106 protein-coding genes (1 of these 106 only partly in view) are annotated in these 112,653 nt (G+C 65.0%); 44 read left to right on the top strand and 62 right to left on the bottom strand.

Annotated features, from left to right (window positions below):
- From IF803_RS21015 to IF803_RS20995, 5 genes are all read left to right on the top strand, one after another.
- Nucleotides 1–1,161, top strand: the 3' portion of a protein-coding gene (locus IF803_RS21015; RefSeq protein ID WP_304496110.1) for a carotenoid oxygenase family protein. The gene continues 243 nt to the left of window position 1, outside the view; 1,161 of the gene's 1,404 nt are visible here — the last part of the coding sequence; its start codon lies off the left edge, out of view; the stop codon is at nt 1,159–1,161.
- Between the two features lie 270 nt (nt 1,162–1,431).
- The gene (locus IF803_RS21010; protein ID WP_461193321.1) at nt 1,432–2,019 is read left to right on the top strand and encodes a hypothetical protein; all 588 of its coding nucleotides are present in this window, start codon (nt 1,432–1,434) and stop codon (nt 2,017–2,019) included.
- A 54-nt stretch (nt 2,020–2,073) separates the two neighbouring features.
- Nucleotides 2,074–2,628, top strand: a complete 555-nt coding sequence (locus IF803_RS21005) for an inner membrane-spanning protein YciB (protein WP_461193320.1) — start codon at nt 2,074–2,076, stop codon at nt 2,626–2,628.
- A 119-nt stretch (nt 2,629–2,747) separates the two neighbouring features.
- The gene (locus tag IF803_RS21000) at nt 2,748–3,044 is read left to right on the top strand and encodes a hypothetical protein (RefSeq protein ID WP_028337138.1); all 297 of its coding nucleotides are present in this window, start codon (nt 2,748–2,750) and stop codon (nt 3,042–3,044) included.
- A gap of 19 nt (nt 3,045–3,063) precedes the next feature.
- Nucleotides 3,064–4,008 carry an SH3 domain-containing protein gene (locus IF803_RS20995; protein WP_461193319.1) on the top strand — a complete coding sequence of 315 codons (945 nt, stop codon included), beginning with the start codon at nt 3,064–3,066 and terminating at the stop codon, nt 4,006–4,008.
- Here the strand turns inward: IF803_RS20995 and IF803_RS20990 are convergent.
- Together IF803_RS20990 and IF803_RS20985 are read right to left on the bottom strand one after the other, a co-directional pair.
- A complete protein-coding gene (locus tag IF803_RS20990; RefSeq protein WP_461193318.1) occupies nt 4,005–4,676 on the bottom strand; it encodes a DUF429 domain-containing protein in 672 nt (223 codons plus the stop codon). The genes IF803_RS20995 and IF803_RS20990 overlap by 4 nt on opposite strands.
- Nucleotides 4,677–4,685: 9 nt before the next feature.
- On the bottom strand, nt 4,686–6,341 hold the full coding sequence (locus tag IF803_RS20985; protein WP_461193317.1) for a fumarate hydratase: 1,656 nt from the start codon (nt 6,339–6,341) through the stop codon (nt 4,686–4,688).
- Between the two features lie 220 nt (nt 6,342–6,561).
- On the opposite strand from IF803_RS20985, the gene IF803_RS20980 reads away from it, so the two are divergent.
- Together IF803_RS20980 and IF803_RS20975 are read left to right on the top strand one after the other, a co-directional pair.
- On the top strand, nt 6,562–6,879 hold the full coding sequence (locus IF803_RS20980) for a Kazal-type serine protease inhibitor family protein (protein WP_461193316.1): 318 nt from the start codon (nt 6,562–6,564) through the stop codon (nt 6,877–6,879).
- Nucleotides 6,880–6,981: 102 nt separating this feature from the next.
- Nucleotides 6,982–7,443 (top strand): hypothetical protein, encoded by a 462-nt coding sequence (locus IF803_RS20975; RefSeq protein ID WP_016844779.1) that lies wholly within the window; start codon nt 6,982–6,984, stop codon nt 7,441–7,443.
- On the opposite strand, the gene IF803_RS20970 is transcribed toward IF803_RS20975, so the two are convergent.
- Together IF803_RS20970 and IF803_RS20965 are read right to left on the bottom strand one after the other, a co-directional pair.
- On the bottom strand, nt 7,444–7,884 hold the full coding sequence (locus tag IF803_RS20970; protein WP_461193315.1) for an SRPBCC family protein: 441 nt from the start codon (nt 7,882–7,884) through the stop codon (nt 7,444–7,446).
- Complete coding sequence (locus IF803_RS20965) at nt 7,884–8,210, bottom strand: ArsR/SmtB family transcription factor (protein WP_461193314.1); 327 nt, start codon at nt 8,208–8,210, stop codon at nt 7,884–7,886. Before IF803_RS20965 ends, IF803_RS20970 begins: the two co-directional genes overlap by 1 nt.
- Nucleotides 8,211–8,356: 146 nt before the next feature.
- Between IF803_RS20965 and IF803_RS20960 the strand changes: the two genes are divergently transcribed.
- On the top strand, nt 8,357–9,031 hold the full coding sequence (locus IF803_RS20960) for a methyltransferase family protein (protein WP_461193313.1): 675 nt from the start codon (nt 8,357–8,359) through the stop codon (nt 9,029–9,031).
- A gap of 9 nt (nt 9,032–9,040) precedes the next feature.
- Nucleotides 9,041–9,400, top strand: a complete 360-nt coding sequence (locus IF803_RS20955) for a GFA family protein (protein WP_137480094.1) — start codon at nt 9,041–9,043, stop codon at nt 9,398–9,400.
- Between the two features lie 101 nt (nt 9,401–9,501).
- On the opposite strand, the gene IF803_RS20950 is transcribed toward IF803_RS20955, so the two are convergent.
- The gene (locus IF803_RS20950; RefSeq protein WP_461193312.1) at nt 9,502–10,209 is read right to left on the bottom strand and encodes a glutathione S-transferase; all 708 of its coding nucleotides are present in this window, start codon (nt 10,207–10,209) and stop codon (nt 9,502–9,504) included.
- A gap of 152 nt (nt 10,210–10,361) precedes the next feature.
- On the opposite strand from IF803_RS20950, the gene IF803_RS20945 reads away from it, so the two are divergent.
- The gene (locus IF803_RS20945) at nt 10,362–10,757 is read left to right on the top strand and encodes a DUF3606 domain-containing protein (RefSeq protein ID WP_461193311.1); all 396 of its coding nucleotides are present in this window, start codon (nt 10,362–10,364) and stop codon (nt 10,755–10,757) included.
- A 224-nt stretch (nt 10,758–10,981) separates the two neighbouring features.
- Here IF803_RS20945 and IF803_RS20940 read toward each other — a convergent pair whose 3' ends face one another.
- The 9 genes from IF803_RS20940 to flgB all read right to left on the bottom strand — a co-directional run bounded on the left by IF803_RS20940 (nt 10,982) and on the right by flgB (nt 19,275).
- On the bottom strand, nt 10,982–11,659 hold the full coding sequence (locus tag IF803_RS20940; protein WP_018272461.1) for a hypothetical protein: 678 nt from the start codon (nt 11,657–11,659) through the stop codon (nt 10,982–10,984).
- 151 nt (nt 11,660–11,810) lie between these two features.
- Complete coding sequence (locus IF803_RS20935; RefSeq protein WP_461193309.1) at nt 11,811–12,773, bottom strand: Tim44 domain-containing protein; 963 nt, start codon at nt 12,771–12,773, stop codon at nt 11,811–11,813.
- Nucleotides 12,774–13,015: 242 nt separating this feature from the next.
- The gene (gene cckA, locus IF803_RS20930; RefSeq protein WP_461193336.1) at nt 13,016–15,580 is read right to left on the bottom strand and encodes a cell cycle histidine kinase CckA; all 2,565 of its coding nucleotides are present in this window, start codon (nt 15,578–15,580) and stop codon (nt 13,016–13,018) included.
- Nucleotides 15,581–15,722: 142 nt separating this feature from the next.
- Nucleotides 15,723–16,796, bottom strand: coding sequence for a flagellar biosynthesis protein FlhB (gene flhB, locus IF803_RS20925; protein ID WP_028339814.1), 1,074 nt, complete (start codon nt 16,794–16,796; stop codon nt 15,723–15,725).
- A gap of 11 nt (nt 16,797–16,807) precedes the next feature.
- Entirely contained in the window at nt 16,808–17,578 is a 771-nt protein-coding gene (fliR, locus tag IF803_RS20920) for a flagellar biosynthetic protein FliR (RefSeq protein WP_016844767.1), read from the bottom strand.
- A gap of 18 nt (nt 17,579–17,596) precedes the next feature.
- Nucleotides 17,597–17,860: a flagellar biosynthesis protein FliQ gene (fliQ, locus tag IF803_RS20915; RefSeq protein ID WP_016844766.1), complete on the bottom strand. Its 264-nt coding sequence runs from the start codon at nt 17,858–17,860 to the stop codon at nt 17,597–17,599.
- Between the two features lie 129 nt (nt 17,861–17,989).
- Complete coding sequence (gene fliE, locus IF803_RS20910) at nt 17,990–18,301, bottom strand: flagellar hook-basal body complex protein FliE (protein WP_016844765.1); 312 nt, start codon at nt 18,299–18,301, stop codon at nt 17,990–17,992.
- 26 nt (nt 18,302–18,327) lie between these two features.
- On the bottom strand, nt 18,328–18,753 hold the full coding sequence (flgC, locus tag IF803_RS20905) for a flagellar basal body rod protein FlgC (protein WP_461193308.1): 426 nt from the start codon (nt 18,751–18,753) through the stop codon (nt 18,328–18,330).
- 111 nt (nt 18,754–18,864) lie between these two features.
- On the bottom strand, nt 18,865–19,275 hold the full coding sequence (gene flgB / locus IF803_RS20900) for a flagellar basal body rod protein FlgB (protein WP_016844763.1): 411 nt from the start codon (nt 19,273–19,275) through the stop codon (nt 18,865–18,867).
- A gap of 357 nt (nt 19,276–19,632) precedes the next feature.
- Between flgB and IF803_RS20895 the strand changes: the two genes are divergently transcribed.
- The 4 genes from IF803_RS20895 (at nt 19,633) to IF803_RS20880 (ending at nt 23,504) form a co-directional block, all read left to right on the top strand.
- Nucleotides 19,633–20,574 carry a flagellar biosynthetic protein FliO gene (locus tag IF803_RS20895; protein ID WP_461193307.1) on the top strand — a complete coding sequence of 314 codons (942 nt, stop codon included), beginning with the start codon at nt 19,633–19,635 and terminating at the stop codon, nt 20,572–20,574.
- Complete coding sequence (fliP, locus tag IF803_RS20890) at nt 20,571–21,323, top strand: flagellar type III secretion system pore protein FliP (RefSeq protein WP_028339811.1); 753 nt, start codon at nt 20,571–20,573, stop codon at nt 21,321–21,323. The genes IF803_RS20895 and fliP overlap by 4 nt, the downstream gene beginning before the upstream one ends.
- A gap of 87 nt (nt 21,324–21,410) precedes the next feature.
- Nucleotides 21,411–22,298 carry a hypothetical protein gene (locus IF803_RS20885; RefSeq protein WP_461193306.1) on the top strand — a complete coding sequence of 296 codons (888 nt, stop codon included), beginning with the start codon at nt 21,411–21,413 and terminating at the stop codon, nt 22,296–22,298.
- Between the two features lie 54 nt (nt 22,299–22,352).
- Nucleotides 22,353–23,504, top strand: a complete 1,152-nt coding sequence (locus tag IF803_RS20880) for an aminotransferase class V-fold PLP-dependent enzyme (RefSeq protein ID WP_461193305.1) — start codon at nt 22,353–22,355, stop codon at nt 23,502–23,504.
- Here the strand turns inward: IF803_RS20880 and IF803_RS20875 are convergent.
- The 5 genes from IF803_RS20875 to IF803_RS20855 form a co-directional block, all read right to left on the bottom strand.
- The gene (locus IF803_RS20875; protein WP_461193304.1) at nt 23,501–24,736 is read right to left on the bottom strand and encodes a YbfB/YjiJ family MFS transporter; all 1,236 of its coding nucleotides are present in this window, start codon (nt 24,734–24,736) and stop codon (nt 23,501–23,503) included. The genes IF803_RS20880 and IF803_RS20875 overlap by 4 nt on opposite strands.
- Before the next feature lie 127 nt (nt 24,737–24,863).
- Nucleotides 24,864–25,115, bottom strand: coding sequence for a tautomerase family protein (locus IF803_RS20870; RefSeq protein ID WP_461193303.1), 252 nt, complete (start codon nt 25,113–25,115; stop codon nt 24,864–24,866).
- Between the two features lie 23 nt (nt 25,116–25,138).
- Nucleotides 25,139–25,849 carry an SDR family NAD(P)-dependent oxidoreductase gene (locus tag IF803_RS20865; protein WP_461193302.1) on the bottom strand — a complete coding sequence of 237 codons (711 nt, stop codon included), beginning with the start codon at nt 25,847–25,849 and terminating at the stop codon, nt 25,139–25,141.
- A gap of 127 nt (nt 25,850–25,976) precedes the next feature.
- Entirely contained in the window at nt 25,977–26,918 is a 942-nt protein-coding gene (locus IF803_RS20860) for a LysR family transcriptional regulator (RefSeq protein WP_461193301.1), read from the bottom strand.
- A 25-nt stretch (nt 26,919–26,943) separates the two neighbouring features.
- A complete protein-coding gene (locus IF803_RS20855; protein ID WP_461193300.1) occupies nt 26,944–27,180 on the bottom strand; it encodes a hypothetical protein in 237 nt (78 codons plus the stop codon).
- Between the two features lie 273 nt (nt 27,181–27,453).
- On the opposite strand from IF803_RS20855, the gene IF803_RS20850 reads away from it, so the two are divergent.
- Complete coding sequence (locus IF803_RS20850; protein ID WP_461193299.1) at nt 27,454–28,290, top strand: glyoxalase superfamily protein; 837 nt, start codon at nt 27,454–27,456, stop codon at nt 28,288–28,290.
- 12 nt (nt 28,291–28,302) lie between these two features.
- On the opposite strand, the gene IF803_RS20845 is transcribed toward IF803_RS20850, so the two are convergent.
- Both IF803_RS20845 and IF803_RS20840 read right to left on the bottom strand, forming a co-directional pair.
- The gene (locus tag IF803_RS20845; RefSeq protein ID WP_461193298.1) at nt 28,303–32,145 is read right to left on the bottom strand and encodes a tetratricopeptide repeat protein; all 3,843 of its coding nucleotides are present in this window, start codon (nt 32,143–32,145) and stop codon (nt 28,303–28,305) included.
- Between the two features lie 281 nt (nt 32,146–32,426).
- Nucleotides 32,427–33,269, bottom strand: a complete 843-nt coding sequence (locus tag IF803_RS20840) for a c-type cytochrome (protein WP_461193297.1) — start codon at nt 33,267–33,269, stop codon at nt 32,427–32,429.
- A gap of 455 nt (nt 33,270–33,724) precedes the next feature.
- Between IF803_RS20840 and IF803_RS20835 the strand changes: the two genes are divergently transcribed.
- Nucleotides 33,725–34,255, top strand: coding sequence for an SgcJ/EcaC family oxidoreductase (locus IF803_RS20835; RefSeq protein ID WP_461193296.1), 531 nt, complete (start codon nt 33,725–33,727; stop codon nt 34,253–34,255).
- 130 nt (nt 34,256–34,385) lie between these two features.
- Here the strand turns inward: IF803_RS20835 and IF803_RS20830 are convergent, their stop codons facing one another.
- Complete coding sequence (locus IF803_RS20830) at nt 34,386–35,603, bottom strand: glycosyltransferase family 87 protein (RefSeq protein WP_461193295.1); 1,218 nt, start codon at nt 35,601–35,603, stop codon at nt 34,386–34,388.
- Nucleotides 35,604–35,836: 233 nt separating this feature from the next.
- On the opposite strand from IF803_RS20830, the gene IF803_RS20825 reads away from it, so the two are divergent.
- Complete coding sequence (locus IF803_RS20825; RefSeq protein ID WP_461193294.1) at nt 35,837–37,336, top strand: glycosyltransferase family 87 protein; 1,500 nt, start codon at nt 35,837–35,839, stop codon at nt 37,334–37,336.
- 40 nt (nt 37,337–37,376) lie between these two features.
- Here the strand turns inward: IF803_RS20825 and IF803_RS20820 are convergent, their stop codons facing one another.
- The 4 genes from IF803_RS20820 to fliL are packed head-to-tail and all read right to left on the bottom strand — an operon-like array spanning nt 37,377 to nt 40,359.
- The gene (locus tag IF803_RS20820) at nt 37,377–38,183 is read right to left on the bottom strand and encodes a MotE family protein (RefSeq protein ID WP_461193293.1); all 807 of its coding nucleotides are present in this window, start codon (nt 38,181–38,183) and stop codon (nt 37,377–37,379) included.
- Nucleotides 38,180–38,653, bottom strand: a complete 474-nt coding sequence (locus IF803_RS20815; protein WP_411781316.1) for a DUF6468 domain-containing protein — start codon at nt 38,651–38,653, stop codon at nt 38,180–38,182. The genes IF803_RS20820 and IF803_RS20815 overlap by 4 nt, the downstream gene beginning before the upstream one ends.
- Nucleotides 38,650–39,852, bottom strand: a complete 1,203-nt coding sequence (gene fliM / locus IF803_RS20810) for a flagellar motor switch protein FliM (protein ID WP_028339794.1) — start codon at nt 39,850–39,852, stop codon at nt 38,650–38,652. The genes IF803_RS20815 and fliM overlap by 4 nt, the downstream gene beginning before the upstream one ends.
- Nucleotides 39,853–39,870: 18 nt before the next feature.
- Entirely contained in the window at nt 39,871–40,359 is a 489-nt protein-coding gene (gene fliL, locus IF803_RS20805; protein ID WP_461193292.1) for a flagellar basal body-associated protein FliL, read from the bottom strand.
- A 382-nt stretch (nt 40,360–40,741) separates the two neighbouring features.
- Between fliL and flgF the strand changes: the two genes are divergently transcribed.
- The 6 genes from flgF (at nt 40,742) to IF803_RS20775 (ending at nt 45,279) form a co-directional block, all read left to right on the top strand.
- Nucleotides 40,742–41,506 carry a flagellar basal-body rod protein FlgF gene (gene flgF, locus IF803_RS20800; RefSeq protein ID WP_411781315.1) on the top strand — a complete coding sequence of 255 codons (765 nt, stop codon included), beginning with the start codon at nt 40,742–40,744 and terminating at the stop codon, nt 41,504–41,506.
- A gap of 16 nt (nt 41,507–41,522) precedes the next feature.
- Nucleotides 41,523–42,311 (top strand): flagellar basal-body rod protein FlgG, encoded by a 789-nt coding sequence (gene flgG / locus IF803_RS20795; RefSeq protein ID WP_028337173.1) that lies wholly within the window; start codon nt 41,523–41,525, stop codon nt 42,309–42,311.
- A 2-nt stretch (nt 42,312–42,313) separates the two neighbouring features.
- Entirely contained in the window at nt 42,314–43,369 is a 1,056-nt protein-coding gene (gene flgA, locus IF803_RS20790) for a flagellar basal body P-ring formation chaperone FlgA (protein WP_461193291.1), read from the top strand.
- 5 nt (nt 43,370–43,374) lie between these two features.
- Nucleotides 43,375–44,127 (top strand): flagellar basal body L-ring protein FlgH, encoded by a 753-nt coding sequence (flgH, locus tag IF803_RS20785; RefSeq protein ID WP_304496143.1) that lies wholly within the window; start codon nt 43,375–43,377, stop codon nt 44,125–44,127.
- Between the two features lie 327 nt (nt 44,128–44,454).
- Complete coding sequence (locus IF803_RS20780) at nt 44,455–44,889, top strand: hypothetical protein (protein WP_461193290.1); 435 nt, start codon at nt 44,455–44,457, stop codon at nt 44,887–44,889.
- A 96-nt stretch (nt 44,890–44,985) separates the two neighbouring features.
- Nucleotides 44,986–45,279: a hypothetical protein gene (locus IF803_RS20775; RefSeq protein ID WP_028337177.1), complete on the top strand. Its 294-nt coding sequence runs from the start codon at nt 44,986–44,988 to the stop codon at nt 45,277–45,279.
- A 63-nt stretch (nt 45,280–45,342) separates the two neighbouring features.
- On the opposite strand, the gene IF803_RS20770 is transcribed toward IF803_RS20775, so the two are convergent.
- From IF803_RS20770 to IF803_RS20745, 6 genes are all read right to left on the bottom strand, one after another.
- On the bottom strand, nt 45,343–46,296 hold the full coding sequence (locus IF803_RS20770; protein WP_461193289.1) for a phosphatase PAP2 family protein: 954 nt from the start codon (nt 46,294–46,296) through the stop codon (nt 45,343–45,345).
- Between the two features lie 358 nt (nt 46,297–46,654).
- Nucleotides 46,655–47,152: a GNAT family N-acetyltransferase gene (locus IF803_RS20765; protein WP_461193288.1), complete on the bottom strand. Its 498-nt coding sequence runs from the start codon at nt 47,150–47,152 to the stop codon at nt 46,655–46,657.
- A gap of 34 nt (nt 47,153–47,186) precedes the next feature.
- Nucleotides 47,187–47,618, bottom strand: coding sequence for a DUF1801 domain-containing protein (locus IF803_RS20760; RefSeq protein WP_461193287.1), 432 nt, complete (start codon nt 47,616–47,618; stop codon nt 47,187–47,189).
- Nucleotides 47,619–47,677: 59 nt separating this feature from the next.
- The gene (locus IF803_RS20755; RefSeq protein ID WP_461193286.1) at nt 47,678–47,911 is read right to left on the bottom strand and encodes a hypothetical protein; all 234 of its coding nucleotides are present in this window, start codon (nt 47,909–47,911) and stop codon (nt 47,678–47,680) included.
- 151 nt (nt 47,912–48,062) lie between these two features.
- A complete protein-coding gene (locus IF803_RS20750; protein ID WP_028341673.1) occupies nt 48,063–48,494 on the bottom strand; it encodes an SRPBCC family protein in 432 nt (143 codons plus the stop codon).
- Nucleotides 48,491–48,814 carry an ArsR/SmtB family transcription factor gene (locus tag IF803_RS20745; RefSeq protein WP_461193285.1) on the bottom strand — a complete coding sequence of 108 codons (324 nt, stop codon included), beginning with the start codon at nt 48,812–48,814 and terminating at the stop codon, nt 48,491–48,493. The genes IF803_RS20750 and IF803_RS20745 overlap by 4 nt, the downstream gene beginning before the upstream one ends.
- 774 nt (nt 48,815–49,588) lie before the next feature.
- On the opposite strand from IF803_RS20745, the gene IF803_RS20740 reads away from it, so the two are divergent.
- Nucleotides 49,589–50,341 (top strand): carbonic anhydrase, encoded by a 753-nt coding sequence (locus IF803_RS20740; RefSeq protein WP_461193284.1) that lies wholly within the window; start codon nt 49,589–49,591, stop codon nt 50,339–50,341.
- A 224-nt stretch (nt 50,342–50,565) separates the two neighbouring features.
- Here IF803_RS20740 and IF803_RS20735 read toward each other — a convergent pair whose 3' ends face one another.
- Nucleotides 50,566–51,351 carry a 2-keto-4-pentenoate hydratase gene (locus IF803_RS20735; RefSeq protein WP_411781306.1) on the bottom strand — a complete coding sequence of 262 codons (786 nt, stop codon included), beginning with the start codon at nt 51,349–51,351 and terminating at the stop codon, nt 50,566–50,568.
- A gap of 108 nt (nt 51,352–51,459) precedes the next feature.
- Entirely contained in the window at nt 51,460–52,488 is a 1,029-nt protein-coding gene (locus tag IF803_RS20730; RefSeq protein WP_461193283.1) for an SDR family oxidoreductase, read from the bottom strand.
- Nucleotides 52,489–52,586: 98 nt separating this feature from the next.
- Here IF803_RS20730 and IF803_RS20725 point away from each other — a divergent pair, with 98 nt between their 5' ends.
- Nucleotides 52,587–53,015: a winged helix-turn-helix transcriptional regulator gene (locus IF803_RS20725; protein WP_461193282.1), complete on the top strand. Its 429-nt coding sequence runs from the start codon at nt 52,587–52,589 to the stop codon at nt 53,013–53,015.
- Nucleotides 53,016–53,131: 116 nt separating this feature from the next.
- Here IF803_RS20725 and IF803_RS20720 read toward each other — a convergent pair whose 3' ends face one another.
- From IF803_RS20720 to IF803_RS20710, 3 genes are all read right to left on the bottom strand, one after another.
- A complete protein-coding gene (locus tag IF803_RS20720; RefSeq protein ID WP_461193281.1) occupies nt 53,132–53,926 on the bottom strand; it encodes a phytanoyl-CoA dioxygenase family protein in 795 nt (264 codons plus the stop codon).
- A 238-nt stretch (nt 53,927–54,164) separates the two neighbouring features.
- Nucleotides 54,165–54,530, bottom strand: coding sequence for an RNA polymerase-binding protein DksA (dksA, locus tag IF803_RS20715; RefSeq protein ID WP_170991616.1), 366 nt, complete (start codon nt 54,528–54,530; stop codon nt 54,165–54,167).
- 209 nt (nt 54,531–54,739) lie between these two features.
- Complete coding sequence (locus tag IF803_RS20710; RefSeq protein ID WP_461193280.1) at nt 54,740–55,351, bottom strand: NAD(P)-dependent oxidoreductase; 612 nt, start codon at nt 55,349–55,351, stop codon at nt 54,740–54,742.
- A 104-nt stretch (nt 55,352–55,455) separates the two neighbouring features.
- On the opposite strand from IF803_RS20710, the gene IF803_RS20705 reads away from it, so the two are divergent.
- The gene (locus tag IF803_RS20705) at nt 55,456–55,842 is read left to right on the top strand and encodes a winged helix-turn-helix transcriptional regulator (protein WP_411783251.1); all 387 of its coding nucleotides are present in this window, start codon (nt 55,456–55,458) and stop codon (nt 55,840–55,842) included.
- A 58-nt stretch (nt 55,843–55,900) separates the two neighbouring features.
- Here IF803_RS20705 and IF803_RS20700 read toward each other — a convergent pair whose 3' ends face one another.
- Complete coding sequence (locus IF803_RS20700) at nt 55,901–56,314, bottom strand: flagellar assembly protein FliX (RefSeq protein WP_018272569.1); 414 nt, start codon at nt 56,312–56,314, stop codon at nt 55,901–55,903.
- Between the two features lie 265 nt (nt 56,315–56,579).
- On the opposite strand from IF803_RS20700, the gene IF803_RS20695 reads away from it, so the two are divergent.
- From IF803_RS20695 to IF803_RS20680, 4 genes are all read left to right on the top strand, one after another.
- Nucleotides 56,580–57,704, top strand: coding sequence for a flagellar basal body P-ring protein FlgI (locus IF803_RS20695; protein ID WP_038385504.1), 1,125 nt, complete (start codon nt 56,580–56,582; stop codon nt 57,702–57,704).
- Nucleotides 57,704–58,060 carry a flagellar assembly peptidoglycan hydrolase FlgJ gene (flgJ, locus tag IF803_RS20690; protein WP_028337696.1) on the top strand — a complete coding sequence of 119 codons (357 nt, stop codon included), beginning with the start codon at nt 57,704–57,706 and terminating at the stop codon, nt 58,058–58,060. Before IF803_RS20695 ends, flgJ begins: the two co-directional genes overlap by 1 nt.
- Before the next feature lie 19 nt (nt 58,061–58,079).
- Complete coding sequence (locus IF803_RS20685; RefSeq protein ID WP_461193279.1) at nt 58,080–58,583, top strand: hypothetical protein; 504 nt, start codon at nt 58,080–58,082, stop codon at nt 58,581–58,583.
- A gap of 160 nt (nt 58,584–58,743) precedes the next feature.
- Nucleotides 58,744–59,130 (top strand): hypothetical protein, encoded by a 387-nt coding sequence (locus tag IF803_RS20680; protein WP_461193278.1) that lies wholly within the window; start codon nt 58,744–58,746, stop codon nt 59,128–59,130.
- Between the two features lie 18 nt (nt 59,131–59,148).
- On the opposite strand, the gene IF803_RS20675 is transcribed toward IF803_RS20680, so the two are convergent.
- The 3 genes from IF803_RS20675 to IF803_RS20665 all read right to left on the bottom strand — a co-directional run bounded on the left by IF803_RS20675 (nt 59,149) and on the right by IF803_RS20665 (nt 61,291).
- Complete coding sequence (locus tag IF803_RS20675; RefSeq protein ID WP_016846761.1) at nt 59,149–59,514, bottom strand: hypothetical protein; 366 nt, start codon at nt 59,512–59,514, stop codon at nt 59,149–59,151.
- A 28-nt stretch (nt 59,515–59,542) separates the two neighbouring features.
- A complete protein-coding gene (gene flaF, locus IF803_RS20670) occupies nt 59,543–59,908 on the bottom strand; it encodes a flagellar biosynthesis regulator FlaF (protein ID WP_016846762.1) in 366 nt (121 codons plus the stop codon).
- Nucleotides 59,909–60,115: 207 nt separating this feature from the next.
- Complete coding sequence (locus tag IF803_RS20665) at nt 60,116–61,291, bottom strand: flagellin N-terminal helical domain-containing protein (RefSeq protein WP_461193277.1); 1,176 nt, start codon at nt 61,289–61,291, stop codon at nt 60,116–60,118.
- 360 nt (nt 61,292–61,651) lie between these two features.
- Here IF803_RS20665 and flbT point away from each other — a divergent pair, with 360 nt between their 5' ends.
- Nucleotides 61,652–62,083, top strand: coding sequence for a flagellar biosynthesis repressor FlbT (flbT, locus tag IF803_RS20660; protein WP_016847775.1), 432 nt, complete (start codon nt 61,652–61,654; stop codon nt 62,081–62,083).
- Between the two features lie 136 nt (nt 62,084–62,219).
- Here the strand turns inward: flbT and IF803_RS20655 are convergent, their stop codons facing one another.
- The 5 genes from IF803_RS20655 to IF803_RS20635 form a co-directional block, all read right to left on the bottom strand.
- Nucleotides 62,220–64,103 carry a flagellar protein gene (locus IF803_RS20655; protein WP_461193276.1) on the bottom strand — a complete coding sequence of 628 codons (1,884 nt, stop codon included), beginning with the start codon at nt 64,101–64,103 and terminating at the stop codon, nt 62,220–62,222.
- A gap of 7 nt (nt 64,104–64,110) precedes the next feature.
- Nucleotides 64,111–65,988, bottom strand: coding sequence for a flagellar hook-associated protein FlgK (gene flgK / locus IF803_RS20650; RefSeq protein ID WP_461193275.1), 1,878 nt, complete (start codon nt 65,986–65,988; stop codon nt 64,111–64,113).
- Between the two features lie 47 nt (nt 65,989–66,035).
- Complete coding sequence (locus IF803_RS20645) at nt 66,036–67,868, bottom strand: flagellar hook protein FlgE (RefSeq protein WP_028341658.1); 1,833 nt, start codon at nt 67,866–67,868, stop codon at nt 66,036–66,038.
- 183 nt (nt 67,869–68,051) lie between these two features.
- A complete protein-coding gene (msrB, locus tag IF803_RS20640) occupies nt 68,052–68,552 on the bottom strand; it encodes a peptide-methionine (R)-S-oxide reductase MsrB (RefSeq protein ID WP_141340720.1) in 501 nt (166 codons plus the stop codon).
- 76 nt (nt 68,553–68,628) lie between these two features.
- Nucleotides 68,629–70,125, bottom strand: a complete 1,497-nt coding sequence (locus IF803_RS20635; RefSeq protein WP_411783259.1) for an NAD(P)/FAD-dependent oxidoreductase — start codon at nt 70,123–70,125, stop codon at nt 68,629–68,631.
- 94 nt (nt 70,126–70,219) lie between these two features.
- Here IF803_RS20635 and IF803_RS20630 point away from each other — a divergent pair, with 94 nt between their 5' ends.
- The 4 genes from IF803_RS20630 (at nt 70,220) to IF803_RS20615 (ending at nt 75,307) form a co-directional block, all read left to right on the top strand.
- Nucleotides 70,220–70,762, top strand: a complete 543-nt coding sequence (locus IF803_RS20630) for a SixA phosphatase family protein (protein ID WP_304496160.1) — start codon at nt 70,220–70,222, stop codon at nt 70,760–70,762.
- 155 nt (nt 70,763–70,917) lie between these two features.
- Complete coding sequence (locus IF803_RS20625; RefSeq protein WP_461193274.1) at nt 70,918–71,343, top strand: universal stress protein; 426 nt, start codon at nt 70,918–70,920, stop codon at nt 71,341–71,343.
- Nucleotides 71,344–71,670: 327 nt separating this feature from the next.
- Complete coding sequence (locus IF803_RS20620) at nt 71,671–74,925, top strand: AMP-binding protein (protein ID WP_461193273.1); 3,255 nt, start codon at nt 71,671–71,673, stop codon at nt 74,923–74,925.
- A gap of 196 nt (nt 74,926–75,121) precedes the next feature.
- Complete coding sequence (locus IF803_RS20615) at nt 75,122–75,307, top strand: hypothetical protein (protein ID WP_304496162.1); 186 nt, start codon at nt 75,122–75,124, stop codon at nt 75,305–75,307.
- Between the two features lie 213 nt (nt 75,308–75,520).
- On the opposite strand, the gene IF803_RS20610 is transcribed toward IF803_RS20615, so the two are convergent.
- A complete protein-coding gene (locus IF803_RS20610) occupies nt 75,521–76,375 on the bottom strand; it encodes a Bug family tripartite tricarboxylate transporter substrate binding protein (protein WP_461193272.1) in 855 nt (284 codons plus the stop codon).
- 315 nt (nt 76,376–76,690) lie between these two features.
- On the opposite strand from IF803_RS20610, the gene IF803_RS20605 reads away from it, so the two are divergent.
- Entirely contained in the window at nt 76,691–78,451 is a 1,761-nt protein-coding gene (locus IF803_RS20605; protein WP_461193271.1) for an adenylate/guanylate cyclase domain-containing protein, read from the top strand.
- A gap of 176 nt (nt 78,452–78,627) precedes the next feature.
- Here the strand turns inward: IF803_RS20605 and IF803_RS20600 are convergent, their stop codons facing one another.
- The 3 genes from IF803_RS20600 to IF803_RS20590 all read right to left on the bottom strand — a co-directional run bounded on the left by IF803_RS20600 (nt 78,628) and on the right by IF803_RS20590 (nt 85,137).
- Nucleotides 78,628–81,663 carry an autotransporter family protein gene (locus IF803_RS20600; RefSeq protein WP_461193270.1) on the bottom strand — a complete coding sequence of 1,012 codons (3,036 nt, stop codon included), beginning with the start codon at nt 81,661–81,663 and terminating at the stop codon, nt 78,628–78,630.
- Nucleotides 81,664–82,048: 385 nt separating this feature from the next.
- The gene (locus IF803_RS20595; protein ID WP_461193269.1) at nt 82,049–84,589 is read right to left on the bottom strand and encodes a sensor domain-containing protein; all 2,541 of its coding nucleotides are present in this window, start codon (nt 84,587–84,589) and stop codon (nt 82,049–82,051) included.
- Nucleotides 84,590–84,900: 311 nt separating this feature from the next.
- Nucleotides 84,901–85,137: a DUF1127 domain-containing protein gene (locus IF803_RS20590; RefSeq protein WP_245376387.1), complete on the bottom strand. Its 237-nt coding sequence runs from the start codon at nt 85,135–85,137 to the stop codon at nt 84,901–84,903.
- Nucleotides 85,138–85,317: 180 nt separating this feature from the next.
- Here IF803_RS20590 and IF803_RS20585 point away from each other — a divergent pair, with 180 nt between their 5' ends.
- On the top strand, nt 85,318–86,661 hold the full coding sequence (locus IF803_RS20585; protein ID WP_028341649.1) for an aminotransferase-like domain-containing protein: 1,344 nt from the start codon (nt 85,318–85,320) through the stop codon (nt 86,659–86,661).
- 92 nt (nt 86,662–86,753) lie between these two features.
- On the opposite strand, the gene IF803_RS20580 is transcribed toward IF803_RS20585, so the two are convergent.
- Together IF803_RS20580 and IF803_RS20575 are read right to left on the bottom strand one after the other, a co-directional pair.
- On the bottom strand, nt 86,754–87,110 hold the full coding sequence (locus IF803_RS20580; RefSeq protein ID WP_209911178.1) for a hypothetical protein: 357 nt from the start codon (nt 87,108–87,110) through the stop codon (nt 86,754–86,756).
- An 89-nt stretch (nt 87,111–87,199) separates the two neighbouring features.
- Nucleotides 87,200–87,820 carry a hypothetical protein gene (locus IF803_RS20575; protein ID WP_461193268.1) on the bottom strand — a complete coding sequence of 207 codons (621 nt, stop codon included), beginning with the start codon at nt 87,818–87,820 and terminating at the stop codon, nt 87,200–87,202.
- 71 nt (nt 87,821–87,891) lie between these two features.
- Here IF803_RS20575 and IF803_RS20570 point away from each other — a divergent pair, with 71 nt between their 5' ends.
- The gene (locus IF803_RS20570; protein WP_461193267.1) at nt 87,892–88,326 is read left to right on the top strand and encodes a hypothetical protein; all 435 of its coding nucleotides are present in this window, start codon (nt 87,892–87,894) and stop codon (nt 88,324–88,326) included.
- A gap of 14 nt (nt 88,327–88,340) precedes the next feature.
- Here IF803_RS20570 and IF803_RS20565 read toward each other — a convergent pair whose 3' ends face one another.
- Both IF803_RS20565 and IF803_RS20560 read right to left on the bottom strand, forming a co-directional pair.
- Nucleotides 88,341–90,743 (bottom strand): EAL domain-containing protein, encoded by a 2,403-nt coding sequence (locus IF803_RS20565; protein WP_461193266.1) that lies wholly within the window; start codon nt 90,741–90,743, stop codon nt 88,341–88,343.
- Nucleotides 90,744–90,890: 147 nt separating this feature from the next.
- Nucleotides 90,891–92,309, bottom strand: coding sequence for an MFS transporter (locus tag IF803_RS20560; RefSeq protein ID WP_461193265.1), 1,419 nt, complete (start codon nt 92,307–92,309; stop codon nt 90,891–90,893).
- Between the two features lie 587 nt (nt 92,310–92,896).
- On the opposite strand from IF803_RS20560, the gene IF803_RS20555 reads away from it, so the two are divergent.
- On the top strand, nt 92,897–93,973 hold the full coding sequence (locus IF803_RS20555) for a lysylphosphatidylglycerol synthase transmembrane domain-containing protein (RefSeq protein ID WP_028337716.1): 1,077 nt from the start codon (nt 92,897–92,899) through the stop codon (nt 93,971–93,973).
- A gap of 136 nt (nt 93,974–94,109) precedes the next feature.
- Nucleotides 94,110–96,044 carry an SGNH/GDSL hydrolase family protein gene (locus IF803_RS20550; RefSeq protein ID WP_461193264.1) on the top strand — a complete coding sequence of 645 codons (1,935 nt, stop codon included), beginning with the start codon at nt 94,110–94,112 and terminating at the stop codon, nt 96,042–96,044.
- A gap of 69 nt (nt 96,045–96,113) precedes the next feature.
- Here the strand turns inward: IF803_RS20550 and IF803_RS20545 are convergent, their stop codons facing one another.
- Nucleotides 96,114–96,680, bottom strand: coding sequence for a DUF2147 domain-containing protein (locus tag IF803_RS20545; protein WP_026193022.1), 567 nt, complete (start codon nt 96,678–96,680; stop codon nt 96,114–96,116).
- Between the two features lie 127 nt (nt 96,681–96,807).
- On the bottom strand, nt 96,808–97,836 hold the full coding sequence (locus IF803_RS20540) for an NAD(P)/FAD-dependent oxidoreductase (protein WP_461193263.1): 1,029 nt from the start codon (nt 97,834–97,836) through the stop codon (nt 96,808–96,810).
- Nucleotides 97,837–98,000: 164 nt separating this feature from the next.
- On the opposite strand from IF803_RS20540, the gene IF803_RS20535 reads away from it, so the two are divergent.
- Nucleotides 98,001–98,462 carry an acyl-CoA thioesterase gene (locus IF803_RS20535; protein ID WP_076825837.1) on the top strand — a complete coding sequence of 154 codons (462 nt, stop codon included), beginning with the start codon at nt 98,001–98,003 and terminating at the stop codon, nt 98,460–98,462.
- A gap of 7 nt (nt 98,463–98,469) precedes the next feature.
- On the opposite strand, the gene IF803_RS20530 is transcribed toward IF803_RS20535, so the two are convergent.
- Together IF803_RS20530 and IF803_RS20525 are read right to left on the bottom strand one after the other, a co-directional pair.
- A complete protein-coding gene (locus IF803_RS20530; RefSeq protein ID WP_018272592.1) occupies nt 98,470–98,790 on the bottom strand; it encodes a 2Fe-2S iron-sulfur cluster-binding protein in 321 nt (106 codons plus the stop codon).
- Nucleotides 98,791–98,951: 161 nt separating this feature from the next.
- Complete coding sequence (locus IF803_RS20525) at nt 98,952–99,329, bottom strand: Hpt domain-containing protein (RefSeq protein ID WP_028341640.1); 378 nt, start codon at nt 99,327–99,329, stop codon at nt 98,952–98,954.
- A 381-nt stretch (nt 99,330–99,710) separates the two neighbouring features.
- On the opposite strand from IF803_RS20525, the gene IF803_RS20520 reads away from it, so the two are divergent.
- On the top strand, nt 99,711–105,731 hold the full coding sequence (locus IF803_RS20520; protein WP_461193262.1) for an apolipoprotein A-IV repeat region-like domain-containing protein: 6,021 nt from the start codon (nt 99,711–99,713) through the stop codon (nt 105,729–105,731).
- A gap of 271 nt (nt 105,732–106,002) precedes the next feature.
- On the opposite strand, the gene IF803_RS20515 is transcribed toward IF803_RS20520, so the two are convergent.
- The 3 genes from IF803_RS20515 to IF803_RS20505 form a co-directional block, all read right to left on the bottom strand.
- Nucleotides 106,003–106,869 carry an MlaD family protein gene (locus IF803_RS20515; protein ID WP_018272595.1) on the bottom strand — a complete coding sequence of 289 codons (867 nt, stop codon included), beginning with the start codon at nt 106,867–106,869 and terminating at the stop codon, nt 106,003–106,005.
- A 120-nt stretch (nt 106,870–106,989) separates the two neighbouring features.
- On the bottom strand, nt 106,990–107,760 hold the full coding sequence (locus tag IF803_RS20510; protein WP_461193261.1) for an ABC transporter ATP-binding protein: 771 nt from the start codon (nt 107,758–107,760) through the stop codon (nt 106,990–106,992).
- Nucleotides 107,761–107,762: 2 nt separating this feature from the next.
- Nucleotides 107,763–108,896 (bottom strand): MlaE family ABC transporter permease, encoded by a 1,134-nt coding sequence (locus tag IF803_RS20505; RefSeq protein WP_018272597.1) that lies wholly within the window; start codon nt 108,894–108,896, stop codon nt 107,763–107,765.
- Between the two features lie 141 nt (nt 108,897–109,037).
- Here IF803_RS20505 and dgcA point away from each other — a divergent pair, with 141 nt between their 5' ends.
- On the top strand, nt 109,038–110,039 hold the full coding sequence (dgcA, locus tag IF803_RS20500) for an N-acetyl-D-Glu racemase DgcA (RefSeq protein WP_461193260.1): 1,002 nt from the start codon (nt 109,038–109,040) through the stop codon (nt 110,037–110,039).
- Here the strand turns inward: dgcA and IF803_RS20495 are convergent.
- Entirely contained in the window at nt 110,036–111,208 is a 1,173-nt protein-coding gene (locus tag IF803_RS20495) for an MFS transporter (RefSeq protein ID WP_461193259.1), read from the bottom strand. The two genes, dgcA and IF803_RS20495, sit on opposite strands and share 4 nt — an antisense overlap.
- A gap of 75 nt (nt 111,209–111,283) precedes the next feature.
- Between IF803_RS20495 and IF803_RS20490 the strand changes: the two genes are divergently transcribed.
- Complete coding sequence (locus tag IF803_RS20490) at nt 111,284–112,576, top strand: hypothetical protein (RefSeq protein ID WP_461193258.1); 1,293 nt, start codon at nt 111,284–111,286, stop codon at nt 112,574–112,576.
- Nucleotides 112,577–112,653 lie beyond the last annotated feature (77 nt).

The following is a 112,653-nucleotide window of genomic DNA, read 5'->3' as shown; positions in this document are numbered from 1 at the left end:
ACGCCGAAATGGCAGGCCGAGCACGATGCCGGCCGCGCGCTGTTCGGCGGCTTCGGGCGCAAGATGCCGGATACGCCGGCCACCACGACGACCGACGGCGGCGTCGCCAACACCAACATCATCTTCCATGGCGGCCGGCTGCTCGCACTGGAGGAAGGCCATCTGCCGACCGAAATCGAGCCCGGCACGCTCAATCGCCTCGGCTATTGCGACTACAAGGGCGCAATCACGGGCCCCTTCACCGCGCATCCCAAGATCGATCCGGTCACCGGCGAGATGGTGTTCTTCGGCTACAACGCCGCAGGCCCGCTGACGCCGGCGCTGTCGTTCGGCGCGGTGAGCTCGTCCGGCGTGGTGACGCGGTTCGAACGCTTCGAGGCGCCCTATGCCAGCATGGTGCACGACTTCATCGTCACCGAGAACCATGTGCTGTTTCCGATCCTGCCGATCACCGGCAGCATGCAGCGCGCGATGCGCGGACAGGCGCCCTATGCCTGGGAGCCGGAGAAAGGCGCCTATGTCGGCGTCATGAAGCGCAGCGGCGCGTCAAAGGACATCGTCTGGTTCCGCGCCGAGACCTGCTACGTTTTCCACGTGATGAACGCGTGGGAGGACGGCAACCGCATCATCGCCGACGTGATGCAGTTCGAGGAAGCGCCGCTGTTCAACCATCCCGACGGCTCGCCGACCGACCCGCGGAAGAACCGCGCACGCTATTGCCGCTGGACCTTCGACCTCTCCGGCAACACCGACCGCTTCACGCAGACCTATCTCGACGACCTCACCGGCGAATTTCCCCGCGTCGACGATCGCCGCGCCGGATTTGCCAGCAATCACGGCTGGTATGCCTGCGCCAACCCCGATCTGCCGATGTTCGGTGCGCTGTCGGGCATCGTGCATGTCGACGGCCGTGGCAAGCGGCTCGGCCACTATCTGCTGCCCGCCGGCGATACGATCTCCGAGCCTGTCTTCGTCGAGCGCGGCGCTGACGCCGCGGAAGGCGACGGCTGGCTGCTCGCGGTGGTCTGGCGCGCCCGCGAAAACCGCAGCGACCTCGCCGTGTTCAACGCGCAAGATGTCGAAGCGGGCCCGACCGCGCTGGTCCATCTCGGCCACCGCGTGCCGGATGGATTCCACGGCAATTGGGTGGGCGCGGAGTAGCGAACGATCGCTCCGCATCAGAGCGCCAATCGTCATGCCCGGGCTTTGTCCCGGGCATCCACGTCTTTGTTCACCGGAAAGACTGTCATGGCCGGGACGAGCCCGGCGGTGACGATGCGGGACGGCGAGCGCCAAGTGCGAGAGCCACCTTTATGTTCTTGCCAAACCTTGATTTTTCCCAATCACCTCACGATTTTGACACTGTAAAGATTTCGCTTGACGCTTCCATTGCTCGCCCCTAGGATATCTTTACAATGTAAAGATCAGCCGATGAGGCTCACCATGACGATCTTCCTGATCCTCGCTCCCTACGGCGCCTTCGCCATGCTGATGCTGGTGACCTCGGCCACGGTGAGCCTGCTCAGTGCCGCCCTGATCTGTCTTGCCGTGATCGCATTCGACATCGCGCGCGGCCGCAGCATCAAGATCCTCGGGGTCGGTTCAGTCGTCGTGTTCGCCGCGACCGGCTTCTACCTCATCTTCGTCGACGCGACGTCGAGCAGCATCGCGGTGAAGATCGCGGTCGATGCCGGCATGCTGCTGGTGTCGCTCGGCTCGATCATGATCGGCCATCCCTTCACGCGGCAATATGCGCTGGAGCAGGTCGATGCCGAGACCGCGAAGCTGCCCGGCTTCCTCCGTGCCAACTACCTGATCACCGGTGCCTGGACCGTCGCGATGCTGCTCATGCTGATCGGCAACATTGCGGTGCTTTACGTGCCGGCGCTGCCGCTGTGGACGGGCCTCTTGATCGCCTTCGCCGCACGTAACGCGGCGGTGTACTTCACCCACTGGTATCCGCACCATCGCGCGGCCAAGGACGCGGCGCCGCCGGCCGGCGCGCTGCCGTCCCGCTAAACGCTGCCATAACAACATCACCACGATCATCCCGAGGAAACGGAAACCACGACGATGAAGAGCGTATTTGCCAGGCTTGCGAGCGACTTCCTCTCCACCATCGTCTTCCTCGTGGTCTATTTCGCCACCGACAATGTCCTGATCGCCACGGGCGTTGCGATCGCGGGCGCGATCGCACAAGTGGTCTATGCGCGCGTCAAGGGACAGGCGCTCGGCTACATGACCTGGGCGAGCCTTGGGCTGGTGATCGTGCTCGGCGGTGCGACGCTTTTCACCAACGATCCGCGCTTCGTACTGGCGAAACCCGCGATCGGCCACATCGCGATCGGCGCGATCATGCTCAAGCGCGGCTGGATGCTGCGCTATTTGCCGCCGATCGTGACCGAGACGATTCCGGAATACGCCACCCTCGCCGGCTACGCCTGGGCCGGGCTGATGTTCATGCTCGCCGCCGGCACCATTGCGATCGCGGCGACCGGCGACATGAAGCTGTGGGCATTCTACGTGTCGGTGGTGCTGGTCGGCGCCAAGATCGCCGCCTTCGCGATCCAGTATGTCGCCTTCCGCTTCCTGGTCGGAAGCCGGCTGCGCGCCGCCGCCCGCGCCTGATCGCCGCAGCCGCGAACTAGGCGCGCGCGGCAAGATGGGCTATACCCGCGCACGCGTTTTCTTCACGCGAACCGGTAGCCATTTCGCTTGAAAGCGCTTTACCTGGAGGGGAGACATCAATGGCGGTGGACGGAAACTGGAATCTCACGATGACGACCCCGATGGGCGAGCGCAAGGCGACGCTGTCGCTGGCAAGCTCCGGCGGCACGCTCACCGGCACGCAGGGCGCCGAGGGCAATTCCACCGAAATCTTCGACGGCACCGTGAATGGCGACGACGTCGCCTGGAAGGTTTCCATCACCAATCCGATGCCTCTGACGCTCGAATTCACCGGCAAGGTCTCCGGCGACGGCATCTCCGGCGAGATGGGCATCGGCCCGATGGGCAGCTTCCCCTTCACCGGCACGCGAGCGTAACCGCAGCACGCGCACACGCATGCGCATCCTGACATCCGTTGCCGTCATGGCGTTATCAGCCGCGACGGCTTCCGCGCAACAAGCAAGCGAAGCCGAACCGGCGTGGCGCGCGAGCGCGGTCGCGCTGGTGCCGGCCGGATATGTTGCGGGCACCTCTTCCAGCACGGATGCCGCCGGTACCACCGGCTACCTCGCGGTCTATGCCGCGAACGCAGACGACCCGAAGACGCCAGCAAGCGTCTTCGCGCCGCGTCAGATGATGGTCGTGACGCTAAGCAAGGATGGTACGCGCGCCCTGTCGGCCGAACTGAAGCCGCGCGGTCCCAGCGATATCGCGACCAAAAATGCCGACGGCGCGGACAATGATTTTGCCGCGCGCCAGACCGAACTTGACGCGAAGCGAAACACACTGCCCGGTGGCACCGAACCATGCGACCTCGGCGCCTGGTCGGAGGACAAGGACCTCGCAGGCCTCAACGTGCGCGCGGAGCCGTCGGCGAAGGCACGCGTGCTCGGCAAGCTACCGCCGCCCTACCATCTCAAGATGGGCGGGACCGAGAACACGCCGGAGGGCGGTTGGCTCACCGAGTTTCGTATCATCGGCTTCAAGGACGGCTGGTTTCTGATCGAGGGCGCGATGCCGCCGGGCAAGGCCTACGAGGACGACAAGCGCTATCCGCGCAACGCGCCAAAGCCTTATGCCGGGCGCGGATGGGTTGCCGCCAACAAGGTCGGCGCGAGCTACGCCAACGGCTACACCCGCATGGGCGGGCTGTTCCAGGCACCCTTCGTCGATGCCAAGTGGACGCCGGCGCTGCGCAAGCTCGGCGGTGAGTTCGATACCGACGACGGTCCGAAACGCATCCTCGCCTGCAGCGGGCACTGGGCACTGGTGGAGAGCCATGACGGCGTGCGCGGCTGGTGGCGCAGCCTGTGCTCCAACCAGGTGACCAACTGCAGTTAGAACCAGATCTGCATCGGCAGACCGTACACGTCTCGCGGCGGCGCTTCGGGAACGCAGCCGCATGGTTCGCGCGCAGCCAGCGCCACTGCACACGCATCCAGCACATCGTCGCGCTTCGCACCGGTGCCGATCCGCATCTGGGTGAGCCAGCGATCGATCTCGCGGAAGCCTGATCGCCTCAACAGCCTGCAGCGGAGCGCATCGCCCTCCTCCGACTTCTTGCGCGGCAAGGGCGTGCCGCGGTTCAGCCGCAGGAACACCAGTTCGGGATGTACCTCGCGGATATCGCGCGTGGCGTTCGCGCGCACGAACGCGTCGACCTCCATGATCTTGTTGCCGAGATGCCAGAGCTGGCGCGACACGCGGGTCTGGCTGCGGCGCACCGCTTCCGCATTCGCGAGATCGGGATCGTCAAACTGCTGCCACAGCCAGCGCCGCGCGCCGGTGAAGACGCGCGAGGTGTGCGGCCGCAATCTCACGCGCGCAAGAAAGTCGCAATCGCGCTCGCCGTCATCGGTCAGACCGATCGGGATATCGATCCCGGCGCGATCGAACGGACGCGCCAGCGCGTCCGCAATGTCACTGTGAAAGGAAATCGTGCGCCGGTCGCCGTCGATGGTGACGGCGACCCAGCCCTTGGAAAAACCGTCGAGGCCGACCGCAATCAACCCGGATTCTCAACCGAGATTCAATTCCTTGAAGAAGTCGTTGCCCTTGTCGTCGATGATGATGAAGGCCGGGAAGTCGACCACCTCGATGCGCCAGATCGCTTCCATGCCGAGCTCGGGATACTCGACCACCTCGACCTTCTTGATGCAGTGCTCGGCGAGGTTCGCCGCGGCGCCGCCGATCGAGCCGAGGTAGAAGCCGCCGTGCTTCTTGCAGGCCTCGCGCACCGCGACCGCGCGGTTGCCCTTGGCGACCATCACCATCGATCCGCCGGCCGCCTGGAACTGGTCGACGAAGGAATCCATGCGCCCCGCCGTGGTCGGGCCGAATGCGCCCGAGGCATAGCCATCGGGCGTCTTGGCGGGCCCCGCGTAGTAGACCGGATGGTTCTTGAAGTAATCCGGCAGCGGCTCACCCTTCTCCAGCCGCTCACGCAGCTTGGCGTGCGCGGAGTCGCGCGCGACGATCATGGTGCCGGTCATCGAGACGCGGGTCTTGATCGGATATTGCGACAGCGTCGCGAGGATCTCCTTCATCGGCTTGTTGAGGTCGATCTTGACGACCTCGCCGCCGAGCGACTGCTCGACCGCGGGCAGATACTGCGCCGGGTTGTGCTCGAGCTCCTCGAGATAGACGCCGTCCCTGGTGATCTTGCCGAGCACCTGGCGGTCCGCCGAACAGGAGACGCCGAGCCCGATCGGCAGCGAGGCGCCGTGGCGCGGCATGCGGATCACGCGCACGTCGTGGCAGAAATATTTGCCGCCGAACTGCGCGCCGACGCCGAGCGACTGCGTCATCTTGAGGATTTCCTGTTCCATCTCGAGATCGCGGAACGCGTTGCCGTCGGCCGAGCCCTGGGTCGGCAGCGCGTCGAGATAGCGCGCGGAGGCAAGCTTCACGGTCTTCATGCAGAGCTCGGCCGAGGTGCCGCCGATCACGATCGCAAGGTGATAAGGGGGACACGCCGCGGTGCCGAGCGTCAGCACCTTCTCCTTCAGGAAGGCGAGCAGCCGGTCCTTGGTCAACACCGACGGCGTCGCCTGGAACAGGAAACTCTTGTTGGCCGAGCCGCCGCCCTTGGCCATGAACATGAACTTGTAGGCGTCATCGCCCTCGGCGTAGATCTCGCACTGCGCCGGCATGTTGTTGGCGGTGTTCTTCTCCTCATACATCGACAAGGGAGCTACCTGCGAGTAGCGCAGATTGCGGCGCAGATAGGCATCGCGCGCTCCTTCGGACAGCGCGGCCTCGTCGTCACCGTCGGTGATGACGTTGCATCCCTTCTTGCCCATGATGATCGCGGTGCCGGTGTCCTGGCACATCGGCAGCACGCCGCCGGCCGCGATGTTGGCGTTCTTCAGGAAGTCGAAGGCGACGAACTTGTCGTTGTCGCTGGCTTCCTTGTCCTCGAGGATCGAGCGTAGCTGCTTCAGGTGGCCCGGTCGCAGATAGTGATTGATGTCGCCGAAGGCGGCCTCGGAGAGCGCGCGCAGCGCTTCCCGCGACACCACGAGCATGTCCTTGCCCAACACCTTCTCGACCCGGACGCCCTCGCTCGTCACCTTCTTGTAGGGCGTGGTGTCGGCACCAAGCGGGAACAGAGGCGTGTGCTTGTAGGGCGGAACGGGCTTCTGCTGGTCGGGGAAGGCTGAGGGGGCGTTCATGAGCTGCTCGTCGGTTTCGAAAGGCCGATGCCGGCCGCGGGGCCGCCGGCAATGTAGAGCCGTTCTAAGCCTTTTTCCGACAAAGGAAAGGGAAGCCGGCCGCCTTCCAGCCATGCGCGGGACCGGCAATCCACGTGCTATGTTTCATGCCATCGTAATCCCAGGTTGCCACAACGCCGGCAAGCCGCGAAACGGCCAAGGAAACCATCAGGAGACCTTCATGAAGACAGCGCTCTTCATCTGGTTCGCGGCGCTGGCCTTGCTGATCGCGGTCCCGACCGCCGCCGATGCCGCCCGCCTCGGCAAGCCGTGCGGCGGCCTTGCCGGCCTGCAATGCAGCAGTCGCGGCCAGTTCTGCCAGTTCAAGCCCGGGACCTGCGGCCGCTTCGACCAGACCGGCACCTGCGCGTTCCGCCCGACGATCTGCAACAAGATCTTCAAGCCCGTATGCGGCTGCGACGGCAAGACCTACGGCAATGATTGCGAGCGCCGGGCCGCCGGAGTTTCCAAGGCGCAGGACGGCAAGTGCTCGTCCTGACGCGGCCATATTGACGGGCTCCGCGGGAGCCTGCATGTAGCTTTGCGTATTTTCATACCGCGGGGGTATTTCGTGACAGCATCGTTGCGCCGACGCTTGCCTTTGAGCATCCGCTCCACTCTGCCGGCCGCGCTGATCGCGCTGGCGACGGTTTTCGTCGCAGCGCCTGCGCATGCCGATCCCTGCGTGGACATCGCCAAGCAGCTCGCCGGCCAGATCGACGGGCTGAAGGTCAATTTCAGCGCCGCCAACATCACCTACCTCACGCATCCGGCGGCAAAGGAATTGTCGCTCGGCTGCCGCGGCAAGGATTATTCGATCGAGCTCTACGCCAAGACCGATCGCAAGATGAAGCCGGAGTTCTTCAACCTGGTCGGCTCCGCCACGGCGCTGATCTTCACTGTGCCGAAGGACGACGCCGTCACCGGCACCTCGCGCTGCCTGAAGCGCATGGGCATCTTGCGCGGCAACACCATCACAATGCGCTATCGCCGCCTCAACCTCGAATGCACCCGCAACAAGACCGACGCCTCGATCACGGTTCGTCGCGGCAACAACGAGTGATCAGCCCTCGCCGGTGATGCGCGCGATGGCGTCGAGCACCCGGCCCCATCCCGGGCTCATCATGTCGAAGGCGAAGCGGTTGCCCGGCAGCACGAAGCCGTCATGCACCATCCGCAGATGGGTGCCGCCTTCGACCGGCGTCAGCGTCCAGGTGACGATCGTATCGAGCTTCGAGCCGTATTCCGGATTGGTATCAGCGCCGCCCTTCCAGGAGTAGCGCAACAGACGCGGCGGATCGCAATCCAGCACCTCGCAATGCACGACACCGTCCCAGTCGCCCATCGGCTTGGTGTGGAAATTGAAGCGATGGCCGACGGCCGGCGCGAAATCGTTCGGCATCAGCCATTTCGCGATCCGATCGCTCGTCGTCAGCGTCCGCCAGATCTTCTCGGCCGCGTAGGGCAGCACCTTCTCGACCGTGATCGCGTGCGTCTCACCCATCACTCACTCTCCTTCAGCAGCCGTTCCAGGTTTGCGAAGCGCTCGGCCCAGAACGTCTCGTAGTGGCCGAGCCAGTCGATCAGCGGGCCGAGCCCCTTCGGCGCGACGCGATAATGGATATGCCGGCCCTCGCGCCGCTCGGCGACCAGCCCGGCATCGCGCAGCGCGCGCAGATGCTGCGACACCGCCGGCTGCGACACCTTTGAACCCTGCACCAGTTCGGTCGCGGCGATCTCGCCTTCCCGCGCGATCCGCTCAAACACCGCCCGCCGCGTCGGGTCCGCGAGGGTCTTCAACACATCGGTCAACTGCGTGGCGACGGGCATGAAAATATATAAGCAATTGCTTATATGATTGTCAATACAGTCGTGACGCAGGAACGTCCCGCCTGCTCCGAAAGTTGATCGCTGCGGTCGCATGTTTGCCGGGAAAAGGGTGCGATAATATCGACTGGAATCGCGCGGAGCCGCTCATGATCGCAAAGCTCCTTCTGCAGAATACCTTCTTCGTCATCGCCATGGCCGTGCTGCTGTTTGCCTTCGCAGGTACGCTGCAGTGGCCCGGCGCATGGGCCTATCTGATCGCCTCGGCCGTGATCGGCCCGGCCTGCGGGCTGTGGCTTGCCAAGGTCGATCCCGGGCTGCTGGCCGAGCGCATGCGCCTCACCGCGCGTGAAGGCCAGCCCACCGAGGACAAGCGGTTCATGCTGGTGTTCCTGGTCGTTGCGGTGCTGTGGTTCGTCGCGATGGGGCTCGACCGGCGCTTTGACGGCGTCAATGACGGCGTGCCGCTGATCGTGCTCGGCCTTGCGCTGTACCTGTTGTCGACCGTGCTGATCCTCTGGGTGTTCCGCACCAACTCGTTCGCCGCGCCGGTCGTGAAGGTGCAGACCGAGCGCGACCATCACGTCATCTCGACCGGTCCCTACGCGCTGGTCCGCCATCCGATGTATACGAGCGTGATGCTGTTCTTCATCGGCGTGCCGCTGACGCTCGGCTCCTGGTGGGGCCTCGCCTTCGTGCCGGTGTTCTTCGTGATGTTTGCGATCCGCACCCGGATTGAGGAGCGCACGCTGGTGACGGGATTGTCAGGCTACGCCGATTATGCGGCACGGGTGCGCTACCGCCTCGTGCCCGGGCTGTGGTGAGGAATCATCATGGCGGAGAGCAAGACCTACACCGGCGGTTGTCATTGCGGACAGGTCCGCTTCGAATGCACCACCGATATGGCCATGGTGACGGCCTGCAACTGCTCGATCTGCACCAAGAAGGGCCTGCACTTCGTGTTCATGCCGCCGTCGAGCTTCCAGCTTCGCGCCGGCGCCGAGAACCTCAAGGAATATCTCTTCAACCGCCATGCGATCCGCCATCAGCTTTGCGTCGATTGCGGCGTCGACGTGTTCGCGCGCGGCAAGAAGCCTGATGGCACCGACATCGTGGCGCTGAATGTCAGCTGCATCGATGGCATCGATCTGTCGAAGATCGCGATGACGCCGGTGGATGGAAGGAACCGGTAGCCTTCCACGCCGTCATTCCGGGGCACGCGGAGCGTGAACCCGGAATCCAGAGATTGTGGCGCGAGATTCCGGGTTCGCTTCGCGCCCCGGAATGACGGTGCCTACAAATCCAGCACCTTGTAGCGCCGGAAAATCCCCTCTTCGTTGAACGGAATCCGCCGCTCGCTGGCCAGATACGCCTTGATGTTCGGCCGCTCGGCGACGCGATCGCGCAGCGCGATCAGGCGCGGGATCTTCTTCTCGAACGCCGCCATCCGCTTCGGAAACGCATAGCGCAGGCCTTCCACGATCTGGAACAGCGACAGATCCGCGTAGGTCAGCCGGCGGCCGGTGAGGAACGCACCGCGGTTGGCCTGCACAAGGTCCTCGAAATAGCCGAGATATTTCGGCACCCGCGAATCCCAGAACTCCTCGGTGCGCTTCTTCGCCGGCGCCTTCTGGTCCTCGTAATACAGCGACGGCCCGAGCGGATGATGGGTATCGTGGATCTCCAGCACGAAGTCCGCGATCGTGAGCTGCAGCTGGTGCACCCAGAGCTTTCCGCCCTCCGCCTTCGGCGCCAGGCCGTGGCGCGCGCCGAGATAGAGCAGGATGTTGGCGGTCTGCCCGATCACGAGACTGCCGGCCTTGAGGAACGGCGGCGCGAAGGGCGGCGTGCCCTTGTGTGCCTCCATCATCTTCATCATGGCGCCCGTGCCGCCCTTGGCCCGCGCGACATCGGTGTAGCCAGCGCCCGCATCCTCGAGCGCGAGGCGGACATATTCGCCGCGGCCCTGGATCATCGGCCAGTAGTAAAGCTGATAGTGCATGCACTTACCTCCGAAAACTTCGCCGCATCGGTTCGCTTCAGCTCGATCGTAGCCGCGCCGCGGTCAGATCGTCCACCGCGCGCGGCCGCCTGTGCGAACCGCGCGGAGGCTGCTAGGGTTCCAACGTCGAATCTTCGATGAGGGATCATCTTATGGCGGATAGCAAGAAGAAGCGGGGCGCGGCAGATCGCGCTCTGATCGCGTTGAGCGAGTCCTACGAAGTTGCGTACTGGTCCAAGAAGTTCAAGGTCACGCCGGCGAAGCTGAAAGCCGCCGTCAAGAAGGTCGGACATTCCGCCAAGAAGGTGGAGGCCCATTTCAAGGAGCAGCGCCACAAGGCCGCCGACCGCGCGCGGATCGCAATCAGCGAGCCCTACGAGGTCCGCTACTGGTCGAAGAAGTTCAAGGTGACCCCTGCCCGGCTCAAGACCGCGGTCGCAGCCGTCGGGCATTCCTCGAAGAAGGTCGAAGCCTACTTCGCGGCCAAGAAGAAAACCGCGAAGAAAAAGAAGACTGCGAAGAAGGCCGTCAAGCGCAAGAAGAGCTGACTGCTCTTAATGCTCGCATTTGGAGCTCGAGGTGATCGGCACTTCCACAAATTCGTCATGCCCGGGCTTGTCCCGGGCATCCACGTCTTCATCTCCACGCCAAGAAAGACAAGGATGGCCGGGACAAGCCCGGCCATGACGGTGCGGAAAACGCAGCCCATTCCAAATGCGATCGCCCTGTAACGAGCGGCGACGCTTGGCGACTGCTGGCTGCTCGTCGACCCTCAATTCGCCGCGAAGCAGTACAGCAGGCCGTCGCCGCCGGTGCTCTTCAGGTCGGCCTGCGAGCAGCCGCCATCGGGACCGCGCGAAGGATGCGACGTGTTCCAGGATTTGGACGGCTCGTCGTCGCGCAGGCCCTTGCGGTCGAAATGCCCGAGCATGGCGGCGCCTTGCGTGCTGCTTGTCCAGTTCTTGCAGGTGCGGTCCTCGCCGGCCGCAAATGCCGTACCGTCTGCCTGCGATCCCGTCAGCACGTCGTGGCGGTTCGGCGTGTCGCCGGCACCGTTGACGACCTCGCCCTTCTCGGACAGGGCGGTCTGCTTGGTGAGATTGTTGCCGGCGCTGTGCAGGTCGGCGACGTCCTTGGCGACCACGACGCCCTTTACATTCTTCCAAGGTCCCTTGCCGATGCGATCGCGCGCATTCTCCGCGGCCTTGCCGTCGGCCGCCTGGGTCGAGAGATAGGCGCGCCAGGTCTTCGGCGCACCGAAGCCGGCGGCCTGCGCCAGCGTCTGGCAATGATTGTCGGCGCCGGCGAGCCCGCCGAGATTGCCGCCGTTGCCGATGCCGTTGCTGGTCAGGAAGAAGCTGGTGTCGGCGGTCTGCGCCGCCGCCGGCGGCGCCGCCACGACGACGAACGCAAGACAGGCCGGAACCGCGATCTGCGCAACGATCTTCATCTCAATCCTCCCGATGGTTGTTATGGTCCGCTGAGATCAACCCGCAGGCCCTCCGGATATTCCGGCGCCGCGACATGTGAATGAAGGCACAAAACAAAGGCGCCGCGGACCAGGCCGCGGCGCCTTGTATTCTGTCATCTCCGGCAACCGATCAGTTGGTCTGCTGGATCGCCGAAAGTTCCCAATTGCCGCCACGCTGGCGCACGAAGGTCCAGACCTCAGTGACCTCCTCCGGCTGCGTGCTGCCGCCGACCTGACGGCCGGTGCCGCGCTCGAGCACGGTGTCGACCAGCGAGTAGCGCATCGCGACCGTCGCATACTCGCTGTCGCCTTCGCGCCAGGCTTCCGCCAGATCGCCCTGCAGCAGCTTCACATTGGTCACCTTGTTGATGACGTTGCGCGCCTTGTTCTCCTCGAGATCCTTCGAGAAGTACGACACCATCTCCGGCGTCGCGAGCGTGTGCAGCTTCGCGATGTCCTCGTTCGACCACGCGGTCTGGATGTCGCCGAGCAGCCGTTCGAACGTCTCGTAGTCGCCAGGCGCGATCTCGACCGGCGCATTCGATCCGCCGCCGAGGCCGAAGCCGAAGCCCGAGCGGGCGTTCGCCTGCGGACCGGGGCCGACGTCGGGGCCACCGGCATAGGCGGCCGCCGGCGCGTTGCGGCGCTGCCACCACGACATCGCAAGGCGAACCACGAGCACGATCAGGCCGATCTGCAGCAAGAGGCCGAGCATCGACGACAGGCCGCCGAGACCCGAGAACAGCCCGCCGCCGAACAGCATGCCGAACAGGCCGGCGCCAAGGAAGCCCGCGGCCAGGCCGCCGAGCAGGCCGCGGCCCATTCCGCCGCGACCGAACAGGCCGCCGGAATTCGCCGCCGCCGGCGCGCCCATGTTCGGGCTACCAGGCTGGCTGAAGGTGCGGTTCATCGGCGCAACCGAGCCCGGCGCCGTGGTGGTCGAGGGCGGCGCGGAGAATGTCCGCGAGCCGCGCGAGCCGCCGCCGCCAACGCGGGCGTCGGCCGCCGAAACGGTCATCATCACGGGCAGCGCCAGCGCCATCGCGACGGCGATCGCCCGAACAATTCCACGCGTGCGTTGCGAGAAATTCATGTTGGTTTCCTCAAAGGATTCCCCGGCATGGGGAAACGCCCCTAAGATGGGCAGGGCCGGTTAAAAGTGAAGCGGGAAACCGGAACCGCGGCTGCGGCCCTCGGTCGCGGAGATGTGACACTATGGTCCTTGTGGATGCGACGGCGCGTCCTACCCCGAGATGCGGCCGAGGTTCAACCGGAACAGCACCCGCCCGCCACCTCCCAGGAACAGGTGAATCGGTAGCGCGCACCGCCGCGCGGCTAGTTCGCCGTCATGGTTTCCTTCACCGCGGCGACCAGCTGCGTCAACGTGAAGGGCTTCGGCAGGAACGCGAACTGCTGGTTCTCCGGCAGGCTCTTCTCGAACGCGTCCTCGGCATAGCCTGAGACGAAGATGATCTTCAGCTCCGCGTTGCGGCTGCGCATTTCCTTCAGCAGCGTCGGGCCGTCCATCTCCGGCATCACGACGTCGGAGACGACGAGATCGACGGCGCCGTTCTTCTCCTCGAACGCCTCCAGCGCCTCGACGCCGTTCGCCGCCTCGATCACGCTGTAGCCGCGCGAACGCAGGCCGCGCGCATTGAGCGAGCGCAGGCCGTCCTCGTCCTCCACCAGCAGGATGGTGCCCTGCCCGGTGAGATCGGGCTTCGGCTTGGCGGCTTCCACGGCGGTTTCCTTGGCCGCGCCGTTGCCGACCTGGGCCTCCGGTGCGACCTCCTGCTCCTGGCGATGCCGTGGCAGATAGATCCGGAACGTGGTGCCGCCGCCCGGCACGGAATCGACATAGACGAAGCCGCCGGTCTGCTTGACGATGCCGTAGACGGTGGACAGGCCGAGACCGGTCCCCTTGCCGACTTCCTTGGTCGAGAAGAATGGCTCGAAGATCTTGTCGATGATCTCGGCCGGAATGCCGGTGCCGGTGTCGGCGATCTCGATCTTCACATAGTCCGCCGCCGGCATGCCCTTGTTGGCGAGCTGGGCGGCTTCCTCGGTCGGCACATTGGCGGTGCGGATGATCAGCTTGCCGCCGTCGGACATCGCATCGCGCGCGTTGACCGCGAGATTGACCACCACCTGCTCGAACTGCGAGACGTCGACCTTCACCGGCCACAGGTCGCGGCCATGCACGAGGTCGAGCTTGACCTTCTCGCCGATCAGCCGGCGCAGCAGCATGGTGAGGTCGCTCAAAGCATCACCGAGATCGAGCACCTGCGGCCGCAGCGTCTGGCGGCGCGAGAATGCAAGCAGCTGCCGCACCAGTGTCGCGGCGCGGGTGGCGTTCTGCTTGATCTGCATGATGTCCTGGAACGACGGGTCGGTCGGCTTGTGCGCGTTCAGCAGGAAGTCGTTGGCCATCATGATGGCCGACAGCACGTTGTTGAAGTCGTGCGCGATGCCGCCGGCGAGCTGGCCGACCATCTCCATCTTCTGCGACTGGTTGATCTGGTTTTCCAGCGCGCGCCGCTCGGTGGTCTCGAGCATGTAGACGATCGCGGTCTCGGCGTCGCGCTCGTCTTTCTCGACGGTGGTGACGAAGAACTGGGCAAAGCGCTCCTTGGGCCCGTCGAGCATCACCTCGACCGGCGCGATGTCGCCCTGGCCCTCGGCCGCCTGGTTGATCGCGGCGATCAGGAGGCCGCGGTCGCGCGGATTGACGGCGCGGAAGATCGACTTGGCGGCGCCGCCGTCGCCATTCAGGCCCTGCGCCAGCTTGGCATAGCGCGCATTGGCGCCGACCACATTGCCGCCGCGATCGACGGTCGCGATCGCCATCGGCGTATGGTCGAAGAAGCGCATGAAGCGCACCTCGGCGGCGCGCTCCGGATCGGAATGCTCGTCGCGGGCGCGGCTGATCACCAGCGTGCGCGAGGCGCCCGCCGCGCCGTCGGCGCCGAAGGCGAGCTTGTGATAGAGCCGCACCGGCACGGTCTTGCCGCCGCGCATCCGCAGGTCGATGTCGAACACCTCGGTCTTGACTTCGCCCGGCACCGCCGCAATCGAGGTCAACAGCGCCGCGCCGTCGCCCGAGACGATGTCGGTCAGTTTCAGGCCGCCCGAGCCGATCTCGGCCAGATCGTAGTCCAGCCAGTTGGCCAGCGTGGCGTTGACATAGGCGATCTCGCCGGCCGGATTGACCGAGAAGAAGCCGCATGGCGCGTGATCGAGATATTCGATCGCGTGCCGCAGCTCCTGGAACACGTCTTCCTGGCGCTCGCGGTCGCGGGTGACGTCGGCGATCGACCAAACCGCATATTTCGCATCGCGCTTGCCCTCGCCGAGCGGGCGTACCCGCAGGCGCAGCCAGCGGCCCTGGCCGGCCTCCTGGCCGGCGACGCGGACCTCCTCCTGCTGCCGCTTGCCCTCGCGGGCAGCCTTCAAAAGGCGGAACACCGCCTCGGAGACGTCGGGGTTGCCGATGAAGACGCGCTCGACCGGACGGACGTCCTGCGGCCCGGCCGCGCCGGTCAGCGTGAGATAGGCGGCGTTGGAATAGACCACGTGGCCGCGGGAGTCGGTGACGACGAGCCCTTCCTGGGCCTGGTCGGCGATCCGCACCATCACCGGATCATCGGTGGCGCGGTCGGAGAAGCGGATGATGCCGGCGGCAAGGGCGAACAGGTTGAACAGCCCGACGGTAGCGAGCAGCGCCAGCACGCCCAGGATATAGGGCTGCGCCTCGGTGCGGCCGATGGTCATCAGCCAGACCGCCACCGCGACGATGCCGGCCGCGATCAGGACCACCAGCAGGATGCTGCCGTTCCGCCGCGCTGGTCCATGGGCCACGAACGGCTCGGTCACGGAAGGATCGTTGCTATCGGCGGTCATCTGGAGAGACATGGCTCGTCTGCATCACGAAGGCGACCGGTCGGCCACCTCGCCCCTGAGTGCCTGAATCGGACCCGAAAACGCAAGTCCATCAGGCGGCAATTTCGCAAGTTACGCGCATTTCAAGCGGGTTTTCCGCCCCTTACTGACGCAGGCCGGACAGGCCGCGCCTCAGCCGCATCACGTAGCCGATGATTTCGGCAACCGCGTGATAGTGCTCGACCGGGATCTCCCGGTCGATCTCGACCGTCGCATAAAGCGCCCGGGCCAGCGGCACGTTCTCCACGATCGGAATGTCGTGCTCCTTGGCGATCTCCCGGATCTTGAACGCAAGATTGTCGACGCCCTTGGCGACGCAGATCGGCGCCGACATGCTGCGGTCGTAGGCCAGCGCCACCGAATAGTGGGTCGGGTTGGTGATGATCACCGAGGCCTTCGGAACCTGGGCCATCATCCGCTTCTTGGCGCGCTGGACCCGCAATTGCTTGATCCTGCCCTTGACGTGCGGGTCGCCTTCCGACTGCTTGAACTCCTCCTTCATCTCCTGCAGCGACATCTTGTGACGCTCGTACCAGGTCCGGTACTGGAAGAAGTAGTCGGCGATCGCGACCGCAGCGAGGATGGCCACCACCGCCGCCAACAGGTGCACCGTCATGCCGGTGATGGCGGGCAGCAGCTCGGCCGGATCGACCCGCAGGAAGGATTCCATCCGCATCCGGTCGGGCCACAGCACCGCGACCATCACGGCGCCGAGAGCAATCAGCTTGAACAGGCCCTTCAGGAAATTCGCCACCGCCTGCTTGCCGAACAGCCGCTTGAAGCCGGCAGCCGGCGAGATCTTGGAGAATTTCGGCTTCAGCTGCTCGCCCGACCACACCAGCTGATGCTGCACCATGTTGCCCGCGATCGCGGCCAGCGCCAGCAACAGGAACGGCACGCCGATCGCGGCGACCACCGCGTAGCCGAGCGACTGTGTCAGCGCCAGCAGGCCGGCGCCGTCGGTGCGGATCATCCATGAATTGGCGATCAGGTTGCGCAGCGGCATCAAGATGCCGCTGCCGATCGAGCCCGAGAAGGTCGACAGCACCAAGGTGCCGCCGGCGATCACGAACCAGGTGTTGACCTCCTGGCTCTTGACGACGTCACCTTTTTCGAGCGCTTCATCGAGACGTTTTTGCGTAGGGTCTTCTGTTTTGTCTTCGGTATCGTCCGCCACTTCTTCTCCCCCTAATTCATCGGAGCGAGCTGGCGCATGACGCCGAGGAAATAGTCGAGATAGGTGTTCATCATCGCCGCGAGCACGACGCCGAAGATCAGGAACCCGACCATGATCGAGAGCGGCACGCCGACGAAATAGACCTGCATCTGCGGCATCAGCCGCGCCAGCACGCCAAGCCCGATGTTGAAGACCAGGCCGAACACCAGGAACGGCGCGGACAGCTGCAGGCCGATCTTGAAGGCGGCGGAGAAAGCCGAGGTCGCAAGCGCGGCGACATCGCCGGTCGGCATGATCTCGCCCGGCGAGAAGATGCGGTAGCTCTCGCTCAGCGCCGCAATGACGAGATAGTGGCTATCGGTCGCAAACAGCAGCGTGAGGCCGAGGATCGTGAGGAAGTTGCCGATGATCTGGCCCTGCTGCCCCTGGGTCGGATCGACAGCGGTGACGAAGCCGAGGCCGAGCTGCTGCGCGATCACGGAGCCCGCGACGTTGAGCGCTGACAGCGTCACCCGCGCGGTCGCGCCGAGCACAATGCCGATGATGAGCTCATGCACCATCAGGACCCCGAGCGAGGAGATCGACGTCAGGTCGACATGATAGGCGTTGCGATGCAGGGGAAGGATGATCAGGGTCAGCAACAGCGCGATCGACAGCTTGACCCGCGCCGGGATGTTGCTCTCGCCGAAACCGGGCAGCAGCATCACCATCGCGCCCACGCGCGCGAAGACCAGCACGAAGATCGCGGCCAGCGCCGGCAGCAGGGAGACATCGATGCGCATGACCGCGGCATTAGTGCATCAACCGCCGATGATTCGCGATGAAATCCGCATCATGTGGCTGGAGAGCGAGTCCGCCATGAACGGCAGCGCCAGCAGCAATGTGACGAAGATCGCGAGGATCTTCGGCACGAAAATCAGGGTCTGTTCCTGGATCTGCGTCAGCGCCTGGAACAGCGACACCACGACGCCGACCACGAGGCCGACCACCATCAGGGGCGACGACACCACCACGATGGTCCAGATCGCATCGCGCGCCACGTCGAGGGTTTCGGGGCCGGTCATTGTTGGGTTCTCGCTTCGGTTGTTTTGGTCATTCCGGGGCGCGTAGCGAACCCGGAATCTCGAGATCTTTGATGTGCTATTGCACATCTGAAGTTCGCTTCGCGCCCCGGGATGACGTCCCGACGGACGTCAGATCGGCATCTTCATGATGTCTTCATAGGCCTGGATCACGCGGTCGCGCACCGAAACCAGCGTCGACACCGCAACGTCGGTGTCGGCGACCGCCGTTACCACGTCCATCACGTTCGCCTTGCCCGAGGCCATCGCCATGGTCTGCGCGTCGGACTTCTTGCCCGCCTCCAGCACGCTGCCGACGGAGTCCTTCAGCAGCGCGCTGAAGGATGGGCCGGCGACGGCCTGCCCGGCCTTCTCGGCGCCGCCGCGCTCCATCATCTTGGCGAGGTTGGCGTAGGCGTTGGCGGCGACTGTCGGTGAAGCCATAATTTATGTTCCCTGTTCTTGTTGCGTCAGGACTTGAGGATGTCGAGCGTGCGCTGGATCATCCGCCGCGTCGCGCTGATGATGTTGAGGTTGGCCTCGTAGGAGCGCTGGGCGTCGCGCATGTCGGTCATTTCGACCATCGCATTGACGTTCGGATATTTGACGTTGCCGGAGGCGTCCGCCGCCGGGTTGCCCGGCTCGTGCTTGACACGGAACGAAGACTGGTCGGGGCGGATCCGGCCCAGCGCCACGACCTGGGCGTCGAGCGTACGATCGAGCGTGGAGGAGAAGGTCGGCACCTTGCGGCGGTAGGGGTCGCCGCCCGCGGTCTGCGCCGTCGAATCGGCATTGGCGATATTTTCCGAGATCACCCGCATGCGCCCCGCCTGCGCCCGCAGGCCTGAGGTCGCGATGCTCATCGAGCGGGTGAAATCGCTTGTTCCATCTGCCATGGGATCCTCCTGCCGCCGTCAGGCCTTTGCTGGTTGGGGCACGATCTCCGCGCAAACGCATTCCGCGTTTGTCGCGACGGAAAACCGCTTCACACTTTTCCGGGTCATGCTCTAGCCCTTGCCGATCGCGGTTTTCAGGAGATGCAGGCTGCGGCTGTAGAGCGAGGTGACGGCCGCATAGTCCATCTGGTTGGCCGACACTTTCAGCATCTGCTCCTCGAGATTGACCGCGTTGCCGGCCGGACGGGTCTGGAACCCGCTCTTGCCGCGATCGTTGTCGAAGCTGTCGGGCGCCCCGGACGCCGCCATGTGGGTAGCGCTGGTCTGCATCATCGGCAGCGTCCCCACGCCGCCGCCGACCGTGGCGCCGGCCCGGTCGAACTTCGGCTCGACCAGGTCGCGCGGCCGGAAGCTCGGCGTGTCGGAATTGGAAATGTTCTCGGCGAGCACCCGCTGGCGCTCCTGGTGCCACTGCATCTTGGTGCGCAACGCCGACAGGATCGGGAGATCGTTCATGGCCATCGCCGGCTCCGTTAACCTCTGGGCTCTTCCGAGGTAGGCAGAATTTGCCCGGTGTATGGTTAACAGGTGGTTAAAATGCCGGACGGATCCGTGGAGAACGCCGCAACTGCAGCCTGCGAGCGCATTTTCGCCACGAATGCTGCGTTAACCAGCACAAACCAAGACAGTGTGGGGCACTGAGAAGTCGTTTTGGGACAAGCGATTCTTGGTTTATTAATAGAACAGTGGGCTGCAAGCCGCTGGGAATTAAGAAATAAGGCGAATCTCGGGCGCGATTCGCTGCGCAAACCGCACCTATCAATCCGCGCCCGTTGATGGCGAAAGCTGAGGAAGGCCAAGATGGCCGGGGACTCCAATATGCAGGTCATTACATTCGTCTTGGCATTCGTTGTCGTGCTGGCGCTGATCGGCGTGACCGCATGGCTCGTCCGCCGCTTCGCCGGAAACCGCCTCGGGGCCAACGCCAACCGAGGACGCATGCCGCGCCTGGCGGTGATCGACGCTGCCGCCGTCGACGGGCGGCGCCGCCTGGTGCTGGTCCGCCGCGACAACATCGAGCATCTCCTGATGATCGGCGGCCCCACCGATATCGTCGTCGAGCCAAATATCGTCCGCGCGATGCCCGCGCGCGATCAAATGTCGACCCGCCCCGCGGTCGCAGCCGATGCCGCGCCGCCGCGCGTGGCGCCGCTTCCGGATGCGGCCTGGAACGAGAGCGAAGCCGCCCGCTCCGACAATTTCGAACTTCCCGAGCCGGAGCTGCCGCCGCGTCAGGCGCGGCCCTCCTTCGCCGACGAACTGCGCCGGCCCCCGCCGCCGCTCGCCGAGCGTCGCAGCGATCCGCTCGCGGGCTTTACGCCCGAACGCGGCGAGCCGAGGCCCGATCCGATGCCGCCGCGCCTGCCGCCGCGCTCCGAGCCGGTGGTCCCGCGTCCGCCGCGCGCCGCCGAGCCGCCGAAGGCGCCGCCACCGCTGCGCACAGCCGAGCGCGCCGTGACGCCGCCGCCACCGCCTCCCCAGGCACCGCCGCCGACTGCGACGCAGGCGCCTTCGGCTGCGCCGCCTCCATCGAACGCCGACGCCAATCTCGCCGAGATGGCGCAACGGCTCGAAGCGGCGCTGCGCCGCCCGACCGGCGCCGGCGAGACCGTCGCTCCGCCGGTTGCGCCCGAGGCGCCGCCGGCGCGCCCGCAGCGCAGCGAGCCGCCCGCCCCGCCCGCCGGCGGACAGAAGAGCGGGTTCGAAAATCTCGAGGACGAGATGGCCTCGCTGCTCGGCCGACCGAAGAATCCTTCGTGAGACCAGGGGCAGTCCCGCGTAGAGTTTTTTTCATCGCTGTCCTGATCGCCGCCGGATCCCTCGCTGATCCGGCGATGGCGCAGGATATCAGCATCAATCTCGGCGGCGGCAATGGCGGCGTGACCGAGCGCGCGATCCAGCTGATCGCGCTGCTCACGGTGCTGTCGATCGCGCCGTCGATCCTGATCATGATGACGTCGTTCACGCGCATCGTGGTCGTGCTGTCGCTGCTGCGCACCGCGCTCGGCACCGCCACCGCACCGCCGAACTCGGTGATGATCGCGCTTGCGATGTTCCTCACCGCCTTCGTGATGGGCCCGGTGCTGCAGAAATCCTATGACGACGGCATCAAGCCGCTGGTCGCCAACCAGATCGGCGTTGAGGACGCGTTGCAGCGCGCCTCGGTCCCCTTGCGCGGCTTCATGCAAAAGAACGTCCGCGAGAAGGATTTGAAGCTGTTCATGGACCTCTCCGGCGAGCCGCCGCCGGCAACGCCGGAGGCGATGTCGCTGCGCATCCTGGTGCCGGCCTTCATGATCTCCGAGCTGAAACGCGCCTTCGAGATCGGCTTCCTGCTGTTCCTGCCGTTTTTGATCATCGACCTCGTGGTCGCCTCGGTCCTGATGTCGATGGGCATGATGATGCTGCCGCCGGTGGTGGTCTCGCTGCCGTTCAAGTTGATCTTCTTCGTGCTGGTCGACGGCTGGGCCCTGGTCGCCGGCAGCCTGGTGCAGAGTTACGGGGGGTAGCGCCCTGCGAAACATTCATGGCCGGTCAGCTGGATCGGCCGTGCCATTGCACTATCATGCGCGGCACCGCATCCAGGGAGCCGCGCCGTGCAGCAACCATTCGACCGCGCCGCAGAAGACCTCGGCAACGCCATCCATCTCGAACATGTCAACGTGCAGGTGCCCGACCAGCGCCTCGCCACGCTGTTCTACGTCGCCGGCATCGGGCTGACCCGCGATCCCTATCTGATGGTCTCCGACAGCAACATGTGGGTGAATGCCGGCCGCAGCCAGTTTCACCTGCCGAGCGGCCGGCCGCAGGTGCTGCGCGGCCATAGCGGCATCGTGATCGCCGGGCGGCAGGCCCTGCTGCAACGGCTCGCCGCGGTCGCACCCAAGCTCGAGGGCACCGCGTTCAGTTATCGCGAGCGCAACGATCACGTCGAGGCCACCTGCCCCTGGGGCAACCGGCTACGTTGCTTTGAACCGGACGCCGAACGGTTCGGGCGCATCGCGCTCGGCATGCCCTATGTCGAGTTCGAGGTGCCGCGCGGCACGGCTGAGGCGATCAGCCGGTTCTATCCTGAGATCATGGGCATCCCCGCCAGCGTCGTGAACGGCGACGGCACGGTCGCACGCGCAAAAGTCGGCAAGGATCAGTATCTGCAATTCCGCGAGAGCGACGCGGCGCAGGGTGAATTCGACGGCCATCACATCCAGATCTACATCACGGACTTCTCGGGCCCCTACCGGCGGCTGCGCGAGCGCAATCTGGTCTCGCGCGAGGACAATCAGTACCAGTACCGCTTCTGCGACCTCGTCGATCCCGCTAACGGCCGGCATCTGTTCACCGTCGAGCACGAGGTGCGCAGCGCCACCCATCCGATGTATCTGCGGCCGCTGGTCAACCGCAATCCGGCGCAGACCAACCGCACCTTCGCCAACGGCTACGACCAGGCGCCATGGGCGATGGGGCCGGACCAGTATGACAGCTGAGCGCGCGCTCTTCCACGTCACGCCATCATCCGCAAATTCCAGCAACGAGACGACATGCTTCCCTCCCAGCGCCACCTGTTCGAGATTCCACGCGAGGTCTGCTACCTGAACTCGGCGTCCTACAGCCCGCTGCCGCTGAAGACGCTCGACGCCGGCCGCGCGGCGGTGGGACGCAAGGGCCAGCCCTGGACGATCGATCCCGGCTTCGCTAGCCGCCAGCATGAGCGCGCCCGTAGCGCGGCCGCCCGCCTGATCAATGCCGCACCTGACGATGTCGCGCTGATCCCCGCGATCAGTTACGGCGTCGCCACGGTGGCGAAGGCGCTGAGCATTCCGCGCGGCACGCGCGTCATCGTGCTGGAGAACGATCATTCCTCGCCGGTGCTGGAATGGCACGCCCGTGCCGAGGCGCAGGGCTTCGTCGTCGACACCGTGCGCCAGCCCGCCGACGGCGACTGGACATCGGCCGTGCTCGGGGCGATCGAGCGGCCAGGCGCGCCGCCGGCGGGGCTCGCCTCGATCTCGTCGGTGCACTGGTCGGACGGCGGCATGATCGACGTCGACAAGGTGCAGGCCGCGCTGCGGCAGCATGGCGCGATGTTCGTGATCGACGCGACGCAGAGCGCGGGTGTCGTGGCGATGGACGTGACACGACTCGATCCCGACGCCGTGATGTTTCCGACCTACAAATGGCTGATCGGCCCCTACGGCCGCGCCTTCCTCTACATTGCAAAACGCCACCAGAACGGCGTGCCGCTTGAGCAGACCTCCAGCGGCCGCCGCAACGTGAATTCCGAGAACCCGGTCTATTTCGGCGATCTCGCCTATGTCGACAACGCCACGCGTTACGACATGGGCGAGCGCGATCATTTCATCACGCTGGAGATGGCCTCGATCGGCATGGAGATGATGGCGGAATGGGGCGCCGCTGCCGTCAGCGCACGGCTCGCGATGCTCAACGAGCGGATTGCCGACGGCGTGCGTGACCTCGGACTCGACGTGCCGGCGCGCAGCATGCGCGCGCCGCACATCCTGAGCCTCGGCATGCCAGGCGGCATCTCGAAGGAGTTGATCGCGCGGCTCGCCGCCGAGAACATCCATGTCGCGCTGCGGCTTGGCCGGATGCGGATCTCGCCGCACGTTTTCAACGACGAGGCCGATGTCGATCGCCTCGTCGCGGTGCTCACGAAAGCGCTGCGCGGCTAGGTAGACTTGTGCCGCAGTCCGACAACGCTGAATAATTCAATCGCCAGTGCGACGGCCACTCCGGCCGCGCCGATCAGGAACAGCAGCGCATAGTCGCCGCCGCTGTGCGCGAACAGATACGACAGGCCGTAGGCGCCCGCCGCCTGGAACAGCGCGAAGGACGTGGTGGCCTGCGCCCAGGCTGAACGCTGGCTCGCCGCCGAATGCGGGATCAGCTCGTGGATGCGGCCGATCACCAGCGGCACGATGCCGGGCGTGAAGCCGCCGACGATCAGGCTCGACACGATCAGCGCGGCGGGCGAATTCGTCACGGCGGGCAGTGCGACCGCAACGGCCTCGATCAGGAACGCCGCGCGCAGCGCCGCGGCGAAGCCGGCGCGATCGGCGAGATGTCCCGTGAGCAACGGGCCGACCACGGCGCCGATGCCGTACAGCACCCAGTAATGCGATCCCGCCGCGATCCCCTGCCCGAGCCCGCGCGCGACGAAATCGACCAGGAACACCATGTGCGGCACCAGCGCCAGCGCATTGAGGCCGTATTCCAGGCACAGCGCAATCACCAGCGGCGAGCGCACACCGTGCGACGCAACGGGCTGCTCCGCCACGTTACGCGCGGCAGGAGTTTCTGCGGGCCACGCCTTCCAGCTGATCAGTGTCAGCACCGCCGACAACACGCCAAGGCCGTACCAGGCCTGCTTGACGCCCTGCTGCAGCAACAGCGGCACCAGCGTGCCGGACGCAGCAACGCCGAGGCCAACGCCGGCGAAGATCACGCCGCCGATCAAGCCGCGCTTGCTGGGTGCGGTATGCGGCAGGATCGCCGTCGCCGCCAGCACCATGATCACGCCGCCGCTGACGCCGGCGAGAAAGCGGAAGCCGAAGAACCAGATGAAGGAGATCGGCACCGCGCAGGCAAAGCAGGTGATGGCGGCCAGCACCATCATGCCGCGCAGCGCCCACACCGAGCCGATGCGCGCGCCGAGATCGCGGGCGATCAACGCACCGGCGAGATAGCCGGCAAGGTTGGCGGCACCGAGATAGACCGCCTCCGCCGGCGTGAACCACTTTGCGGCGATCAAAGCCGGGATCAGCGGTGTATACGCGAAGCGCGCCAGTCCGAGCCCGACCAGCGAGGCGCAGAGCCCCGCGGCCGCGGACAGCCACAGCGGCCCGCCTGCATCGCGATGCGGCTCGGCGTGATGGCGTCTGTCATGATCGACATTGGCTGACATGGATATCGCGGTAGGCGCTCCGGCCGTTCGTGAAAAATGATTAGTTGCGATCGCAGCAATCGCTTGCAGCGATCACGGCTCACCTCTCCCGATCGGGAGAGGTGCACATTCGGTTTGGGGAAAGCCTTCAGCGGGAAGATTTGGACGCCGCAGCTGCAGCGAGCTTCTTGCGATAGTCGAGCGCGGGCAGCCCGCCCCAGCCCCAATTGTCGGTGTCGACTTCCTCAATGATGACGAAGGTCGACTCCATGGGCTTGCCGAGCACGTCGCGCAGCAGCTCACTGGCGCCCTTGATCAGTGCGGCTTTCTGCTCCGGCGTGGTGGACGACGCACCCGGCGCCGTCCCCTCCCGCGTGAGCTGCATGGTGACGATGGGCATGGCACTCCTCCGGATCACACTCGTCAGTGGCCCGCGCTCTGGCCGCCGTCGACATGCAGGATCTCGCCGGTGACGAACCCCGCGCCTTCCAGGAACAGCACGGCGTCGACGATGTCCTTGGCTTCACCCATGCGTCCGACCGGATGCTGCTTGGCGAGGAAGTCGTGCGTCGCGGGTGCGTGCATCGGTGTCTTGATCACACCGGGCGAGACCGCGTTCACGCGGATGCCCTTGGCGGCATATTCGATCGCGAGCGACTTGGTGGCGGCGTTCAGGCCGCCCTTGGTCAGCGAGGCCAGCACCGAGGGAACGTTGCTGTTGGCGTGATCGACGAGGCTGGTCGTGATCTGCACGATGTGCCCGGATCCCTGCTTCTCCATCTCCCTGGCGGCGCGGCGGGTGATGTAGAAGAAGCCGTTGAGATTGGTCGCCAGCACCTGCGCGTAGTCCTGGTCGGTGTAGTCGGTGAACGGTTTGGCCAGGAAGATGCCGGCATTGTTGACCAGCGTGTCGACGCGGCCGAAGCGCCCGAGCGCCTGCTTGACGATGCGGTCGGCAACTTCGGGATCGCCGATGTCGCCTGCGATGGTCAGAACGTCGCTGTCGGTCGACGGCTTGATGCTGCGGGAATTGGCGACGACGCGCCAGTTGCGGTCGCGATAGCCCTTGACGATGGCCTCGCCGAGGCCCTGCGACGCACCGGTGATGATGGCAACCTTCTGCTCTGCACCCATGATCTTTCTCCATCTGTTGCTGAAGCGACCCAGCGCCGCTTCGATGGAGAGCAAGCTAGATACATCCGCTTTCCGCGCGAATGCCCGCTATTCGGCAGACACTCTTCCGCGGCGCGAACGACCGACGTCATCGGGCTTTCGCGCCAGCCTTGCTGGCCTCGCGCGACAGCCGCTCGAAATAGCGCTTCAGCCGCGGCGTCGCGAAATCCACGAAGGCGCGCACCTTGGGCACGTCGAAGCGGCCCTGCGGCGCCAAAAGATGCACCGGCAACGGCGGATGCTCGTCCTTGGCAAGCAATATCCGCAGCCGTCCGTCGCGGATTTCCTCGGCGATATGATACGAGAACAGCCGGGTGACGCCGTGTCCTTCGCTGGCCGAGGCCACCGCCGCGCGCACCGTGTTGACCACCAGCCGCGGCGCGAACTGGACGGCGCGCGCGATCTTCGACTTCGCTGCCGGCGGGAAGCTCCAGGAGTCGAGCCCGAAATGCGTCATCGCGATGATCTGGTGCTTCGCCAGGTCCGCCGGCTCGCTGATCAGCGGATGCTGCGCGAGATAGCCGGGGGATGCCGCGACCACGCGGCGCACCTCGCCGAGCTTGATCGCGATGAAATTGGAATCGGCGAGATGGGCGATGCGCAGCGCGACGTCGATCCCCTCGTCGATCAGATTGACGGTACGATCGAGCATCACGAGCCGCACTGACACGGCCGGATATTGCGTCATGAAGGCATCGAGCACCGGCCGCAGCACGTCCTCGCCGACGACGACAGGCGCGGTGACGGTCAGCGTGCCGCGCGGCACCGACCGCTCGCCGCCCGCCGAGATGTCGGCTTCCTCGAGCTCGGTGAGAATGCGCCGGCACGCCGCCGCATAGCGCTGGCCGGCATCGCTCAGCTTCAGCGAGCGTGTCGTGCGATGTAACAGCTCGGCGCCGACATGATGCTCAAGGAAAGCGATCGCCCGGCTGACCGCCGCCGGCGAGCGCCGCAACTTCCGCCCGGCACCGGCGAGGCTGCCCTCGTCGACCGCCGCAACGAAGACCTTCATGGCGTCGATGCGGTCCATCGATCCCCCCGCTTCGCAGCCGCCGTTACTCCTTCACGTCATACTGCTTGCTGAGATGGTCGCCGATCTGCACCAGCATCGCGACGCATTCGGGATAGCCGGGCCTCGCCACCGTGGTGTCATTGGCGCTGGCGCGAAACTCCCAGCTGTCGCCGTCGCGCAGCACGGAGATGTCGATGCCGTCGGGGCAGTCGGCATGGGCCTTCAACTCGGCCCGCGCCATCTCGATGAGTTCGGCTTCGGTCTTGATCGGCTTGCTCATGTAAGGACGTCCTCCCGGCGCTTTGCAACGGACGCCATGGTTGCCGATTTGACGGCAGGATGTCGAGAGCACGCGTGCGATCACAACCAGTTGCAATTGACAAAATGCTCGTCCCCGGCGAACATTTGGCAGGGTCGATACCACCCGCCGCTTGCACCCCACCCGGGGACGGTGAATGTATCAAGCCATGTTTCAGGCTTCCTTTGCCCGCACGAACGGGTCAGCAACGCAAGCCCCTGACGCCTTCCGTTCGTCGATGCAAAGGTTGATCCCATGCGCGACTTTCGTGATGCCAAGGCCATGGCGCAGACGCTGCGCGAAGCGCTCGGCGCCAAATCGATCCCCCTCACCCACAGCGACAGCCTGGAGCTGATCGCCAAACTGTTCGGCCAGCGCGACTGGAACACGCTGGCGGCACGGATACAGGCCGCCGGCGGATCCGCCGATGTCCCGGCTTCCGCTCCGCGATCGCCGCCGGGCGTCGTGCGGCAAGAGATCGCAGTCGCTCCGGCGGTGCTCGATGGCTATGCCGGCTTCTACCAGCTCAGCGAGCAGGCCGTCCTCAGTGTGTTGCGCGAGGATCACCACCTGGCTGTACAGCTCACCGGGCAGCGTGCCGTAGCGTTCTTTGCGGAGAGCCAGACTGAGTTTTTCGCCAGGGAGGTCAACGCGCAGATCAGCTTTGTCATCGCGGCTGACGGTCAGGCGACGTCACTGATCCTGCATCAAAATGGCGACCAGCCGATGCCGCGCATCGACGCTGCAAACGCGAAGCAGATTGCGGATCGCACCGCGGAGCGTGTGAAGAACCAGTCGCCGGCTCCCGGAACCGAGGCCGCACTCCGCCGCCTGATCGAGGGGGTCGCATCGGGACAGCCCGACTATGCGGACATGACCCCCGCGCTCGCCGCGGCGACCCACGAGCAATTGCCACACCTGCAGCCTTACCTCGCCGACCTCGGCACGATCGAGTCCACACGTTTCCTCGGCGTCGGCGCGCAGGGCGAGGATGTCTACAGTGTGCGACACGCCAACGGCGCCTCGCATTGGCGGATCGCGCTCGACGCCACCGGGATCATTTCGACCGCGTGGGTGTCTGCCGGGCCGTGAGCCCCTGCGCTGCTACGGCACCGCGCTGGCGCGGCGCTCGCCCTTGATCGCCGGCAGCGCGCTCACCGGCGCGGCCTTTGGCTTGTCAGTCACCGATCCGGTTGCGACCGGATCGGGCAACGGCGCGCGGGCGGTGGCGTCGGGGAAGCGGGTTTTCATCTCGCGGATGAAGCCGTCGAGCGTGTCGACGCTGGCGGCCATTCGCGCGATCTGGGCGAATTCGGCGCTGGACGTCGCGACCGGCTTGCTGGCCGAGTCGAAGGCGAGCTTGTCGGTATCGCCGGACATCAGCGGCGCGTATTTCTCGCGGAACCGGGACAGTCCGATGGCGTCCTCGGCAAGCGCGTAGCCGACAACGGCGCGGATGATGTCGGCCTTCTCGCCCGGATTGAGCGGAGTGAAGTCGCGCCAGCGGTCGCCATAATAGAGCTCGATCTGCTCGGACGCCTCGCGCCAGTGCCGCGACGCCCAATAGATGTCGGAGCGCAGCCGGATTGCCTCGCGGCCGGTGATGTTCGAGATGATGTCGAGCGCGAGATCGTGCCGGCCGACGTCGCTCTGCGCGCGCGCCTCGAGCAGCAGCCGCTGCTGGCGCAGTTCGCCGGAGAGGTCCGCGATCCGGGTCGAGCGCAGCGCGGCAACGGCGCGGTCGGGCTTGCGGTTCATCAGATAGACCATCGCAAGGCGCGCCGCGACCTGGGCGCGGGCCGCGCCTTCGAGCCGCTTGTCGACCTGGTATTGCAAGAGGTCGGCGGCCTGGTCGAGCAGATCGACGCCGACCAGGCGGTCGGCGAGACGGCGGATCATCTCGTCGCCGCGGCGGCCGATCGGCGTCAGTTCGCGATATTCGTAGAAGGTGCCGAGCGCATCGATCGGCGACATCTCGTCGCCCTTGGGGCCGAGGTAGAGCTGCACGAACAAGGCCGAGGCGGCATCCTGCGCCTGGCGCGATTCCGGCGCGTTCGGCTGCAGCCGGGTCGCGGCACGCGTGACCGCGAAGGCGTCGGCGTAGCGCGCCGTCTCGGCGTAGATCTTCGACAGCACATACAGCGTCTTCAGCTCGATATTGTCGCCGCGCCACAGCATCGACAGCAGTTCGAGCTCCTTCAGCACATCGTCGCGGCCGATCTCGCCGCGCTTCTGCTTGAGCAGCGTCTCCAGCAACCTACCTTCGGCGGCAGCCTGGCGATCGGCCGAATTGGCGGCGAAGCGATAGGCGTCGAGCGCATCCTTCTCCTGGCCGAGCGCCTCGGCGAGCCGGCCGCGCAGCACCGCAACCGCGGGCTTCAGCTCGCCGGGAACGCCGACCACGTCGAGATCGCTCTTGCGCCGCGCGGCGCCGGCATAGTCCTTGACCTCGAGCGAGGCCTTCATCGAGTCCATGGTGACGATGCGCTGCAAATCGGGCGGCAGCGTCGCCACCGCGAATTCGGCGTTCTTGAACTTCTCGCGCGCCTCGGCCCATTTGCCCTCGCGGGCGAAAGCGAGCCCCTTCCACAATTGGGAATCGTAACCGTTGCCGATCACCGGATTGGCGAGATCCTTCAGGCCCTGCGCCGGGTGTCCGATCAGGATGCTGGCGACCGCGTGCACCATCACCACCGACGCCGTCTCGCTGCCGCGCTTGCTCTCGGACAGGATCAGATTGGCGACACCATGGGCTTCCTGGTACATGCCGCGCGCCATGTAGAAGTCGGCGAGATCGAGCCGTGCCTGCGGCAGCTGCTCGGCATTGGCCGACGCGGCCGCCGCAATCAGGCCGTCGAGCTGCTTGAGGAAAGTCTCCGACTGGTTCTTGCGCCACTCGTCGGGATCGAACAACGGCTTCACCGCCGCGGTCGCACGCTCGGCGGCGACGTCGGCCGATGACAGCGTCAGGCCCCCCGGCCGGCCCAGCATCACCTTGTCGGCGCCGACCTCGGCCTTGACGTCGTCCGCGTTCGGATGAACCACGACGCCGTGGATCGATTCCAGCAGCGACAGCTCGACGAAATCCTGCCGCTTGATGACGCCGCGGGTCGGCGGCGGCGCCGTCACCACCCAGAGCGTATCGCCGGCGTCGGGATCGACCAGTCTGTGCAGCTGGCCCGGATTGGCGAGCGGCACGCTGACATTGGCGAGCGAGGGCTCCGAGATGTTGCGCACCACGGTGAGCGGCAATGGCGGCTTCTGCACGCGGTCGGCAAAGGTCAGCGTCCAGCTCACGCCGCGCGAGCGGTCGTCGCTTTCGAGCGACGGCATCTGCGGCCGGTTGAGGCGGAAGCGCACCGCCTGGCCCTTGTCCAGCGCGATCCGGCTGACATCTGATATCAGCGAGCCGGCCTTGGCGCGGACCGGATCGACGTCGATTGCCTCAGCGGTGTCAAACACCATCCAAACCGTGTCGGCGCGGCGGAACAACGCCGCCGGCGTCGCGCCGGGGAATGAGAACGTCACGCGCAAGCCGTCGCTGTCGCGCTGGGCTTCGACCGCGGGCTTGCCGTCGGCACGGGCCTCGGCAGGCGGCGATGGTGCCGCAGCCGCCTTCGGCGCTTCCGTCGCCGGCGCGGCGGCGGCGACAGCGGGCACCGGCTTCGGCGCGTCGGTCACGGGCGCCGTGTTCTGTTCCGCCGCAGAGCCGGCGCCACCCTCGTGCGGCGGGGTCGGCGTAGCAGCGTTCTCGGCGTTGGCCGCAGGTGCGGCCGCGATTTTCGGCAGCTCCGGATCGGACAGTTCCGATCGGGGCTGCTCCGTTTTGGCGGGCGCGGCCGCCGGTTGCTCGCCGGTGGCTTGCTCGGGTTTGAGCGGCTCGGAGCGCTGCGGTTCGGAATTGGCAGGTTCGGACTTGGCAGACTCGGACTTGGCAGGCTCGGACTTCGCCGGCTCGGATTTGGACTGTTCGGCCTTGATCTCGATCTTGGCCTGCTGGGCGATGCTTTCCGATGTCACCGGCGCGATCGCCGCGGCGCCTTTCGGTTTGGCGCGCGGCGTCGGCAACAATGAGCTCAGCGAGGGCTTTGCCGCCTGCTGCTCGTTCTGCTGGAAGGCGACGTCGACAATGTAGTTCTTCTCGTCGCGGAACGAATGCACGTCGACATCGCCAATCAGCGACACGTCGACTGCCGACGTGTCCGTGTCGGCGCGCGCGCTGATCGACGCGACATTTGGCGGGGCGGCGACCTTGGCATCGGCAAGGTCGAAGGTCAGGACCGAATTGAAGGACAGCGTCAACTTCTGCTCGTTCAGCACCGAGGAGACGCTGACCCCGTCGGGCACCTCGAACACGAAGCGGACGAAGGTGGGTTGCACCAGCGCGCGAACGCGCACCGGCGGCTTCTTCCTGGCGGCATCGGCGGCGCGCTGCATGCGCAGCAGGCGCTCGGCGGCGCGGGCCCGCTCGGCAAGCTCGCGGATCACCTCCTGCGGCAGCGACGGCGGCGGGCCGGTCCAGCTGTCGGGCAGGAAGTCGATGAAGATGCGCTCGCCGGCGGTCATGGTGTTGATGCTGACGCGACGCGCCAGCGACAGGCGGATCGCCGAGCCGTCGGGATCGCGGCGCGCGGCGCCGACATAATCGGGCACCGCATCCTGCAGTTTCTCGACGGGGATATCGACAGGGCGCCTGAAGCGGATCACGATGATCGAGCCGGCGGTCGTGACCTCCGACTCGACATCCTCCTTCAGCTTCAGCACCAGCCGGGCATAGCCGTTCGCGGCAGAGAATGTCGCCTCCCCCGGCACCGCGTCTTCGGCCCGCGCCGCAGTCGGATAGGTATGGGTTGTAAGCGCAAGGGCGGTGGCAAGCAGGCACAGACGCGCGGTCCGCGCCCAGGCGCGGCCTAGCGACCATGTTCCAGCGGCAGCGGTTCGCGCCATCTCGAAACGTCTTCTCGGGACCCCAGCCATACCAAGCGCGAAGCGCCCTCGCCCACGCCTCCCGATCTTGGATCGGGCGGCGTTAAGGACCTGTTAACGTCAACGGATTGTTTCGGACCCGGCCGCCGGCAAGGAATGGCGACCAAAACGCTCGGTTTGAAGCTGAAGCTTGTTCCGAGCGCCGCCTGGCTGCACGGTTGGCGGGGCGCGCTATCCTTTGGAGTCAGCCGGGAGCCCGCTGCGCGGCTGTGACCGGACAGGATTTGGCCTTGCAACGAGGCTTACTCCGCGCCGCCGGGTACCGTGCGCAAATACGCCACGATGGCATCGAGGTCATCGGGACTGATCCGGGCGTAGTAGTGGTATCCCATCGGTCGACCGAGACGGCTGCCATCGCGGCTGACACCTTCGGTGATCGCACGCTTGATCTCGTCGTCGCTCCACGTTCCGATCCCATTCGTCTTGTTCTGCGTGATGTTGCGTGAGACCGAGCTTCCCCACGGCCCGGAAAATTTGACGCCACCGGCGCCAAGGCTGCTTTTGTATTCTCGTCCCCTCGGTCCAATCGGCGTATGGCACGCCATGCAATGCGCGATCGTGACGAGATAGAATCCCTTCTGCACCTTGTCGCTCATCATCGGTTCGGCGAACGCGTTCTCGCCGCCCGGCGGAACGTTCTCGACTTGAGGCACCTTGTAGATCGGATCGGGCACCTTGTTGTGGACTGGCGTGATCGTACGCAAATATGCGACGACGGCGTCGAGATCATTTTCCGTCAGGATGTGATAGAAGCTGGTCGGCATGACCATCGCGGTATGCACACCCTTTGGGGTTTGCCCGGTCCGCAGCAGTTTCTTGATATCGGCATCGCTCCAGTTTCCGATGCCTGTTTCCTTGTCTTGCGTGATGTTGGCGGCATGCACCGTGAACGGAGGCTCGTCCCAGTATCCTCCGCCCGAAAACGCCTTCTCCAAAACGTCGCCGTTCGGTCCCTTGGGCGTGTGGCAATTGCCGCAAGCCAGAATGCCGTTGACGAGGTAGTCGCCCCGTTTGACCGGTTCGGATTGGGCCCATGCCAGATTGGTGGTGGCGATGACGACAAGCATCATGAACAGGCTACGCATATTGGTTTCCTCGAAATTTCTTGGTGACTAAAAATTCAATGCCTGATCGGGCGCAGCTTCGCGCCCGGCACAAATGAGCAATTCAATCAATCAACTCAGGCCGCGGTCCATGCGACCGCAATCACGGAAGGCTCCAAAACAGCGAAGTCGCGCTCGCCTTCCCCACGCCAATGCTAGACTCGCATCAAGCAATTTGGCAATGTCTGTGATGGCTCTGTTGCAATGGCGTTGAAAGCGTTCGGCGCGGACGTACGCCAAGGGGCCACAAGAAGGGGGCCACAAGAAGGGGGCCACAAGCCGCCCTGCTCCGCCTATGTCGGCGAAGGATCGCGACCATCAGGCCGGCGATTTGCGGAAGCCTTGTGCCCGCTGGTCCATTGCACCGGATCGGGGCGACTTGGCGAACTCGGCCGGACGGACATCGAAGCGGCCAGCCGCCCTGTTGATTGGCATTAATGATTTATCGCAACGCGGAAGCAGCCCTGCTGCCTCACTCGATTTCCGATTGTTCTGCAATAATTCTTTTGAGAGGATCACCCATGCGAAAGCCACTATCAATTCTTGCTCTTTTAATGAGTGTCTCGATTGCCCAAGCCGATCCGAAGGAGGACGCAGCGCAGCTCGTTGAGCGCTGGAGCAAAGCCTTCGCTGACGCCGACCTTGAGGGTATCGTCAGTTTCTATGCCCCGGAAGCGACCATGATCGGAACGTTCGGCAAGGTCGTCATGACGACGCCGGAGCAAATCCGCAAATACTTCGAAACGACAATCCTCAATTCGCGCCCCAACACCGTGGCGCTGCAAAGCGCGGAGACTCTCCTGATCGACGAGAGGACGGTGGTGCTCGCCGGGTTCGACACCATCTCCGGGGTCATGAAGGATGGCCAGCCTTATAGCAGCCTCGGCCGCGTCACATTCGTGATCGCGAAGCAAGGCCCGGATTGGAAGATTGTCCATCTGCACCGGTCTCCACTCCCGAAAACCTGACGGCAGCCCCGTCAATTCGTCTTCGGCGTGAGCATCTTGGCTTCGATCTTGGGAAGGTCGTCGGTCGAGGCCGATTCGTCGCCGCCGGCGCGGCGATTGGCGACCTAGCGCAAAGTGAGGTGCTCCGAACTCAGACCGCCGCGACCTCTCGCTCGCCATGCGCCGCTTGCCGCGTCTGCGTGCTCTCCCGGACCAGCAACCAACAGAACAGGATGATGACCGGAGAACCAAAAGGCAGCGGCTTCACGACCGACAATTGATAGAGGACAGGTAGGTAGAAGACCATCGGCGCGAGAAACGTCACGCCAAGCACCATTTTCGACCAGGCCGGAAAGCCGACCTTCAACCATTCGCGGAGCATCCAGGCCAGCGGCAGCGCCATGATGAGCATGTCGTAGAACAGGCAGAACGGCGTAATCAGAAGGCAGGCGAGCACGATGATCGAGCGTTCGGTCGCAGCACTGATGTTCTGACGCAACATCCAGACCAGCACACACGTCATGCCCAGCGCCACGAGGCCGTGAATGATAAAGGCCGTGTTGACGCCGGCCCCGAGCAGGCGCGCTGTCGCGTACACGCTCTGCAGCAATGAAAACTCGACGTCGCCGTTCTCCAGAGCCTGTCGGGCCGAGTGAGAGACGTCGAGGAAGTTGAGCCACGTATCCAGGCCGAACAGCAGCGCGGACAGCACGACGAGCGAAATCGACGACATGCCTGCCCAGATCAGCGTGCGCCAGCGACCTGTGACGATCAGGGCGATCGGCACGGCCAGCGCCAAATGCGGCTTGATCACCATCAGCCCGAGGATCGCGCCCGCGAGCTTTGGCCTCCGGTCCATGATGTTGAGACCGCACCCAAGGATCGATGCCGTCAGAAAGGCGTTCTGCCCTGCCACGGCGTTAAGATAGACCGGCGCATAGGCGAGGATCGCGACCAGGCACCAGGGCGTTCGCAAGATACGCCAGATCACCGCGGCGAACGACGCCGCCGTCATACCAATGAATACGAACAGCGAGACGAAATACGGCGCGAGCGCGAGCGGCACGCACAAGAGCAACATCGTCGGCGGATAGAAGAACGCCTCGTAGCCCTCTCGCAGGTATGGAGCCTCCGCGAGCAGATGCAATTCGGGCACATAAACCTCGGCGGGATGCCCGGCCAAGGCCTGAAGCGAGGCCGCCCAGAACGTCAGGAAGTCCGAGCCGAGCAGAAAGTTATTCGCGCCATAGCCGCCATCGCGGTAAAATAGCAAAAGCGACCTCGCAAGGGTCAGCACCAGCACAATAGCGACGCCACTCACGTACAATCGGGCGCGCGGCGCGGTGAGCCATGGCATGTCTTTCAGCATCGGCAATTCCTGAAACACCACCTTGAGACATAGCGACTTCAATTCCAGAATGACAAATCGGCTGCAACTTAACGCTACCGGTTAAGGCTACCATAACCCGGGTGCCCGGTGGCGATCGTGCCCATCGGGCAGAGCGCAAAAGATCTCCGCATCCCGCATTGGGATAAGATCGCAATCAGACACCTCTCGGCGTCGATACGCGTTTGGCTTCGCTGAGATCCCGTCGAGCCCGCATGACCGGAGACAGCGAACATCCCCGTCTGCCAGCCGGCACATGGCGCTGCAGCGCCTCCGACTGCACCTTTGTCGTACGTGATGACGATGCCCCTGAAGCCGATGGCGTCGGCTTCCGTCTTTGCATCGAGAGGGTCACCCCCCGATCCACCGGGCATGTGCGGAACCTCTGGCGATTAACCCAACGCCGCATGGAGATCGGCCACTCGCTTGCGCCACCGCCAGTTGCGGTATACAAACGCTTACATTTCAAGCAATTCTTAGTTTCTGGCAGTTTCATGAACGGATTTGGAATGGTGCGCGCCCGTGCGGAGCGCAGCGGATACGACCGTGCATTGGCCATTGCCTGCCTCATCGTGTTGGGCTTTACCCTGTACTGCGTGCTACCGAAAGTCGTTGACGGTACCGGCGCGACCGGGCTCGACTTTTCATGCTTTTGGAGCGCGGGGCAGATGGCTCTCGATGGCCATGCCGCCACCGCCTACGATTGGCCGCGGTTGCGGCAAGCGATCATTCAAATACACCCCAGCTTGAACCAGGCTCCGTTCCCCGTTTACGAGGTGCCGATACCGTTTTTCTACCCGCCGTTTTTTTTCTTTGCGGCGGCACTGCTGGCACTGCTGCCGTTTCCGACCGCGTTCTGGATCTGGAGCACCACAAAGCTGCTGTGCTGGGGGCTCGTTGTTTCCGCCATCCGACCGCGCTTCGCCGTACTGCTGCTGGCATTCGCCGTGCCGGCCGTCCTCTACGATTTCATTGTCGGCCAGAGCTCCTTGCTCGCGGCATCGCTGCTCGGCGCCATTCTGCTGACGCTGGACAGGCGTCCGATCGTCAGCGGCTTCCTGATCGCGCTGCTGATCTTCAAGCCGCAATATGGCGTCCTGCTTCCCCTCGTTCTGATAGCTACTGGACGCTGGACCGTCTTCATCACAGCCAGTTTGGTGGTACCGGTGCTCATGCTGCTCACCGGGCTTACCTTCGGCTGGGACACTTTTGAGGGGTTCCGTGAGGCAGCCATCTTCGCGACGACGCAGTTCCATCTCACCGGCACGCTGGCTTGGTACAAGCTGCAGAGCGTCTACGGCTTGCTTCGGTTTGCCGGCTTTGGCTACGGATCGGCCATCGCATTGCACGTCGCGGTCGCTGCGGCAGCCGCGACGTGGATGCTGATCATATGGCGCCGCAACGTCAGCTTCGCCGTCAAGGCCGCGAGCCTGCTCGTCGCAACATTGCTCGTCTCTCCCTACTTCGCGATCTACGATACGGCGCTACTGGCTCTCGCGCTCATCTTTCTCATGAACGCGCCCATGGCCGAACATGGCTCGCTGCTCTCGAATCGCTCCGAACTCCGGATCGGGTTCGGCGTGCTTGTCCTGGCGGGGTTCACCTACCCGGTCGCACTCGTCCCCGTCGGTCCGTTCATGTGCGCGACCCTCATCGCGATGATCTGGATTAGATGCAGGCAACCCGGCGTTAAGCCGGATCTGGCTTACGGCTGAAGAGGCCACCACCAATTGGCGGACTTCCCGATAGCTCCCGTCAATTCGTCTTCGGCGTGAGCATCTTGCCTTCGATCTTGGGAAGGTCGTCGGTCGAGGCCGACTTGTCGCCGCCGGCACGGCGGGCGAGTTCGACCGTGAGCCGTTCGGCGGCTTCCGGCTGCATCAGGCCGAGGATGTCGGACATCTTGCGCGGCTGGATCTGCGAGGCGATCTGGTAGAGCACGTTCATTTCCAGACGATCGAACACCTTCGCGGCGTCCTTCGGCTTCATGTTCTCGTACATGGTGACGATGCCCTTGAAACGCGCGGCATCGGCTTCCGCCTTTGCCGCGGCATCGGCATTCGCCTTGGCATCATTGGCCTTGGCCTCCTCGACCTTGGCCTCGATGCGCTTCTCGGCGGCCTTCAACAGGCTTTCGCGGATCTCGACCTCGCGCGCGCGTGTCTCCAGCTCCTGGCGGCGCGCCTGCAACCGTTCCAGGATCGCGCGCTCCGACGCCGACACCGGCGCGGGTGCATCCAGATTGACGACAACGCCATCGGGCTTTGACGGCTCCGCGGCCGGTGCGGCCGGCTTCGGCGCCTCGTCCTTCTTGGCGTCCTTGTGCTCGACCGATCCCGTGATGTCGCCGGGATCGCCCTTGATCTTGCTGTCAACAACCACAGCCTTGCCGGCGCCGGGGAAGTTGAAGTTCTGTTGCGCCCATGACTGGCCGGCCGGCGGCGTATCGTCGGCAAACACGTAACCGCCATCGAGCACGAGGCCGGCAACCTTCAGCACCATCAGGCCGAAGATCGCGACCAGCACCACGGGCATCACTCTGATGTCACGAAGCAACTTCATGCAGCGAGGCCGCCGGCCCTCCTGCGCTCGGTGAAGGCTTCAGCCGCCGCGGCAACTGCGTGCGCGGCCGAGACCCTGGGCGCCGGCGCCGCTGGCGCGGTGGGCGCAACTGCCTGTGCCGGTGCATGCGCGGGCTCCGACGGCCGCGCGGCCAGCGCGATCTTGGACAGGCGGCGCACTACGTGGTCGCCCTCCGCCAGCTGGCTCTTCAGCAACGCCGACATCTGCGTCGCGGCATCGAGCTGGTTGCCGAGGTTCTCGTTGACGTCGCGCACCGCGTGCTTCAACCCGCCGATCGCCCGCTCCGCGATCTCGGTCGCGGTGATCAGTTCGGCGATCGTCGCCTTCAGCGAATGCTCGTCGGCCTTCAGCCGCTGCAGGCGCTTGTTGAGCAGCCAGCAATAGCCGATCGTCAGCATCAGCAGCACGGCTACCAGACTCTCGATTGCTAGTCCAAGCACATGACTCATGGTGCCTCCATCATCTTGGTCCGCTCGTCCGCCTTCTCGAACATCGCGAAGGTGGTTTGGGGTTTACGCAAATTTTTGGTGACGCGGATCGCGACGCGGTCGCCGACCCGGCCCATGCGCCCTTCCGTCAGGGTGACGTTGCCGCAGCGCACCGAGACCAGCGCGTCGGAGCGGATATCCAGCGGCAGGGTGTCGCCGACCTTGAGCTTCATCAGCTCCTTCAGCGGGATATCGGCTTCATAGAGCACCGCGTCGACCGAAATCTCGGCCTGCGCCACTTCGGTGGCGAAATGGCCTTCCCAGATCGGGTCGCGGCCGAATTTTTCGCCCATGAACATCTGCAACAGCACGTTGCGGATCGGTTCGATGGTGGCGTAGGGCAGCAGCAATTCGACATTGCCGCCGCGGTCTTCCATGTCGATGCGCAAGCGCACCAGGATCGCGGCATTGGCCGGGCGGCTGATCGCGGCAAAGCGCGGGTTGGTCTCGAGCCGGTCGATCGTGAAGGTCACCGGCGACAGCGGCCGGAACGCCTGCTCGGCATCCGACAGCACCACCTCGACCAGCCGCTTGACGAGGTTGGTCTCGATCGTGGTGTAGGGCCGGCCCTCGATCTTGAGCTGGGTCTGGCCGCGGCGGCCGCCGAGCAGCACGTCGATCATCGAATAGATCAGGTTGGAGTCGACCATGGCGAGGCCGAAATTCTCCCACTCCTCCGCCTTGAACACCGAGAGCACCGCGGGCAGCGGGATCGAGTTCATGTAGTCGCCGAAGCGCACCGAGGTGATGCGGTCGAGCGAGACTTCGACGTTGTCGGAAGTGAAATTGCGCAAAGAGGTCGTCATCAACCGCACCAGACGGTCGAACACGATTTCGAGCATCGGCAGACGCTCGTAGGACACCATCGCGGAATCGATGATGGCGCGAATGCCGGAATGGTCGTCGAGGCTGACGTCGCCGACCGTGAAGCCGAGGAGATTGTCAATCTCCTCCTGCGACAGCACGCGCTCGCCATTGGTGTTCTTGCCGCCGAAGTCGCGGCTGCCGTCCTCGACCATGGCGGCCCATTGCAGCGCCATGTTCTCGGTGAGCTCGTTCTTGGCGGCTTCCGCCGCGGCCGCCTCGGGATCCTCGGAATCGAGCGAGGCTTCCCATTGGGCCGCAATGGCGTCTTGGTCCATCTGGTCGTTGCCGGCCATGGCTTTACATCCACCCCGTCACTGGATCACGACTTCCTTGAACAGCACCGCGTTGACCTGGTTCGGTGCCAGCGCGAGATTGACGCGCTTGGTCAGTTCTTCCTTGAGGCGGAACAGGCCGGCCGAGCCGTTGAGGTCGCTCGGGCGCAGCTCGCGCATGTAGGTCTGGAACAGGTCGGTGACGCGCGGCAGCGCCGGCTTGATCGCCTCGACCTGCTTCTCTTCCTTGACCTCGAGCACGAGCTTCAGCTTGAGATATTGCACGCGCTCGCCGGGCGCGCCGACCAGATTGACCAGCATGTCAGGCACGTCGACGAAGCTCGGCGGCTTCGGCGGCGGCGCTTCGGCGTGCTGCTCCTCGCCGTGGCCGCGCATGAAGAAGAACCAGCCGCCGGCGCCCGCGCCGAGCACGATGAGGAAGCCGACGACGGCAATGATCAGCTTGAGCTTGCCCTTCTTCGGAGCGGCCGCGCCCTCGCCGCTCTCCGTCTTTTCCTCGTCCGCCATCGTCCGCTCGCTTCACCCAGAAGGATGCGAACGCGATTGGCACCAGCCCTGGCTTGAAGACGCGATACAAATGCCGCCGGCGCACACGCGCCCCAATAATGGCAACGCTAGGGTCATAATGGTTAACGGAAGCTTAGGATTTACCATCCACTAGGAAAAAACTGCCGGGCAAACATGGTCAACAAGACCTTTCTGCCGCCCCTTGCGCGCCACGGCCAAACACCTAAGCCATTCAAATAACACGCTATTCCGAGTTGGCACGGCTTTCGCTGAGAGCACGGCGTAACGAGCGGGTTTGGGAGAACCCAATGGTTACCGACGGGTCCGGCGTGAAGGTTTGGGAGAACCTGCATTCGGATCGCCTCACAGGGGAGAACCACCGATGCAGAATACCCTTCTGGTCGGCCTATCGAAGCAGATGGTGCTGGAACGGCAGATGGATGTCGTCTCCAACAACATCGCGAACATGAACACCAACGGCTACAAGGCCGACCGGTCGCTGTTCCAGGAATATCTGTCCTCGAACGCGCATGAGGACAATTTCGCGTCCTCCGACCGCCGCGTCTCCTTCGTGCAGGACCGCGCGACCTTCCACGATTTCTCGCAGGGCCCGACCGAAGAGACCAAGAACCCGCTCGACGTCGCGATCGACGGCAACGCCTTCCTGGTGGTGCAGACGCCGGGCGGCGAGCGCTACACCCGCGAAGGCAATCTGGCGATCAACAGTCGCGGCCAGCTCGTCACCGCCTCGGGCTACCAAGTGCTCGGCACCTCCGGCCCGATCACGTTCCAGCAGACCGATCACGACGTCAACATTGCCACCGACGGCAACATCAGCGTGCTCGAGGGCACGTCCCGCCTCGACTCGATCCGCGGCAAACTGCGCCTGGTCTCGTTCGCGCAGGCCCAGCGCTTGCTCAAGGAAGGCTCCAACCTCTACGCGCCGGGCGAAGGCACGCAGGCGCTGCCGGACACCAAGGCCCAGATCCGCCAGGGCTTCATCGAGAAATCGAACGTCAATTCCGTCGTCGAGATGAGCCGCATGATCGAGATCACGCGGACCTACACCCAAATCGCCTCGCTGCTGCAGCAGCAGAGCGACCTGCACAAATCGGCGATCGAGAAGCTCGCCGACGTGCCGAACTGATCCGGGGGATTGACCGATGCGCGCACTTTATACAGCTGCGACCGGAATGGCGGCACAGGAACTAAGCGTTCAGGTGATCTCCAACAACATCGCGAACCTGCGCACCACCGGCTACAAGAAGCAGCGCGCCGCGTTCCAGGACCTGATCTACGACCATGTGCGCCGGGTCGGTGCGCAGGCCTCCGACCAGAACACCATCATGCCGATGGGCATCGACCTCGGCGGCGGCGTGAAGACCGTCGGCACGCCGCGCATGATGACCCAGGGCACGCTGTCGCCGACCGGCAACGACCTCGACATCGCGATCCGCGGCGAAGGCTTCTTCAAGATCCTGATGCCGGACGGCACCTTCACCTACACCCGCGACGGCTCGTTCCAGATGGACAATCAGGGCCGCATCGTCAACGCGCAGGGCAATTTGCTGCAGCCGACGATCACGATCCCGCAGAACGCATCCGGCCTCACCATCAATGCGCAGGGCCAGGTCTCGGTGACGCTGCCGGGCCAAACCGCATCGACCAACATCGGCCAGATCGGCCTGACCCGCTTCATCAACAAGGCCGGCCTGATGCCGATCGGCGACAACCTGTTCCAGGAAACGCCGGCCTCCGGCCAGCCGCAGGACGGTACCGCCAACACCGACGGCTATGGCGACATGCAGCAGAGCAACCTCGAACAGGCCAATGTCGAGGTGGTCTCGGAAATCTCGGACCTGATCGCCGCGCAGCGCGCCTATGAGATGAACTCGAAGGTGGTCTCCGCCGCCGACCAGATGATGCAGTCGACCTCCAACCTGTTCCGCTGAGGATGCTGTCGATGATCGCCCGCTCACTCCTGATCGCAGCCGCGCTTCTTGCAGCCTCGATGACTTCGGCTGCCGCGCAAAGCCGCCGCGAGACCATCGCGGTGCCGACGCTGCGCGCCAGCATCACGGTCGCCGACGACATCGTGCGGGTCGGCGACCTCATCGACAATGCCGGCAGTGCCGGCAGCGTCGCGGTCTACCGCGCGCCGGACCTCGGCACGACAGGCACGCTGCCGGTCGCGCAGGTGCTGAACGTGTTGCGCTCGCACCAGGTGATCGGCGTCGACACCCGCGAGCTGAAGGAGATCACCGTCACCCGGCTGGCGCGCACCATCGACAGCAAGGAGATCGAGCAGCAGGTGTCGCGCGCGCTGGAGGGCCGCCACGGTCTCGGCAGGGCCGGCAACATCGCGCTGACCTTCGACCGCGATCCCGGCGACATCCGCCTCGAGGCGACCAATACCGGCGTGATGCAGCCGATCGCCGTGCGCTACGACCCGCGCTCGACGCGTTTCGACCTGACCTTCGAGATCGGCAACGACGCCGGCACCGCGCCGTCGAAGCTGCGCTTCACCGGAACCGCGATCGAAACCATCGAGGCCGCCGTGCTGACGCGCAATGTCGAGCGCGGCGACGTGCTGAAGGCCTCCGACGTGATCGTGGAGCGCCGTCCGAAGGCCGAAATCGGCAACGACGCGGCGGTGCGCGACAGCGCCGTCGGCATGCAGGTCCGCCGCCAGCTCCGCCCCGGCCAGGCGCTGCGCGTCGCCGACCTCGCCAAGCCCGATCTCGTCACCCGCGACCAGAATGTCACGCTGATCTATCGCACCGCCGGCCTCTACCTGACGATCCGCGGCAAGGCGATGGATGGCGGCGCCGAGGGCGACACCGTCAGCGTGATGAATCTGCAGTCCAAGCGTGCCGTCTCCGGCGTCGTCACCGGCCGCGGCGAGGTCTCGATCTCGGTCGCGACCCCGCGCCCGGCGCCGACCGCCGACGCTACCGAATCCAATTCCGCTTCCGTCAAGCTGAGTTCAGTCGCACCAAACGCCGAGTAAAGTTCATGTCCCAGTACCGCATCAACCGCCTCGTCCTGACCGGCGCGCTGTTCGCACTCGGAACGATCGCCAGCGGTTGCTCGTCGATCGACCGTCTCTCCCAGATCGGCGAGCAGCCGAAGCTGACGTCGATCGACAATCCGACCACCCAGCCCGGCTACAAGCCGGTGCAGATGCCGATGCCGAAGCCCGAGGTCGCCTCCTACAGCCCGAATTCGCTGTGGCGCAGCGGCTCCCGCGCCTTCTTCAAGGACCAGCGCGCCGCGCGCGTCGGCGACATCCTGACCGTCACGGTGAACTTCACCGACAAGGCCGCGATCGCCAACGAGACCCAGCGCAGCCGCACCAACTCCGAAGATTCGGGCGTCACCAATTTCCTGGGCTCGCAGACCATCACGCAGCCCAACAAGATCCTGCCCGGCCGCATTCTGACCGCCGACTCAACGGCCTCCAGCGACGGCAAGGGTTCGGTGAACCGCCAGGAAGCGTTGCAGACCAGCGTCGCCGCGGTCGTCACCCAGGTGCTGCCGAACGGCAATCTCGTGGTCGAGGGCAAGCAGGAGATCCGCGTCAACTTCGAAATCCGCGAGCTGATCGTGGCCGGCATCGTGCGCCCGGAGGACATCCAGAGCGACAACACCATCGATTCCTCGAAGATCGCCCAGGCCCGCATCGCCTATGGCGGCCGCGGCCAGATCACCGACGTGCAACAGCCGCGCTACGGCCAACAGGTTCTCGACGTGCTGCTGCCCTTCTAACGGCATGATCCCGCAAAGTGGAAACCGGTTCTCGGAAACGGATCATGCCTAAGTAGGACTTTTACGAGCTCCCACATCTCGTCGCGAACCTAGGCGCGGCGCGGTGTACCAACACGGCCCTCGCTAGCTCCCCTGGCGAGGGCCGTGGCTTTTTGTGACCGGCGGCGTGCGCTTGCGCGATCGTCGCGCATCAGTCCGATACCGCTTCACGAAAGTCGTGCCATCGCCTTGTCGGTTCGTTAACCCTCGCAGCAACGCACAGTAGAAGTCCCGGCGCTTGCAACGTAGGGAGACGACAACGCAGGGTTTTCTGTTTGTATGACGGTCATGCAAAGAGACGGAAGATATGCGGCGTGGTTCCGGACGCCGCAGGGCGAAGGCACCGGAATAGTCCAGCTCGCAAATGGCAGGATCTCGGGCGGCGACGCCATGTTCACCTATGGCGGCACCTATCAGCTCGATCAGGACCGCTTCACGGCGACGCTGACGACGCACCGCTATGCCGACGGTCCGTTCACCACGGTGTTCGGATGCGACGAGGTCGAGGCGCAGCTGACCGGCTCGTTCAACGGCAACCGGGCGGTCTGCTCGGGCACGGCCAAGCAGGCCCCCGGCGTGCTGTTCGAAGCCACGCTGTTTCTGCAGCAACAGGAGCCGGAGCCCGCCCCCGGCCCAAGGACCACGACAACGCGCGCGGGTGTGGCAAGGCTGCCGAAGCTCCCCGACCGGCGCACGACGGTCGTGAGCAGGCGTTTCAGCTAGTCCGTCCGCAATCCCGATGGCGTCGCCACCCGGTCCGGCGTACGATCGCGCATGCGCGAAGCGCAGCCCGATCGATGCAGCCGGAAGGAGGAACGCATGTATGCCGCCATCCGTCACGCCAAGGCGAAGACTGGTAGCGCCGAAGAACTCGCGCGCCGGATCAAGGAAGGCGCAATCCCGATCATCAGCGACGTCGAAGGCTTCATGGCCTATTACGTGGTCTATGCCGGCGACGATACGGTTACCGCGATCAGCGTCTTCAACAACCATGCCGGCGCCGAAGAGGCCAACCGCCGCGCGCTGGCCTGGATCGACGACAATCTCGGCCCATTGCTGGTCGGCCAGGCCACCGCGGTGGCCGGCCCGGTGATTGTGCATACGAAGGCGTGACGGCCGCGCCAGGCAAGCTTCGCCCGGCAGGCGCGGTCCATCGCCGTCCGGAACTCGGCTGGCTCACCTCGCCGGCGGCGCAAGCTGCAGCAGCAGCTTCGGTCGTCGATGCTCGGCCGGCGTGAGACGCGCACCAATGCGATTCACGGCATAGATCGATGCGGCCGCCACCGCCAGCCCGGCCACGATATCGGCGAAGTAGTGACCGCCTCCGACTGGAGTCGCCGCCAGCATCACCGCATTCCAGAGCAGGCCGACAGCTCTCAGCCAACGGATCGGCCAACACGCCCACACGTACAGCGCCGCGGAAACCGCGTGAAAGCTCGGAAAGGTCAGGACCGATCCCAGCTGAAACACGTCGAGCAACCTTGTCGTGCCGTCGCGGACGAGCGGCAGCTCTTTCAAGGTCTGGTAATAGACACTCGGTTCAATATGCGAATAGTCGGCCGGCACAAGCCCGAGTGTCCCGTAGACGCCCGTAGCCGGAACCAGGGTCGAGATGCCGGTCGTCACAATCAGGCCTATCGTGACGGCGAGCACCAGTTCCGCCGCGCGTCGATACTGTCCGATCAGGCTGAGCAGGAGCAGCAACCCGAACAGCTGAGCCCAAATGGAGTTGTAGGCCTGTGCGAGCACGCTGATCAGAACGGGTCGATTGTTGACAAAATCCAGATAGGCGAGGAAATCCAGGCCAAGGAACCGGTCGAACGCGAGCAGATTGGCATCCTGCATCGGCAGATTCGCCGACGCCGCAATGTATCCGAGCGACGCGGCCAACATGGCGACGAAGACGATCTGCGGTACGACGAACAGCGTCGCGTAGATTCGCGTGTCGCTGGAGGCCGACCTCATATTGAGATACCCGCACGATCCGTAGAAGCCGGCCACTCCTGCGACGACGAGGTAACCGCTGGCGCGCACCCGAAAGTCGGTCAGGACAAGCGCGCATAGGAAGACGGCCAGGATCGCGGCGATCAAGATCCAATTCAGCTGCAACAGGCGCTTGGCAACCGCCAAGTCCGCGTCCTCGCCCGGAATCGCTCGAGCGTCCGCCGGCCGCGTTATTGCTGATCGATGCTGGTGGGGTCGAGACGTGCGAGGCTGCTGCGATCTCGGATAGGCTTCCTCTGGAATATTGATGTCGGCCGGCGATTCGATCCCTCGCGGGACAACCAACTCACTGAACATTGCGACTGCCATTCCAGCGGGCGCTTCGACATGAGGCCCGCTCATTCCACAGCCACAGGTTTAGCAGTCACGCATTAAGTTGCGTCGGCACGTCGCTACAACCGGACGACTTTCATGTCCAATGGTGAACGACTTATTTCGTTAGATTTCTGAAAGGGGAATTGGGTTCCCATGCACGAAGGCCCAGCTACTGATCCGGCCTGTCGCTCAGCACAATGAGAACCTTGCCGCCGAAGTCGTATCGCGCGACCTCGCGCATGCCGAGCCGCAGATGCGCCTTGAGCGAGCGCGGGTTGTCTTCCCTGATGAAGAGGATTGCCTCGCGGCCGGGAAAGGTCGCCTGAAGCTTCGCGTACAACGCCTCCAGGACGCCAAGGCCGCGCGCGTCCCGCGAGACGCACACCGGACCATAAACATACGCATCTGCCCGCCCCAGCCAGGCCTTCAGCATGGCCTGCACCGGCGGCGCCTCGCCATATCCCTTCTCCGACGTCAGGAGCGCGCCGAGCAACCTGCCCTCAGCGTCGGTCGCGATGACGATCGGTTGCCCGTCCGCAATGCGCGTCTCGATCATATCGCGCGGCCATTGCCCGAGCAGCATGCCGCCGCGGTCGCCGGCGTTGGCCGTCAGCAGCGCGGAGATGGCGTCCGCATCCGGCGATGTGGCGAGCCTGGTCTTGATCATCTGTGATGGATCGCGAGCACCGTGCCGGCGCAGCTCACGCCTTCTTCTTCGCGGTCGCACGGGTGGCCGCGGTCTTCTTCGCCGGCTTCTTCGCAGTCTTTTTGGATTTCGCCTGGTTGAGTTCGATCGCAGCACGAATGAGCGTCTTCAGCGCAGGGGCGTCGACCTTGTCGCCCTCGAACAGATCGATCGCGCGCCGCGCATTGCCCTCGAAGCCGGTGTTGAACAGCTTGTCGGGGTCCGGCAGCTGCGCGCCATACATGAAGGTCAGCTTGACCTTGCCCTTGTGGGCGTTGCCGACCGCAATGATGCCGTCGCGCGACCACACCGGGCTGCCCATCCACTTCCACTCCTCGATGATCTCGGGATCGGCGGCGAGGATGCTCTTGCGCAGGCTGGCCAGCGTCTTGCCGCGCCAGTCGGTGAGATCCTCGATCATCCGGTCGATACGTTCCGATGCCGTCATTGCTGTCTCTCGCGCCTCATCCGCCCCAAATCGTCCCGTCAAGTCGTCACGTCATGCAATCACACTTGGGATGCGGACGTCGATCCCCCATGCTGACGCCGCGGCGACAGATAGGGCAACGCGAACAGATAGAGGCCGCTGAGCAGCATGAAGATCAGCGGGAACAGCGCCAGCAGGCCGATCCAGACCGCCTGGTGCTGCAGGACCATGGCGACGATATTGATGATGACGGCAACCGTGAAGGCGATCGAGAGCCAGCGGTGCGATTCCCTGATCCAGTTGTTCCAGTTCAATGTGACCTCCTGTTGGTGGGTGAATGATCCAGCGTCATTGCGAGGAGCGGCAGCGACGAAGCAATCCATGTTTCCGCAGATGCGGCACGATGGATTGCTTCGCTTCGCTCGCAATGACGAGAGAGAGAGAGAGAGAGAGAGAGAGAGACCGTCAACCTTCCCGCGCCATCAGCTGATCGAGATTCTCGAGGAACTGCTTCCATCCGGCATGGGCGCCGCCATAGGCCTGCTTCTGGTGCGGCTGGAAGCCGGACTGCTCGACGCGCAAATGGGTGCCGGTGGCTGTCGGCGTCAGCGTGAAGACCACGACGCTCTCGAGATTGTAGGCGGCATCCGCATGCGCGAAATTCCAAGTGTACGACAGCGTCTTGTGCGGCTCCACGGTGAGCACCTTGCAGTCCAGCACGCCGCCCCACTCACCGCGCAGGTTGAAGCTGTGCCCGACCTCGGGCTTGAAATCGTTCTTCATCAGCCACTCCTCCATCAGATGCGGTTGGGTCAGCGCGCGCCAGAGCTTTTCCGGCGGATGAGGAAATTCACGCTCGACGATCGCGGAACGCGTTTCAGCGGTGGTCTTGTTCATTGGTCCATCCTTTTGAGGAGATCTTCGAGGTGGTCGAACCGGTTCTGCCAGAAGCCCGCCATCTGGCTGGTCCAGTCGATCAGCGGCACCAGCGCGCCGAGTTGCGCGCTGTAATGGGTCTGCCTGCCTTCATGGCGGTCGCGCACCAGCCCGGCCTGCTTCAGCACACCGAGATGCTTCGACACCGCCGGCTGCGAAATCCTGGCGCGGGCCGTCAGGGCGCCGACTGTCTGCTCGCCCTCGCGACACAGGCGCTCGAAGATGGCCCGGCGGGTCGGGTCTGCAAGGGTTCGAAACAGGATGTCGTGAGCGTCTGGCATTTGCGATCAATAACCCGTTGGTTATGGATTAACGTATAACCATCCAGCTATGGATGAGTCAACCGCAAACTTCGGCGGTTCGGCCGTGGCCGCGACACCTGGGGTTTTCCGGCTCAATCGCACAACAGGACCACCCGGGCCTTTCATAACCCGCAGGTTATCCGGTGACGCCGACCGGCCCGTCGGGCAACTCAGGGCGGAACGAAGAGCAAAGCTCGGGCAAATCATCTCGCGAGAATGTGGAAGTTTGACTTACAACGCGCGCAACACATTCCATGTCGTCCTGGCGAAAGCCAGGACCCATTACCCCAAATCTCAATTGTTGCGCGACGCTGGGGCTACGATCCCGTTCATGATCAAGTGCGGTGGTTATGGGTCCTGGCTTTCGCCAGGACGACGATCGTGTGTGTCCGCACCGTTATCGCCCGGCTCGCCGCCTCCGCTAAAGCTTCGGCGCGCCAGAGATGCATGGCCTCGTCGAAGCCTTGGCGAAGACGGGACCCGGGCGATCCAGTACGCCGCGGGCCTCTCGGCTCAAGCACAGCCGTCTCTGCAATACTGGATCACCCGCTTTCGCTTTAGCGGGTCATCACACTGCGCCGTTTGACATCTTGAATTGCGACTCGTCCTCACCGTTATCCCTGCCTAGTGCGCAATTGCACATGGGAGCGGGGACCGTGCATGAAACCGTGTCGTTGCGGTGGCAGTGCGCATGATCTACAACTTTTGCACGGACGCGATTGCTATTCTTGGATAATTTTACGGAGATTTTTGATGTGCCAGCTTTGCGAAATCACAGCTCCCACCCAGACCTCCCGGCGCCGCTTCCTCGCTGCCGCGGCCTGCACCGCCGCCAGCCTCGCCCTTGCATCGCCGGTTTCCGCCAAGGAAACCAAATCGCCGCCGAAGCCACAGAACGTGCTGGCGCCGGACGCGGCGCTGGACCGGCTGGTGAAGGGCAATCTCCGCTATGTCGAAGGCGTCTCGCGGCGGCATGATTTCAAGCACGAGCGCGAGGCGCTGGCCGGCGGACAGAATCCGTTCGCCGGCATCCTGAGTTGCGCGGACTCCCGCATCGCACCGGAATACGCCTTCGACACCGGCCGCGGCGATCTGTTCGTCTGCCGCATCGCCGGCAATTTCGCCAGCGACGAGACGATCGCGAGCCTGGAATATGCATCGGCCGTGCTCAACGTGCCGCTGTTCATGGTGCTCGGCCACGACAGCTGCGGGGCGGTCGACGCCGCCATCAAGTCGCTGAAGGACGACGCCACCCTGCCCGGCCATCTGCCCTCGCTGGTCAATGCGATCGCGCCGGCAGTGAAGGCGACCGAGGGCAAGGGAGGCGACCGGCTCGCCAACGCCATCAGGCAGAACGTCATCGACAACGTCGCGAAGCTGAAATCGGCGACGCCGATCCTCAGCGCCGCGGTCGATCAGGGCAAGCTCCGGGTGGTCGGCGCGGTCTATCGGCTGACCGACGGCAAGGTCGAGCTCGTCACGGACACCAAACGCCCGACGACTTGAAAGTCAGGTGAATTCAAGTCAAGTCAAGGTCGCGCTGCACATTCGATGTCGTCCCTGCGAAAGCAGGGACCCATAACCACGAATGCTAATTGTTGCATGGCGCCGGAACGACGAGCGCGGTTCACGACGGCCGCCGCGGGGTATGGGTCCCTGCTCCCGTGCGCAATTGCGCACTAGGCAGGGACGACATCTTTTATGCGGAGGCAGGCTCGCACAACGTTGCCTCACGTAAACGCCGCTTCCACCTTGCCGAGACCGTCGAGCTCCATCACGACCGTGTCGCCCGCATTCAGCCACACCGTCTTGACCAGGCTGCCGGTCAGCACGATCTGGCCGGCATGCAGGCCACGGCCTTCAGTGGCGAGATGATTGGCGAGCCAGGCGAGCGCGTTGTGGGGATGCCCGAGCACGTCGGCGCCGGTGCCGCGGCCTTCTTCCTTACCGTTGACGATCGCGCGTCCCGCGACCGCGCGCAGATCGGGCACGGTGATGCGCGGCACCTCCTCCCCGAGCACGCAACCGGCGGCGAAGAAGTCGTCGGCAATCAGCGTCGGCGCGCCAAGCGTCTCCCATTTGACATAGCGGTCGTCGACGATCTCGATCGCGGGATAGTAGGCATCGATCGCTTCCGCGACCCATTCGGCGGTGAACGGCGCTTCGCTCGGAGCGAGATCGCGGGCGAGCCGCACCGCGATCTCGCACTCGACGCCGACATGGACGAACTCGGCCGCCGGCAGCCGCACGCCGCTGTCATGCACGACCTTCTCGAACACGCCACCGCCACAGGGGTGCGGGATGTTGATATATTCCTGCATCACCGCGCTGGTGCAGCCGATCTTGTAGCCGACGAGGCTGCCCACGTGTGGCTGCATCAGATCGTGCAGCGCGTACTGCACCTGATAGCCTTCGGCCTCGTCGCGCGGCGCGACGTCTTTCGGAAGCGCCTTGAGCGGCGCCCGGCTGCGGCGCGCGCTGGCGATCGCCTTTGCGGCCGCGAGGACCCGATCCATCTGCGCAGCCTCCCTGGTGTTCTCGGCGGCGCGGTGGCGCCTCCGTCTGCTCGCAGCAATTCAGCACTCGCCGACCCGTCTGGCAAGCACGCTGGACGGGAGCTGCCGTCAGGCCTTGACGAGGCCGAGCCGGATCAGGCTCTCCGCGGTCGCGAGGATCATCTCCTCATTGCCGCGCGGGCGCCAGCCGAGCAGGTGCTGCGCCTTGGCGCTGGTCGCGCGGCGCACCTTGCCGAGCAGCGGCAGCGCGGCACGGGCCATCGGGTTGCGCCGTGCGGCGAGCCGCATCATCCAGTCCGGCGCCTGGAACCGCGGCACACGCCGCGCCTTGCTGCCGAGTTTTGCGCGCAGCACCCGGGCGACCCCGAGGATCGACATGGTCTCGCCGGCGACCGCCAGGAAGCGCTCACCGCTCGCCTTGGGCGACATCATGGCGCGCAGATGCAGGTCGGCGACATCGCGCACGTCGACGAGGCCGAAATGGATCCGCGGCACCGCCGGCATCGCGCCGTCGAGCAGCGCCTTGATGATGCCGATCGACTCGGAGAAATCGGCACCGAGCGCCGGGCCGAACACCGCGGTGGGGTTGACCACGGCAAGCTCGAGGCCATTGCCTTCGCGCGCGACGAAATCCCAGGCGGCGCGCTCGGCCAGCGTCTTGGATTTCGGATAGGCCTGCACGCCCTCGCCATCGAGATTGGACCACACGGTCTCGTCGAACGGCGCCGCTTGCGGCGGATGGCCGTAACCGATTGCCGCGAACGACGACGTCACGACGACGCGCTTGACGCCGGCGTCGCGCGCCGCGCGCAACACCCGCAGCGTGCCTTCCCGCGCCGGGACGATCAGCTCATTCTCGTCCTCTGGCACATAGGCGCCGAGCGGCGATGCGACATGCAGCACGTAGTCGCACCCGGTGGCCGCCTCGCGCCAACCGTCGTCGCGCAGCAGGTCGGCGGTGACGAAGCCGACCTGGTCGGGAGCAAGCGCACCGCCCTCGCGCAACATCGCGATCACCTCGTTGCTGCGACCCGGATTGCGCACCGTCGTTCGCACCGCATGCCCGTCGGCAAGCAGCTGCAGGATGGTATGCACGCCGATGAAACCCGATCCGCCTGTGACCAATACCGTGCTCATGTCCCTGCCCTCTTCATATTCGGCGGATGGGCCCAACATTGCGCTGCCCGCCCTGCACAGGCCGCATCTGGTCACCTATCTGACCTTGGACAAGTAGGATGAAATTCGAGACCGGTATGGAAAACAATACCAGCGATATGAGTGACGGCGGTGAATGCGAGAGCTGTCCGACCGACCCCGATGTGCTGATCGAATTCAAGCACGCGATCCACGCGCTCGGGGGAAAATGGAAGCTCGAGATCCTGTTCACGCTGATGAATGGCGGCGTGCGGTTCGGCGCGCTGCGCCGCGCGCTCGCGCCGATCACCCAGCACATGCTGACCGCCCAGCTGCGCGAGCTCGAGCGCGACGGCCTGGTGGCGCGCAAGGTGCTCACCGAGAAGCCGCTGCAGGTCGAATACGAGCTGACGGATTCGGCCTGGGGCCTGACGCCGGCTTTCCGCGAATTGCTGGCATGGTCGAAGACGTTCGGCCCGCGCCGCAGTGCCGCGGCAAGCGCGACGACGCTTGGAGCCGGACTGGCCTGAATGTCGTCTCGCCATAAACCGTTTCGGCATAGGAATTACATTCCCTCCCCCGCTTGCGGGGGGAGGGCTAGGGTGCAGCGAATGCGTGGCAAGGCTTGACCACGCATCATCGGACTTCACTTCATGCCAAGCGCGCGCCGGATCGCGATCTCGACCGGCGAATACGCACCATCCGCACGTTCCAGCCGGTACGGTTCGCCGGCAGCGAGCGACGGCTGGGCCATGAAGCGCGGCGTCGTGCCTCGATGCTTCTGCGCGGCATGCACCAGCAACGGATGGCACAGATAGACCGTGCCGGCCTCGCCGGTCGCGAGCGCGACCTCGCAGTCGGCGCCGACATCGTCGAGCACCATCCGTGCGCGTCCGGCCTCGCCTGCCGGCGCGAGGTAGCGGGCCATCGGCCGATGCGAGCCGACCCTGATCCGGGTCGGCGCGTCGTCCTCGCCGACGTCGGAGAACAGGAACAGCATCAACAGCGCCCGGCCGCGCGAGACGACATTGGCCCGCCAGGCGGAGAAGTCGCTGCGCTCGTTGGGGTCGCAATCCTCGCCAGGGAAGCTGACGTCGATGTGCCAGCCGGCATCGCCGGGATCGTCCGGATGCGGGAAGCGCACCGGAAAGGTTCCGATGTCGTCGCGCGGGCGCCAGCGGCCGGGACCGGCGATCTGGTCGAACGCCCGGTGCAGCAGCGGCGTGTTGATCGCTTCGCGAAACGGCGTACCGCCGTACCCCGGCAAACGGATCACCGGTTGAGGGTCGTGCTCGCTGCACGGCAGGTCACGCCACATGATGGCGCGTCCCCGGTCCGCGAGTTCCCGGGGAAAGGCGCTGTCGATCCGGACAAAGCCCTGTTGGATGAATTGCTCGATCTGCGCGCCGTCAAGCGCGCACGGGTCGTTTCGAGGGGGCATGATTGTCTCTCAAACTGTCGCCAGCCATCGATGCTCCGCGATGCGCGGAACCTGACCGGCTCATTCGGTTTCACTGGAATCCCAGGAGCGAAAGCCCGTGGGGCCGCTCAGCGCTTCCAGCAGAAAGCGGGATCAGCCCAGGAAAAACACCGAAGCGATGTTGAGAGTGCGTGTCATCATGGCGGCGCGAACGTACAACCGGTACGCGCCGGTAGCAATCCGTGGCGATCCGTCGCCACTATTCGTCGCGATAGACCTTCTCGCGCTTCTCGTGGCGTTCCTGCGCCTCCACCGACAGCGTTGCGATCGGGCGGGCTTCGAGCCGCTTCAGCGAGATCGGTTCACCGGTCTCTTCGCAATAGCCGTAGGTGTTGTCTTCGATGCGCTGGAGCGCCGCGTCGATTTTGGAGATCAGCTTGCGCTGACGGTCGCGGGCACGAAGTTCGATCGCGCGGTCGGTTTCCGAGGACGCTCGGTCCGCGAGGTCGGGATGATTGACGTTCTCTTCCTGCAACGTCTGCAACGTGACCTTCGATTCGCGGAGGATCTCATCCTTCCAGGCCAGCAGCTTGGCGCGGAAATAATCGCGCTGCCGCTCATTCATGAAAGGCTCTTTTTCAGTCGGCCGGTAGTTCTTCAGCTTTTCCAAAGGCAGCCATGTCCCTGTCAGGCGGAGGGAACACAACCCCTCCGCGCGGCGCCTTATATAGCCACGTCATGTGACAGACAATATCTGCCACCGCGAAAGGCGGGCCGCCCCCAAGGCCTTGCACAGGCAAACTTATCCGCCTGCCCGGGGACGGCCCTGCCCCCTCAATAGCCGACCGTGAAACGGCGGCGGATATGGGCCGGACGCTCGATTTCGTCGGCGAGTGCAACTGCGAAATCCTCGAACGAGATCGAGCTTTTGCCGTCGGCGGCGGTCAGAAGCTGGTCGGTCCCGAGGCGGAACTTGCCGGTCCGCTCGCCGGCCACGAACAGCGCCGAGGGCGACAAAAAGGTCCAGTTCAGGTCCTTTTCCTGGCGCAGCAGGTCGAGGAACTCAGCCCCCTTGGAGGCCTCGGCCTTGTATTGGGGCGGAAAGTTGGGGGTGGTCACTAGGCGGACGCCCGGCGCCACCTCGAGGCTGCCGGCACCGCCGACCACGAGATAGCGGCCGACCCCGGATGCCTTGGCAGCCCCGATCAGCTTGGCGGGGTCGCTGACCAGGAAATGGATCGAACTGATCGCGGCATCGTGGCCGGCCCACAGCGCGGCCAGGGCGGCCTGGTCGTTCGCGTCACCCTTGCGGGCAGTGACATTGGGCAGGCCGGCGATCTTCTCCGGATTGCGGGCGATGGCGGTGACGGCGTGGCCGCGGCGGGCGAGTTCCGCGATGATGCGCGAGCCGGCCTGGCCGGACGCGCCGGCGATGGCGATCTTCATCTCAAGTCTCCGATTGATGGTTTCCAATGGTGACTAGATAGCGAAATGGATGTAGGTGTGAAGAAGGCACTCTCGTCTCACCTGATCACGCCGGAGTAACCGCGATGAAAGCCACGAGCCTCAAGCCGGACGCCTATGCCGCCAATTGCCCGACGCGCCAGATCCTCGACCGGGTCGGCGACAAATGGGCGGTGCTGATCCTGCTGCTGCTGCGCGGCGAGCCGATGCGCTTCAACCAGCTTCGCCGCGCCATCGAAGGCATCTCGCAGAAGATGCTGTCGCAGGTGCTGAAAAGCCTGGAGCGCGACGGGCTGCTGCGCCGCCGGGCGATCGCAACGGTGCCGGTGACGGTGGAGTATTCAATCACGCCGCTCGGATCGACGCTCGCCGAAGCCGTCGATCCGCTGCGCGACTGGGCCGAACAGAATCTGAAGGAGGTGCTAGCCGCGCAGCGCCGCTACGACGCGCAGCGCAAAGCACTGGCGGCCTGAGGCACTGGCGGCCTGAAGGCACTGGCGGCGTGAAACAGGTGAGTTGATCGGGAGGAGCCTAGTATTGCCCGGCCTTGGCGAGCTCGACCTCGACGCGCAGCTCGATCTCGCCGAGCACGGCATCAAGACCGGGATCGCCGGAGGATTCCTTCAGGCTTGCCGCAGCGTCACGCAGCCGGTTCACCGTGGAGGAATCGAAATTACCGGACAGCAGTCCGAGCTTGAGCGCGTCGAGCACGTCGAGCGCACCCTTGCCGCGAGCCACCGAGCGCTTGCGCCGTTCGGTCGGGTCCTCGACGCCCTGCAGCGCGAGCAGCGCATCGAGGCTGGCAGCAGCCTTCGGCGCCGCGGTGGAGCGAACCTCTTCTTGCGCGGTCGTCGCATCCGGCAGCGAGAAGCCGCTCGACGACGTGCGCCGCGTGGCGCCGGTGGACGTGCCAAGCGTGGTGCCGTTCGGTCCGTAGATGCGCATCGTCGTGATCCCGCAGGCCTGAATGAGCCGAGCATCGCCGTTTTATGGTTAACGGCGCGTAAACGACCCGGCAATTTCTGCCGCCGCGCGGCAGTTTCGCGCTCCCTGGCGAACCCGATGAAAATGGCGGCCCGACAATTTCGATAAATATATCAAGACATTGCCCAAGCGAAGCGGAGTGGCACGCAGCTCGCATGGTTAATGGCGGATCGCCGTCATGGGAGTGTCGCGCAATCCGCTAGTTCAGTTCGAGGGGAGCATCGGGATGCCCGGCATCCGCATCGCAAATCTGTTCGGAGTGGCCTGCGCCGCGCTGCTGGCGCTGGCGGCCTCCGTCATGCCGGCGGCCGCGACGTCGCGGATCAAGGATCTCGCCAATATCGAGGGCGTGCGCCAGAACCAGCTGATCGGCTACGGCCTCGTGGTCGGCCTCAACGGTACCGGCGATACGCTCAACAACATCCCCTTCACCAAGCAATCGCTGCAAGCGATGCTCGAGCGCATGGGCGTCAACATCCGCGGCGCCACCATCCGCACCGGCAACGTCGCCGCCGTGATGGTGACCGGCAATCTGCCGGCGTTCGGCACCCAGGGCACGCGCATGGACGTCACCGTCTCCGCGCTCGGCGATGCCAAGAACCTGCAGGGCGGCACCCTGCTCGTCACTCCCCTGCTCGGCGCCGACGGCAATGTCTACGCGGTGGCGCAGGGATCGGTGGCGGTCGCCGGCTTCGCGGCCGAAGGTGCCGCCGCCAGCGTCGTGCGCGGCGTGCCGACCGTCGGCCGGATCGCCAACGGCGCCATCATCGAGCGCGAGATCGAGTTCGCACTCAACCGCCTGCCCAATGTGCGCCTCGCGCTGCGCAACGCCGACTTCACCACCGCCAAGCGGATCGCCGCCGCGGTCAACGACTATCTCGGCGTCAAGACCGCCGAGCCGATCGATCCCTCCACGGTGCAGCTTGCGATCCCGACGGAGTTCAAGGGCAACGTCGTCGCCTTCCTGACCGAGATCGAGCAGCTGCAGGTCGATCCCGATCTCGTGGCCAAGATCGTGATCGACGAACGCTCCGGCATCATCGTGATGGGCCGCGACGTCCGCGTCGCGACCGTCGCCGTCGCGCAGGGCAATCTCACCGTCTCGATCTCCGAGAGCCCGCAGGTCAGCCAGCCCAATCCGCTGTCGCGCGGCCGAACAGTCGTGACACCGCGCACCAGCGTCGGCGTCAGCGAGGACGGCAAGAAGTTCGCCGTGGTCAAGGACGGCGTCTCGCTGCAGCAGCTGGTCGACGGCCTCAATGGCCTCGGCATCGGACCGCGCGACCTCATCAGCATCCTGCAGGCGATCAAGGCCGCCGGCGCGATCGAAGCCGACATCGAGGTGATGTGATGGCGAGCCTGATCAACAGCACCACCGGCAGCATGCCGAACAAGGCGTTGATGCCGATGTTCAACGGTCGCCCCGATCCCGTGCTGCAGGACGCGCTGAAGAAGGTGACGCCGCAGCAAGCCGCCAAGGCAAAGGCGACCGCGACCGATTTCGAATCGATGTTCCTGAATTCGATGTTCTCGCAGATGACGACCGGCCTGAAGGGCGATGGTCCGTACGGCGACACCGTCGGCACCGGCGCATGGCGATCGATGCTGACCGACGAATACTCGAAGAATTTCGCCAAAGCCGGCGGCGTCGGCATTTCCAACGAAGTGTTCCGCTCGCTGATTCTGCAGCAGGCGAACAAGAGCTAGGGTTTCAAGGAGCAGCGCGATGAACCAGCGTCCACAGCAGCCGCGGCCAGTAGCGTCCGCCCCCGCCGCGCGGTCCGCGACGTCGACGCCGCCGGACGTCGCGCGTCTTGCCAACGAGCTGACCGAAGTGATGAGCGGCCTGCTCGCCGTGATCGAGCAGGAGACCGAGTTCGTCCGCGCCGGCAAGATCCGCGAGGGCATGCGGCTCGAGGCGCAGAAGTCGGAGCTGTCGCGGCGCTACATGCTCGCGGTGGAGCATCTGAAATTGATGCAGAAGATGCTGTCGCAGACCGATCCCGAGCTGCTCGCGACGCTGCGCCGGCATCACGAGACGTTCCGCGCCATGCTGCAGGTCAATTTGACCGTGCTTGCGACCGCGCATGCCGTCTCCGAAGGCATCGTGCGCGGCGTCAATGCCGAGGTGCAGCGCCGCAACATTCCGAACACCTATACCGCAAGCGGACAGCGCGCCACGCCCGGCCCCCGCAACATGACGCCGATCGCGGTCAGCCGCACGCTCTGACGTGTACGCTTACAATTTAGCTCAATTCGACGCCGCCCCGGCAGCGCGGCATTCAGCGTGTTTTCTAACAGCCTATTGAGAGGTTCCCCGTAGAGTTGCGGACCGTGAGGGGTTGGGATTTGACTCAAGCAAACTAGTGCCTGTGCACTACGAGGCTGCCATGAGTACAGATTTCAACATCAAGCCGGTGGGGGCACCGGTCGCGGCGCCGATGGTCTCTCCCACGAGCGATACGGCGCAGAAGGCGGTCAAGACTGAACTGCCGGCGAGCCAGAGCGTCACCGCTCCGGAGCCGAGCGTGCGCGTCACCATCGATCCCAACGCCGTCAACGCATCGATTTCAAATCAGGCTCCGTCGGTCAGCGACCTGGTCATCATCGACCGCGACGCGCGCGCCGTGGTCTATCAGGTGGTCGATAATCGCACGAATTTGGTGGTGAGGCAGTTTCCGGAAGAAGCCGTATTGCGCCGCCGCGCCTATTTCCACGCGCTCGATCTCAGCAAGGACGCGCCGACGCGGGTGCGTGCCACCGATCGCCGCGCCTAGGCGCGGACCAACGACCGCTCAGGTCTTCTGCGTGGCGTAGGCCTTGTCGAGATAGGTCGCTCCGGTGGCCGGATCGGTGACGACATTGGCGATCAACGCCGTCCCCTGCTGCACCAGCGCGAACTTGGTATCGCCGATCCGGAACCCGCCATCCTTGATCAGCACGTCCTGATACTTGCTGGTGCCGTCGCTCTGGTAGTGGACCTTGGCGCGGAAGCCATCGACGTTCGACACCGAGATGTTGAACGATTTGTTGTTGGCGTACTTGCCGCTCCAGCTGCCCTCATAGAGGTTCGGATCGACGGCCACATAGGGCGTCTTCGACGGGACCGTCAGGCCGGCGGCCTTGTAGTTGGCCGACAGGATGCTCAACACGTCGGCCATGCCGAGGGCTCCGTCAGGAATCGATCGATCAGCCGCGGCCCGAGAGGCCGGCGGCGATATTGCAGTTGATATCGATCAGCGACTTCAGTTTCGCCGGATCCGGATTCATCTGGATGTCGACGGTCTGCTTCATCACGAACACGCCGATATTGGCGATGTTCTGGCGAATCTCGAGCGGCTGCGGATTGTCGTCGCCTTGCGCGGCGCTGAGAAAGATCGACCACAACCGACGATTGAACAGCAACGCATGATCGAGCGCCTTGTCGGGACCGTTCCAGTTCGTCTGGACTTCCTGCAGCTGCCGCGCGGCCTTCAACAGCGCCTGCGCTTCGATTTCACGTGGGGACGCCGTCGTCGTGGAGGTACGAGCGTAGGCCTGGGCTGCATTCGACATTCAATGACCTCGATGGGATGCGGATTTCTCGAGCCGCGAAGACGCAATTCTAGCGCCCGATATTTATGCATCGGGCGCCTTTAAATATGGTTAGCAGCCGTTACGAAATGCGCCGTTCTGAGGGCATGGACAGACACCGTAATATCCCGGAGACAAAAGAAAACGGCGGGGTTTCCCCCGCCGTTCTCGAAGCACTTGCCGGCGCGCTTAGCGGAGCAGCTGCAGCACGCTCTGCTGGCTCTGGTTGGCGAGCGCCAGCGCGGAGACCGCGATAGACTGGCGGGTCGACAGCGCCTGGCTGTTGGCCGCTTCCTCATTGGTGTCGGCCAGCGTCAGGTTGGACGAACCGGTCTGCAGCACGTTGATCAGGTTCTTCGAGAAGTCCTGACGGATCTGCACGATCGACAAGTTCGAACCCAGCGTCGAGGCTTCGCTGCGCAACGAGGAGCTCGCCGAGCTCAGCGACGCAATGACGCTGTTCGCCGAGTTGTTGTCGAGGAAGTCGGTGCCCGCGGTCAGCGCTTTCAGACCGAGGCCGCTGGCATTGAAGGTGACGCCGGTGATGCTGAGCGTCGACTTGCCGGTCTCGTTGAAGGTCAGCTTCAGGCTGTCGCCGTTCAACAGGTTGATGCCGTTGAACGAGGCGTCCTGCGCCGTGGTCGTGATCTGCGCGATGGTGTTGTTGTACTGCGTGACCAGAGCGGCGCGCGCCGACTGCGAGGCCTGGTCGGCAACCGGCGCCGTGCCGGCCGCGCTGAACGTCGCAGTGCCGCCGCCGGTGTTGGTGAAGGTCACCGCACCGATCGTCGAGGAGGCCGCGTCGTTGGTCGTGGTGATGACGAGCTTGTTCGAGCTGTCGAGGCTCGCCGTCAGGTTGCTGGCCGCGAGCGACGTGTTCAACTGCGCCAGCGACGTGCTGGCCCCGAACGTAAAGTTGAAGGCAGGCTGGCCGGCCGACGCCGCGATCGCCAGGACGTCACCGCTCTTGATCGTGGTGCCGTCGACGAGGTTGGCAGACGTGCCGCCGAGCGCCGCGGTGGAAGTGACCTGCGACCTGGTGGTGTAGCCGGTCGGGCTCTGCAGCACCTGGTTGGCGATCGACTTCGCGGTATCGACCAGCTTCTGCAGCGAGGTGATGCCGGTGTTGGCGGCCTGCAGCACCTGCACACCGTTGCCGATGCCGTCGAGCAGGTTGTTGATGTCGCTGGCGCGGTTGTCGAGCGACTGCGCGGTGAAGAAGTTGGTCGGGTTGTCGAGCGCCGTGTTGACCTTCTTGCCGGTGGCAAGGCGGTTCTGCGTCGTGGAGAGCAGATCGGCGGTGGACTGGAGGGAGAGGAGGTTCTGGCGAACGGAGGAGGAGAGAATGATATCGGACATTTTCATACCTTTCTGGTGTGAAACTGAGGAAGAAGCCGCTCCAATCCTTTCTGATCGGGCGGATGGCCGATCCTGCGGTCGGGCCGCGAAGGAAAAAGAAATCTCCAGAACGGCATTTGAGACAAAGGCCGAAGAATAAAATTGTCGCCATTGGGTGAGGTTCGTCCCGAAAACTACTGAGGCGACTGACAATTCCGGCCAGATAACGACGCCAGCGCCTGCCCCTCGTTCACCAAGCATTAACCATCATGGGAAAGGATCGCTGTCGCATCGGCCCCCGGCCGCAACGGCGGCTGCTAAGCAGTGCCGAACCACTTCGCTCCGCCAGCGAAGACATCGCGCGACTGCAGGCAAAGGAGAACGGTCATGGCCCTGAAGGTCGAACTCAAACCGAACGAGCGCATCATCGTCGGCAATTGCGTGATCACCAACACCGACCAGCGCGCCCGCCTGCTGATCGACGGCGACCGCATCCCGATCCTGCGCGAGAAGGATATCCTGACGCCCGAGACCGCGGACACGCCGGCGAAGCTGATCTATCTCGCCGTGCAGCTGATGTATCTGTCGCCGGACCCGATGGCGCACCACCCGACCTATTTCAGTCTGGTGCGCGACATCATCACCGCAATGCCGAGCGCGTGGCCGTTCATCGAAAGCGTCAACAACTTCATCCTCAACGGCGACCTCTATCACGCGCTGAAGGAGTCCAAGAAGCTGATCGCACACGAGGAGAAGCTGCTGGAAACCGCGCGCGACCAGCAGAACGCCGATCGCGACGACGCACGCAAGAGCGCGTAGAGCTTCTTGTTTTGACGCGTTTTCTTCGCGCGAACCGGCGTCCACTTCGCTTGAAAACGCTCTAGCCCCACTCGCCTCAACGAAAAAGGCCTCCGCGCGGAGGCCTTTTTGCTGGCTGGAGATGAGGGGCGCGCGATCAGCTGATCGGCAGGTATTTCAGCAGCGTCGTTTGATACAGCATCGACGTGGTCTGATACGACGCCTGCAAGCTGGTTTGCAGCGCCAGGATCTTGGTCGCGACCTCGTCCTGATTGACGCCCTCGACCGAGTCGAGCATCGTTTCCGCCATCCCCTTGAGCTGAGTCTGCCGATCGGTGGCCGCCTTGGTCGCGGTCTGCGCGCCGGCGAATTCGGCTTGCACGTCCTGGATCTGCTGCTGACCGTTCTGCGGGGCGAGGTTAGCGCTTACGCGCTGCGCAAGCGCCGTCACCTGCGCGCTCGCATTCGAGTTGCTGGCATTGGTGGTGACGGCCGCGTACACCGCGACGTTCTGCAGCAAATAGCGGAAGGCCTGTTCGTTGGCGCGCGCGCCATACTGCACGGTGATCGACTGATCGACCTGGGCGACCGCGGTGCCGCGCGCCGACCCCGGGCCATTCTCGCCGGTGTACCAGTAGACGGTGTTGCCGGGCGTGCCCGCGACCAGGTTGGTCGCGGTGTCGAACGGCGGTCCCCCTACCCTGAGCGGCGCCGGCGCTGCGGTGGTGTTGTTGGCGATGCCGAGCGCGCCGAGTGCGGCTGTATTGGAGCTCGAGATCGACAGGCTCTCGCCGTCGGCGCCGTGCAAGGTGATCGCGCCGTTGCTGATAGTCGACGGGTTCTTGGTGCCGCTGATCTGGTCGATCTTGGCCATCAGCGTCTGCACGCTGTCGGTGACGTTGACCTGGTTGCCGGTGGCGCCCGAGGCCACGAAGGTGATCGGCGTGCCGTTCACCGTGATGGTGTCACCCGCGGCAAAGCTCGTCGACAGCGAGTCGGTGCCCGCCGCCCCCGAAAGGGCCGTGGCGCCGCTGATCGGCGCCGGCGGCGTGTTATGGTTGTTCACCGCCGCGCCCGAGACGGTCGCGACCGGATTGAAGAAATTGTTCGACGCCGCGACCGCGGACGCCGCGACCAGCGACGTGTCGCTCAACGTCTTGATCGACGAGGTCAGCGTCGACTGCAGGTTGGCCGTCGTCGCCGCGGTGTCGGCGCCGATCAGGAACGAGCCGGTGGGCGGCGGGTTCGTCGTGGTCGCCGTGAGCTCGATCGCTTCGGTGGTGCCGTCGGGCAGCGTGAAGTTGAACTTGATCTTGTCGCCGTCCTTCGGATTGACGGCGCCGAGATCGACCGAGGCCGACTTCGGCGTGCCGGCCGGCTGCGTCACCGTGGCGCCGCCCGTCAACGACGACTGCACCGACAAAAGCTTCAGGCCGAACGGCGAGCCGTCCTCGGCGATACTCGTGACCGTCGTGGTCGCCGGCGGCGACGAGACGCTCAGGCGGCCCATCATGCCGGCGCCCTGATCGGCCTGCTTGCGCTCATTGATGAGCTGGGTGAGCCCAGCCTGGGTTGCCGTGCCCTTGAGCATGGTATCGGCGGACACCGTGGCCGGCGTATCCATCGCGCGGCCGGAAAACAGATAGCGGTCGCCCGACTGGCTGTTCAGCATCGCGACCGCGTTGGCGAAGGCCGCCTGCGCCGTGATCTGGCCCGAGGTCTGGCCGCTGTCGTTGAGCGTCAGCGTCGCCGTCGTCGCGGCGTTCTTCACCTGGGTCCCGACGTCGGACAGGCCCTGCAAGGTGAGGTTCGCGACACTCAGGCGCGTGTTGAGGTTGGTGGCGGTATCGGAGAACGCGTTGATGCCGCTGATCTGCGCGCGCAGGCTGAGCGCAAAACCGCGATCGAGCCCCTGCCCCGCATAGGTCGTCGATACCTTGCCGGTCGCAAGCTGCGTGGTCAGGTCATTGAGCTGATTCCGCAGGTTGAGGATCGTGGTGCCGATATAGGAAGTTCTGCCGCTTACGCCGTCGATCGACATGTTACCCTCACGTGAGCTGCAGCAGCGCGTCGTACATCTGCTTGATCGACGACATCACGCGCGCATTGGCGGAATAGGCGTTCTGCAGCGAAAGCAGATGCGCCATCTCCTCGTCCATGTTGACGCCGGAGGTCGAGTCCATCTTGGTCTGCAGCGTGTTCAGCACGACGTCCTGGCCGTCAGCGAGTTGCTTGGCGGCGGTCGCCGACTCGCCCTGCTGGCTGATGAACTGCTTGGCAAAGTTCAGCAGCGTGCCGGTGAACGGCGCGCCTGACGTGCCAAGGCCGGTCTGCGGTGAATAGCTGTACGAGGCGTTCGACAGCTGGTTCAGAACGAGGTTGGCGCGCGTGGTGTCGCCGGCCGGCGTCTGCGGATTGGTCGAGTACACCACCATGCGCGAGGGATCGCCGATCAGGCCGGTGTTGACGCTGATGCGCGCGGCAAGGCCGGTCGTCTGCGAGCCGTTCGCGGTGATCGCGCCGGTGTAGAGCCCGCCATTGTCGGTGAACAGCGGAAGATGCGGATCGCCCGAGGTCAGCGACGAAACCGTCGACGTGACCGATGCCGCGGTCACATCGGCCTTGTTGACGGCGCCGTCGTCAAGCACGCGCAGCGTCGACCCCGACGGATTGGAGAATTGCAGGCCGGTTCCGCCGAGTGCGCCGTTGAGCTGCGACAGCACCGAGCTCATGCCGCCCGAGAAATCAATGCCCAGCACCTCGTCGTTCGGATCGACGGTCGCGGTATTGCTCAGCGGCAGCACGCTCGGATCGTCGACGCGAATGATCGACAGATTATGCGTGAGGCCGGTGGTGTTGTCCTTGTAGGAGACGTGGATGGTGTTGCCGTTCTGCAGCCCCGAGAGGTCGAGGTCGAAGCCGGACTGCGCTCCCGCCGTCGCCGCGGTGCCCGCGGTGGTCTTGTCCGACAGCGCGCTCGACATCGCGGCGGCGAACTGATCGATCTGTGTCTGGGCCTGCGCCAGCGTGTTGTCGCGCAACTCGAGATAGGCGGCGATCTTGCCGGAGCGAATCGAGTTGGTCGACACCATGTCATAGGTGCCGCCATGCGGGAACGTGATGGTGATGGTGCCGACGGTGCTCTTGGTCGGGTCGGTATTGTACAACGTGTTGGGCGTCATCGTGCCCTGGGCGTTGAAGCTGAGCGTCGCGGCCTCGGTGCCGACCAGCTGCACGCCGGAATTGGTGAACACGCTCACCTGGTTCTGGCTGTTGGTGACGGTGCGGATGTCCATCAGCTGCGAGAGCTGCGTGACGTAGCGGTCGCGCTGATCGAGCAATGCCGCGGTCGAGGCATCGGTCGTGCCGCCATTGGCCGCCAGCTGGACATTGAGGCGCGCAATCTGCTGCATCGCATTGTTGGCGCTGTTGATGGAATCGCTGATGCCGGCCTCGGCGTTGGCGCGCAGCGTCTGGATTCCCTGCGAGGTCGCGTTGAGCTGCTGCGCCATCGATTGCGCGGCATTGATCACGCCGATGCGGGCCGACTGCGATTCCGGGCTGGTCGACAGCCCCTGCAGCGCGGTCAGGAACTTGTTGTAGGCGTCCTCGATCGTGCCGGTGGAGTCGGGATTGCCGTACACGCCCTGCAGATTGGCCAGGAAATCCGAGCGGACGTCGGCGTAGGCCGCTCCCGACGTCTCGGTACGGAGCTGGGTCTGCAGGAATTCGTCGAGCTGGCGATTGACGCCGGTGATGAGGACGCTCGATCCGTACTGGCCGGTGGTGCCGGTGACCTGGTTGAGCGTCTTCCTGACGTAGCCGGGCGTCTCCGCGTTGGCGACGTTCGACGACACGAGCGAGAGCGAGGCCTGCGTGGCGCGCAGGCCCGACATCGCGGTGGAAAGGGCTTGGCTCAGACCCATGATGTGTACTCGCCTTTACTTCTTCACACGGACAGCAAACGATGCGATCAGCGCACCACGTTCAGGAGATCCTGCACCATCGAATTAGTCGTGGTGATCACCTTGGTGTTCGCCGAATAGGCCTGCTGGGTCACGATCAGCTTGGTAAATTCGTCGGCAATATCGGTGTTCGAGCTCTCGAGCGAGGAACCGACGATGGTGCCGGCCTTGCCGAACAGCGCCGCGCCGGACTCGTCGGTCGCCTCGAACGCACCGCCGTCGATGCGCTTGAGGAAGTTGGTGCCGTTGAAGGTCGCCACCGAGATTTCGGCGAGGTCGATGTTGCGGCCGTTGGTGTAGTTGCCGACGATGCGGCCGTTGGTGGAGACGCTGACCGACTGCAGCTGGCCGGCGGGGAAGCCGTCCTGCTGGATCTGGTTGACCTGAACGTTGCCGTTGGCGTCGGCGAACTGGGTCACGCCGCCGGAGCCGAAATTGATCACGGGGCTGCCGAGCGACACGCCGTTGACGACGGCATTGGTGAGCGCCACCGAGGAGATCGCCGGCGACATCTGGCCGTTCGAGGCGAAGGTGAAGTTGACGTTGACGTTCTGCCAGGAGACCTGCGTGCCGGTCGCGTTGGGATTGACCTGATAGAACAGGTTCCAGGTGTCGGTATGTCCGCTGCCCAGCGAGGAGCTGTCGGTCTTGGCCCAGCGGAATTGCAGGTTCACCGGCGCGCCCGACACGTCGTAGGCCGTGACGGCGCCGCCCGAGACGGATTCGTTCAGGAAGGTCGAGTTGTCGTTGCCGACAACCTGGCCGGTGCCGACCGTGCCGCCGCCGCCGCGAACCGCAACCGCCGAGCCGGTGAAGCCGAGCGCCGCGAAGGCGGTCGCGTTCGAGCTCGTCACGTTGAGATCGGCCAATTTGCCGGAGTGCAAGGTGATCTTGCCGCCGCTGATCGTCGATGACGTGGTGGTACCGGTAATCGAGTCGATCTTCGCGAGCAGCGTTCCGATGCTGTCGGTGACGTTGAGCTGGTTGCCGGTCGCCCCCGAAGCCACGAAGGTGATGACGGTTCCGTTGACCGTGATCGTGTCGGCGGGCACGACGGGCGGGCCGGCAGAGCCGGCGCTGAAGTTGGTATTGATCGAATCGGTGCCGGCTGCGCCCGAAAGCAGCGTCGCGGCGGTAATGGCCACCGACGGCGTCGCCTTGTTGTTTTGCGCGGTGCCGGTGATGGTGGAATCGGTATACGGCGCAGCCGGCGTGCCCAGCACCAACGGATTATTTCCACTGCTGAACGCGCCCGGCCGGATCAGCTCGGAGCCGGGAACCGAAGTGTCGTGCGCGGTGGTCAAGGGATAGGACGCGAGGTTGGCGCGATAGTCGATCTTGGTGGTCTGCTGCGCCGGCAGGAAGTCGTTCTTGAATTGCAGCACCTGCGGCGATGAGCCCGCCGGGTTGCCGGTGGTCGGGTCGATCGGCACGCCCTCGAGATAGTAGCCGGCGCCGTTGACGAGATAGCCGTCCTTGTTGAGCTGGAAATCGCCGCGGCGGGTGTAGCGGTCGACGCCGTCGAACACCGGCGCACCGTCGGTGAAGCTGCCGGGCTTCTGCACCGCGAAAAAGCCGTTGCCGTTGATCGCCATGAAGGTCGCGACCGATGCCGACTGCACGTCGCCCTGCACCGAGTTGGTCGAGCGGGACTGCGCGGTGACGCCGCCGGCGAGCTGCGCGGTCAGCGCGGTCTGCGGGACGAGGTCGAGGAACGAGGTATCGATGCGCTTGAAGGCGGTGGTCTGCGAGTTGGCGATATTGCCGGAGATGTTTTCGAGCGCGTAAGAGCCCGCGCGCAAGCCACCGACAGCCGTCGTGAGAGCGCCGAAGATACCCATGACATGTTCTCCAATTCGATTCCCGGCGGCTGGCAATCACAGGAATGGCCGCATCGGCGGAGCATGTCGCAAAGGTCGTGCCACGAAACAAAACGTAACAAAATCATCCGCTTGAAAAAAATGCCCCGGTCGTTCGACCGGGGCACATTTGCCGGGAGCGGCAACAATTGCCGGGAAGGAATGTCAGGTCGCCGACGGCGCCGCCGGGTGAAACACCAGCGCAAAACCGTCCATGCAGTAGCGCAGTCCGGTCGGTTTCGGGCCGTCGTCGAAGACGTGGCCGAGATGGCCGCCGCAGCGGCGGCAATGCACCTCGGTGCGCACCATGCCGAAGGTGCGGTCCGAGGTCGTGCCGACCGCATTGTCCAGCGGCTTCCAGAAGCTCGGCCAGCCGGTGCCGCTCTCATACTTGGTCTCGGACGAGAACAGCGGCAGGTCGCAGCCGGCGCAGGCGAAGGTGCCCTTGCGGTGCTCCTTGAGCAGCGGGCTGGATCCCGGCCGCTCGGTGCCCTGGTTGCGCAGGATCTCGTATTGCTGCGGCGTCAGCTGCGCGCGCCATTCGGCGTCGGTCTTCTCGATCTCGAATTTCTCGGCGGCCTGCGCCGGCGAGGCGCGCAGCCAGCGGAAGGCGGCGAAGCCGAACAGGCCGGCGACGGAAGCAAGCAGGATGCGGCGATCGATCATCAATCATCTCCGGTGCGGACGGCTCAGCAGGGCGTGCCCGAGGTTCGTCAAGAGATACGAACCCCGCCGGCGGACGTTACATCCGCCCGTCGGAGATCCGCTCACTTTCTTGCGAGGCATCCGGATACGGCGCCTCGCCGTCCTCGATCTGCCTGGGCGCGGGCGGCCGCGCCGGCCGCACCCCCGACGGGGGTGGACGGCGGGGTGCGGGTCCCCTGGTTCCCGCCCTGAGATTGGCCTCGGCGAGCCGCGCCTCCCGCAGGCGCTCCTTCGCACGTGCACCCTCGCGGTAGCGCGCCAGAACACCCGCCGCGGACGCGGCGCCCCTCGCCCACAGGCTGACGAAATGACCGGCGACGCGGCCGGTGGTGCCGCCGGCCCAGACCAGCTCGAACGGCGAAAACAGCCGCCAGCGGTCGTCGCCCCACAGGATGCTGCGCGCGATCAACTGCCCGGCGAGCGCCGAGGTGTTGAGTCCCTGCCGGCCGAAGCCGCTCGCCACCCACAGGCCCCGGCGCAACTGGCCGATCTGCGGCATGCCGTGCACGGTGACGCCGACCGCGCCACCGAACATCTCCGCGATCGGAACCTTGCCGAGTTGCGGAAACACCGTGGCGATGCGGCGCTGCACCGCCCCGCCAAGCCGCTTCGGCCGTGCGTCCCAGGTGGTTTCGGGGCTCGCCCACAACAGCCGATCGCCATCGACGACACGGAAATGGTCGATGCCGTTGCTGTCGACGACCGAGCCGGGAAACGCGATGGTCTCCGCCAGCCGCTCCCCGAGCGGCTCGGTCAAAGCCGCGTAGCGCCACACCGGCAGCAGCGTATCGGACAAGCGCTTCAACGGCGCGCCGAGATGGATGTTGCCGGCGAGGACAATATGGTTGGCGCGCAGCCGCGCCGTCGGCGTCACGATGCGTTTGCGGATGCCAGAAAAATCGATGCTGACGACCGGCGTCTCCTCGAAGATCCGCACGCCCGCCCGCATCGCCAGCGCGGCGAGGCCATGCACATATTTGCGGCCATCGATCTGGAACGCCTTCGGATAATAGATGCCGTGGAAATAGCGGCCGGTCCTGAGCACGCTGCGCACGCGATCGACCTGCCAGCCCTCGACCTCGGTCGCGAAATCCTCGCCCAGCGTCTGCAGGCGGCCGATCAGCGCCTCGCCGACATCGACATTGGAGACCTCCAGCGCGCCATCACTCGGCTTGATGCCCGGGATCAAATCTTCGGTAGCGGTGGCGCGGACATAATCGGCGCCCTCCTTCGACAATGCCCACAATTCGCGGGCATCGTCGAGGCCGACGCGCTCGATCACATCTGTCATCGGCAGACCGAATCCCGGCATCACGGTGCCGAGATGATGACCGGAGGCGTTCCAGCCGATCTGGCGGCCCTCGAGCACCGCGACGCTCGCGCCGAGCCGCGCCGCCTCCCGCGCCACGGTCAGGCCGGCCAGCCCGGCCCCGACCACGCAAATGTCGACGTCGAGGTCGAACGCCAGACGGTCGCCGAACTGCGAGTCCGCCTGATCGGGGCCGTCTGCCGCACTTGTGGAACTCTCGCTCATGGCGTTTCTTACGGACCGCTGCGGCGCTTGTCACCTTGTCCAGGGCATGAGCCTGTAGATTAATTCGACCTGACCGAATCGAGAATGGAAGTCCATGCGCCGTTTGCTGCTGCTGCGTCACGCCAAGACCGAACACGACGCGCCTTCGGGGCACGACCAGGACCGCCGCCTCGACGAGCGCGGCCACCGCGATGCGGCGGAGATCGGCGGCTGGATCGCCCGTCGTCCGCCCCTGCCCAATCTGGCACTGGTCTCGCCGGCAGTCCGCACCGCACAGACCTGGGACATCGTGCGCGAGGCGCTGAAGGGCGCCGGACCTGCGCCGAAAGTCGAATTCGTGCCGGACCTCTACGGCGCCGATCCCGTGCAATTGCTGACCGCGATCCGGATGGCTTCGGTCACCGATCCGAAGCGGCTGATGCTGATCGGCCATAACCCCGGCATGCACGAGCTCGCGCTGACGCTGACCGGCAGCGGCGACGAGGCCGCAAAGCGCGCGCTCGGCGACAATCTGCCGACCTCGGGGCTCGCCGTCTTCGACTTCGCGACCGACGACTGGAACGACGTCTCGTTCCGGCGCGGCAAGCTCGTCCTGTTCGTCAGCCCTAAACTGTTGAAGCAAGCCTCGCGCAGCTGACGCAAGCGGACAGCGCCGCTCCGCCATGCTATATTGACGTCTGCGCGACAGGGGGACCGGTTCGCGTCGATACAGGACGACTTCAAGAAAAAGAAGGCGCGCGTCCCGGCACAGGGACCAAACGGCTCCAGACCAATCGCGGACAGGAGGCGCAGATGTACAAGTCCATTCTCGTGCCGATCGACCTCGCCGACACCGATCTGGCGAAGCCGGCGATCGCAACCGCTGCAACATTGTCGCAAACATGGAACGGGACGGTGCGTCTGCTCAACGTGCTGCCGATGACGCCGGTGATGCTCGCCGAATATGTTCCGGCGGATTTCGACAGCCAGCAGCGTGAAACGTCGGAAGAAGCGCTCGCGATCGTCGCGCGCGAATCCGGCATCGCGCCCGGACGCATCTCCGGCGTGGTCCGCCAGGGCGGCATCTATCACGAGATCCTCGAGGAGGCCGCGAACATGAAAGCTGACCTCATCGTGATGACCTCGCACCGGCCGGCGATGCGCACCTACTTCCTCGGCTCCAATGCCGGCCACGTGGTGCGTTACGCCAAATGCTCGGTGCTGGTGGTGCGGCACTAAAGCGGGATGAGTTTTGGGGCCGTCGCAGGCGGCGCTGCCAAAATATCGAAAACAACCCCATGCAAAGGAGTCGGCGGCTGGCGGGGTCGACCAGGCAACTTGACACGTCGGGCAACTCAGGGATATTCTTCTAATATTCCGAAATTGTGCATACATCCCCTCCCCACACTGTCAGAACGGGCAACTTGCCTGAGCGCAGCCGAGCCGCCCGCGGTCGATTGCCCGACGATGCTATCCGCGTATTCTCGTCTTCGATGTGTTTGAGGGTTCTGGGAATTGACTTCACCAGTTCAGTATACGGAGCGACATTGACGAAGAGGGGCGGCGTTGTCGAATATTGTCAAGGAATTGCGGAAAGGTAACGCACGCAAGAGCGCCGGAAGACGCCCCTTTCCGTGCGTTCGAGACCTCCTCGCCGACCATGCGGAAACTGCGCCGGAGCGCTATGCCATTCTGGCCCCGGCGCGCCGCCCGATGACGTATGGCGCGCTATGGACGCAGGCAAATGAAGTGGTTTTCGGGTTGCGGAACGTCGGCGTGCGCCGAACTGACAGGGTCGCGGTCGTGTTGCCGGACGGACCAGAGGCTGCAGTAGCGGCGATCACGGTTGCGGCCGGCGCGGTTTGTGTGCCTCTCAATCCGGGTTTCACCTGTGATGAATACCAGCGTTATTTCGACGAATTGCAGCTGGCGGCGCTATTGACGCACGCCGACTTGAATTCGGCCAGCCGACGCGCCGCCCAAATCCAGGGCGTGCCCGTGATCGATGTGTCGATTCGGCCGAACGAGGGAGCCGGCGCGTTCAGTGTTGCCGGTCGGGCACCGCAGCTCCTGGTTGACGACGAGTTTGCGTCCAGCGCTGACGACGCGTTCATCCTGATGACATCTGGCAGCACGTCGCGGCCCAAAACGGTCCCTCTGACCCATGCAAGCGTCTGCCTGTCGGCCGACAACGTTGGCGCCGCCCTAGAGCTTGAGGCTCGCGACCGATTGCTGAGCGTGCTGCCTCTCTTTCATGGGCATGGCTTGATCTCGGGACTTCTGGCCGCGCTTGCGGCAGGCTCCAGTGCGGTCTGTCCTCCCGGCTTCGATGCAACAGCCTTCTTCGGCTGGCTGACGGAGTTTCGACCGACCTGGTACACTGCGGTACCGGCAATCCATCGCGCGCTATTGGCAGCGGCCGATCCCTACAGGCAGGCTGCACAGCGGTCCTCGTTGCGGCTCGTTCGTTCGGCTTCGACGTCTCTGTCGTCGGAAGTGCTCGACGGACTGGAAGCGTTGTTTGGTGTTCCCGTTATCGACACCTATGGCATGACGGAGGCTGCCACCCAGATCGCTGCAAATCCCTTGCAGCGGCGAAAGCGCGATTCAGTCGGCCGGCCGGCCGGCCCCGAGATCGCGATACTGGACAGTGTGGGTCGTCGCTTGCCATCCGGCAAACGTGGAGAGATCGCGCTGCGAGGTCCCACCATAACCAGGGGATACGACAATGATGCCGACGCTACCGCGTCCGCATTTCAGGACGGCTGGTTCCGGACCGGAGACGTCGGATACCTGGACGCCGACCGGTACCTTTTTATCGTCGGTCGCATCAAGGAGATCATCCATAAGGGCGGGCAGAAGGTTGCCCCCGCCGAGGTAGAGGGGGCCTTGCTAAGCCACCCGGCTGTGATCGAAGCCGCTGCTTTCCCTGTCCCCCATGAGCGACTAGGCGCGGACGTCGCCGCCGCCATCGTGCTGCGTCAGGACGCAAAGGTGAGCGCACAAAGTCTCCGAGACTATGCCCGAGGACGCCTGGCCGGGTTTAAGGTCCCTGGCCTCATCGTGATTGTACCGGAGATTCCGAAAGGCCCCGGCGGGAAGATCAAGCGCAATGAACTTGCGGCCCGCTTTTCCAAGACTCGACCAATCCAGAACGGCGGCAAGGGAGTTGCGCCCAGCTCGGAATTGGAGCGTCAACTGGCCGGTATCTGGCAGGACATTTTGGACATCGATCAGATCAGCGTTGACCAAGATGTCTTCGCGCTCGGCGTGGATTCACTTGCCATGACCCAGTTGATTTTGCGTGTGGAGGAGCGCTTCGGCAGCACCCTGTCATTCGAAGACATCTTCAATTGGCCGACCGTTGCGGCTCTTGCGCTTCACCTTGAATCATTGAAAGGGGGCGCCGGCTCGTTGGTGCGCCCGCACGATCCGCAACCGCAGATTTCGCGCGCTGATGGAGATGACGCACAGTCAATCTCCATCGTGCAGGAGCGCATGCTACGCATCGAGCGAAAATTATCCGGGTTGCCCCAGTTCAACCTGCCGTTCGCTTATCGATTGCAGGGCCGACTAAGCATTCCCGTGCTCGAGCGGAGCCTTGCCGAGGTCGTGCGTCGGCATGACATGCTGCGCACGGCGTTTATCTGGCAGGGTGAGGTCCCTCTCGCGCGCGTCGTGCCGGACGTCGATGTCAGATCGATCCTGGCTGTGAAGGATTATGCAGCCCCGGTGCATACCGGAGATGCTCGAGCCACGGAACTTCTGCTGGTAAAGGCGAAGTTGGAAGCCGAACGGAGCTCCCTGGCGCCGATCGACATGAACAATGCGCCACTGTTCCGGGCCTATATCTTCCGGCTCGATGCCAGGGACCATGTTTTGCTTCTGGTCATGCACGACATCATCATCGATGGCTGGTCGATGGCAATCTTCATGGAAGAGCTTCTGGAGATTTATGCCGCTGCGATTTCCGGTGCGAAGGTGCAACTGCCCGAACCGTCGCTTCAGTTTTCCGATTTCGCTCGCTGGCAGCGTTTGTGGTCCGGCACCGAGGAAGCAAACAGGCAGTTCGCTTACTGGAAGCGGTGCCTCGACAAAGCCTCACCTCCATTTGCAGCCCCGAAAAGCAGCGTTGGAGGTGAATTGACCTCGCGCGTTGTCCAGGAGCCTTTTCAAATATCCAACAATCTGGTGACGCAGCTCAGCGCCATCAGCCGTGACCGGGGCGCAACCCTGTTCATGAGCTTACTCGCCGGTTTCAAGACCCTGCTGCTGCTCCGGAGCGAGCGCAACGACATTTGCGTCGCGACCTTGATGGCCAATCGGTCTCAACTCCGGACAGAACGCGTGATCGGTCCGTTCGCGAACACCACGATCATCCGCACCCAACTTGATGCTGATCTGACCTTTGGCGAAGCGCTCAATCGCGTGCGCGAGGCCGTCCTGGAGGCTCACGCCAGACAAGAACTTCCATTCGATATCATTGCCAGCCGACTGGCGGAAGAAACCGGCTTGTGCCCGGCATCACTCGTTCAAGTTTATTTCGTTCTCCAGGTTGCGTTCCGCCGAGCGCTCCGGCTGCCCGATCTGACGGTTCGCCCGTTCGGCTACCAGGAGGAACGGTCTGCCATGCCGATTGATCGCGCTTGGCTCTCGATGACCCTCAAGGACACCCCGTCGGGAATGACCGGCATATGCGGGCGCAAGGACGACTTGTTCGAGCCGCACACCGTCCAGAATTGGATTGCCGACTACACGGCAATCCTGGTCAATGCGGCCGCAAACCCCAACGCGCAGCTTGGCCGATTGATTGATCCTTGAAACGATCAGGTCAGTCGCACCAAGCCGGTGCCAAAAGTGCAACGCTTTGTGTCGGTGTCACGCCGCGCAAGCTCGCCCAAAATTCGTCGGAGCCGAGTATCATCCCGCTTGATTATCCACTAGAAATTGTCGACAATTCAGCCGTGTATTGGACAAGGGATTAATCAAATCTAGTTTTGCCACTTTGGAGGCGGCGATGTGTAGATTTGCAGTGGATCTCATTGACTTCGAGGAATTGACCGCGGCGCAAAGGAAAGCACTGCTGAAGGACCTACAGAAGCGCAGGGATGCTCTGCAAGCGCAGCTGGAGGATGTCAATGAATCGCTGAAGGGCGTCAATCAAGCGCTTAAGACGGTCCAGAAAGTATCTAAGGGCCGTTAGTGCCCTGGCCCAGCGCCCGACAAAGCTGCAATCTGGTCTCGGTCCGTGCAGGGGCTCCGTGATCGGAGCTCAAGGCAGCGTCCAAATATGCGCTTGCCGAATGCGGAAGAGACGGGGGAGCCCTGAGCCAGAGCACGCAAAATCGACGCTGCTCCGGGCAGCAGGATGTGAAGCCCGTTGGTCACGTCATGGCCGGCCACCGTTGCTCTTGTGTCAGGGTTGGATTCCGAGCGCCTTAAGTATGGGCGTCCACTGGGCGTAATCCCTCTCATGCATCGCTCGTGCCTCAGCACCGGATCGCCATACATGCTTGAATCCAACATTCTTCAGCTTTTCCTGAGAACCTTGCGACGCTTGCCGGAAAATCTCGGCGAGGCGGACGACTTCCTCCGCTGATGTATCCGGCGGAGCGAGGATGCCGACCCATCCTTCCGTCTCAATCCCGCTACCGGTTTGCGCAATAATCCGAAGCGAATCTTGAAACGGGAGAAAATCTGGAAAAGGAACAATCGCAGCCGCGACGTGCCCCCCAAGGACGCTGAGGATCGCCGGCGCCGAGCCTTGATACGGCACGTGCACCATCGGCACTCCGTAGTCACTGAAAAGCTTTGTGCCTATCAGATGGGGAATGCTCCCGGCGCCTGCGGTGGCTACGGTGCGATATTTCTCCTCGCGCGAGGCTTCCTGCATGTATTCAGCAAGGTGCGCGGGAGCGTCTTTTCTCGTGACAGCAACGTAGGAGAAGGTCGCCAAAATTCCGATCGGCACGAGCCCGCTTTGGGGTGACGTCCTGAGCGACGACGTGGAGGACATGAACAAGAGCGTTCGAGTCCCCTTTTGCCGAAGGATCCAATCCGCCGCTATCGCCCCTCCTGCGCCAGGTCGATTTTCCACGATCGTGGAAATTCGCGCCATCTGCTCGGCTGCTTCAGCCACGATTCTGGCCGCGGTTGAGGAGGTTCCCCCTGCTGCAAATCCCACGACCAATGTAATCTGCCCTTCATTCGGCAGGGCGGGACTGGAGAGCATCACAAGCGCGGCGAGAAATAGCGGCGTGAGTCTCGTCATGCACTGATCCCTTTCCGCCGGGTATCGCGATTTTCAAGGACAACTGGACCACGCGCCCTTCAAGGGCGCAACCTCCGAAAGAACGTCATCCGACCAGCTGGCGCTCTCGGGCACCCTGCAAGCGCGCCCATCCGTCCGCGACTCGCACGCGGTTCGCCATCGAAGCGGGCAGAATTCGATACCGGGTCGATCTCGCCAAGCTCGCACGCGGGCTGGCACTAACTGAACAACACCGGTGTTCGGAGCCCGATAGACACCTCCTTCTTCTGACAATAGTCTTTGACTAAAGATCGGATCGGATCAGGGCGAGCTTTTATGGCCGCAGACCGTGTGGAACGGCGACTGAGTGCTATTTTCGTGGCCGATGTGGCTGGCTACAGCCGCCTCATGGGTGCTGATGAGGAGGGTACGCACGCCCGGCTGAACGAACATCTGTCCGCGCTCCTCTATCCCGAGATCGAAAAGCACGGCGGGCGGCTCATCAGAAGCGCTGGCGACGGAATCTTGGTGGAGTTTGCCAGCGTGGTCGGCGCGATGCGATGCGCCGTTGCGATACAGCGTGGCATGATCACTCGAAACACCGATGTGCGAATTGAAAAGCGGATCGAGTTCCGCATTGGCATCAATGCCGGCGACATCATCATAGAAGGCGGCGATATCTTTGGGGACGGGGTAAATGTTGCGGCTCGGCTCGAGGCGCTTTGTGAGCCGGGCGACATCTGTGTATCGCAACGCGTGCGCGAAGATACGCAGGATAAGCTTGACGTCGAATTCGAAGATAGTGGCGAGCATCAACTGAAGAACATTGCACGGCCGGTGCGGGTCTATCGCGTGTCGTTCGGCAACGCCCCGGCGCGACCGGCGCTTGCGCTTCCCGACAAGCCATCGGTCGCCGTCCTGGCTTTTGAGAATATGAGTCGCGACCCGGAGCAGGAGTACTTTGCGGATGGAATTTCGGAAGACATCATCACCGAGTTGTCCCGCTTCTCGGACTTGTTCGTGATCGCACGCAATTCGAGTTTTCGATACAAGGGCAGAGCGGTTGACTTGCGTCTGGTGGGTCGAGAACTCGGCGTGCGCTATGTTCTGGAGGGTAGCGTTCGTCGGGGCAATGACCGAGTTCGGATCACGGCGCAGCTGATTGATGCTGCAAGTGGCGTCCACCGCTGGGCCGAGCGCTATGACCAGAAGTTAAAGGATGTATTTGCGATCCAGGACGACGTGGCGCGGACGATCGCCGCAATTCTGGTCGCGCATGTGAACATGGCGGAAGCTGAACGCACCTTGCTCAAGCCGCCCAAGACTTGGCAGGCCTACGATCACTACATGCGCGCAAGTGCGGCGTGGATAGCGTTCCAGTCCTCGTGGCAAATGGCGGAATTATTGAGGACACGAGGGCACCTCGCAGATTCGCTGGCCATCGATCCGAAATATGCCCGTTGCTATACAATGCTGGCCAGCACTCACCGGGTGGCTTGGCTCAATCCGCTGAATGATGAATATTTGAGCCCGACTATCCTTGACCTGGCCATCAAATTGGCGCGCACGGCAATTGCCCACAATCCGAGCCTGCCCGAAGCCTATGCCGAGTTGGGCTATAACATCATCCGGAAGCGTGACTTCGACGCAGCGACTGGCGCCGCCGAAAGGGCGCTGGCGCTAAACCCCAATTTCGCGGATTACCGCCTCGCGCAAATATTTTACTCGGTGGGAGAGCCGACCAGAGCTATTGCAATCGCCAAGTTGCAAATGCGCCTTGATCCATTCCATCCGCATTTTGCGCCGTTGATGGTCGGCGTAGCTCACTACCACCTCAGAGAATACCACGATGCCCAACATTGGTTGACCGAAGCCATTAGCCGCGCGCCCAATCACCAGTATGGCCACGCCTTCTTGGCTGCGACGTACGCTCAGCTGGGACGAATGGAAGATGCTCGTGCAGAGGCAAACGAGGTTCTACGCTTAAATCCAAGATACAGCATCAGCGGCACCCAGCAGCAGGTATCCATTCTCAAACGCGCCGAAGATTTGGAGCACCTGGTTGACGGGCTGCGAAAGGCCGGCCTTCCAGCCTAGTCTTGGCGAATGCGCGGGGGCAAGACATGAGGCGCTGACCGACGGCGATTGGTCGCTATGGACCGAAAAGCGGACGCACTGTGCTCACGTTGAGTTCAGCTTCTGACGCACACCGGACTTGCCATATTCGCTTTAGATGCGGCGCATCATCACGACGGCATGTCGCTCCGCCCGCTCTACCACGTGTAACGGATCGTGCCGGTGCCGGCATAGGTTTGCGAGCCGCGCGCGAACTCGCCGTCGAACTTGCCGAGAAGTGTGACGCCGTTGACGAGCTTGAGCTCGGCGCCCGCGGATACCAGCGCGGAGTCCTTCGCGGGCGCCGCGCCGTTGACGATGAAGCTTGCGCCGGGAAGCGTCTGGAACACGGCGGTCAGCGCCGGGTCGCTCACCCAGTCGTGCGCCCAGGCAATGCGTCCGCGCCAGGTCAGCACGGCATCGCGGGAGAACGCCGTCACATAGTCGAAGCGGCTGCCGAGCTCGCTCCTGGTATCCGTGCCGGCGCGCGAATTGTAGGTCAGCCCGAAGCCGCCACCGCTGACGTCGACCTCGCTGTAGCCAGGCGTACGGAAGTTCTGCGCCTGCAGCGCGGCGTAGGGCGTGATCCCGGCGACCGGTGAGCCGAAGCGATAACCGCCCTCGGCGCGTCCAGCAAAGCTCTGCGCGTTGAAATCGGCGGTGAGGTGGTCGCCGAACGCCGCGACGCGGTCGGTCGACATCCAGTAATTGGCAAACGCCAGCGATGCCGCGACATAGGCCGGACCCGAGCGGGTCGCGGCATAGGCGCCGGCCTGGAATGCATCGCTCCTGCCACCGCCCAAGCCCTGTGCGAGATCCCATCTTGTACCGCCGCCGGCGAGCGCGAAGCCCAATACCGTGTCGCGGGTGAAATGATAGTCGAGGCCGGTCGCATAGCCCGCGGCGCGCGACGTCAGGTCATGACTGCCGAGCACGGCCGGATCGCCATTGGTCTTGTTGTAGCCGCCGAAGCCGGCGCCCCATACGCTCCAGCGCGGCTCGTACACCACGGGCGGCGCCTTGTAGAGCGGCGTCTTCATCACCTTGGCATACGCGAGCGCGATGTCGGCGGGCAGGTCCGGCCGATCGGGCGCAAAGCCGAGCGTGGGACTGCCGGCGCCAGCGACGCCGTTGCGTCCATCGACGAACGGATCGAGCATGACGCCGAGGAACTGGGTCATCAGCTGGAAGGCACCCTGCTGCGCGCCGGTCGCCGCCTCGCCCGAAAGCAGCGTAAGTGCATTGGCGCGATTGGCGCCAGTTAGGGAGAACAGGTTGCCGAAGCTCGGCGTCAGCGTCCCGCCGCTGTTGAAGAAGTTGTTGAGCGCGCTCGCGACGTTCTGCTGGTTCTGGTTGAGGCCGGCGCCCGCCCCTAAGACGGCACTCGTCAGGGTGAGGACTACGTCATTGGTGGTATAGGTCAGGCCAAAGGTGAAATTCGAATTGCTCACGCTCAGCCCGTCGAACCTGCTGCCGCCCAGCCCGTTGGCGTGCAGGATCGTATAGGCCTGCCCACGCGTGAAGGAGCCGGGGCCGACCACGGCCTGCACGGTGCCGGCGAGCGTCGCCGTGCCCGTGACATTGGCAAAGCTCGCGGCCGACGGGCTCACCTGCACCAGATAAACCGCGCCCGACTGGAAGGCGAGGTTGCCGGCGACCGTCATCGAGCTGCCGGCGGCGCCCGAGCCGGGCGCGAACGTGCCGCCGCTGGTCATCGTGAAGCTGCCGGTCGTGCCCGTTCCGGTGAGGGAGTTGACGCCCGCAGTGAAGACGATCGCATCGGCACGCGTCACACCGTCCCCGGAAAGGCCGCCGGTGATCGTGCCGTTGTTGACGATCGCGAGGCCCGCGCCGCTGATGCCGGCACCGCCGGCGCCGGGGGTGGCACTGCCGCCCCCGATGCCAAAGCTTCCGCCATTTCCACCCGAAATAAATCCGGCGTTCGTGAGCGTCCCACCCGCGCCGGCGAAGGAGACGCCCACACCGCCGGAGGCGCCGTTCCCACCGGAGGCGCTGACGAGCCCGAAGCCGCCGCTTCCGCCGTTTCCTCCCGTAATGGATCCTGCGTTCGTGAGCGACCCGCCTGTGCCGGCGAAGGCTACGCCCGCTCCGCCGGAGCCACCCGCGCCAGCCGATCCGGCGCCGCTCAAGCCCGTAGAACTCTGCCCGCCGTTTCCGCCATTTCCACCCGTTATGGTTCCGGAGGTCGTGAGCGTTGCACCCGTGCCGGCGAAATAGGCGCCCGCTCCGCCGGAGCCGCCGTTCCCGCCGGGGGCGCCGAAACTGCCGATCCCGCCGCTTCCGCCGTTTCCTCCCGTAATGGCTTCGGTGTTCGTGAGCATCCCGCCGGTGCCGGCGAAGGAGACGCCCGCACCGCCGGAGCCGCCCGCACCACCCGATCCGATGAAGCCCATGGTCGCAAAACCACGTCCGCCGCTTCCGCCACTTCCTCCCGTTATGGTTCCGGAGGTCGTGAGCATTGCACCCGAGTCGACGAAATAGGCGCCCACTCCGCCGGACCCACCAGCTCCGCCGTTTCCTCCGCCGCCGCCTGCAAAGGGTTGAATGAGATTTCCGTTGCCGCCGTTGCCGCCTGTTCCTCCGTCAATCGACCCGGAATTCGTGTTGGCGGTTGCCCCCGAGACGATGGCTCCATAGCCGCCGCTGCCGCCACCACCACCGCCGGCGCCGCTCCCGCCGTTCCCGCCGGTGCCGCCGGCCAGCGCACCGACATTGCCAAGTGTCGTCGCCACGGTTCCGTTAGTACCCCCGGCCCCGCCGCCACCACCGCCAGCGCTACCGACGCCGCCGCCTCCGTTTGTCCCGTTTGCGCCGGGCGTATTGCCGCCGGCGCCTGCGAGCCCGCCGGTTGAGCCGGTCCCGCCGGAGCCGCCGCTGCCACCCCCTGCGCCCCCGCCACCGCCGCCCGAACCTGCAAGGCCAGTCAATCCGTTGGCTCCGGCACCGCCGTTTGGATCGATGCCGCCCGCGCCGCCAGAGCTGGATGCATCGCCGCCCTTGCCGCCGTCCGCGCGCACAGACGTCGGCGCCATCGAAATGGCGGCAAGTGCGATGCAAACGGTCGCTGCGATCAATGTCGTGCCGGAGAGCAATGCCGTGCGCCGTCGTGCGACGATGCGGCCTGCGACATCGCCGCGGTCCGCCCGCGTTGCCACGCCGTCGGATGAGTCCACACGTGCGGCTCGCGCACGCAAATGCTGCCAATGCACGCTTCGCCCCCTCGCGTCCCGCTGGCAACGCTATTTGTGTGCCAGCTCACAATCAACCAAAGATGGAATTTGCAAGATGGATTGCCGCCGCTTGTGGCTTTCGCGCTACGCTATCGGACAGCTCGGATGCTTGGCTTTACCAGCTTGGTTGCTGCGATTGCTCAGAGCCGCTGTTGGCCCTTCTCGAACCTCCGGCGAGGTCCGCCTTCTCGCCGCTGTCAGGGTGAGAGCAGACGTCAAGCGCCCCTCGCCCAATGCCGGTGTGTGAGTACACGGCCTAGCGAATGGTCAGCTGCCACCATCGAGGCAAAGCCACGCACAAAAAGGATGCTGCCAAAGCGGTGTTCGCCTAGAGGCGATTCCGTTTCGGCTGCATCCGGCGCGCCTCGCGCTCGATGCTGGCGGCGACCAGCGGCGCCTCGCCGGCGGCGACCGGCGGGGAAAACACGAAGCCCTGCACCACATCGCAATCGAGTCCGCCGAGCACGTCCAGTTCGGCGGACAATTCGGCTCCCTCCGCCACGACAGTCATGCCGAGCCCGTGCGACAGGGCGATGATGCCCCCGAGCAGCTTGCGCTTCTCCGGCGCGGTGGAAATGCCATCCACGAAGGCCCGGTCCACTTTCAGGCAGTCGAAAGGCAGGCGCGTCAGATAGCCGAGCGAGGAATAACCCGAGCCGAAATCGTCCAGCGCCAGCCGGGCGCCCAAGCCGGACAGCGCCGTCAGCGTGCGACTGATCCGTTGCTCGGTATGATCCACGAACAGGCTTTCGGTCAGCTCCAGGCAGAGCAGCTCCGCCGGAAAGCCGGTCTCTGCCAGGATGGCCGAGACCGCGGTCTCGAAATCCACGCTCCAGATCTGCGCCGGCGAGACATTGACCGAGATGGAGCGCGGCGGCAGCCCGGCGTCCAGCCAGGCGCGGCCCTGCCGGCAGGCCTCGCGCAGCACCCACAGGCCGAGATCGACGATGAGGCCGGAGCTTTCGGCAATCGGGATGAACTCCGCCGGCGAGATCGGCCCGCGCTCGGGATGGGCCCAGCGCAGCAGCGCCTCGAAGCCGGTGACGCGGCCGGTCTTCAGGTCCACCTGCGGCTGATAATGCGCCTCGAGGGCGCCGGCCTCCACGGCGTGGCGCAGATGGCGGCCGAGATCGAGCCTTTCATCGACCGCCTGCGCATAGACCGGCTCGAACAGTTGCGCCCGCCCTCGCCCGGCCTCCTTGGCCATGTAGAGCGCGAGGTCTGCGTTGCGCACGGCGGTCTCCGCCGTCGCGCCGTGCTCCGGCAGGCGGGCGATGCCGATGGTGGCGCCGACCGAGGCCTCGCCCTCGGCGAGATCGACGGGGCCGGACAGTTTGCCGATCAGCCGATCGGCAAGCCCGGTCAGTGCGGCGTCGGACGTGTCGCATCCATCCGCCAGCACGGCGAATTCGTCGCCGCCGAGCCGGGCGATGACGGCGCGCGGTCCCAGGTCCTGCCGCAACGCAGCCGCCACCTTGATCAGCAATTCGTCACCGGCGGCATGGCCGAGGGAATCATTGACCTCCTTGAAGCGATCGAGGTCGATGAGCAGCAGCGCACCAGTCCGGCCTCCCTGGGAGCAGCCTTCGGTCAGGGCGGCGAGCTGGCGCGTGAACAGCGCGCGATTGGCAAGGCCGGTCAACGGATCGCTGTAGGCGAGCTGCTCGAGCTGGCGCTCGGCTTCCTTGCGCTCGGTGACGTCCTGCACGGTGCCGATGATGCCGACGACCTTGTCGTGGGCAACCTCCGCCTTGCAGATGACCGCCAGATCGCGGGCCGTGCCGTCCGCGTGCAGGATGCGCAGGTCCGTGGCCTCGGTCCGGCGGGTGCGCAGCACCCGTTTCTGCACCTCCCGAAAGCGATCGGCGTCGCCGTCCAGGAAATAGGGCCTCATGTTCTCATCGGTCGGCTCGAACGTGTCGGGCAAGCCGAGAAGCTGGTAGAGCTCGGGCGCCCAGATCGTGCGGCCGCTGTCCAGCCGGTGGCTCCAGGTGCCGATCTTGCCGAGGCGATGGGCCTCCTCCAGCGCCCGCGTGCGCTGGTCGAGCAGCGCCTTGGCCGCCCTGAGCTGGGTGATGTCGCTGGAGGTGCCGCGATAGCCGAGAAAGCTCCCGTCATCGGCGAAGATCGGCTTGCCGCTGGTGCAGATACTGACGCGCGAGCCGTCCTTGCCGATCAGCGTATAGGTGAAATCGCGAAAAGGGCGATGGGCCTCCATATCGGCCCGGTGCCGCGCCATGGCCTCGCCATCCTCGGGCGCATAAGTCAGTTCCCAGCGCGCCTTCCTGCCGGCGGCCACCGTCTGGAACGCCACATTGCCGGCGAGCGATTTGGGATAGGGCAGCAGCCGATGCTCGGCGTCGCTCTCCCAGCACCAGTCCGAGGCGGTAGAGACGAAATCGGCCAGCCGTTGCTCGCTCTCCGCCAGGCGCCGCAGCGCGGAGGTCTCCTCCGTGACGTCGCGGACAATGCCGGACACGCGTCGAACCTGACCGTGCGCGTCGAATTCCGGCTCGCCGTGCACGACGCAGTCGAGCAGGCTGCCATCGGGACCGCGGAGTCTCGTCCGCACCGCATAGGGCCGCCCCTCCGCCCAGCAGGCCGCGTAATGCGCCTCCAGCAGCTTCCGGCTTTCGGGTAAATAGCGCTCGCGCACCGTGGCGATGGGGATGTAGCCGTCGGCGGTCTCGAATTCGTAGAATGCGGCGAGCTCGGGCGATATCCAGAGATCGGTCGCGGCGGCACTCAGCGACTCCCAGTAGCCCATGCGGGCCAACCGGATCGCACAGCGCAGCGATCGCTCCTCATGCCAGCGGCGACGCGCTTCCCGGGTCGGGGCCTGCCCTTGCGACAATTTGCGAGCGGCCATCGGTCCCCAACTCAACGCTAGCGTACGCAGCTAACAGGCTAGCATAGAGCGTCACAACCTTGGAGCGACGGCGGTGAGGAGATGGGGTTCTTCCGCTTCTTTGGTGTAGTTTCGGTGAATTCTGCAACCGGCAGTCGGCGCCCGGCCCTAAAGCGCGACGTGATTGGGTTGAATCGTCATCGCGCTTTGGCTCTTTGTTTGAGCATGATCTCCGTTTGAGCATGATCTCCGCGCAAACGCGTCCCGCGTTTGTCGCGAGGGAAAACCGCTTCGCACTTTTCCGGATCATGCTTTAGCGCCGTACCGGCATCTTAACGGATGCGCACCAGCTCGAGGTCGAAGTCGCCGGTGACGGCGGTCTCGATCTGGCAGCGCGAGAGTCCGATATCGCGCAACGCCCGGTCATCGAGCTGGCGCAGCGTCTTGATCGCCTCGCGGCGCACCCAATGGGTCGCGAGTGCATCGCCCCACACTCGCAGCAATCGGAGCAATCCGCCCAACATGCTGGACCGCGCGGGCCCTGCGGCGGCTGAGGATATCGCTGACATTGTCATCTCCTTCGCTGCCCATGGACAAAGCTATGCCATTGACGCAAATGCTGTTTCAGCGCCTGCGCCGTCGGGACCTCGGATTGCTTGCGCGCTCCTCGGTGCAATCATGGGCTTGTTCCCTCTTAAATGATCCGGTACATTGCTCGGAGCAAGTAAAACATTGCTCTCGGTGCAATAATGTCGAGGTTCGAATATCTGAAGCTGGCGGATGCGGTGGCCGCCGAGATCGCCAGCGGCGCGCTGAAGGCGGGCGACCGGCTGCCGCCGCAGCGTCATTTCGCCTATGACCGCAACATCGCGGTCTCGACGGCGAGCAGGGTCTACACCGAGCTGTTGCGGCGCGGGCTGGTGGTCGGTGAAGTCGGCCGCGGCACCTTCGTCTCCGGCGAGGCACGCCGCGGCATTGCAGCGCCGACCGAGCCGCGCGGCGCCCGCATCGACCTCGAGTTCAACTACCCGCTGCTGCCGCACCAGGCGACGATGATCGCCAAGAGCCTCGAAGGACTGGAGCGGCCCGAGGTGCTCGAGGGCGCGCTGCGGCCGGCGACCAGTTTTGGCACGCGAGCGGCACGAACCATCTCCTCGGAATTTCTGGCGCGCAAGAACTGGACGCCAAATCCCGACCAGATCGTGTTCACCGCCAATGGCCGGCAATGCATCGCCGCCGCGCTCGCCGCCGTCGTGCCGCCCGGCGGACGCTGCGGCGTCGAGGCGCTGACCTACCCGTTCGTCAAGGGCATCGCCGCGCGGCTCGGCATCTCGCTGGTGCCGCTCGCGATGGACGAACACGGCGTGCGACCGGATGCGGTGCAGAAGGCGCATCGCGAGGCGCATCTGTCCGCGATCTACGTCCAGCCGACGATCCAGAACCCGCTCAGCATCACCATGCCGCCCGAGCGCCGCGCCGAGCTGCTGCGGGTGGTGGAGAAGCTCGGCCTCGTCGTCATCGAGGACGGCGTCTACGGCTTCCTCGACGATGAGGCGCCGCTGGCCGCGCTGGCGCCCGACAGCTGCATCATGCTCGACAGCCTGTCGAAGAAGGTCGCGCCGGGCCTCGCGCTCGGCTTCATCGTGTCGCCGCCGCGGCTGCGCGAGAGCATCATGGCCGCGGTGCGCTCGGGCGGCTGGACCGCGTCGGGCTACGCCTTCGCCGCGGGGCAGCGGCTGATGGCCGACGGCACCGCCGCCGAATTGTCACGGCTGAAGCGGATCGATGCCGGCCGCCGCCAGCTTCTGGCGGCGAAGCATCTGGCCGATTTCGAAATCCAGACCAATCCGAAGTCGTATCATCTCTGGCTGACCTTGCCGCCGCATTGGCGCTCGCAGACCCTGGTCGCGGCCGCAGCGCGCCGCGACATCGCGCTGACGCCGTCGACGACCTTCGCCGCCACGCCGGGGCACGCGCCCAATGCGGTGCGGCTCGCGCTCGCCGCACCGCCGATGGAGCAACTCGACCTCGGCCTGCGGACTCTCGCAGGCATGCTGAGCGCGACCGAAGAGGATTTTGACTCGACGGAGTGACGCACGGTCACTCCGAAGCGGCGCAGCAGTCCAGAATTGGATACGAGCGGCACGCGCAGCGCCCTATTTCCAGTGGTCCTGGCGCCGGAGCATCAAAAGCCACAGGCTGCATACGTCTTTCTCACGAGACGGAAATGCGCGCCCTCGGCTACGAAGTCCACATCCATGCACTGGTTGCCTCTGCGATATTCCCCGATCACGCCGCACTGCAGATATTCGAGGTTTATCCGCCAGCGCTTTTCCTGCGGGGAATAGGTCGCAAAGTCGTGCTGCGCGACCGGCGTTCCCTTGCAGATTCCGGCAACGTATTGCCGCACGTCGGGCGGCAGGTTGTCGATGTGATTGTGATCAAGCGGATCATGTTTGTTGCCCACGCTGCCCTTGGAAAGCGCCGGCGGGATGCTCAGGAGCACAAGGCATAGAGCCAAAAATGGAGCCCGGATTGTCATCTGACCCTCCAGTCAAAAGCAAATCCGTCGCCGAGTTTACAGCGCGTTGCTTACAACCCGCTTACAGTCCGGCCGCGAGAGCGGCTAACTCACTGACTGCGAACCGCCTTCGGCAGCAGCGCATCGGGCAATTGATCGAAGCTGTAGCGCCGCGGCCGGTTGCGCGTGACGAAGCCGCCGACCTGCCAGGTGAACAGCGCCGCAAAGCCGACCAGGAACAGCGCGCCCATCCAGTTCGAGGCCAGCAGCGCCATCAGCAGCAGTCCCGCCATTGCCACCGCAAGAAACGCCAGCAGCGCCAGCGCGGCGGTGTATGTCTTCGGCCCGAGGCCTCCGACCAGCCTCGCCGTGCTGCCGGCCGCCTTCATGCGGCAATGCAGCTCGACGATGAAGTCGCGGTAGAGGTGTCCTTGCGGCGCGACCAGCGTCGCGGTCTGCCAGGTGGTCGACAGGATCGCGATCCGGCCGCCCTTGGCGTTGTCGATGTCGGCGCGAAACCGCTGCTGCTGCATCGAGACCGGGCGATAGGACAGTTTCACGGCGGAGATGTCGGCGTAGTCCCACACGCCCGACCTGCCAGCGATCCGCCACGACAGCCCGTCCCCGGTCAGCTCGAACTGGTGCGCCGAGCCGATCAAGGAGGCCTTGTAGGCATAGCGCAGCGGCGCGCCCTCGCCTGCCTCCGACCGGTCCTGCAACGTTGTTGGCAATTCGCCGTTCCACCTGTTCAAACCTACGCGCAAGCTTGCGCAGCCTGTCGCGCCTATCCTACAAGCGAGCCATGCCCGAGACGACCTATTTTCCGCGCTACCTCATCCTCGGCGGCGCGATGATATCCGGCGTGCTGCTGGCGCTTGCCGTGCACATGCTCGGCGCGAGCTACGGGCTCGATCTCGGCGGCCTGTGGCGCTCCGACAGCCACGAGTTCATGCCGGCGGGCGCGGCGATCGCGTGGTGGCTGATCGCGACCGTCGGATTTTCGGGCGGCTACTTCACCGCGAATCTGATGCACAGCGCGGTGGCCGGCCAGATCCCGCAACGGATGCGCAACTTCCTGATCGTCGTCGGCGTATTGATGCTGGCCGGCGCCGGCCAGGCCGCGTCGGCGCCGAGCACGGTCTCGACCATTTCCGCCGTGCTCGCAGGCCTTGCCGCCCTGGGCCTCGGCGCGGTGATGGCGTTCTGCGGCGCCTATTTTGCCCTGCGCAAGAGCTGAGCTAGCCTTCCAACTCAGGCGACCGATCGTTCCGGCGCCCGACGCAACATCTTGGCGACGTCGGCTGCCGGCCGCGGCGGGCTGAACAGATAGCCCTGCGCCTGCGTGCAGCCCTCCTGACGCAGCAGGTCGAACTGGGTATCGGTCTCGACCCCTTCGGCTGTCGTGACGATGCCGAGGCTCTTGCCGAGGCCGGTGACCGCACGCACGATCGCCATCGAGTCCTCGCGTGTCGCAAGGTCGGTGACGAAGGAACGGTCGATCTTGATCTTGTCGAACGGGAAGCTGCGCAGATAGCTCAGCGAGGAATAGCCGGTGCCGAAATCGTCCAGCGAGATGCGGACGCCGAAGCCGCGCAGCTCATGCAGCACCGCGAGCGTCGCCTCGCTGTTCTGCAGCAGCACCGATTCGGTGATCTCCAGCTCAAGCCGGTCCGCCGACAGGCCGGATGCTTGCAGCGCCGCCTTGACCGACGACACCAAGTTCGGGTTCTTGAACTGCACCGGAGACAGGTTGACGGCGACCGCGATGTCCTTGGGCCATCTTGCGGCCTCCACGCAGGCCTTGCGCAGCACGACCTCGCCAAGCGGAACGATCAGCCCGGTTTCCTCGGCGACAGGGATGAAATTGTTGGGTGCGATCAGCCCGCGCTGCGCGTGATTCCAGCGAGCCAGCGCCTCGAACGCGACGACCCGATCGCCCACGACATCGCGGATCGGCTGATAGTAGACCTCGAACTCGTCGCGCTCGAGCGCGAACCGCAGGTCACGCTCCAGCAGGCGGCGCGCCTGCGCACGCGCGTCCATCCCGGTCTCGAAGAACCGATAGGTGCCGCGGCCGTCGGCCTTGGCGCGGTACAGCGCAAGATCGGCCTTTTGCAGCAATTCGTCGGGATCCTTGCCGTCCTCGGGCGCGAGGGAGATGCCGATGCTGACGCCGATCACAAGCTGATGGCCGCCGATCTCGTAGGGCGCCGCGATCCGCTCGACCACGAGACTTGCCAGCGACGACACGACGGACGGCTCGCAATTGCTGCAGAACTGCACGATGGCGAATTCGTCGCCGCCAAGCCGCGCCACGGTGTCGTGCTCGGTCACGCATTCGCCGAGCCGGCGCGCGACTTCGCGCAGCAGCGCGTCGCCGATCGGATGCCCGAGCGTGTCGTTGATTTCCTTGAAATGATCGAGATCGAGACAGAGCACGGCCAGCTGGTCGGAGCGCTTGGCCAGTCTCGAGGCCTTCTCGAGCTGCTCGCGGAACAGCGTCCGGTTCGGCAAATTGGTCAGCGCGTCATGCCGCGCCATGTGCGAAATCTGTTCCTGGGCCTGCTGCCATTCGGTGATGTCTTCGAAGGTCGCGACCCAGCCGCCGCCCTTCATCGGCTGGTCGACGACACGGATCGCGCGCTCGTTGCGGCTGACGATCCGCGTCGCGCTGTGGCCGGCCTTTGCCTCGGCGACGAGAGCATTGCAGAACTCCTCGGGATCGCCGTCCCACTCGCCGATGGAATGCAGGTCCTGCAAGACGTCGATCAGCAGGCGCCCTTGCAGCGGCACGCGACTGCGCCCCATCATCTCGCTGTAGCGCTCGTTGAACAGCATGATGCGGCCGTCGGCATCGAACATGCACAGCCCCTGCGACATGTTCTCGAGCGCGGTATCGAGCACCACCTTCTGCTTGTGAAGCTCGGTCTTGGCGCGACGGTCGAGGATCGAGGCGATCAGCGAGAGGCCGAGAATCGCGAAGGCCGCAACGGCGGTCATGAACGAGAGCACGCGCGGCGAGACCGTAAGTCCGCCGGAAACGATCGTCGGATCCGGGACGAGCGTCACCGCGCCCATCGCGGTGAAATGATGCGAGACGATCGCAACGGTCAGAAGACCGGTCGCGGCGGCGGTGGTGCCGAAACGTTCGCCACGCGTGGCAACGACCAGCGCGAGCGCGCCAAACAGGCTTCCGAACGCGATCGACGCGGCTACGATGCCGGGCGACCAGACGATACGCGCGGGCAGCTCCAGCCCGAGCATGCCGGTGTAATGCATCGCCGCGACACCGGCGCCGACGATCGCGCCACCGGCCGCAACCGTCCGCCAGCGTTCGTCGAGCGTGGCGACGGCCAATCCGACGGCCAGGATCGCAACCGCGAGCACCAGCGACAGCAGCGTGATGGGAATGTTGTACCCGGCCTCGATGCCGGGATCGTACGCCAGCATGGCGACGAAATGGGTGGCCCAGATGCCGCAACCGCCGACCGCCGCATCGAGGCCGATCCAGATCTCGCGGGCACGCCCCTGTGCGGCGCGGGCACGGTGAAACAGGCTGATCGCGACGGCGCTGGCGAGCAGGCAGATCACCGCGCCAAGGACGACCAGCCGCCAGTCATGCTCCAAAGTGAGACAGGTCAGAACGCGATACATATAGGCCCCCTTTATGGACCTATAAGAACAGACGCATTCGTGTACGAACGGTAACCGCACTGCAGCAAGGTTCCATGCATGGTGAAGAAGCCTTGAATGCAGGCGATCGAGCCGGCGCAAGGCGGAGATGCCTCGCTTCAGTTCGTCTCAACGCCGAGCCTCTGACCATGCGCCGATCCAGATCAGCGCAGCGGCCGCCAGCAACGCGCCGGCGGAGATGACGAGCGCCGCATGCAGGCCGGCGATGAAGGCCGCGGACCGGCTGACCATCGAGCCGAACAGCGCGACACCGAGCACGCTGCCGGTCTGCCGGGTCGCGTTCAACACCCCGGCCGCGATGCCGGCATGCTGCGGCTCGGCACTGCCGAGCAGCGCCGATGTCAGAGGCGGCACCAGCAGGCCGAGGCCGCCGCTCATGGCCAGCAATTGCAGGCAGATCGCGAGATAGCTCGTGCCGGGGCCGATAAACAGCAGCGCTAGGCATCCGGCGGCCGAGAGCGTTGCACCGAGCGCGATTGTCGCCGGCGCGCCGATCCGCTCCGCGACACGCGGCGCGATCAGGTTGGCGGGCAGCACGGCGCCGAGCATCGGCACGAACGCGAGGCCGGTGGCGAACGCCGACAGGCCGTTGACCTGCTGGAAGTAGAGGCTGAGCACGAAGATCAGGCCGTAGAACGCGACATTGACCAGGAGGCCGACCAGCGAGGTCAGGGCAAACATCCGGTGGCGGAACAGCGAGAGCGGCAGCATCGGCTGCGGCGCGCGCGCCTCACGCCAGACGAACAGCACGGAGAAGACGGCGGCGAGAACGAAGCCTGCGATCACGAACGGGTCGCCCCAGCCGAGCGCGCCGCCCTCGATCAGCGCGCCGGCCACTGTGCCGAGCGCGGCGATCGCCGCGACCTGACCCGGCAGATCGAGCCGGTGTTGCTGATGACGCGTGGTTTCGTTGGCGAAGCGCCAGGCGAGCCACAAGCCGGCGAGGCCGATCGGCAGGTTGACCAGAAAGATCGCGCGCCAGCCGACCAGCGCGATCAGTCCGCCGCCGACGAACGGGCCGGCGGTCAGCGCAAGGCTCGCGCCCGCGGCCCAGACCCCGACCGCGCGTCCCCGCGCCTTCTCGTCTTCATAGGCATGGCGGAGCAGCGCCAGCGAGTTCGGCACCAGGATGGCCGCGGCCAGCCCCTGCACGCAGCGGGCGGCGATCAGCGTCGCCGCATCAGGCGCGACCGCGCAGGCAACCGATGCCGCGGTGAAGATCGCAAACCCGGCCATGAAGATGCGCTTGGCGCCGATCCGGTCGCCGAGCGCGCCCGCGGTCAGGATGAAGGCCGCAAAGGCAATCGTGTAGGCGCTGACCACCCATTGCAGTTCGGCAACGCCGCCGCCGAGCGAGGCGCCGATCGCATTGAGCGCCGTGTTGACGATGGTGACGTCGAGCTGCACGACGCCATAGCCGAGACTCATCGCGGCGAGCGTCAACGTCGCCGCAAGCCCGCTCGTTTGCTGATGCGACGCTGCGCGCCGGTCCGGCATGTGCCGGACGTTCAGGGATGTCTGTTGCATGGCTTTGTCCTTGCTCTCGGCAACCAATGCGAGACATAGGCCTTCGTTTCGCCGCAACACTTCGCCGCCGATCGAAGTGTGGAATCGATTGCCTGGCCGGCCTGCCCGACGGCGGCCGGCTTGCGCGGCGTTTTGCCTCAATAGACCTACGGACCGCCCTCGCGCGCCTGACCCGGCCCGAGCGCAGGGCGGATCATGCGCAAGCGCACGTCGACTTCACACTTTGGTAAACGCCACAGCCGGCTCAGGCGCCCCCATGCTGGTGCATATCGTCTATTCGCCTCGCGCCAACTAACCCGCATCGACGCCGGGACGGCGGCAAAATCGGCGAAAAAGCCGACGAAATCGCTTGGAACGGCGGAACATGCAGTGGCCCCGTCGCTGTCCTGCGACTCACATTCCGCAGAGCGAGAACATATGTAGCCAATATGACAATGACGCTGGACGAGGGCCGAAGCTTGGCTTGTCAAGGGCTGCACAACGCATCGGTTTTGCCTTATGGGTCATCGCGTACGGTGCGTTTGCCCGTCACCCGTCGCCGTCCGTGACCGGGTCCCACTGAAATTGCCGCCCCGCCGGGAGGATGAATGCTTCGGCTGCTGACCACGCTTGGGCGTGGTTTCAAGGAAAAGATCGGCTGGAAACGGCTCGGGATCGCCGCGAGTGTGTTGATCATCGCGTTCGCGATCACGTCGCTTGTTCACACCCTGAAGGGCGTCGATACCGGCATCATTCTCACCGCGCTCACCAACATCGCGCCGCATCGGATCGCGCTGGCGGCGCTCTGCGTGGTCGGGGCGTTCTGCACGCTGACCTTCTACGACTTCTTCGCGCTGCGCACGATCGGCAAGATCCATGTCCCTTACCGCATCGCAGCGCTGTCGAGCTTCACGAGCTACACGATCGGTCACAATATCGGCGCCACGGTGTTCACCGGCGGCGCGATCCGCTTCCGGATCTATTCCGATTACGGCCTCTCCGCGATCGACGTCGCCAAGATCTGCTTTCTGTCGGGCCTGACCTTCTGGCTCGGCAATTTGTTCGTGCTCGGCTTCGGCATGGCCTGGCACCCGGCGGCGGCGTCGGCGATGGACCTGCTGCCGCCGGCGATGAACCGGCTGATCGCGCTCGGCTGCCTTGCCGGCATCGGCGCCTATTTCGTCTGGCTCCTGACCGGCGAGAAGCGCCGCGAGCTCGGCCAGAACGGCTGGAAGGTGGTGCTGCCCTCGGCCAAGCTGACGCTGTTGCAGATCCTTATCGGCGTGGTCGATCTCGGCTTCTGCGCGCTCGCAATGTACCTGCTGATGCCGACCGAGCCGCATATCGACTTCGTCTCGCTGGCGGTCGTGTTCATCCTGGCGACGCTGCTCGGCTTCGCCAGCCACGCCCCCGGCTCGATCGGCGTGTTCGACGCCGCGATGCTGGTGGCGCTGCCGGAGTTCAGCAAGGAACAATTGCTGGCGACGCTGGTCGTGTTCCGCATCCTCTACTTCCTGATCCCGTTCGGGATTTCGATCTCGATCATGGGCATGCGCGAACTCTGGCTCAACGTGGTGCAGCCCTGGCAAGAGCGGAAACGACTAAGCCAAGCCTGCACGGCTTCGGCGACCGTGCGGCAACCGATCGAAAGCCGGCAGCAGCGGGTCAGGCAGCTGAAACGGTAACAGGCAACGTTATCGGCCCTCGTGCGGGCCCCTCGACCCCGGATTTTCGATCCTCGCAGCCGCTTCTCTTATTTTCGCCGTACCGCTCGCGTCAAACCGCGCCATGATTGGCTTTTTGGTTCGATTTTCGTTTCGGATGACGGTCTGCAGCGTGCTGCTCGGCAGCGCGCTGGCAGCGGTATTCGCATCAGCCGCGGACGCGCAGGACAATCAGCTGCAGATCTCCTGGGAGGTCCGCAATCGCTTCCGCCTGTTCCGCGAGGAACGCGACTTCCGCCTGCATGTCGAAAGCGGGCTTGGCCGCAGCGTGCTGGCCTCGGAACAGGCGCTGGAACTGCAAAGCGACGGCCGCGGCTGGGCGCGCAACACCGTGAACCGGCTCTGCATCGACCTGCAGGGCCGCGTCAGCGAGCCCTGCACGCGCGACAGCGTCAAGGAAAGCTATCTGACGCCGATCGATCATCCGATCGTCGTACGGCTCACCGGACCGGTTCCGGTCGGCGCGACCTGCGCCTGGTCGTTCGACGACGGCGACGGGCCCCAATCCTCGACATTCGATTGCGCCGAGCCGATCAACCTGCGCGTCCGCTACGGCCGCACCACGGTCGCGACCGTCGACGTCGCGAGCGGCTCGGACGCCAACCAGCGCGTGACGACGCCGATCGAGGTGCGCGACTTGCTGATCGCGGGCCTCGGCGACAGCATCGCATCCGGCGAGGGCAATCCCGACCGCGCGATTGCGCTCTCCGACGAGGGGTTCTGCTTCCGCTCCTATCTCGGCGGGGCGCAATATTACCGGCCGAGCCGTGCCGGCTACAAAGGCGGCCGCGCCTGCGAAGCACCGGACACCCTGACCAACTGGCAGCGCCAGAGCGCGCTGTGGCTCAACTCGGCCTGTCACCGGTCGCTGTACAGCTACCAGACGCGCACGGCGCTCGCGCTCGCCGTGCAATATCCGCACATCGCGGTGACCTATCTGCCGCTGGCCTGCACCGGCGCCACCATCTCCGACGGCCTGCTCGGCTCGCAGCAGGCGCGGGAATGCCTGCCGACGAAGACAGCCAATACCTGCTCGGGCACCGTCAACGGCCAGATCGCGGAGTTGCGCACGGCACTCGCCGCCGCCAAGCGCCGTCAGCCCGACCGCACCCTCGACCTCGTGCTGCTGTCGATCGGCGCCAACGACATCTACTTCTCCGGCCTCGTCGCCAACGTGATCGTCGACACGCCGACCGAGCGCACGCTGTTCAGCCGCGGCGGCTCGATGGCCAGCGTCGAAGATGCCCGTTCGGCACTGGCGCGCGACCTGCCGGCCGATTTTGCCAAGCTGCGCGATGCGCTGAAGCCGCTGGTCGGCGGCGATCTCTCGCACGTGATCTACACGGCCTACGCCAATCCGGCGCTGGCCAATGGCGGCGCGCCCTGCCCCGGCGGCCGCGCCGGCTTCGAGATCCATCCCTCGTTCAACGCCGATCCCAAACGCCTCGCGTCGGTCTCGAGCTTCGTGCAGAACGAGTTCCTGCCGCAGCTCAAGGCGATCGCGCAGTGCCAGTCCGGCATCATCTGCCGCAATCCGCAGGCCGACCGCATGACCTTCGTCGATGCGCATCAGGACGCGTTTGCGAGCCATGGCTTCTGCGCACGCGCGTCGACCGATCCGGAATTCGACCGCGACTGCTTCGCCGCCAACGGCGACAGCTTCGTGTCGGACATCGTCGCCGCAGCCAACCAGCCGCTCAAATGCGGCCGCAGCGCCGGCGAATACCGCGCCTATCTGCCGCGCGCGCGCTGGATCCGCGACGCCAATGACAGCTACTTCACGGCGATGACCTACCCGCAGGGCCTGCCGTCCTCGATGCAGCCAAGCGACATCCACGACGCGACATGGGGCATCCTGTCGGCGGTGTATGGCGGCGCGGTGCATCCGAGCGCCGAAGGCCATGCGGCGATGGCCGATGCCGCGGTCCCCGCGGCCGCCACCGTGCTGCAATTGAACACCGCCGTGCCTGAAGTGATTTCCGAGCCGGTCGCGCCACTGCCGATGCCGATTGCACCGACGGGACAGCGCTGAACGCTCACGCTGCCACGCAAGAGCGGAGCGTGAGCGCGCGCAGATCGGAGCGTTAGCGAGAGAGAAGTGTTAGTGCCGCTTCGTCGCGGGCACCGGCGCCGCCGGCTTCGCCACCGCGGCTTGCGCCGGCAGATATTTGGCGACGATCGCGGGATCGAGCTGGGCCACCGCGGTGTCAGGCAGCCGGGTCCAGACCTCATCCTTGCCGAACAGCGAGATGCCGAGAAAGCCGCGCATCGTCAGCGTCTGACCATCGGCGCTCAACGTCATCTTGGCCTTGTAGACCTTGCCGTTGCGCGGATCGAGCACGTTGCCGCCTTCATAGGCGAGCCCGTTGCGCTTCATGTCGCGGATGAGGGGAATGCCGAGCCACGGCATGTCCTTGCGATCGTCGGTGCACTTCGAGCAGACCGGATTGGGCGGATCGCCGGGCGATGAAAACATCTTTGCGATCATGCCTTCGAACAGACCATTGCGCTCGATCACCAGGAACCAGCCCTCGGGCTTGCCGTCTTCGACCTTTTGCCACAGGCCGGCCGCCGACGGGTCGGCCGCCGAGGCCGCAAGCGGAGCAGCTAGCGCAAAGGCCGTGGCGATCGCGAGGATCAGCCGAAGTCTGGATAGCGTGTTCCGCATCATCATCACCTGATCAATCGACCAACTCGAGTACAAGCAGACTACGGCCATTTCACGGAGTGTTCCAGTACCCGCGCCGCGCAGCAAATGGCCCATGCCTCTGGCATTGGTCTCTGCTCGAGTGGAATCAGTGCACCCCAAGCTTCTTCTGCAGACTCGATGACGAGGTTGTGTACTGGAACACCAGCCGCTTGTCCGGATACACGTAGCGGTGCGCCTTCTGCGCCATCAACGCACCCTCGTGGAAGCCGGAGAGAATGAGCTTGAGCTTGCCCGGATAGGTGTTGATGTCGCCGATCGCGAAGATGCCGGACACGTTGGTCTCGAACGCCGCGGTGTCGACCGGCACCAGATTGTTCTCCAGCGCCACGCCCCAGTTCGCGACCGGACCGAGCTTCATGGTGAGCCCGAAGAACGGCAGCATCGTATCGCAGGCGATCGTCGAGACCGCATTGTCATTACCCTTGAGCGCGGCGCCCGAGAGCTGGCCGTTGGCGCCCTCGAGCCCCGTGACCTGGCCGATCTTCAGATCCATCTTGCCGTCGGCAACCAGCGTGCGCATCTGCTCGACGCTGTGCGGCGCCGCGCGGAAATCGTCGCGCCGGTGCAGCAGCGTGATGCGCTGGGCGATCGGATGCAGGTTGAGCGTCCAGTCGAGCGCGGAGTCGCCGCCCCCGACGATCAGGATGTTCCTGTCGCGGAATTGCTCCATCTTGCGCACGGCATAGAACACCGACGTGCCTTCATAGGCCTCGATGCCCGGCACCGGCGGACGCTTCGGCTGGAACGAGCCGCCACCGGCCGAGATCACCACGACCTTGCACTCGAACTCCTTGCCGGCATCGGTCTTCACGCGGAACAAGGGATCGCCGATCTTCTCGATGCTCTCCACCATCTCGTTGAGATGGAAGGTCGGATTGAACGGCTTGATCTGCTCCATCAACTGCTCGGTGAGGCCCTGGCCGGTGACGAAGGGAATTCCGGGAATGTCGTAGATCGGTTTCTCAGGATAGAGCTCGGCACACTGCCCGCCGATCTTGTCGAGGATGTCGACCAGATGCACCTTCATGTCGAGCAGGCCCAGTTCGAACACGGCGAACAGTCCGCAGGGGCCCGCGCCAATAATCAGCACATCGGTCTTGATCGCTTCGCTCATGTCCGCTTCTTTTCAGTTGAAATCGACTGGACGGCTTTTTCGCCTGTCCAGCCAAGTGGGCCGGATCGCGACATGCATAATAGGGACAGCGGCTGGCGCGGCAACCCCTTGCCGAGCCTGCGCAACTCGGCTGTATGGGCGGGAAACCGACGGAGATCCCCCTCGTGAATGCCCCTGTCCGTGCTGACGATGCGCCGCGCCTGGAAGACTTTCCCTATCGCCTGTCCGACAATGTGCGCTTTGCCGATCTCGACCCCAACGGGCACGTCAACAACGCCGTCTATGCGAGCTATTTTGAAACCGGCCGCGTCACGCTGGTGAAGGACCGCAGCATGGGGCTGATGCCGGCGGGGCTCGGCTGGATCATGGTGCGCCTCGACATCCATTTCCGCGCCGAGCTGCACTGGCCGGGTCAGATCGAGCTCGGGCTCGGTCTCGTCAAGTTTGGACGCACATCGACCACCTTCGACCAGGTGGTGTTTTCGGAAGGCAGATGCGTGGCGTCGGCGAAGGCGGTCACGGTGATGATCGATGAGGCCACGCGCAGGCCGACGCCGCTGCCGGCGGAGGTCAAGCAGAACTTTCGCCGCTGGGTCCGTCGCGGAGTGAATCCGGACGGCGAATGAAAGAATCTTAGGCCTGCCGCTCCGGCGTCGACACGACCAGTCCGTCGAGATCGTCGGTTACCTTGATCTGGCAGGACAGCCGCGAATTCGGACGCACGTCGAAGCCGAAATCCAGCATGTCCTCTTCCATCGGCGACGGCGCGCCGACCTTCTCGCGCCAGGCTTCATCGACATAGACATGGCAGGTCGCACAGGCGCAGGCGCCGCCGCATTCGGCTTCAATGCCGGGAATGGCGTTGCGGATCGCACCTTCCATCACCGTCGCGCCGTTCTCGATCTCAACTGTGCGTTTCTCGCCGGAATGGTCGATAAAGTGGATTTTGGCCATGATTGCTCGTGCTGCCGGAATGCGCCGGACGATGGATGGAAAGGTCCCGGGCAGTCGTATAACGGGTCGATCCGCACAGCGCTAGCGCGGAGACCGAAAACCTGCCCGCCGGTTGGGAAGCCGCCCAAGCTGCCGCGGCGCGCCGCCGAGACGCCGGACGCCTAGGAGCGGCCCAGGATCAGCTCGATCGCCGTGCGCGCCTCGGCAATCGCGGCGCCGAGCGCGGCAAGCGGCTGGGCCGCATCGGAACCGCCAGTCAGCGCGGTCTCCAGCTGGGCCGCAGCCTCGGCGACGCCGAAGGCGCCGATTGCCCGCGCCGATCCTTTCAGGGTGTGGGCGTGGGTCGCCGCCTCGGGTGGCAAGGCGGCCAGTTCACCGAGGATCCGGGCCGACTGGGCCGCGAACATGGCCAGCACTTCCCGCTCGAGGCCCGGATCGCCCAGCGTCATGCGCTGAAGATGATCGACGTCGATCGGCCCGGCGCCGGGCGCCAGCGGCGGCGATTGCGTCCATTCGATCCGTTCGAGATGAAGCGGCATGGCCTGTCCCTGTCGTCTCCGCCGGGCCCTCGCCGGCGGATGGTTGGCCCAGCCAATCACGAAACTGGTTAACGGATTGTTGTCGGGATGATCGGCAAAACCGCCCGATTCTGGACAATTTCTGGACACAATCGACGCGCTGCGGCCGGAATTTCGAGTACCCATAAGGCCTTATGGCGCAAAGCTGTTAACGATGATTAAGAAAGTATTAATCGCAAGCATTTCATTCGCATCGCTCTCCCAATAGGATGTTTGCGGATGTAGCGGACAAGCCGCCCAGGGGGCCGCTTGCGCTCCGCTTGTGGGCACCGGCTTCGAGCTTGCGTGGGGACGATCGCAGGCTCGCCGACGCGTAAAATAGTGAGAGGGCTCAGACTGAACATGGCGAACACTCCCAAGAAGGTCAAAGATCCCACCGAAGTCGCGCTTTCTGCCATCCAGGAAGCCCTCAACATCAGCGAACAGGGCGCGGAGAATCGCAGCCCCCTCAACGAAGGCGCCGCGCCGCCGAACCTGCCGCCGCCCGCGGCCGATTTTTCAGCCGCATCGTTCGAGTCCCGTCCGAGTAATACCGATCGTTCGGCGTTCGAGCCGATCGAAGAACCGCGCGCGCCGCGCCGCGCCGCCAACGACGATCGCGAAACCATCGGCCAGATGCTGCAGACGCTGCAGGGAGGACGCGCGCGCAACGCCTTCACGCTGTTCTTTGTCTGCTCCGGCGCCTGGCTGCTGGGCGGCGTGATTCTCACCATCGCGTTCTGGCCCGCCCTGCAGGCTTCGATGGCCCAGGGCACCGGCGTCCTGGTGCTCGCCGGCCTTGCCGCGCTGTTCGCCGTGCCGATCCTGCTGTTCTACTATCTTGCGAGCCTCGCCTCGCACGGTCAGCGCATGCAGATGATCGCGCAATCGATGGCGCAGGTCGCGATGCGATTCTCCGAGCCGGAAAACGCCGCCGCCGATTCCATGGTGACGGTCGGCCAGGCGATCCGCCGCGAGGTCGCTGCGATGGGCGACGGCGTCGAGCGCGCGATCGCGCGCGCCGGCGAACTCGAGACCCTCGTTGCCAACGAGGTCGCGGCGCTGGAACGCGCCTATTCCGACAACGAAGTACGCATCCGCGCGCTGCTGCAGGACATCGCCCACCAGCGCGACAACCTGGTCGGCCAGGCCGAGCAGGTGCGCAGCGCGATCTCCGGTGTGCAGATCGACCTGCGCCACGACATCGCGCTGATCTCGGACGCCATCGCCTCGCGCGTCGACGAGGTCGCCAAGAGCATCACCGGCGCGCTGGAAGAGCGCGGCCAGCACATCACGACCGCGTTGAGCCATGCCGGCGACAACATGATCCTCGCGCTCGGCGAACGCGGCGGCGACCTGCTCGACCGCCTCGAGGAAGCCAGCGCCGAGACCACGCGCGCGGTGATGGATGCCTCCGAGCGGCTGACCACCAGCCTCAACTTCAAGACCGGCCACGTCCATGACGAGTTCGTCGATCTGGCCGATCGCGTCCACGAGCTGCTGAACGAGCGCATCGACCGCATCACCGGCGAGTTCGAGCAGCGTTCGTCCGTCATCGTCGACGGCATCTCCGACCGCACCGAAGAGGTCCACGACTCCCTGAAGAACTCCGCGGACTCGCTGCTGCTCGAGCTCGAGCTGCGCAGCAACGACCTCGTCAGCAAGATCGACGACGCCGGCAACCGCCTCGCCGGCCAGATCCTGACGTCCGGCGACAAGGCGAGCGAGGCGCTCGACGTCACCGTCAACTCGCTGGTCGCCAAGGTGGTGGGCCAGACCGAGACCGCGCACGACTCGCTGTCGCTGCAGATGAGCGCGTTCGACGACCTGGTGAAAAACCATGGCAGCGAGCTCGCCGAGAAATTCGCCCGCGACTCCGGCACGCTCGGCGCGCTGATCACCCGCCACATCTCGGAATTCGACCGCACGGTGAAGACCTTCGGCGGCGACATCGTCGAGCGCATGGGCCAGCGGACCCAGGACATCGCCGACAGCCTGAAGACCTATGTCGACACCTTCGACCATCGCGTGACCACGAATAGCGGCGAGATCACCGCCTCGCTCGACCAGCGCCTGCTGCAGTTCGAGACCACGCTCGGCAGCCGCGTCACCAATCTCGACGCCTCGCTGACCGACAAGCTGTCGTCGTTCGATAGTTCGCTCGCCGGCAAGATCGGCTCGTTCGACGGCCGCCTGCAGTCGCTGGATGACGCGATCGACGGCCGCATGAAGTCCCTCGAGATCACCTTCGAGAGCCGCGCCAAGTCGGTCACCGACACCATCGACGGCCATCTCGGCACGCTCGCGACCCAGCTGACCGACGGCGCCTCCCAGGCGATCCAGTCGATCGACTCGCGGCTTGGCCTGCTCACCACCACCCTGACCGAAGGCACCGTGCAGGCGATCGCCGCGGTCGACCATCGCATCAACGGCGTCACCGAGACCATCGACGGCCACAGCATCCGCCTGGTCGACACCCTCAACGGCCACAGCACCCGCCTCGCCGACACCATCAATGGTCACAGCGCCAACCTGACCGACACCATCTCGGCGCGCTTCGCCGACATCCAGCAGGGCATCGAGAGCCGCGTCGGCGTCATCGCCGGCGACATCGACACCCGCGTCGCGCAGTTCGAGGACCTGCTGGGTTCGCGCGTCGAGGCCGTCGCCGGCCGCATCGAGAGCAGCGGCCGCCAGGCGAGCGAGGACCTGATGTCCCGCGCCGAGCTGTTGTCGTCGAGCATCAAGTCCCATGTCGAGGACGCCGAGCGTTCGCTGACCAACCTCGTGGTCAACACCAGTGAAACCATCCAGACCGGCGCGCGCACCGCGCAGCAGGCGCTGCTCACCGTGTCCGCTGACGTCGGCAACCAGCTCAAGCTGAGCTCGGCCGAGGTCGAGAGCGTGCTGACCGCCGTCGGCACCAGCGCCGCCAACTCGATCCTCACCAGTGCCCGTGACGCCCAGGTGTCGCTGGTCTCCGCCTCCGGCGACGTCGCCTCGCAGATCAAGTCGCTGTCCGAGGATGTCGAACGCACGCTGCAGGCGGCCGGCAGCGCCACCGCAGCCTCCGTGCTGTCCGGCGCCCGCGACGCGCAGACCACGCTGGTCAGCGCCTCGGTCGAAGCCGCAAGCCAGGTCAAGTCGTTGGCCGCCGATGTCGAGCAGTCGCTGTCGATGTCCGGCTCCGCCGCCGCCGAAGCGATCATGACCGGTGCGCGCGAGGCCCAGACCACGCTGATCGCGACCTCGACCGACGTCACCGGCCAGGTCAAGTCGCTCGCCAGTGACGTCGAGCGTTCGCTCTCGATGGCCGGCACCGCGACCGCCGAAGCCGTCGTCGCCTCCGCTCGCGAAGCCCAGAGCACGCTTGCCGGTGCATCCACCGAAGCCGCCAACCTGGTCCGCACGCTCGCGGCCGACGTGCAGCACTCGCTCTCGACCGCCGGCACCGCCACCGCGGAATCCATCGTCGCCTCCGCTCGCGAGGCCCAGAGCACGCTCGCCGGCGCGTCGACCGACGCCACCAACCTGGTCCGGACACTGTCGGCCGACATCGAACGCTCGCTATCGATGGCAGGCTCCGCCACCGCAGAAGCCGTCGTCGCCTCCGCCCGCGAGGCCCAGAGCACGCTCGCCGGCGCATCCACCGACGCCACCAACCTGGTCCGGACACTGTCGGCCGACATCGAGCGCTCGCTGTCGATGGCAGGCTCCGCCGCCGCGGAAGCCGTCGTCGCCTCCGCCCGCGAGGCCCAGAGCACGCTGGCCGGCGCATCCACCGAGGCCACCGATCTGGTCCGCTCGCTGGCGGCCGACATGGAGCGTTCGCTGTCGATGGCAGGCTCCGCCACCGCGGAATCGATCACATCAGGTGCGCGTGAGGCCCAGAGCACGCTGGTCAACGCGTCGACCGACGCTGCGACCAAGGTGTCTGCGCTTGCCGCCGACATCCAGCGTGCGCTGTCGATGGCCGGCTCCGGCACCGTCGAGATGCTGACGGCCGGCGCCCGCGAGGCGCAGAACACCCTCGTCACCGCGTCGACGGAGGCAGCCAACCACGTCAAGTCGCTGGCCGTCGATGTCGAGCGCACCCTGACCTCGGTCGGCACCAACACCGCGCAGGCGATCCTCGGCAGCGCCCGCGATGCCCAAAGCTCGTTCGTGGCAACCTCCAGCGAGGCCGCAAGCCAGATCCGGGAGATCTCCGCCGAGATCGAGCGCTCGCTGACCACGGCCAGCGCGGAGACCGCGCAGACCATCCTGGGCAGCGCCCGCGAGGCCCAGGGCTCGTTTGCGGCGACCTCCGCCGATGCCGCCGCCCAGATCCGCACGCTCTCGACCGATATCGAGCGCGCGCTGGGTGCGGTCACGGCCAAGACCACCGACAACATCCAGACTTCGGCGCAGAACGCGCAGGCCGCGCTGATCACCATGTCCAACGAGGTCTCGACCAAGGTCAAGACGACCTCCGCCGACATCGAACGTTCGGTGCTGTCGGCCTCCAGCGCCTTCGGCTCGGCGATGACCGGCAAGACCGACGAGATCGTCACCTATGTGCAGCAGCAGACCGAGCGTCTGTCGCAGATGGTCGACGGCCGCCGCGGCTCGCTGGTCGAGGCGCTGACCGCCAAGACCACGCAGCTGTCGAGCGACATGGATCGCGCCACCGCGGACGCGCTGAAGGCGATCGAAACCCGCGGCCTCGCCTTCTCGCAGACGATGTCGGCCCACGGCAGCGATGTCGCGCGCAACATCACCTCGGCCGGCGATCAGGCGACCGGCGCGGTGGCGAAGTCGCTCAAGGAGCTCGAGCACGCCTCGCGCGCGGCGATCGACCAGTCGCGCCAGGTCTCGATCTCGGCCGTCACGGAGATGCAGGAGACCAGCAAGATCCTGCGCACCGATACGGTCGCGCTGTTCGAGCGGCTGCGCGAAGGCAACATCCTCTTGCAGGAAGTGTTGACCGGCGCCCACGACAACCTCAACTCGCTGGAGCGCGCGCTGGTGACCCGCGTGGCCGACTTCGTGTCCGCCATGAACGACGTCACCTCGCGCAACGGCGTGGCAACCCAGACGCTGGAAGACCAGCTCACGGTGTTCAACAGCAAGACCGGCAAGGCGCTGGAAGATCTCGGCGCGCTGTCGAGCCAGTTCGAGACCCATGGCAAGGCGCTGATCGATGCGGCTGCCGTGGTCGAGCAGGCCAACCGCTCGACGACGGCCTCCGTCAGCGAGCGCAAGTCGGCGCTGGAAGCGCTGGTCACGACCATCGACCTGCGCACCACCGATCTCGACCAGCGGCTGTCGCGCTTCACCGGGCTGCTCGATGAATCGCTCGGAGCGGCCGAGGAACGCGCCCGCGACATCGCCCGCGTGGTGGCGGAGACCGCAGGCGCCGGTTCGGCTGCGATCAGCAGGCAGTTCGAGGCGGTACGCCAGGCAGCCGAGAACGAGCGTCAGCAGACCGTCGACGCCATGAACGACCTCTACCAGCAGAGCAATGCCGAGACCGATGCGATGTTCAAGGAATCGACGGAGAAGTTCTCCGCGATGGTCACGGCGATGAAGCAGATGGCGAGCGAGATGCACAACGAGCTCGAGTCCACCCGCAACGAGCTGCGCCGCGGCGTGCTCGAGATGCCGCAGGAGGCCGCCGAGAACACCGCGCAGATGCGCAAGGTGATCGTCGACCAGATCGAGGCGCTGGCCGAGCTGAACCGCATCGTCGCTCATCACGGCCGCGGACTCGACGTGGTCAGCACCAACCGCGCCAGCGTTCGCCACGACGAGCCGGTGATGGCTGCCGCCGGCGGCCGCGGCGATGTGCGCATGCGGGACAACGGCAACAGCGCCTCGACGCTGCCGCCGCCGGATCTCGGCATGGCGAGCTCGCGCCGCACCGAGGCCCCGCCGGTCAGCCCGGCAGGCCCCAACAACAACGGTGACGGCTGGCTGTCCGACCTGCTCAACCGCAGCGACGCGCCGCCGCCTGCCCCGCAAAGCCGCGACGCCCAGCAGCGCCCGCGTCCGCAGCAGCAGCCGGTCAATCCGCTGGAGTCGCTGTCGCTCGACATCGGCCGGCTGATGGACCGCACGCTTGCGGCCGAGATGTGGGATCGCTACCAGCGCGGCGAGAACAAGGCGTTCTCCAAGCGCCTCTACACGCCGGCCGGCCAGAAGGCCTTCGATGAGGTGGCCCGCAAGTACCGCTCCGACCGCGGCTTCAAGCAGACGGTCGACCGCTACATCGCGGAGTTCGAGCGCCTGCTCGACGAAGTGGCTCGCGACGGCCGCGGCCAGCAGGAGCTGAGCAGCCACCTCACCTCGGAGACCGGGCTGGTCTACACCCTGCTCGCGCACGCCGCGGGACGGCTGGGATAAGCTGGCGAATAGCGCGAGTAACGAATAGCGAATGGAAAACGGAGACCGAAAGGTCTCCGTTTTATTTTGGGGCGACGCCGCAGAGTCTCGCTGTGGCACCGGCGTGCCAGTACTAACCGGCGTCATTGCGAGGAGCGCAAGCGACGAAGCAATCCATCGCGCCGAGCATGCGAAACGATGGATTGCTTCGCTTCGCTCGCAATGACGGGCCCGGCAGCGAAGGAAGGCAATTTGCTATTTGCTATCCGCCACGCACCATTCGCCCGTCACGTCATTGCCGCCGCCGCGGCCCGGGCGCGGCCGGAGCCGGCGCTGGCTCGGGTGCGGCGTTGTTGCTGCCGCCGAAGATCACCCGGCTCGGGTTGCGGTCGAAATTGTTCACCGCGCGGCTGATGTCGGACAGCGTCCTGCGGCCGTCGTTGATCAGGAGATTGGAGCGCTTGTCGAGATCCTCGGCGAGCTCGCGGATCGACTTCACCATCAGGTTCAGCTCGCTGCCATTGTTGCCGCCCGCGATCGCATTGAGGCCCAGCATCAGGCTGTCGGCCTTGCCCATCACGCCGTCGACCTTGAGCATGACGTTGTCGATCTTCTCGGAATTGCGCGCCAGCGCCTGGGTGAAGACCTCGAGATTCTTCAGCGAGTTCTTCACCGACTGCTGATTGTCGGCAACGATGCGGTTGACGTTTTGCAGGGTGGCGCGGATCGCCTCGGTGACGTCCTGCAGCGCATTCGGGTCGGCGGTCAGAACCGGGATGCCGTCCTCGTCCAGCGGCACCGGCGGGGCGGCCTCCTCGCCGCCCTTGAGCGAAATCGCGGCGACGCCGGTGAGGCCCTGGAACTCGAGACCGACCAGGGTGTCCTTGCGGAGCGGTGCGTTGTTCTCGATCATCGCCAGCGCGACCACGCGCCTGGGGTTGTCGAGCTTGACCGAGACCACTTCCCCTATCCGAATACCGTTAAAATTGACATTGCCGCCATTGCGCAGGCCTGACGCCGGCCCTTCGAAGATCACCCGCAAGGGGCTGCGCTGCTTGGTGGTGTGGAGGCTCTGGAACCACAGCACGAAGCCGAACGCGGCGGCGATCACCGCCAGCGTGAAAGCCCCGATCAAGACGTAGTTCGCCCGCGTTTCCATCAATTACTCGCGTTCATCACTCTTGGGCCCCTCGCGCAGCCGGCTGCGCTCGAGCCTGTCGAATTCCCTGTTGGCGCATGATTTCGTCCGAAAATCGGCTCCAGGTTTCGGGATCATGGGCTAGGCCACAACGGCACGGGCGCGCTTGCCGTTGAAATATTGCTGCAGCCATGGATGCTGCGATGCCTTCATGTCGGCGATCGATCCTGCAGCAATGATCTTACCGTTCCCTAAAACGGCGATACGGTCGCACGCGGTGTAAAGACTGTCGAGATCGTGCGTTACCATGAAAACGGTCAGCCCCAAAGTGCGCTGCAGGGTGCGCACCAGCTCGTCAAACTCGCCGGCGCCGATCGGATCGAGACCCGAGGTCGGCTCGTCGAGAAACACGAGTTCGGGATCGAGCGCGAGTGCGCGCGCCAGCGCGACGCGCTTGATCATGCCGCCCGACAATTCCGACGGAAAACGATCGGCGACTTCCGGCTTCAGCCCGACCATCACGAGTTTCGCCACCATGATCTCGTCGAGCAGCCGCTGCGAGACGCGCAGATACTCGCGCGCCGGAAACTGGATGTTCTGGCGCACCGTGAGCGAGGAGAACAGCGCGCCCTGCTGGAACAGGATGCCCCAGCGGCGCTCGACGGCACGGCGCTGCGAGGTGCTCGCGGCGTCGAGATCGACGCCGAACACCTCGATGCGGCCGGCGACCTTCGGCACGAGCCCGATGATGGTGCGCGTCAGCACCGACTTGCCGGCGCCCGAGGGCCCGACGAAGCCGAGGATCTCGCCGCGCCTGACGTCGAGGTTGAGGCCGTCGAGCACGCGCGTGTTGCCGAATTGAACGGTAATGTCGCGGACCCGGATGATGGCGTCGTTGTCCTCTTCCGCCATGATCACATCCCGATCGAGGCGAAGAAGATCGCGAACACGCCGTCCATCACGATCACGAAGAAGATCCCTTTCACCACCGATGCGGTGGTGTGCTGTCCGAGCGACTCCGCCGAGCCCTGCACCGCCAGGCCTTCGACGCAGGCAACGATACCGATCACCGCCGCCATGACCGGCGCCTTGACCATGCCGACGATGAAATGGTCGATCGATATGGCATCACGAAGGCGGAGCAGGAAGGCCTCCGGATCGACGCCGCCATAGAGCCAGGCCACCAGGCCGCCGCCATAGAGCGCGGCCATCGCGCCGAGGAAGGCCAGGATCGGCAGCGCCAGCACCAGCGCCAGCATGCGCGGCAGGATCAGGACCTCGATCGGATCGAAACCCATGGTACGCAGCGCGTCGATCTCCTCGCGCATCTTCATCGAGCCGAGCTCGGCGGTATAGGCCGAGCCGGAACGGCCCGCGACCATGATCGCGACCAGCAGCACGCCGATCTCGCGCAGCACCAAGACGCCCAGCATGTCGACGACGAAGATGTCGGCGCCGAACCTGCGGAAATGGAAGATGCCCTGCTGCGAGATGATGCAGCCGATCAGGAAGGTGATCAGCACCACGATCGGCACCGCGCGCCAGCACACCTGCTCGAGGTGATGCACCGTCGAGGTCAGGCGGAAGCTGCGCGGATGGATCAGCACCTTGCCGGCGGCCACCAGTACCGCGCCGAGCATGTCGACGAGGCCGATGATCGTGCCGCCGATCCCGGCCACGGTGCGCCCGATCTGCTCGAGCATGCCTGATATCGACAACGGGTCGCTGACGACCCTTGGCGCGGGACCGACGCGGCGGACCTCGTCGACCAGGCTGGAATAGTTGGCCGACAGGCCCGCGATCTCGGCTTCCGCGCCGGCGTCGCTGAGGCTGCGGCGCAGCCGCTCGATCAGCCAGGCGCCAAAGGTGTCGAGGCTCGCGACCTGCGACACGTCGATGAAGATGTGCGGCCGGCTGCCGCGCAGCTTCTCCGCGTCGGAGACGATACGCTCGAGCGCAGGGGCAAAGCGGGCGGTCCAGTTGCCCGCCGCACACAACGCCAGTCCTTCGCCTTGGGCTATCCGCTCCAGTGTCGGGTCGCCGCTCACCTTTTGCCTACCCCTCAAGCCGGCTGGCTGCCGCTAACGCTGATCTCCGGCGCTGCCGGATCGGCTTGTCGAATCTGCCGCTAAACAGCCATAGTTGGCTGCGCGTCGCAAGCTACGGTTCAGGAAATAGTAGACTTTAAAATGACTTCCACCCCATCCGGAGCGATTTCCCTGACCGGTCGGATCGAGCGCTGGCCGATCGCAGGGACCTTCACGATCAGCCGCGGCGCCAAGACCGAGGCCATCGTCGTGGTCGCCGAGCTAAGCCAGGGCGGCCTCATTGGCCGCGGCGAATGCGTGCCCTACCCGCGCTATGGCGAAACGCCCGAGGCGACGCTGCAGGCGATCCAGGCGATGCAGGCGCCGCTCGCCGGCGGCATGGACCGCATCGCCTTGCAGGCCCGGATGCCCGCCGGCGCCGCCCGCAATGCGCTGGATTGCGCGCTGGCGGACCTTGAGGCCAAACGCGCCGGCAAACGGATCTGGAACCTGCTCGGCCGGCCCGCGCCGGAGCCGCGCACCACCGCCTATACGATCTCGCTCGGGACATCAGAGGCGATGGCGGAGGCCACCGCAAAGGCTGCGCATCGTCAGTTGCTCAAGATCAAGCTCGGCGGCGATGGCGACGGCGCACGGATCGCCGCCGTGCGCAAGGCGGCGCCTCGATCCGAATTGATCGTCGACGCCAACGAAGCCTGGACCGAGGACAACCTCGCCGCCAATCTCGCGGCCTGCGCCGATGCCGGCGTCACCCTGATCGAGCAGCCGCTGCCGGCGGGCAAGGACGAGGCGCTGGCGCGGATCCAGCGCCCGCTCACGGTCTGCGCCGACGAGAGCGTGCACGACCGCGCCTCGCTTGCCGGCCTGCGCGGCCGCTATGACGCCGTCAACATCAAGCTCGACAAGACCGGCGGCCTGACCGAAGCGCTTGCGATGGCGGATGCCGCCCGTGCGCTCGGCTTCGAGATCATGATCGGCTGCATGGTCGCGACCTCGCTTGCGATGGCGCCGGCGATGCTGATCGCGCAGCAGGCACGCTTCGTCGACCTCGACGGCCCGCTGCTGCTGGCGAAGGACCGCGACCACGGCCTGCGCTACGAGGGCAGCCTGGTCTATCCGCCCGACGCCGGGCTCTGGGGCTAATCGGTGAGACGCTTGCGCGCCAGCCACATCACGAGCCCGCCCGTGGCCGCCATTGCGGCCATCATGTCGTAGACGCCGAGCCCGAAGCGCGCATAGACCATGCCGCTGACGATCGCCGTGGTGCTCGCGACAATGCCGCCGCAGGCGGTGAGATAGCCTTGCGCGCGCGCCATCACGTGAACCGGCACGTGATGCACCATCAGACCCATGATGCCGACCTGCGTCAGGCCGAAGCTCAGCCCGTGTCCGAGCTGCACAACTGCAAGCACCGCAAGCGGCGGGTCCTGCGCGGTGATCGCCCAGCGCGCCGCGGCACTGGAGGCCGCGATCATCACCAGCACAGCCGACGGCAGCGTGAAGCGCGGCGAGGCCGCAAACAGCACGATCTCGGCGATCACGCCGAGCACCCAGAGACAAGCGATCGTCAGGCCGCTGAAGCCGGCCTGCTGCCAGGCAATCGATGCGAAGATGTAATAGGCGCCGTGGCTGCCCTGGATCAGCGCCGAGGATACGATGATGGCGAGGAAGGTGGGATTGCGCAGCAGTTTTGGCGCGCCGGCCGCAGGTGTGACGGAAGCCACTGGGCGGCCCAGCGGCCGCAGCGTCAGCCCGACCAGCGCGCCGAGCACCGTCACGGCCGTGATGATCCAGATCAGGTCGACCTCCGCGACATAGCGGAGCAGGAAGCCGCTCACCAGCGCGCAGACCGCGAAGGCGGCCGAGCCCCAGAGCCGCAGCGGTCCGTAGCTGAGGCCGAATTGCCTGACGCCGCGCAGCGCATAGGCGTCCGTGAGCGGCACCATCGGGGTCCAGACGCAGCAGGTCAGCGCATAGATCGCCAGTAGCACGAACGGCTGGTGCTGGGTGCCGATCACGGCAAAGCCGAACGCTGTTGCGAATCCGGTGGCGATGATCGCGCCGCGCAGCATCTGGCGCCGTTCCGCCGCCGCAGTGACCAGCGGCAGCACGGTGAAGCGCGTCACCGGCGGCACCGCGGTGATGATGCCGATCCAGGTGGCGTCGATGCCGATCGCCTTCAGCCACACCGTGAAAAACGGCAGATGAACCCCGGTCATGCCGAACAGCGTGGCGTAGAATGCCGCGAGTCGGTTCGCGAATCGCCGCGATGCAACCTTTGCTGCAATGGGGATTTGTGATTCGGAAGACATCAATTCAATTGCGATTCGCGCGATATCGTGGTGATCGTTAGCGTAACGCGCAGTGATTTGCGCGGAGAGATTGTGATGGCCGAAGAAGCATTCGCCCTGTCGCCGATATCCGCCCGCGCGGCCCTGCCGAGCGAGGAGGACTATGCTGCGATCAGCGCGGCCTTCATGGAAACTTCGCGGGGCCGCTGGTTCCTTGGCGAATACGCCAAGCGCAACCGCAATGCCGATACCCGCATGGTGCTCGATGCCGTGGCGCGGATCGAGGAAAGCCTCAGCGCGCAGCGGCAAGCCGCCGCAGCGGCGATCAGGGACGAGCAGCTGGCGCAGGCGCTGGCCGCCCTGCGCGGCGCAATCGAGGCCGCCCAGGCCTCCGCTATCGCCGCGCTCGACGGCATCAGCTTCGAGCAGAGCCTCGCGCCGGTGCGCAAGGGCGTGCGGGTGATCAGGGAGATCTCCTGGCGGCTGCGCGAGATCGGCAATGACGGCCGGATCTGCGACATCATCGATTCGCAAGTTAGCGCGATCGAGGCCGGCGCCGCCGAGGTCTCGATGGACGATGCCAAGGCCGTGCTGGATGCCGGCTTCGCTGCGCTGGCGCGCAGCCTGAGCGAGTTCGATCCGGACAAGGCGGCGACGCCTGCGGCTGAGCCTGATGTGGCCGAGGCGCCGGTTGCGGAACCGCCGGCCGCGGCCCCCGCGCCGCCACCGGTGGCCGAAAGTGCAGCCCCCGATATGGCCGCTACGCCGCCAGCGCCGCCTCAGGAGGCCGCTGCGACGCCGAACGTCGAAGCCGCGATTCCCGCCGCCGTGCCCGTCACTGAGGCCGCTACGGCCGTGATGCCGCAGCCGAGCGAAGCCTGGATCAAGGCTGAAGCCGCGCTGGCCGAAGCCGAGGCCGCAGAACTCGCCCGCGTCACCGACGAAGCGACGGCCGACGCCCATGACGAGGCGGTGCTCGACCTCATCGCGATGGAGATGGGTGCGCCCGATCCCATCGACGAAGAGGCGATCGCGGAGGAAATGCGCGCCGCCGAGGAGATGCGTGTCGCCGAGGCGATGGCCGCCGAGCCGGAAATGGTTGCGCCAGCCATTCAGCCTGCACCGGCGCCCGCGCCGAAGGTCGAGGTCAGAGCCGAAGTCAAGATGGAGCCGACACCGCTGGCCGCAGCGCCGATTGCCGAGACGCTCGTGATGCCGCCGCCTCTCCCGCCCGCCGTTGAGGCTGTCCCTGTTCCTGCAGCAGAGATCTCACTCGGTTCGACCATCATCGCCAGCGGCTTGCTGAAAAAGCCGAGTGCTGCGGCCAACGACCCGCTCGCGCCGATCCGCCGCATGAGCCAGGCCGAGAAGATCGCGTTCTTCTCGTAACCTAAAGCGGGATGGGTTTAGGTTGAATCGATTTGGGATTCCCAAATCAGTGTGTTTCTGATTCACCATGCTGGCTG

This window comes from Bradyrhizobium sp. UFLA06-06 (assembly GCF_054820065.1).
This window is presented reverse-complemented; position numbering and strand designations above follow the sequence as displayed.

Bases quoted from the DNA above. Each gene is read 5' to 3' on its own strand.
- IF803_RS21010 (WP_461193321.1), top strand. From the start codon at position 1,432: ATGAGGCTCACCATGACGATCTTCCTGATCCTCGCTCCCTACGGCGCC.
- IF803_RS21005 (WP_461193320.1), top strand. From the start codon at position 2,074: ATGAAGAGCGTATTTGCCAGGCTTGCGAGCGACTTCCTCTCCACCATC.
- IF803_RS21000 (WP_028337138.1), top strand. From the start codon at position 2,748: ATGGCGGTGGACGGAAACTGGAATCTCACGATGACGACCCCGATGGGC.
- IF803_RS20995 (WP_461193319.1), top strand. From the start codon at position 3,064: ATGCGCATCCTGACATCCGTTGCCGTCATGGCGTTATCAGCCGCGACG.
- IF803_RS20985 (WP_461193317.1), bottom strand. From the start codon at position 6,341: ATGAACGCCCCCTCAGCCTTCCCCGACCAGCAGAAGCCCGTTCCGCCC.
- IF803_RS20980 (WP_461193316.1), top strand. From the start codon at position 6,562: ATGAAGACAGCGCTCTTCATCTGGTTCGCGGCGCTGGCCTTGCTGATC.
- IF803_RS20970 (WP_461193315.1), bottom strand. From the start codon at position 7,884: ATGGGTGAGACGCACGCGATCACGGTCGAGAAGGTGCTGCCCTACGCG.
- IF803_RS20965 (WP_461193314.1), bottom strand. From the start codon at position 8,210: ATGCCCGTCGCCACGCAGTTGACCGATGTGTTGAAGACCCTCGCGGAC.
- IF803_RS20960 (WP_461193313.1), top strand. From the start codon at position 8,357: ATGATCGCAAAGCTCCTTCTGCAGAATACCTTCTTCGTCATCGCCATG.
- IF803_RS20955 (WP_137480094.1), top strand. From the start codon at position 9,041: ATGGCGGAGAGCAAGACCTACACCGGCGGTTGTCATTGCGGACAGGTC.
- IF803_RS20950 (WP_461193312.1), bottom strand. From the start codon at position 10,209: ATGCACTATCAGCTTTACTACTGGCCGATGATCCAGGGCCGCGGCGAA.
- IF803_RS20945 (WP_461193311.1), top strand. From the start codon at position 10,362: ATGGCGGATAGCAAGAAGAAGCGGGGCGCGGCAGATCGCGCTCTGATC.
- IF803_RS20940 (WP_018272461.1), bottom strand. From the start codon at position 11,659: ATGAAGATCGTTGCGCAGATCGCGGTTCCGGCCTGTCTTGCGTTCGTC.
- IF803_RS20935 (WP_461193309.1), bottom strand. From the start codon at position 12,773: ATGAATTTCTCGCAACGCACGCGTGGAATTGTTCGGGCGATCGCCGTC.
- cckA (WP_461193336.1), bottom strand. From the start codon at position 15,580: ATGACCGCCGATAGCAACGATCCTTCCGTGACCGAGCCGTTCGTGGCC.
- fliR (WP_016844767.1), bottom strand. From the start codon at position 17,578: ATGCGCATCGATGTCTCCCTGCTGCCGGCGCTGGCCGCGATCTTCGTG.
- fliQ (WP_016844766.1), bottom strand. From the start codon at position 17,860: ATGACCGGCCCCGAAACCCTCGACGTGGCGCGCGATGCGATCTGGACC.
- fliE (WP_016844765.1), bottom strand. From the start codon at position 18,301: ATGGCTTCACCGACAGTCGCCGCCAACGCCTACGCCAACCTCGCCAAG.
- flgC (WP_461193308.1), bottom strand. From the start codon at position 18,753: ATGGCAGATGGAACAAGCGATTTCACCCGCTCGATGAGCATCGCGACC.
- flgB (WP_016844763.1), bottom strand. From the start codon at position 19,275: ATGGCCATGAACGATCTCCCGATCCTGTCGGCGTTGCGCACCAAGATG.
- IF803_RS20895 (WP_461193307.1), top strand. From the start codon at position 19,633: ATGCAGGTCATTACATTCGTCTTGGCATTCGTTGTCGTGCTGGCGCTG.
- IF803_RS20880 (WP_461193305.1), top strand. From the start codon at position 22,353: ATGCTTCCCTCCCAGCGCCACCTGTTCGAGATTCCACGCGAGGTCTGC.
- IF803_RS20875 (WP_461193304.1), bottom strand. From the start codon at position 24,736: ATGTCAGCCAATGTCGATCATGACAGACGCCATCACGCCGAGCCGCAT.
- IF803_RS20870 (WP_461193303.1), bottom strand. From the start codon at position 25,115: ATGCCCATCGTCACCATGCAGCTCACGCGGGAGGGGACGGCGCCGGGT.
- IF803_RS20865 (WP_461193302.1), bottom strand. From the start codon at position 25,849: ATGGGTGCAGAGCAGAAGGTTGCCATCATCACCGGTGCGTCGCAGGGC.
- IF803_RS20860 (WP_461193301.1), bottom strand. From the start codon at position 26,918: ATGGACCGCATCGACGCCATGAAGGTCTTCGTTGCGGCGGTCGACGAG.
- IF803_RS20855 (WP_461193300.1), bottom strand. From the start codon at position 27,180: ATGAGCAAGCCGATCAAGACCGAAGCCGAACTCATCGAGATGGCGCGG.
- IF803_RS20850 (WP_461193299.1), top strand. From the start codon at position 27,454: ATGCGCGACTTTCGTGATGCCAAGGCCATGGCGCAGACGCTGCGCGAA.
- IF803_RS20845 (WP_461193298.1), bottom strand. From the start codon at position 32,145: ATGGCGCGAACCGCTGCCGCTGGAACATGGTCGCTAGGCCGCGCCTGG.
- IF803_RS20840 (WP_461193297.1), bottom strand. From the start codon at position 33,269: ATGCGTAGCCTGTTCATGATGCTTGTCGTCATCGCCACCACCAATCTG.
- IF803_RS20835 (WP_461193296.1), top strand. From the start codon at position 33,725: ATGATTTATCGCAACGCGGAAGCAGCCCTGCTGCCTCACTCGATTTCC.
- IF803_RS20830 (WP_461193295.1), bottom strand. From the start codon at position 35,603: ATGCTGAAAGACATGCCATGGCTCACCGCGCCGCGCGCCCGATTGTAC.
- IF803_RS20825 (WP_461193294.1), top strand. From the start codon at position 35,837: ATGACCGGAGACAGCGAACATCCCCGTCTGCCAGCCGGCACATGGCGC.
- IF803_RS20820 (WP_461193293.1), bottom strand. From the start codon at position 38,183: ATGAAGTTGCTTCGTGACATCAGAGTGATGCCCGTGGTGCTGGTCGCG.
- IF803_RS20815 (WP_411781316.1), bottom strand. From the start codon at position 38,653: ATGAGTCATGTGCTTGGACTAGCAATCGAGAGTCTGGTAGCCGTGCTG.
- fliM (WP_028339794.1), bottom strand. From the start codon at position 39,852: ATGGCCGGCAACGACCAGATGGACCAAGACGCCATTGCGGCCCAATGG.
- fliL (WP_461193292.1), bottom strand. From the start codon at position 40,359: ATGGCGGACGAGGAAAAGACGGAGAGCGGCGAGGGCGCGGCCGCTCCG.
- flgF (WP_411781315.1), top strand. From the start codon at position 40,742: ATGCAGAATACCCTTCTGGTCGGCCTATCGAAGCAGATGGTGCTGGAA.
- flgG (WP_028337173.1), top strand. From the start codon at position 41,523: ATGCGCGCACTTTATACAGCTGCGACCGGAATGGCGGCACAGGAACTA.
- flgA (WP_461193291.1), top strand. From the start codon at position 42,314: ATGCTGTCGATGATCGCCCGCTCACTCCTGATCGCAGCCGCGCTTCTT.
- flgH (WP_304496143.1), top strand. From the start codon at position 43,375: ATGTCCCAGTACCGCATCAACCGCCTCGTCCTGACCGGCGCGCTGTTC.
- IF803_RS20780 (WP_461193290.1), top strand. From the start codon at position 44,455: ATGCAAAGAGACGGAAGATATGCGGCGTGGTTCCGGACGCCGCAGGGC.
- IF803_RS20775 (WP_028337177.1), top strand. From the start codon at position 44,986: ATGTATGCCGCCATCCGTCACGCCAAGGCGAAGACTGGTAGCGCCGAA.
- IF803_RS20765 (WP_461193288.1), bottom strand. From the start codon at position 47,152: ATGATCAAGACCAGGCTCGCCACATCGCCGGATGCGGACGCCATCTCC.
- IF803_RS20760 (WP_461193287.1), bottom strand. From the start codon at position 47,618: ATGACGGCATCGGAACGTATCGACCGGATGATCGAGGATCTCACCGAC.
- IF803_RS20750 (WP_028341673.1), bottom strand. From the start codon at position 48,494: ATGAACAAGACCACCGCTGAAACGCGTTCCGCGATCGTCGAGCGTGAA.
- IF803_RS20745 (WP_461193285.1), bottom strand. From the start codon at position 48,814: ATGCCAGACGCTCACGACATCCTGTTTCGAACCCTTGCAGACCCGACC.
- IF803_RS20740 (WP_461193284.1), top strand. From the start codon at position 49,589: ATGTGCCAGCTTTGCGAAATCACAGCTCCCACCCAGACCTCCCGGCGC.
- IF803_RS20735 (WP_411781306.1), bottom strand. From the start codon at position 51,351: ATGGATCGGGTCCTCGCGGCCGCAAAGGCGATCGCCAGCGCGCGCCGC.
- IF803_RS20730 (WP_461193283.1), bottom strand. From the start codon at position 52,488: ATGAGCACGGTATTGGTCACAGGCGGATCGGGTTTCATCGGCGTGCAT.
- IF803_RS20725 (WP_461193282.1), top strand. From the start codon at position 52,587: ATGAAATTCGAGACCGGTATGGAAAACAATACCAGCGATATGAGTGAC.
- IF803_RS20720 (WP_461193281.1), bottom strand. From the start codon at position 53,926: ATGCCCCCTCGAAACGACCCGTGCGCGCTTGACGGCGCGCAGATCGAG.
- dksA (WP_170991616.1), bottom strand. From the start codon at position 54,530: ATGAATGAGCGGCAGCGCGATTATTTCCGCGCCAAGCTGCTGGCCTGG.
- IF803_RS20710 (WP_461193280.1), bottom strand. From the start codon at position 55,351: ATGAAGATCGCCATCGCCGGCGCGTCCGGCCAGGCCGGCTCGCGCATC.
- IF803_RS20705 (WP_411783251.1), top strand. From the start codon at position 55,456: ATGAAAGCCACGAGCCTCAAGCCGGACGCCTATGCCGCCAATTGCCCG.
- IF803_RS20700 (WP_018272569.1), bottom strand. From the start codon at position 56,314: ATGCGCATCTACGGACCGAACGGCACCACGCTTGGCACGTCCACCGGC.
- IF803_RS20695 (WP_038385504.1), top strand. From the start codon at position 56,580: ATGCCCGGCATCCGCATCGCAAATCTGTTCGGAGTGGCCTGCGCCGCG.
- flgJ (WP_028337696.1), top strand. From the start codon at position 57,704: ATGGCGAGCCTGATCAACAGCACCACCGGCAGCATGCCGAACAAGGCG.
- IF803_RS20685 (WP_461193279.1), top strand. From the start codon at position 58,080: ATGAACCAGCGTCCACAGCAGCCGCGGCCAGTAGCGTCCGCCCCCGCC.
- IF803_RS20680 (WP_461193278.1), top strand. From the start codon at position 58,744: ATGAGTACAGATTTCAACATCAAGCCGGTGGGGGCACCGGTCGCGGCG.
- IF803_RS20675 (WP_016846761.1), bottom strand. From the start codon at position 59,514: ATGGCCGACGTGTTGAGCATCCTGTCGGCCAACTACAAGGCCGCCGGC.
- flaF (WP_016846762.1), bottom strand. From the start codon at position 59,908: ATGTCGAATGCAGCCCAGGCCTACGCTCGTACCTCCACGACGACGGCG.
- IF803_RS20665 (WP_461193277.1), bottom strand. From the start codon at position 61,291: ATGAAAATGTCCGATATCATTCTCTCCTCCTCCGTTCGCCAGAACCTC.
- flbT (WP_016847775.1), top strand. From the start codon at position 61,652: ATGGCCCTGAAGGTCGAACTCAAACCGAACGAGCGCATCATCGTCGGC.
- IF803_RS20655 (WP_461193276.1), bottom strand. From the start codon at position 64,103: ATGTCGATCGACGGCGTAAGCGGCAGAACTTCCTATATCGGCACCACG.
- flgK (WP_461193275.1), bottom strand. From the start codon at position 65,988: ATGGGTCTGAGCCAAGCCCTTTCCACCGCGATGTCGGGCCTGCGCGCC.
- IF803_RS20645 (WP_028341658.1), bottom strand. From the start codon at position 67,868: ATGGGTATCTTCGGCGCTCTCACGACGGCTGTCGGTGGCTTGCGCGCG.
- msrB (WP_141340720.1), bottom strand. From the start codon at position 68,552: ATGATCGATCGCCGCATCCTGCTTGCTTCCGTCGCCGGCCTGTTCGGC.
- IF803_RS20635 (WP_411783259.1), bottom strand. From the start codon at position 70,125: ATGAGCGAGAGTTCCACAAGTGCGGCAGACGGCCCCGATCAGGCGGAC.
- IF803_RS20630 (WP_304496160.1), top strand. From the start codon at position 70,220: ATGCGCCGTTTGCTGCTGCTGCGTCACGCCAAGACCGAACACGACGCG.
- IF803_RS20625 (WP_461193274.1), top strand. From the start codon at position 70,918: ATGTACAAGTCCATTCTCGTGCCGATCGACCTCGCCGACACCGATCTG.
- IF803_RS20615 (WP_304496162.1), top strand. From the start codon at position 75,122: ATGTGTAGATTTGCAGTGGATCTCATTGACTTCGAGGAATTGACCGCG.
- IF803_RS20610 (WP_461193272.1), bottom strand. From the start codon at position 76,375: ATGACGAGACTCACGCCGCTATTTCTCGCCGCGCTTGTGATGCTCTCC.
- IF803_RS20605 (WP_461193271.1), top strand. From the start codon at position 76,691: ATGGCCGCAGACCGTGTGGAACGGCGACTGAGTGCTATTTTCGTGGCC.
- IF803_RS20595 (WP_461193269.1), bottom strand. From the start codon at position 84,589: ATGGCCGCTCGCAAATTGTCGCAAGGGCAGGCCCCGACCCGGGAAGCG.
- IF803_RS20590 (WP_245376387.1), bottom strand. From the start codon at position 85,137: ATGTCAGCGATATCCTCAGCCGCCGCAGGGCCCGCGCGGTCCAGCATG.
- IF803_RS20585 (WP_028341649.1), top strand. From the start codon at position 85,318: ATGTCGAGGTTCGAATATCTGAAGCTGGCGGATGCGGTGGCCGCCGAG.
- IF803_RS20580 (WP_209911178.1), bottom strand. From the start codon at position 87,110: ATGACAATCCGGGCTCCATTTTTGGCTCTATGCCTTGTGCTCCTGAGC.
- IF803_RS20570 (WP_461193267.1), top strand. From the start codon at position 87,892: ATGCCCGAGACGACCTATTTTCCGCGCTACCTCATCCTCGGCGGCGCG.
- IF803_RS20565 (WP_461193266.1), bottom strand. From the start codon at position 90,743: ATGTATCGCGTTCTGACCTGTCTCACTTTGGAGCATGACTGGCGGCTG.
- IF803_RS20560 (WP_461193265.1), bottom strand. From the start codon at position 92,309: ATGCAACAGACATCCCTGAACGTCCGGCACATGCCGGACCGGCGCGCA.
- IF803_RS20555 (WP_028337716.1), top strand. From the start codon at position 92,897: ATGCTTCGGCTGCTGACCACGCTTGGGCGTGGTTTCAAGGAAAAGATC.
- IF803_RS20550 (WP_461193264.1), top strand. From the start codon at position 94,110: ATGACGGTCTGCAGCGTGCTGCTCGGCAGCGCGCTGGCAGCGGTATTC.
- IF803_RS20545 (WP_026193022.1), bottom strand. From the start codon at position 96,680: ATGCGGAACACGCTATCCAGACTTCGGCTGATCCTCGCGATCGCCACG.
- IF803_RS20540 (WP_461193263.1), bottom strand. From the start codon at position 97,836: ATGAGCGAAGCGATCAAGACCGATGTGCTGATTATTGGCGCGGGCCCC.
- IF803_RS20530 (WP_018272592.1), bottom strand. From the start codon at position 98,790: ATGGCCAAAATCCACTTTATCGACCATTCCGGCGAGAAACGCACAGTT.
- IF803_RS20525 (WP_028341640.1), bottom strand. From the start codon at position 99,329: ATGCCGCTTCATCTCGAACGGATCGAATGGACGCAATCGCCGCCGCTG.
- IF803_RS20520 (WP_461193262.1), top strand. From the start codon at position 99,711: ATGGCGAACACTCCCAAGAAGGTCAAAGATCCCACCGAAGTCGCGCTT.
- IF803_RS20515 (WP_018272595.1), bottom strand. From the start codon at position 106,869: ATGGAAACGCGGGCGAACTACGTCTTGATCGGGGCTTTCACGCTGGCG.
- IF803_RS20510 (WP_461193261.1), bottom strand. From the start codon at position 107,760: ATGGCGGAAGAGGACAACGACGCCATCATCCGGGTCCGCGACATTACC.
- dgcA (WP_461193260.1), top strand. From the start codon at position 109,038: ATGACTTCCACCCCATCCGGAGCGATTTCCCTGACCGGTCGGATCGAG.
- IF803_RS20495 (WP_461193259.1), bottom strand. From the start codon at position 111,208: ATGTCTTCCGAATCACAAATCCCCATTGCAGCAAAGGTTGCATCGCGG.
- IF803_RS20490 (WP_461193258.1), top strand. From the start codon at position 111,284: ATGGCCGAAGAAGCATTCGCCCTGTCGCCGATATCCGCCCGCGCGGCC.